At 72.3% G+C, this 113,239-nt stretch carries 104 protein-coding genes (2 of these 104 only partly in view); 42 read left to right on the top strand and 62 right to left on the bottom strand.

Annotated elements, in window-relative coordinates; all coding sequences use genetic code 11:
- The 7 genes from OG276_RS39750 to OG276_RS39720 form a co-directional block, all read right to left on the bottom strand.
- Positions 1-149: the 5' portion of an MbtH family NRPS accessory protein gene (locus OG276_RS39750; protein ID WP_266914539.1), read on the bottom strand. 70 nt of this gene lie to the left of the window's left edge; the window shows 149 of its 219 coding nt (coding positions 1-149); it begins with the start codon at positions 147-149; the stop codon falls past the left edge of the window.
- A 32-nt stretch (positions 150-181) separates the two neighbouring features.
- Positions 182-1,192, bottom strand: coding sequence for a 2,3-diaminopropionate biosynthesis protein SbnA (gene sbnA / locus OG276_RS39745; RefSeq protein ID WP_266914537.1), 1,011 nt, complete (start codon positions 1,190-1,192; stop codon positions 182-184).
- Complete coding sequence (sbnB, locus tag OG276_RS39740) at positions 1,189-2,193, bottom strand: 2,3-diaminopropionate biosynthesis protein SbnB (RefSeq protein ID WP_266914535.1); 1,005 nt, start codon at positions 2,191-2,193, stop codon at positions 1,189-1,191. The genes sbnA and sbnB overlap by 4 nt, the downstream gene beginning before the upstream one ends.
- Positions 2,187-3,062 (bottom strand): pyridoxal-phosphate dependent enzyme, encoded by an 876-nt coding sequence (locus OG276_RS39735; protein WP_266914533.1) that lies wholly within the window; start codon positions 3,060-3,062, stop codon positions 2,187-2,189. The genes sbnB and OG276_RS39735 overlap by 7 nt, the downstream gene beginning before the upstream one ends.
- Positions 3,063-3,122: 60 nt before the next feature.
- On the bottom strand, positions 3,123-3,926 hold the full coding sequence (locus tag OG276_RS39730) for a 4'-phosphopantetheinyl transferase superfamily protein (RefSeq protein WP_266914531.1): 804 nt from the start codon (positions 3,924-3,926) through the stop codon (positions 3,123-3,125).
- On the bottom strand, positions 3,926-4,879 hold the full coding sequence (locus tag OG276_RS39725) for a TauD/TfdA family dioxygenase (RefSeq protein ID WP_266914529.1): 954 nt from the start codon (positions 4,877-4,879) through the stop codon (positions 3,926-3,928). The genes OG276_RS39730 and OG276_RS39725 overlap by 1 nt, the downstream gene beginning before the upstream one ends.
- Before the next feature lie 123 nt (positions 4,880-5,002).
- Positions 5,003-5,479: a phospholipase gene (locus OG276_RS39720; protein WP_266914527.1), complete on the bottom strand. Its 477-nt coding sequence runs from the start codon at positions 5,477-5,479 to the stop codon at positions 5,003-5,005.
- Between the two features lie 195 nt (positions 5,480-5,674).
- On the opposite strand from OG276_RS39720, the gene OG276_RS39715 reads away from it, so the two are divergent.
- A complete protein-coding gene (locus OG276_RS39715) occupies positions 5,675-8,731 on the top strand; it encodes an AfsR/SARP family transcriptional regulator (protein ID WP_266914525.1) in 3,057 nt (1,018 codons plus the stop codon).
- 23 nt (positions 8,732-8,754) lie between these two features.
- On the opposite strand, the gene OG276_RS39710 is transcribed toward OG276_RS39715, so the two are convergent.
- Positions 8,755-8,988, bottom strand: a complete 234-nt coding sequence (locus tag OG276_RS39710; RefSeq protein WP_266914523.1) for a hypothetical protein — start codon at positions 8,986-8,988, stop codon at positions 8,755-8,757.
- A 493-nt stretch (positions 8,989-9,481) separates the two neighbouring features.
- Here OG276_RS39710 and OG276_RS39705 point away from each other — a divergent pair, with 493 nt between their 5' ends.
- Together OG276_RS39705 and OG276_RS39700 are read left to right on the top strand one after the other, a co-directional pair.
- Positions 9,482-11,098 carry a tryptophan halogenase family protein gene (locus OG276_RS39705; RefSeq protein ID WP_266914521.1) on the top strand — a complete coding sequence of 539 codons (1,617 nt, stop codon included), beginning with the start codon at positions 9,482-9,484 and terminating at the stop codon, positions 11,096-11,098.
- Positions 11,099-11,300: 202 nt separating this feature from the next.
- Positions 11,301-11,753, top strand: coding sequence for a DUF2871 domain-containing protein (locus OG276_RS39700; RefSeq protein WP_266914519.1), 453 nt, complete (start codon positions 11,301-11,303; stop codon positions 11,751-11,753).
- Positions 11,754-11,790: 37 nt separating this feature from the next.
- On the opposite strand, the gene OG276_RS39695 is transcribed toward OG276_RS39700, so the two are convergent.
- Positions 11,791-12,381 (bottom strand): TetR/AcrR family transcriptional regulator, encoded by a 591-nt coding sequence (locus OG276_RS39695; RefSeq protein ID WP_266914517.1) that lies wholly within the window; start codon positions 12,379-12,381, stop codon positions 11,791-11,793.
- A 160-nt stretch (positions 12,382-12,541) separates the two neighbouring features.
- On the opposite strand from OG276_RS39695, the gene OG276_RS39690 reads away from it, so the two are divergent.
- Positions 12,542-14,179, top strand: a complete 1,638-nt coding sequence (locus OG276_RS39690; RefSeq protein WP_266914516.1) for a condensation domain-containing protein — start codon at positions 12,542-12,544, stop codon at positions 14,177-14,179.
- Between the two features lie 153 nt (positions 14,180-14,332).
- On the opposite strand, the gene OG276_RS39685 is transcribed toward OG276_RS39690, so the two are convergent.
- Positions 14,333-15,505, bottom strand: a complete 1,173-nt coding sequence (locus tag OG276_RS39685) for a glycosyltransferase (RefSeq protein ID WP_266914514.1) — start codon at positions 15,503-15,505, stop codon at positions 14,333-14,335.
- Between the two features lie 169 nt (positions 15,506-15,674).
- Between OG276_RS39685 and OG276_RS39680 the strand changes: the two genes are divergently transcribed.
- Together OG276_RS39680 and OG276_RS39675 are read left to right on the top strand one after the other, a co-directional pair.
- Positions 15,675-17,072 carry an NDP-hexose 2,3-dehydratase family protein gene (locus tag OG276_RS39680; RefSeq protein ID WP_266914512.1) on the top strand — a complete coding sequence of 466 codons (1,398 nt, stop codon included), beginning with the start codon at positions 15,675-15,677 and terminating at the stop codon, positions 17,070-17,072.
- Positions 17,069-18,067: a Gfo/Idh/MocA family protein gene (locus OG276_RS39675; RefSeq protein ID WP_266914510.1), complete on the top strand. Its 999-nt coding sequence runs from the start codon at positions 17,069-17,071 to the stop codon at positions 18,065-18,067. Before OG276_RS39680 ends, OG276_RS39675 begins: the two co-directional genes overlap by 4 nt.
- 132 nt (positions 18,068-18,199) lie before the next feature.
- Here OG276_RS39675 and OG276_RS39670 read toward each other — a convergent pair whose 3' ends face one another.
- Together OG276_RS39670 and OG276_RS39665 are read right to left on the bottom strand one after the other, a co-directional pair.
- On the bottom strand, positions 18,200-18,619 hold the full coding sequence (locus OG276_RS39670; RefSeq protein ID WP_266914508.1) for an ester cyclase: 420 nt from the start codon (positions 18,617-18,619) through the stop codon (positions 18,200-18,202).
- A gap of 102 nt (positions 18,620-18,721) precedes the next feature.
- On the bottom strand, positions 18,722-19,366 hold the full coding sequence (locus OG276_RS39665) for a dihydrofolate reductase family protein (protein WP_266914506.1): 645 nt from the start codon (positions 19,364-19,366) through the stop codon (positions 18,722-18,724).
- A 133-nt stretch (positions 19,367-19,499) separates the two neighbouring features.
- Here OG276_RS39665 and OG276_RS39660 point away from each other — a divergent pair, with 133 nt between their 5' ends.
- Complete coding sequence (locus OG276_RS39660; protein WP_266914504.1) at positions 19,500-20,567, top strand: glucose-1-phosphate thymidylyltransferase; 1,068 nt, start codon at positions 19,500-19,502, stop codon at positions 20,565-20,567.
- A 29-nt stretch (positions 20,568-20,596) separates the two neighbouring features.
- Here the strand turns inward: OG276_RS39660 and OG276_RS39655 are convergent, their stop codons facing one another.
- Positions 20,597-21,799 carry an RNA-guided endonuclease TnpB family protein gene (locus tag OG276_RS39655; protein WP_266914502.1) on the bottom strand — a complete coding sequence of 401 codons (1,203 nt, stop codon included), beginning with the start codon at positions 21,797-21,799 and terminating at the stop codon, positions 20,597-20,599.
- A gap of 149 nt (positions 21,800-21,948) precedes the next feature.
- Between OG276_RS39655 and rfbB the strand changes: the two genes are divergently transcribed.
- A complete protein-coding gene (rfbB, locus tag OG276_RS39650) occupies positions 21,949-22,944 on the top strand; it encodes a dTDP-glucose 4,6-dehydratase (protein WP_266914500.1) in 996 nt (331 codons plus the stop codon).
- 71 nt (positions 22,945-23,015) lie between these two features.
- Here the strand turns inward: rfbB and OG276_RS39645 are convergent, their stop codons facing one another.
- From OG276_RS39645 to OG276_RS39550, 20 genes are all read right to left on the bottom strand, one after another.
- Entirely contained in the window at positions 23,016-23,630 is a 615-nt protein-coding gene (locus OG276_RS39645) for a dTDP-4-dehydrorhamnose 3,5-epimerase family protein (protein WP_266914497.1), read from the bottom strand.
- A gap of 166 nt (positions 23,631-23,796) precedes the next feature.
- The gene (locus OG276_RS39640; protein ID WP_266914495.1) at positions 23,797-25,296 is read right to left on the bottom strand and encodes a DHA2 family efflux MFS transporter permease subunit; all 1,500 of its coding nucleotides are present in this window, start codon (positions 25,294-25,296) and stop codon (positions 23,797-23,799) included.
- A gap of 164 nt (positions 25,297-25,460) precedes the next feature.
- Positions 25,461-25,928, bottom strand: a complete 468-nt coding sequence (locus OG276_RS39635) for an ester cyclase (RefSeq protein WP_266914493.1) — start codon at positions 25,926-25,928, stop codon at positions 25,461-25,463.
- 129 nt (positions 25,929-26,057) lie between these two features.
- Positions 26,058-26,627 carry a cupin domain-containing protein gene (locus OG276_RS39630; RefSeq protein ID WP_266914491.1) on the bottom strand — a complete coding sequence of 190 codons (570 nt, stop codon included), beginning with the start codon at positions 26,625-26,627 and terminating at the stop codon, positions 26,058-26,060.
- 49 nt (positions 26,628-26,676) lie between these two features.
- Positions 26,677-27,600, bottom strand: a complete 924-nt coding sequence (locus OG276_RS39625) for a TauD/TfdA family dioxygenase (RefSeq protein ID WP_266914489.1) — start codon at positions 27,598-27,600, stop codon at positions 26,677-26,679.
- The gene (locus tag OG276_RS39620) at positions 27,597-29,264 is read right to left on the bottom strand and encodes an AMP-binding protein (protein ID WP_266914487.1); all 1,668 of its coding nucleotides are present in this window, start codon (positions 29,262-29,264) and stop codon (positions 27,597-27,599) included. The genes OG276_RS39625 and OG276_RS39620 overlap by 4 nt, the downstream gene beginning before the upstream one ends.
- The gene (locus tag OG276_RS39615) at positions 29,254-29,913 is read right to left on the bottom strand and encodes a thermostable hemolysin (protein ID WP_266914485.1); all 660 of its coding nucleotides are present in this window, start codon (positions 29,911-29,913) and stop codon (positions 29,254-29,256) included. The genes OG276_RS39620 and OG276_RS39615 overlap by 11 nt, the downstream gene beginning before the upstream one ends.
- A gap of 43 nt (positions 29,914-29,956) precedes the next feature.
- Positions 29,957-31,144, bottom strand: coding sequence for an FAD-dependent oxidoreductase (locus OG276_RS39610; protein ID WP_266914483.1), 1,188 nt, complete (start codon positions 31,142-31,144; stop codon positions 29,957-29,959).
- 40 nt (positions 31,145-31,184) lie between these two features.
- Positions 31,185-32,177 (bottom strand): aldo/keto reductase, encoded by a 993-nt coding sequence (locus OG276_RS39605; protein WP_266914639.1) that lies wholly within the window; start codon positions 32,175-32,177, stop codon positions 31,185-31,187.
- 173 nt (positions 32,178-32,350) lie between these two features.
- A complete protein-coding gene (locus tag OG276_RS39600) occupies positions 32,351-33,217 on the bottom strand; it encodes an ester cyclase (RefSeq protein WP_266914481.1) in 867 nt (288 codons plus the stop codon).
- Positions 33,218-33,226: 9 nt separating this feature from the next.
- The gene (locus tag OG276_RS39595) at positions 33,227-34,336 is read right to left on the bottom strand and encodes a 3-oxoacyl-ACP synthase III family protein (protein WP_266914479.1); all 1,110 of its coding nucleotides are present in this window, start codon (positions 34,334-34,336) and stop codon (positions 33,227-33,229) included.
- Positions 34,337-34,338: 2 nt separating this feature from the next.
- Positions 34,339-36,705 carry a beta-ketoacyl-[acyl-carrier-protein] synthase family protein gene (locus tag OG276_RS39590; protein ID WP_266914477.1) on the bottom strand — a complete coding sequence of 789 codons (2,367 nt, stop codon included), beginning with the start codon at positions 36,703-36,705 and terminating at the stop codon, positions 34,339-34,341.
- A 34-nt stretch (positions 36,706-36,739) separates the two neighbouring features.
- Positions 36,740-38,029: a beta-ketoacyl synthase gene (locus OG276_RS39585; protein WP_266914475.1), complete on the bottom strand. Its 1,290-nt coding sequence runs from the start codon at positions 38,027-38,029 to the stop codon at positions 36,740-36,742.
- Positions 38,026-38,454 carry a 3-hydroxyacyl-ACP dehydratase FabZ family protein gene (locus OG276_RS39580; RefSeq protein WP_266914473.1) on the bottom strand — a complete coding sequence of 143 codons (429 nt, stop codon included), beginning with the start codon at positions 38,452-38,454 and terminating at the stop codon, positions 38,026-38,028. Before OG276_RS39580 ends, OG276_RS39585 begins: the two co-directional genes overlap by 4 nt.
- On the bottom strand, positions 38,451-39,728 hold the full coding sequence (locus tag OG276_RS39575; protein WP_266914471.1) for a beta-ketoacyl synthase: 1,278 nt from the start codon (positions 39,726-39,728) through the stop codon (positions 38,451-38,453). Before OG276_RS39575 ends, OG276_RS39580 begins: the two co-directional genes overlap by 4 nt.
- Complete coding sequence (locus tag OG276_RS39570; protein ID WP_266914469.1) at positions 39,725-40,177, bottom strand: 3-hydroxylacyl-ACP dehydratase; 453 nt, start codon at positions 40,175-40,177, stop codon at positions 39,725-39,727. The genes OG276_RS39575 and OG276_RS39570 overlap by 4 nt, the downstream gene beginning before the upstream one ends.
- 38 nt (positions 40,178-40,215) lie before the next feature.
- Positions 40,216-40,983 (bottom strand): SDR family NAD(P)-dependent oxidoreductase, encoded by a 768-nt coding sequence (locus tag OG276_RS39565; RefSeq protein WP_266914467.1) that lies wholly within the window; start codon positions 40,981-40,983, stop codon positions 40,216-40,218.
- Between the two features lie 131 nt (positions 40,984-41,114).
- Positions 41,115-41,534, bottom strand: a complete 420-nt coding sequence (locus tag OG276_RS39560; RefSeq protein WP_266914465.1) for an acyl carrier protein — start codon at positions 41,532-41,534, stop codon at positions 41,115-41,117.
- 106 nt (positions 41,535-41,640) lie between these two features.
- On the bottom strand, positions 41,641-42,612 hold the full coding sequence (gene fabD, locus OG276_RS39555; RefSeq protein WP_266914463.1) for an ACP S-malonyltransferase: 972 nt from the start codon (positions 42,610-42,612) through the stop codon (positions 41,641-41,643).
- Positions 42,613-42,743: 131 nt separating this feature from the next.
- Positions 42,744-43,988 (bottom strand): FAD-dependent monooxygenase, encoded by a 1,245-nt coding sequence (locus tag OG276_RS39550; RefSeq protein ID WP_266914461.1) that lies wholly within the window; start codon positions 43,986-43,988, stop codon positions 42,744-42,746.
- Positions 43,989-44,184: 196 nt separating this feature from the next.
- Between OG276_RS39550 and OG276_RS39545 the strand changes: the two genes are divergently transcribed.
- The gene (locus OG276_RS39545) at positions 44,185-44,658 is read left to right on the top strand and encodes a DUF1772 domain-containing protein (RefSeq protein WP_266886907.1); all 474 of its coding nucleotides are present in this window, start codon (positions 44,185-44,187) and stop codon (positions 44,656-44,658) included.
- Between the two features lie 268 nt (positions 44,659-44,926).
- Positions 44,927-45,670, top strand: coding sequence for a class I SAM-dependent methyltransferase (locus OG276_RS39540; protein WP_266914459.1), 744 nt, complete (start codon positions 44,927-44,929; stop codon positions 45,668-45,670).
- 175 nt (positions 45,671-45,845) lie between these two features.
- Here OG276_RS39540 and OG276_RS39535 read toward each other — a convergent pair whose 3' ends face one another.
- Positions 45,846-46,277 (bottom strand): helix-turn-helix domain-containing protein, encoded by a 432-nt coding sequence (locus OG276_RS39535; protein ID WP_266914457.1) that lies wholly within the window; start codon positions 46,275-46,277, stop codon positions 45,846-45,848.
- A 93-nt stretch (positions 46,278-46,370) separates the two neighbouring features.
- Between OG276_RS39535 and OG276_RS39530 the strand changes: the two genes are divergently transcribed.
- Both OG276_RS39530 and OG276_RS39525 read left to right on the top strand, forming a co-directional pair.
- Positions 46,371-47,333, top strand: a complete 963-nt coding sequence (locus OG276_RS39530; protein ID WP_266914455.1) for an NADP-dependent oxidoreductase — start codon at positions 46,371-46,373, stop codon at positions 47,331-47,333.
- 150 nt (positions 47,334-47,483) lie between these two features.
- Entirely contained in the window at positions 47,484-47,858 is a 375-nt protein-coding gene (locus OG276_RS39525; RefSeq protein WP_266914453.1) for a DUF4267 domain-containing protein, read from the top strand.
- 143 nt (positions 47,859-48,001) lie between these two features.
- Here OG276_RS39525 and OG276_RS39520 read toward each other — a convergent pair whose 3' ends face one another.
- Entirely contained in the window at positions 48,002-48,673 is a 672-nt protein-coding gene (locus OG276_RS39520; protein WP_266914451.1) for a DUF4097 family beta strand repeat-containing protein, read from the bottom strand.
- A gap of 240 nt (positions 48,674-48,913) precedes the next feature.
- On the opposite strand from OG276_RS39520, the gene OG276_RS39515 reads away from it, so the two are divergent.
- The 6 genes from OG276_RS39515 to OG276_RS39490 all read left to right on the top strand — a co-directional run bounded on the left by OG276_RS39515 (position 48,914) and on the right by OG276_RS39490 (position 53,186).
- Complete coding sequence (locus tag OG276_RS39515; RefSeq protein WP_266914449.1) at positions 48,914-49,684, top strand: helix-turn-helix domain-containing protein; 771 nt, start codon at positions 48,914-48,916, stop codon at positions 49,682-49,684.
- Between the two features lie 189 nt (positions 49,685-49,873).
- Positions 49,874-50,041: a hypothetical protein gene (locus OG276_RS39510; protein WP_266914447.1), complete on the top strand. Its 168-nt coding sequence runs from the start codon at positions 49,874-49,876 to the stop codon at positions 50,039-50,041.
- Positions 50,042-50,126: 85 nt separating this feature from the next.
- Complete coding sequence (locus OG276_RS39505) at positions 50,127-50,495, top strand: acyl carrier protein (protein ID WP_266914445.1); 369 nt, start codon at positions 50,127-50,129, stop codon at positions 50,493-50,495.
- Positions 50,492-51,301, top strand: a complete 810-nt coding sequence (locus tag OG276_RS39500) for a 4'-phosphopantetheinyl transferase superfamily protein (protein WP_266914443.1) — start codon at positions 50,492-50,494, stop codon at positions 51,299-51,301. The genes OG276_RS39505 and OG276_RS39500 overlap by 4 nt, the downstream gene beginning before the upstream one ends.
- Positions 51,302-51,337: 36 nt before the next feature.
- Positions 51,338-52,918, top strand: a complete 1,581-nt coding sequence (locus OG276_RS39495; RefSeq protein ID WP_266914441.1) for an acyl-CoA carboxylase subunit beta — start codon at positions 51,338-51,340, stop codon at positions 52,916-52,918.
- 13 nt (positions 52,919-52,931) lie between these two features.
- On the top strand, positions 52,932-53,186 hold the full coding sequence (locus tag OG276_RS39490; RefSeq protein ID WP_266914439.1) for an acyl-CoA carboxylase subunit epsilon: 255 nt from the start codon (positions 52,932-52,934) through the stop codon (positions 53,184-53,186).
- A 46-nt stretch (positions 53,187-53,232) separates the two neighbouring features.
- On the opposite strand, the gene OG276_RS39485 is transcribed toward OG276_RS39490, so the two are convergent.
- The 4 genes from OG276_RS39485 to OG276_RS39470 all read right to left on the bottom strand — a co-directional run bounded on the left by OG276_RS39485 (position 53,233) and on the right by OG276_RS39470 (position 57,486).
- Positions 53,233-54,000: a sensor histidine kinase KdpD gene (locus tag OG276_RS39485; protein ID WP_266914437.1), complete on the bottom strand. Its 768-nt coding sequence runs from the start codon at positions 53,998-54,000 to the stop codon at positions 53,233-53,235.
- The gene (locus OG276_RS39480) at positions 53,997-54,800 is read right to left on the bottom strand and encodes a response regulator transcription factor (protein ID WP_266914435.1); all 804 of its coding nucleotides are present in this window, start codon (positions 54,798-54,800) and stop codon (positions 53,997-53,999) included. Before OG276_RS39480 ends, OG276_RS39485 begins: the two co-directional genes overlap by 4 nt.
- A 107-nt stretch (positions 54,801-54,907) precedes the next feature.
- Entirely contained in the window at positions 54,908-56,296 is a 1,389-nt protein-coding gene (locus tag OG276_RS39475) for a TfuA-like protein (protein WP_266914433.1), read from the bottom strand.
- Positions 56,293-57,486 (bottom strand): YcaO-like family protein, encoded by a 1,194-nt coding sequence (locus OG276_RS39470; protein WP_266914431.1) that lies wholly within the window; start codon positions 57,484-57,486, stop codon positions 56,293-56,295. Before OG276_RS39470 ends, OG276_RS39475 begins: the two co-directional genes overlap by 4 nt.
- Before the next feature lie 270 nt (positions 57,487-57,756).
- Here OG276_RS39470 and OG276_RS39465 point away from each other — a divergent pair, with 270 nt between their 5' ends.
- On the top strand, positions 57,757-58,389 hold the full coding sequence (locus OG276_RS39465) for a hypothetical protein (protein WP_266914429.1): 633 nt from the start codon (positions 57,757-57,759) through the stop codon (positions 58,387-58,389).
- 1 nt (position 58,390) lies between these two features.
- Here the strand turns inward: OG276_RS39465 and OG276_RS39460 are convergent, their stop codons facing one another.
- The 4 genes from OG276_RS39460 to OG276_RS39445 all read right to left on the bottom strand — a co-directional run bounded on the left by OG276_RS39460 (position 58,391) and on the right by OG276_RS39445 (position 63,084).
- Positions 58,391-58,999 (bottom strand): response regulator transcription factor, encoded by a 609-nt coding sequence (locus OG276_RS39460; protein WP_266914427.1) that lies wholly within the window; start codon positions 58,997-58,999, stop codon positions 58,391-58,393.
- Positions 59,000-59,044: 45 nt separating this feature from the next.
- A complete protein-coding gene (locus OG276_RS39455) occupies positions 59,045-60,352 on the bottom strand; it encodes a sensor histidine kinase (protein WP_266914425.1) in 1,308 nt (435 codons plus the stop codon).
- A gap of 150 nt (positions 60,353-60,502) precedes the next feature.
- Entirely contained in the window at positions 60,503-62,815 is a 2,313-nt protein-coding gene (locus tag OG276_RS39450) for a TOMM precursor leader peptide-binding protein (RefSeq protein ID WP_266914423.1), read from the bottom strand.
- Positions 62,812-63,084 (bottom strand): hypothetical protein, encoded by a 273-nt coding sequence (locus OG276_RS39445; RefSeq protein ID WP_266914421.1) that lies wholly within the window; start codon positions 63,082-63,084, stop codon positions 62,812-62,814. Before OG276_RS39445 ends, OG276_RS39450 begins: the two co-directional genes overlap by 4 nt.
- Before the next feature lie 238 nt (positions 63,085-63,322).
- On the opposite strand from OG276_RS39445, the gene OG276_RS39440 reads away from it, so the two are divergent.
- Positions 63,323-64,150 (top strand): AfsR/SARP family transcriptional regulator, encoded by an 828-nt coding sequence (locus OG276_RS39440; protein WP_266914419.1) that lies wholly within the window; start codon positions 63,323-63,325, stop codon positions 64,148-64,150.
- A 165-nt stretch (positions 64,151-64,315) separates the two neighbouring features.
- On the opposite strand, the gene OG276_RS39435 is transcribed toward OG276_RS39440, so the two are convergent.
- Both OG276_RS39435 and pabB read right to left on the bottom strand, forming a co-directional pair.
- Complete coding sequence (locus OG276_RS39435; RefSeq protein ID WP_266914417.1) at positions 64,316-65,155, bottom strand: aminotransferase class IV; 840 nt, start codon at positions 65,153-65,155, stop codon at positions 64,316-64,318.
- A gap of 38 nt (positions 65,156-65,193) precedes the next feature.
- The gene (gene pabB, locus OG276_RS39430) at positions 65,194-67,362 is read right to left on the bottom strand and encodes an aminodeoxychorismate synthase component I (RefSeq protein WP_266914637.1); all 2,169 of its coding nucleotides are present in this window, start codon (positions 67,360-67,362) and stop codon (positions 65,194-65,196) included.
- Positions 67,363-67,802: 440 nt separating this feature from the next.
- Here pabB and OG276_RS39425 point away from each other — a divergent pair, with 440 nt between their 5' ends.
- Positions 67,803-69,242, top strand: a complete 1,440-nt coding sequence (locus OG276_RS39425; protein ID WP_266914415.1) for a class I adenylate-forming enzyme family protein — start codon at positions 67,803-67,805, stop codon at positions 69,240-69,242.
- 23 nt (positions 69,243-69,265) lie between these two features.
- Here OG276_RS39425 and OG276_RS39420 read toward each other — a convergent pair whose 3' ends face one another.
- A complete protein-coding gene (locus OG276_RS39420; protein WP_266914413.1) occupies positions 69,266-69,913 on the bottom strand; it encodes a 4'-phosphopantetheinyl transferase superfamily protein in 648 nt (215 codons plus the stop codon).
- A gap of 75 nt (positions 69,914-69,988) precedes the next feature.
- Here OG276_RS39420 and OG276_RS39415 point away from each other — a divergent pair, with 75 nt between their 5' ends.
- The 13 genes from OG276_RS39415 (at position 69,989) to OG276_RS39355 (ending at position 80,685) form a co-directional block, all read left to right on the top strand.
- Positions 69,989-70,261 (top strand): acyl carrier protein, encoded by a 273-nt coding sequence (locus OG276_RS39415; protein ID WP_266914411.1) that lies wholly within the window; start codon positions 69,989-69,991, stop codon positions 70,259-70,261.
- A complete protein-coding gene (locus OG276_RS39410; protein ID WP_266914409.1) occupies positions 70,258-70,515 on the top strand; it encodes an acyl carrier protein in 258 nt (85 codons plus the stop codon). The genes OG276_RS39415 and OG276_RS39410 overlap by 4 nt, the downstream gene beginning before the upstream one ends.
- On the top strand, positions 70,512-71,648 hold the full coding sequence (locus tag OG276_RS39405; RefSeq protein WP_266914407.1) for a beta-ketoacyl synthase: 1,137 nt from the start codon (positions 70,512-70,514) through the stop codon (positions 71,646-71,648). The genes OG276_RS39410 and OG276_RS39405 overlap by 4 nt, the downstream gene beginning before the upstream one ends.
- Entirely contained in the window at positions 71,645-72,319 is a 675-nt protein-coding gene (locus tag OG276_RS39400) for a beta-ketoacyl synthase chain length factor (protein WP_266914405.1), read from the top strand. Before OG276_RS39405 ends, OG276_RS39400 begins: the two co-directional genes overlap by 4 nt.
- Complete coding sequence (locus OG276_RS39395) at positions 72,316-73,581, top strand: beta-ketoacyl synthase (protein ID WP_266914403.1); 1,266 nt, start codon at positions 72,316-72,318, stop codon at positions 73,579-73,581. The genes OG276_RS39400 and OG276_RS39395 overlap by 4 nt, the downstream gene beginning before the upstream one ends.
- Before the next feature lie 145 nt (positions 73,582-73,726).
- Entirely contained in the window at positions 73,727-74,332 is a 606-nt protein-coding gene (locus tag OG276_RS39390) for an L-2-amino-thiazoline-4-carboxylic acid hydrolase (protein ID WP_266914401.1), read from the top strand.
- Positions 74,329-75,966, top strand: a complete 1,638-nt coding sequence (locus OG276_RS39385; protein WP_266914400.1) for an AMP-binding protein — start codon at positions 74,329-74,331, stop codon at positions 75,964-75,966. The genes OG276_RS39390 and OG276_RS39385 overlap by 4 nt, the downstream gene beginning before the upstream one ends.
- A complete protein-coding gene (locus tag OG276_RS39380; RefSeq protein ID WP_266914399.1) occupies positions 75,963-77,054 on the top strand; it encodes a hypothetical protein in 1,092 nt (363 codons plus the stop codon). Before OG276_RS39385 ends, OG276_RS39380 begins: the two co-directional genes overlap by 4 nt.
- A gap of 18 nt (positions 77,055-77,072) precedes the next feature.
- Complete coding sequence (locus OG276_RS39375; RefSeq protein ID WP_266914398.1) at positions 77,073-77,963, top strand: diiron oxygenase; 891 nt, start codon at positions 77,073-77,075, stop codon at positions 77,961-77,963.
- Complete coding sequence (locus OG276_RS39370) at positions 77,960-78,220, top strand: acyl carrier protein (RefSeq protein ID WP_266914397.1); 261 nt, start codon at positions 77,960-77,962, stop codon at positions 78,218-78,220. Before OG276_RS39375 ends, OG276_RS39370 begins: the two co-directional genes overlap by 4 nt.
- The gene (locus OG276_RS39365) at positions 78,207-79,073 is read left to right on the top strand and encodes an aminoacyl--tRNA ligase-related protein (protein ID WP_266914396.1); all 867 of its coding nucleotides are present in this window, start codon (positions 78,207-78,209) and stop codon (positions 79,071-79,073) included. Before OG276_RS39370 ends, OG276_RS39365 begins: the two co-directional genes overlap by 14 nt.
- Positions 79,070-79,810, top strand: coding sequence for a 4'-phosphopantetheinyl transferase superfamily protein (locus OG276_RS39360; RefSeq protein ID WP_266914395.1), 741 nt, complete (start codon positions 79,070-79,072; stop codon positions 79,808-79,810). Before OG276_RS39365 ends, OG276_RS39360 begins: the two co-directional genes overlap by 4 nt.
- 86 nt (positions 79,811-79,896) lie before the next feature.
- Positions 79,897-80,685 (top strand): MBL fold metallo-hydrolase, encoded by a 789-nt coding sequence (locus tag OG276_RS39355; protein WP_266914394.1) that lies wholly within the window; start codon positions 79,897-79,899, stop codon positions 80,683-80,685.
- Between the two features lie 79 nt (positions 80,686-80,764).
- Here OG276_RS39355 and fabI read toward each other — a convergent pair whose 3' ends face one another.
- The 4 genes from fabI to OG276_RS39335 all read right to left on the bottom strand — a co-directional run bounded on the left by fabI (position 80,765) and on the right by OG276_RS39335 (position 85,236).
- Positions 80,765-81,604 carry an enoyl-ACP reductase FabI gene (fabI, locus tag OG276_RS39350; RefSeq protein WP_266914393.1) on the bottom strand — a complete coding sequence of 280 codons (840 nt, stop codon included), beginning with the start codon at positions 81,602-81,604 and terminating at the stop codon, positions 80,765-80,767.
- 4 nt (positions 81,605-81,608) lie between these two features.
- Positions 81,609-82,313: a 3-oxoacyl-ACP reductase family protein gene (locus tag OG276_RS39345; protein WP_266914392.1), complete on the bottom strand. Its 705-nt coding sequence runs from the start codon at positions 82,311-82,313 to the stop codon at positions 81,609-81,611.
- A 48-nt stretch (positions 82,314-82,361) separates the two neighbouring features.
- Positions 82,362-82,784, bottom strand: coding sequence for an SgcJ/EcaC family oxidoreductase (locus tag OG276_RS39340; RefSeq protein WP_266914391.1), 423 nt, complete (start codon positions 82,782-82,784; stop codon positions 82,362-82,364).
- A 226-nt stretch (positions 82,785-83,010) separates the two neighbouring features.
- Positions 83,011-85,236 carry a molybdopterin-dependent oxidoreductase gene (locus OG276_RS39335; protein ID WP_323182429.1) on the bottom strand — a complete coding sequence of 742 codons (2,226 nt, stop codon included), beginning with the start codon at positions 85,234-85,236 and terminating at the stop codon, positions 83,011-83,013.
- Positions 85,237-85,539: 303 nt separating this feature from the next.
- Between OG276_RS39335 and OG276_RS39330 the strand changes: the two genes are divergently transcribed.
- The gene (locus OG276_RS39330; protein WP_266914390.1) at positions 85,540-86,229 is read left to right on the top strand and encodes a GNAT family N-acetyltransferase; all 690 of its coding nucleotides are present in this window, start codon (positions 85,540-85,542) and stop codon (positions 86,227-86,229) included.
- On the opposite strand, the gene OG276_RS39325 is transcribed toward OG276_RS39330, so the two are convergent.
- Positions 86,176-86,946: a MerR family transcriptional regulator gene (locus tag OG276_RS39325; protein WP_266914389.1), complete on the bottom strand. Its 771-nt coding sequence runs from the start codon at positions 86,944-86,946 to the stop codon at positions 86,176-86,178. The two genes, OG276_RS39330 and OG276_RS39325, sit on opposite strands and share 54 nt — an antisense overlap.
- A 226-nt stretch (positions 86,947-87,172) precedes the next feature.
- Between OG276_RS39325 and OG276_RS39320 the strand changes: the two genes are divergently transcribed.
- On the top strand, positions 87,173-88,402 hold the full coding sequence (locus OG276_RS39320; RefSeq protein WP_266914388.1) for a serine hydrolase: 1,230 nt from the start codon (positions 87,173-87,175) through the stop codon (positions 88,400-88,402).
- A gap of 18 nt (positions 88,403-88,420) precedes the next feature.
- Here OG276_RS39320 and OG276_RS39315 read toward each other — a convergent pair whose 3' ends face one another.
- The gene (locus OG276_RS39315) at positions 88,421-89,209 is read right to left on the bottom strand and encodes an aminoglycoside N(3)-acetyltransferase (RefSeq protein ID WP_266914387.1); all 789 of its coding nucleotides are present in this window, start codon (positions 89,207-89,209) and stop codon (positions 88,421-88,423) included.
- A 249-nt stretch (positions 89,210-89,458) separates the two neighbouring features.
- Here OG276_RS39315 and OG276_RS39310 point away from each other — a divergent pair, with 249 nt between their 5' ends.
- Complete coding sequence (locus OG276_RS39310; RefSeq protein ID WP_266914386.1) at positions 89,459-91,255, top strand: serine protease; 1,797 nt, start codon at positions 89,459-89,461, stop codon at positions 91,253-91,255.
- Between the two features lie 69 nt (positions 91,256-91,324).
- Here the strand turns inward: OG276_RS39310 and OG276_RS39305 are convergent, their stop codons facing one another.
- The 4 genes from OG276_RS39305 to OG276_RS39290 all read right to left on the bottom strand — a co-directional run bounded on the left by OG276_RS39305 (position 91,325) and on the right by OG276_RS39290 (position 95,017).
- Positions 91,325-91,936 (bottom strand): sigma-70 family RNA polymerase sigma factor, encoded by a 612-nt coding sequence (locus tag OG276_RS39305; RefSeq protein ID WP_266914385.1) that lies wholly within the window; start codon positions 91,934-91,936, stop codon positions 91,325-91,327.
- 95 nt (positions 91,937-92,031) lie between these two features.
- Positions 92,032-92,766, bottom strand: coding sequence for a YcnI family protein (locus tag OG276_RS39300; protein ID WP_266914383.1), 735 nt, complete (start codon positions 92,764-92,766; stop codon positions 92,032-92,034).
- A gap of 306 nt (positions 92,767-93,072) precedes the next feature.
- The gene (locus tag OG276_RS39295; RefSeq protein ID WP_266914381.1) at positions 93,073-94,128 is read right to left on the bottom strand and encodes a 3-dehydroquinate synthase; all 1,056 of its coding nucleotides are present in this window, start codon (positions 94,126-94,128) and stop codon (positions 93,073-93,075) included.
- 61 nt (positions 94,129-94,189) lie between these two features.
- Complete coding sequence (locus OG276_RS39290; protein ID WP_266914379.1) at positions 94,190-95,017, bottom strand: lantibiotic dehydratase C-terminal domain-containing protein; 828 nt, start codon at positions 95,015-95,017, stop codon at positions 94,190-94,192.
- A 243-nt stretch (positions 95,018-95,260) separates the two neighbouring features.
- Here OG276_RS39290 and OG276_RS39285 point away from each other — a divergent pair, with 243 nt between their 5' ends.
- The 4 genes from OG276_RS39285 (at position 95,261) to OG276_RS39270 (ending at position 104,161) form a co-directional block, all read left to right on the top strand.
- Positions 95,261-96,202 carry an ROK family protein gene (locus OG276_RS39285; RefSeq protein WP_266914377.1) on the top strand — a complete coding sequence of 314 codons (942 nt, stop codon included), beginning with the start codon at positions 95,261-95,263 and terminating at the stop codon, positions 96,200-96,202.
- Entirely contained in the window at positions 96,202-96,867 is a 666-nt protein-coding gene (locus OG276_RS39280; RefSeq protein ID WP_266914375.1) for a hypothetical protein, read from the top strand. Before OG276_RS39285 ends, OG276_RS39280 begins: the two co-directional genes overlap by 1 nt.
- Positions 96,868-97,026: 159 nt before the next feature.
- Positions 97,027-102,345, top strand: coding sequence for a hypothetical protein (locus OG276_RS39275; protein WP_266914373.1), 5,319 nt, complete (start codon positions 97,027-97,029; stop codon positions 102,343-102,345).
- Between the two features lie 76 nt (positions 102,346-102,421).
- Positions 102,422-104,161, top strand: coding sequence for a copper resistance protein CopC (locus OG276_RS39270; protein WP_266914371.1), 1,740 nt, complete (start codon positions 102,422-102,424; stop codon positions 104,159-104,161).
- Positions 104,162-104,247: 86 nt separating this feature from the next.
- On the opposite strand, the gene OG276_RS39265 is transcribed toward OG276_RS39270, so the two are convergent.
- The 6 genes from OG276_RS39265 to OG276_RS39240 all read right to left on the bottom strand — a co-directional run bounded on the left by OG276_RS39265 (position 104,248) and on the right by OG276_RS39240 (position 111,434).
- Complete coding sequence (locus OG276_RS39265; RefSeq protein ID WP_266914369.1) at positions 104,248-105,753, bottom strand: FAD-binding oxidoreductase; 1,506 nt, start codon at positions 105,751-105,753, stop codon at positions 104,248-104,250.
- A gap of 200 nt (positions 105,754-105,953) precedes the next feature.
- Complete coding sequence (locus tag OG276_RS39260) at positions 105,954-106,736, bottom strand: AfsR/SARP family transcriptional regulator (RefSeq protein WP_266914367.1); 783 nt, start codon at positions 106,734-106,736, stop codon at positions 105,954-105,956.
- Positions 106,737-106,996: 260 nt separating this feature from the next.
- Positions 106,997-108,103 carry a ParB/RepB/Spo0J family partition protein gene (locus OG276_RS39255; RefSeq protein WP_266914365.1) on the bottom strand — a complete coding sequence of 369 codons (1,107 nt, stop codon included), beginning with the start codon at positions 108,101-108,103 and terminating at the stop codon, positions 106,997-106,999.
- 375 nt (positions 108,104-108,478) lie between these two features.
- The gene (locus tag OG276_RS39250) at positions 108,479-109,108 is read right to left on the bottom strand and encodes a ScbR family autoregulator-binding transcription factor (RefSeq protein WP_266914363.1); all 630 of its coding nucleotides are present in this window, start codon (positions 109,106-109,108) and stop codon (positions 108,479-108,481) included.
- A gap of 259 nt (positions 109,109-109,367) precedes the next feature.
- The gene (locus tag OG276_RS39245; RefSeq protein WP_266914361.1) at positions 109,368-110,597 is read right to left on the bottom strand and encodes a cytochrome P450; all 1,230 of its coding nucleotides are present in this window, start codon (positions 110,595-110,597) and stop codon (positions 109,368-109,370) included.
- A gap of 129 nt (positions 110,598-110,726) precedes the next feature.
- Positions 110,727-111,434 (bottom strand): ScbR family autoregulator-binding transcription factor, encoded by a 708-nt coding sequence (locus OG276_RS39240; protein WP_266914359.1) that lies wholly within the window; start codon positions 111,432-111,434, stop codon positions 110,727-110,729.
- Positions 111,435-111,807: 373 nt separating this feature from the next.
- Between OG276_RS39240 and OG276_RS39235 the strand changes: the two genes are divergently transcribed.
- Positions 111,808-113,239, top strand: the 5' portion of a protein-coding gene (locus tag OG276_RS39235; RefSeq protein ID WP_323182428.1) for an acyl-CoA dehydrogenase. 380 nt of this gene lie beyond the right edge of the window; only the first 1,432 of its 1,812 coding nucleotides appear in the window; its start codon is at positions 111,808-111,810; its stop codon lies beyond the right edge, outside the window.

Genomic DNA, 113,239 nt, shown 5'->3' with positions numbered 1-113,239 from the left:
ATGTGCGCGAGGCACTCCTCGCGGCTGCCTTCGGTGCCCTCGGCGTGCCAGCCGGCCGGGAGGTCACGGTCGGCCCACCAGACGGAGAACTGCTCCTCGTCGTTGTGGACGACGCGGAAGGCGGCGGGGGCGGACTGCTGTTCGGACATGGGTGTCTCCTGGAGAGGGGGTCGGTCGGGTGTCATACGGAGGTGGTGAGGGGGGGTTCCCAGAGGTGGGAGACGGCTCCGAAGTGCTGGGTGACCCAGGCGTCGGAGTAGACGGTGTCGAGGTAGCGGTCTCCGCCGTCGGGGAAGACGAGCACGCACTGGGAGCCCGCCGGGATCCGGTCGGCGAGCTGCTCCAGGGCCGCGACGACGGCTCCGGAGGAGGCCCCCGCGAGGACGGCCTCGCGGCGCACCAGCCGGCGGCAGGCCGCGACGGCTTCGAGGTCGGGTACGTGGACCACCTCGTCGGCCAGGGTCAGGTCGGCGAGCGGCGGCCGGATGGCCGCGCCGTGGCCGGGCAGCAGCCGGGGGCCCGGCGGGTTGCCGAAGATGGCGCTGCCGGCGGCGTCCACGCCCACGACGGTGGTGTCCAGGTCGTGCGCGCGGATGTACTCGGCGCAGCCCCGCAGGGTTCCGAAGGTGCTGACGGCCGAGAAGAGGTAGTCGACGCGGCCGCCGAGGGCACGGTCGATCTCCTCCATCGTGCGGTGGTGCGCGATCGGGTTGAGCGGGTTGCTGTACTGGTTGGGCCAGTAGGCGCCCGGCAGCTGCTCGGTCAGTTCCCGGACCCGGCGCAGCCGGGCGGGCAGGAACTCGCCGGTCTGCGGGTCGGGTTCGGTGACGACCTCCACCTCGGCCTGGTAGGCGCGCAGCAGGTCGATGTTGCGTGCGGTGGTACGGGCGTCGACGACGCAGATGAAGCGCAGGCCGAAGCTGCGGCACAGCTGGGCCAGTCCCACGCCGAGGTTGCCGGAGCTGGACTCGACGACCACGGACCGGGCGGGTTCGAGTTCGCCGGTGGCGACCTTGTCCGCGAGCAGGCGCAGGGCGGTGCGGTCCTTGATGCTGCCGCCGGGGTTGAAGCGTTCCATCTTCGCGTAGATCCGGGACCGGAAGTCGGGCAGGAGCCGGTCCAGTGCCACCAGCGGGGTGCCGCCGATGGTCTCGCGCAGCCCTTGGGCGAGGGCGCGGCGTCCAGGCTTCATGAGGGGCGGGTCTCCCCGGGCAGGAAGCCCTCCACCTCCACGCCCAGCCCCTTGGCGGCGGCTTCGGCGTGGACGCGGGCGGCCAGGGCGATGTCGAGGGCGCCGAGTCCGAAGGGGGAGTAGACGAGGGTGCGGGCGGGGTCGCGGCGGAAGGAGGCGGGGTCGCGCAGGATCCGGCCGATCTCGGCGTCGACGAAGTCCCGGTTTCCGGTGGCCTGTTCGGCGAGGTGGATCGAGGTCTGCTCGCGGCTGACGTGGTCGGTGTCGTCGGTGACGTTCTGCGCCGCGAGGATGTCCTCGACCTTGATGTCGCGCAGGGAGACGTGCAGGACGGTGGACCCGGTGGCGAGCGGGGCGAGGTCGAGGTGGGGCGCGGCGGCGGTCGTGGCGAGGGAGACCAGGCGGTGGGCCGCGAGGGCCTCGCCGGCCGTGTCCGCGACCGTCACGCCGAGGCCGGTGAGCTCGGCGGCGCGGCGGGCGAAGAGCTCGGCGCGGGCCGGATCCTGGTCGTGGACGGTGACCCGGCGCAGCCCCGGCAGCTCCGAGCGCAGGAAGCGCAGCACTTCCAGGTTGATGACACCACAGCCGATGAGTGCGGCGCCGTGGGTGTCCGGCTCGGCGGTGAGCAGCCGCGCGGCGACGGCCGCACTGGCGGCGGTCCGCTTGGCGGAGATCACCGAGCCCTCGACCAGGGCGGCCGGGCGGCCGGTTCCCGCCTCGTTGAGGATGATCGCCGCGCTGGCGCGTTCCAGACCCTGTTCGAGGTTTCCGGGAAAGGAGGATATCCATTTCATCCCGGTCGCGGGCTCGTCTCCTCCGACGAACGCGGGAAGACCGATGATGCGGTCGCGCGGGGCGTCCGGAAAGCGCAGGAATATCGAGTGCGGCAGTGCGGTACGGCCTTCGTCATGGGCCTTGTACGTCTTTTCCACGACGTCGGCGACGAGGCGTTCCTGCCCGTCCAGTATCTGCCGGACGTCGGCATGACGCAGAATCAGCATGGTGTCGCTTCCTTATGCTCGAAGTTCTCCGGGCAGCGGTCCCCGCCGGCCGGAGCGACGATGACGCAGTTCGATCCGGCCGGAATCCGGTGGGCGAGCTGGACGAGGGCCGCGGCGGCCGCGCCCGCCGTGGAGTCGGCGAGCAGCCCCTCGGTGCTCAGCAGCCGTTCCCGCATGAGGGCCGCTTCCTTCTGGTCGACCCACACCACGTCGTCGACGCCGAAGGGGATCGCCAGCGGGCCGGTGGGCACCGGGGCGGGCCCGCGGCTGACCCCGACGACGGCGGTGTCCAGGCCCTGGATCCTGGCGAACTCGGCGCAGCCGCCGAGGGTGCGGGGGTAGGCGAGGTCGCACAGGACCAGGTCGACCCGGTCTTCCAGGGCCTCGGCGATCTCCCGCATGGTGTCGCTGTCCTCCTGCGGCCACACGGGGGCGGCGCTGGTGCTGAGGCGGAACGCCGGGGAGACGGTGGCGATGATCTCCGCCATCCGCTCGGGGGCGGTTCCGGGGGCGACCGCCTCGTGGCGCGCCCCGTAGGCGGTGAGGAGCGCCGGGAAGGGGTCCGGTGCTCCGCCCTCCAGCAGGGCGAGGAAGTCGATGCCGTAGTAGCGGCACACCTGCGCGAGGGAGACGGCGAGTTCGGGGGTGCAGATCTCGACGGCGAGCGAGCCGTCCGGGACGCGCCCCTCGCGCCGGATCACCTCCCGGACCAGGGAGAGCGCCGTGCGGTCCTCGATGCTTCCGCCGGGGTTGTGGCGCTCCATCTTCATGAAGACGCGGGACGGGAATCCGTCGAGGAGGCGGCTCAGCTCCACGAGCGGGGTGCTCCCGATGGTGGAGATGATTCCTCGGTGTACGGCCTGGTTCACTCGTTTCCTCTCTCTCCCTGGACCGCAGGGATGCCTGAACCAATGTGCGGGGGGCCTCTATCAGCCATCTATGCGAATCCCTGCGTCCGTCTCCGCGAGGCGGTGGTGGACGACGGGGCCCGCGCCGGCCGCCTCCTGGGCCACCGCTCCGAAGAGGGGCGGGACCAGCGGGAGGTCCTCGACGCGCCAGGTCGAGGGGCCGGTGGGTTCGGCGTGGTGGACCAGCGCCGCGGGACGGGTCTGCGGCTGTACCTCGACGCCCGGCAGGTCGACGACGATGCCGACGCCGCTGGCCTTGAGCACGGCCTCCTTGCGGGTCCAGCAGCGGAAGAAGGCCTGCCGGCGGGATTCCGCGTCCGGCCGCCCCTCGATGTGGGCGAGCTCGGAGCGGGACATGACCAGCAGCGAGGACTCCTCGGAGACCTCGGTGGCGGCGCCGTCCTCGATGTCCACGCCCACTTGGCGGCCGGCGGCGATCGCGAGCAGCCAGTGGGACCCGGACCGCGAGAGGTTGAACTCCAGGGAGCGGTCGGGCCATTCGATGCCGGGCCGGCCGTGGGGCGCTCCCCCGCAGCGCGGGCAGGCGCGGCGGCCGATGCGCAGCGCCTCGGCCTCCACGCCGGCGTACCGGGCGAGGATGCGGCGTACGGCGGCGTGGACGCCCGCGTAGTGGACGCCCGCCCCGGCCGCCATGCCGCGCAGTTGCTCGCGCTCCTGGGCGCAGAGCACGGCCCGGTCGGCGGGTGAGAGCAGGCCGGGCGCGCGGCCCTGCCAGACGTGGACGGCGCCGGTGTCGAGCAGGTTCCGGTGCAGTGCGGTGACCGCCGGGGACCGGAGTGCTGCCGGGGTCCCTGACGCGCCCATCAGCCGGACATCGCCACGAGGACCCGGCGGGTGCCCGTGAACGGCCGGCGGCCGTGCGCCAGCAGGACGTTGTCGATGAGCATCAGGTCGCCCTCGCGCCAGTCGACGTCGACGGCGTTGTCCAGTGCGCGGTCGCGGATCTGCTCGACGAAGGCGGTGGGGATGGGGCTGCCGTCGGCGAAGGTCACGGCTTGCGGCAGGTCCTCGGCCGGCATGATCGCCGCGAGCTGTGCGGCGGTGTCGTCGCCGAGTCCGGCGGGGTGCCACTGGTCGGCCTGGTTGAACCAGACCTCGGCGCCGGTGACGGGGTGGCGGGTGGTGGCCGGGCGGTGCTGGGAGATGCGCAGTCCGCCGTCCGCCTTCCAGGTCCATTCGGCCCCGGAGGTGGCCAGGAAGGCCTCGACGTCGTCGCGCTCCTTGGTCTCGAAGGTGTCCTGCCAGCTCTTGCCTAGGCCGTAGCCGTCGTGCAGGTTCTGCAGGTAGCGGACGCCGCCGGCGAAGGCCTCGCGGACCTCGGGGTCGAGCGCGCCGAGCCAGCGCGCGGCGTCCAGGGCGGGGGTGGCGCCGCCCGTGGCCGCGGCCTTCTCGCAGTAGAACGCGAGCCGGGTGGGCCACTGGTGGGCGTAGCTCATCTCGTTGTGCATGGAGATGGTGAACTCGGGCGGGTACTCGGTCGAGGTGTAGACGTTGCCGCCGACCTTCGTGCGGGGGGAGTTGCCGTGTACGTAGGCGAGCCGGTTGGGGAGCAGCAGGTCGAGGACGTCCGGGAGGCTGTCGGGGGTGATCCCGAAGCCCCGCAGGACGATCCCCTTCTCCTTGGTGAGCAGGGCGGCCAGGCCCTCCTCCCCGGCGGTCTCGGCGAGCTGTCCGGCGAGCCGGTCGGCGCCGGCCCCGTCGGCGCTGATCTCCAACGGGGCCCAGGTGCCCGTCCTGTCTTCGGCCGTGCTCTGCATGGTCGGATCCCTCTTCTCTGCGCACGTGTTCGTGTGACGTAACCGAGGGTCGGCCGGGCAGCATGCCGAAAACTATGCGGCCGCTACAGCGCCGGCCCGCGGCGCCGTCCGGCCGCGTCCCGGTCAGACGGAGACGCTGCCGTCGACGGCCGGGCTGTTGCCGAAGGCCTTGACGGCCTGGTAGTAGGTCCAGGCGGTGGAGTCGCACGAGGTCTTCTTGAGGCCGGAGTAGGCGGAGCAGACCCGCTTGAGGTCGCCGTAGAAGGCGTCGTCCAGGCGCGGCTTGTTCGTGCTGAAGGAGCCCGCCGCCTTGTAGTTGCGGTAGCCGAAGTCGTGGCGGGCGCAGGCGGTCTGGAAGGGGAAGCCGAGCGGGTTGTCGGGCGAGGAGCTGCAGTAGTCGGTCGACCAGTCGAAGCCGTACGCGGACCAGCTGCCCTGCGAGGAGCGGGCGGCGCTCCAGGCGTTGTAACTGACCGTGCCGTTCTGGGTCCAGCTGCTCAGCACCTGGGGCTTGTCGGCCGGCGCGGCGGTGGCCGGGCCCGCGAATGCGACTATGCCGGTCACGGCGGTGGCGACAACGGCGGCGAGGCGACGGCGCATCAGAGTCCTCCAACAGACGGGGCGCCGGGATTTTCCCGGGCCGGGCCATCAGAGTGGAGGCGGCGCTTATCGGGGATCCCCGCCGCAGCTATACGGAACCTTTTGGCGAACGACCGTTCCATTTGCCCGAAGCGCACGGATAAACCACACCCCAAAAAGGGATTCACCTGGATCTACTCGTCGGTAACTGATCACATGGGCGGGTGCATCGGGGGGATTGCACGAAGGCGCTGGGAAGAGACCGGGGGGACCGCGGCGGTGCGAGAGGTCGTCTTCAGACTTTTGGGTCCTCTCGACGTGCACATCGGCGGAAAGGCCCTACGGCCGGGCGGCGCCCGGCAACGGACCGTGCTGACCATGCTGTTGCTGTCACCGGGCCGCATCGTCTCCGTCGACAGCCTGATCGAGGCGGTATGGCCGGACGGCGCTCCGACCACCGCCCGCAACCAGATCGCCATCTGCATCGCCGGCCTGCGCAAGGTCTTCAACGCGGCGGCGGACGCTTCGGGGCTGATCGCCACCTCGCACCCCGGCTACGTCCTCAACCCGCTGGACCACCGCATCGACTCGGTCCTCTTCGAGGACCGGGTCCGCCAGGCCCGGGAGTTCAGCCGCGGCGGCCGCACCTCCGATGCCTGCGACAGCTTCGCCGAGGCCCTCTCCCTGTGGCGGGGCCGCGCCCTGGACGGCATCAGCGGGGCCCGGATCGAACAGGAGGCGGCCCGCCTGGAGGAACTGCGGCTGGACGTCCACGAGGAGTACGCCGGCCTGCGCCTCCAGCTCGGCCGGCACCGCCCCCTGATCCCCGAGCTCACGGCCCTGGTGGCGGAGAACCCGCTGCGCGAGCAGGCGCGGGCGCACCTGATGCTCGCCCACTACCGCTCGGGACGGCGTGCGGACGCGCTGGTCGTCTACCGCGAGGGCCGCAGGCTGTTGGTCGACGAGCTCGGCATCGAGCCGGGCTCGGTCCTGCAGGGACTGCACGACCTCGTGCTGCGCGACTCGCCCGAGCTCACCCAGCCGCGCGCCAATCCCGCCCCGGCGCCCGCGACGGCCGCCGCCGCCCAGCTCCCCGTCGCGTCGGCCTCGTTCACCGGGCGGGCCAAGGAGCTCAGCGAGCTCGACCGGATGCTGGACGAGCGGCTGGGCCAGTCGCCCCTGACGATGGCCGCGATCAGCGGCATAGGGGGCGTCGGCAAGACGGCCCTCGCCGTCCAGTGGGCCAACCAGATCGCCGCCCGGTTCCCCGACGGCCAGATCTTCGCCGACCTCCGCGGCTACGACGAGACGTACGAGCCGGTCTCGCCGGCCACCACGCTCGACCGCTTCCTGCGCGACCTCGGCGTGCCGACGCACCAGATCCCCGCCGACCCCGGCGAGCGGGCCGGTCTCTACCGCAGCGTGCTGGGCGGCAAGCGCGTGCTGATCGTGCTGGACAACGCCCGCTCCTTCCAGCAGATCCAGCCGCTGCTGCCGGGCAACGGGCGCTGCTGCGTGATCATCACCGGCCGCGACCTGATGGACGATCTGATCGGCGACTACGCCGTCCTGCGCATCGGCCTGAACGCGATGGACCCCCAGGAGGCCACCGCCCTCCTCGGGGAAGTGGCGGGCGAGCAGCGGATCAGCGCCGACCCGGGCGCCGCGGAACGGCTCGGGGTGCTGTGCGACCGGCTGCCGCTGGCGCTGCGCATCGCCGGAGCTCGGCTGGCGGCGAAGCCGCACTGGTCGGTGCGGAACCTGGTCACGCGGCTGGAGGACCAGCGCCGGCGGCTGGACGAGCTGAGCCCGGGCGAGGGCGGGGTGCGGGCGGGCTTCCGGCTGAGCTACCGCGACCTGCCGGCGCCCGCCCGGCAGCTGTACCGCCGGCTGGGCCTGCTGACCGTGCCGGACTTCTCGGCCTGGGTGGGCGCGGCGCTGGCCGATGTCGCACCGATCGACGCCGAGGACCTGATCGAGCAGCTGGTCGACGCGCAACTGCTGGAGGTCGCACCGCCCTCGGGGCCCGCCACCCGCTACCGCTTCCAGGACCTGCTGCGGCTGTTCGCCCTGGAGTGCGCCCAGGCGGAGGAGAGCGAGGAGGACCGCGGGGCCTCGCTGGCCCGGGCGTACGGCGGCTGGCTGGGCCTCGCGGACATCGCGCGCCGGCGCACCTACGGCGGCAACCACGTGATGGGGTACGGGGAACTGACGCCGTACGCGCTCCCGGACACGCTGGTCGAGGAGCTGATGGCCGACCCCGTGGAGTGGCTGGAGTCGGAGCGCACCGCCCTGGTCGACGTCGTCCACCAGGCGGCGGACTCGGACCGGTCGGCCGCCTACGCCTGGGCGCTGACGGTGAACAGCACCACGCTCTTCGAGGCCCACAACTACCTGGAGGCCTGGCGGTCCTGCGCCGAGCAGGCGCTGGCCGCCGCGGTCCGCACCGGCGACGCGCTCGGCGAGGCGACGATGCTGCGCTCGCTGGGCACGCTGGCGATCTACCAGCGCCAGTACGAGGAGGCCGAGCCGGTGCTGGTGCGGTCGGTGGCGCTGTTCGACGCGTCCGGAGAGGTGCACGGCCGGGCGGTGGCCCTGCGCAACCTGGCGCTGTGCGCCCGCTTCTCCGGCGACCTGGAGGGCGCCACCAAGGACGCGCGGGAGGCGCTGGAGGGCTTCCGGTCGACCGGTGACACGGCGGGCGAGTCCCATGTCCTGGGGCTGCTCGCCCAGCTGGAGCTGGAGCGGGGCAACACCGCCGAGGGGATCGCGCTGTGCACGGAAGCCATAGCCAAGAGCCGGGAGGCCGGCAGCGTACGGGGGGAGACCCAGAACACCTACCGGCTGGCCGAGGCGCTGCTGCGGCACGGCGATCCGGCGGGCGCGGAGGAGACCTGCTTCAAGGTGCTGGAGCTGACCCGCGAGGACGGCGACCGCCTCGGTGAGGCGCACTCCCTGCGCGGCATCGGCGAGGCGCGCTGGCGCCAGGGCCAGTGGGAGGCGGCGGAGTTCGTGCTGCTCCAGGCGCTGGAAGTGGCCAAGGAGGTGTCCGACCGGTTCCTGCGCGCCCGGATCGAGACCGATCTGGGCCTGTCGTCGGCGGTCCGGGGCTCCGGCGACGCCGTGCGCTGGCTCACCTCGGCGCGGGCGGTCTTCGCGGAGCTCGGCGCGGTCGTGTGGCGGGAACGGGTGGACGAGGCGCTGACGGTCGTCACGGCGGCCGGGGCGCTCCCCGTGCCGCCGGACGGACTGGTCCGCGTACTGGAGGGCTGAGCGTCTGCGGCGGCCCCCGGCGCTCAGGTCCAGGGAACCTCCGGGACGAGGCCCCCGACGACCTCGACGACCTCACCGATCACGCCGATCACGCCGGGGATCGGTCCGGTCCAGGGCACCTCGCCCTGGACGCCGGTGGCGACGGGCGCCGGCGGCTGCTCGCTCGCCGCCGCCCCTCCCGCCGATCCGACCGTCAGTGCCAGTGCGGCGACCACGGCGGAAAGAGTGGTAGCGAGGGCGGTGCGGGTGCTTCGCATGCGTCGTCTCCTAGTCGAATCCACTTCGGCGCCGCTGCGGTCGGCGACAAGCAGGACGCTATGGAGCTGCGCTGTCGGAGCGATATTGGTTCGATTAACGCACAGGTGTCACTCCCACCTGGGAGGAAGGATTCCGGAACGCACCGCGAGCCCCACCGCCGGTGGGCGGTGGGGCGCACGGATGTGTGGGGGGTGTGAGCCCGGGTCAGGCGTTGTTGTTGCCGTTGTTGTTGCCGTTGTTGTTGTTCTCGTTGTCGACGTTGTTGTTGCCGTTGTTGCTGTTGTTCCCGTTGTTGCTGTTGTTGCTGTTGTTGTTGTTCATCGCGGGGTCCTTTGTGTCGGGTGGGTATCGCACTCAGCGGGATCAGCCTCCGCGCCGGGGCTATATCCCCACTTCGCATACACGTGCACCCCGGCTATAGATCTTCCATAGGCACATGCACGAACCTGGTGCACCGAACGTCAGGACCGCCGCCTGGAAGAGAGTCCGCACATGCCGCGCAGCGCCGCCGCAGATACCCGCGTCCGAAGCGTCGTCGTGCTCGGCGGTGGGGCGGCGGGCTGGATGACGGCCGCCTACCTCGGCAAGGCGCTCCAGGGCACCGTGGAGATCACCGTGCTGGAGTCCTCCTCGGCCGCGCCGCTCAGTCTGGGCGTGGCGACCGTGCCGAGCCTGCAGCATTCCTTCTTCGACTTCCTCGGCATCAACGAGGAGGAGTGGATGCGCAAGTGCGACGCCAGCTTCCAGATGGCCGTCCGCTTCGTGAACTGGCGTACCGAGGGCGAGGGCGAGGCCCTGGCGCGCCCGCTGCCGTCGCAGGGTCCCGACCACTTCTACCACCCCTTCGGGCTGCTGCCGGACTACGACCAGACCCCGCTCTCGCACTACTGGTTCAAGCGGACGTACGAGGGCACGACCACGGAGCCGTTCGACTACGCCTGCTTCCGCGAGCCGCCCGTGATGGACGCCAAGAAGTCCCCGCGCTGGCTCGACGGGCGGACCGCCACCCGGTACGCCTGGCACTTCGACACCGGGCTGTTCGCCGGCTTCCTGCGGGACTTCGCGGTGACCAAGCTCGGCGTGCGCCACGTCCGGGGCGAGCTGGCCGAGGTGGTCAAGAACGACGGGGGCTTCGTCACCGCCCTGCGCACCGAGGACGGCGCGGCCTTGGACGGCGACCTGTTCGTGGACTGTTCCGGCTTCCGCGGACAGCTGATCAACGAGGCCATGGGAGAGCCGTTCATCGGCATGGAGGGCCATCTGCTGGGCGACAGCGTGGTGACCGCAGACGTCCCGCACGACGACGCCGCGCACGGGGTGGAGCCGTACAGCTCCGCCATCGCCATGAAGGGCGGCTGGACCTGGAAGGTCCCCATGCCGGGCCGGTTCGGCACCGGGTACGTCCACTCCAGCCGCTTCACCACGCGCGAGGAGGCGGCCGGGGAGCTGTGCGCGCTGTGGGGCCTGGACCCGGAGACGACGCGGATCGACTACGCCCGGCTGAGGGTCGGCCGCAGCGAGCGGGCCTGGGTGAAGAACGTGGTCGGCGTCGGCCCCTCCTCCTGTTTCCTGGAGCCCCTGGAGCCCACCGGCATCCACTTCGTCACCACCGCCCTGCACCAGCTGGTGCGGTACTTCCCGGACCGCACCTTCCGGTCCGCCCTCGTGGACCGGTTCAACCGGGAGATCCGGGTGATGTTCGACGACACCCGCGACTTCCTGCAGGCGCACTTCCACTACGCTCCGCGCAACGACACCCCCTTCTGGCGGGCCGGCAAGGAGCTGGAGCTCCCGGAGGGCATCCAGGAGAAGGTCGCCGCCTACCGGGCGGGCCTGCCCATCGACGCACCGGTCACCGACGAGTCGGCGTACTACGGCCTGGAGTCCGGGAACCGTTCCACGTGGACGAACGGCAGCTACTACTGCGTCTTCGCCGGTCTGGGCCTGATGCCGGACGCACCGATGCCCGTCCTCGCCCACAAGCCCGAGTCGGTGGCCGGGGCGCAGCCCCTCTTCGACACCGTCAAGCGCCAGCAGCAGAACCTGCTGGAGACGCTGCCCAGCACCTACGAGTACCTGCGCCAGCTGCACGGGGAGAGCCGCTTCTGAGCGCGCCGTAAGTCGTGCCGCGAGGGGTGGCCGGAAATGGCGGACCAATACGCCATGCCGGAGTGATGGCGCCACATGCGCGGTGGAATGTCACTCGAACCGGGCTTGAGTGATCCTTCGGATTCCGCCGAACAGGCTACGCGAGGTGCTTCAATGGCCACCGTCAGGGGCGCAATTGGATCAGCAGGGAGCGGGCACGGGGATGCGTAAGTCGTATGTCGCGGCGCATGTTTACATGATCGTCGGAGTGCTCTCCGGCTTGTACTACCGCGAGTTGACCAAGATCAACGATTTCGAGGGCGAAACCCAGCTCGGCGTTCTGCACACCCACTTGCTCGCGCTGGGCATGCTGGTCTTCCTGATCGTGCTCGGTCTCGACAAGGTCTTCGGGCTCTCCGGGACCAAGCAGTTCACGTACTTCTTCTGGTTCTACAACTCGGGCCTGACGATCACCTGCCTCAGCATGCTCTACCGCGGCACCCAGACCGTGCTCGGCAACGAGGTGCCCGAACTGTTCTCCCTGGTCGGAGGGTTGGGCCACATCATCCTGACGGTGGGGCTCGTCCTGCTCTTCATCCAGCTCGGCAAGCGGGTGAAGGAGCATGAGGACGCCCGCCGGACCGAGCGGTCCGAGCCGGTGAAGACCACGGTCTGACGATCGCCCTGCGGTGCGGCGCCTACGGTGCGTCCGCCTACGGCGCGCCGGCCGCCGGGCCGGTCAGGATGCCGGTCAGGGCGGCCAGGCGCTCGCGGGTGAGGTCCGGGCGCAGGCGGCGGCCCCAGGTGAGGGTGGCCAGGCCGTGCCAGGCGCTCCACAGGACCTCGGCGACGAGGTCGGGGTCGCGGTCGGCCGCCACCGGCAGGACGGCCTGCCTGATCTCGGAGAAGGCCGTCAGGAGCGGCTGCGGCGTGCCGGCTTCGGAGTGTTCGAGGCCCACGTCGAGGGTGAGCATGGCCTCGTAGAGGACCGGGCCGCGGGCCGCGAAGTCGGCGTAGGCGCGCGCGACCGCGTCCAGGGCCGTGTGCGGGTCCTCCGAGGAGAGCCGGGCCGCGTGCAGTGCCGCGGCCAGTTCGGCGAAGCCTTCGAGCGCCACCGCGTTGACGATGGCGTCCTTGTTCTTGAAGTGCTGGTAGAGCACGGGCTGGCTGTACTCGATGCGCTCCGCGAGCCGCCGGGTGGTGACGAAGTCCCAGCCTTCCGCCTCGGCCATCTCGCGCGCCGTGGTGAGGATCAACTGGCGGCGCTGGGCCTGCTCGCGGACGCGGCGCTCTCGGAGGGTCATGCGAACCACGGTAGCACTGCCAGTGAAATTCTAGTTGTCAGTGATAGGGATTCTGTCTTTGGGTGGGAGCTTTTCGGCCGTGTCCACAGCGGTCGTCTAGTGGCCTTCTAGGTGCGGTCGGCAGCATGCGGGGCAAGACCGCCCACGGAGAGGCCACCCCATGCAGACCCCGACTCCCCTGGAGCAGCTGCTCGACCTGGCGGCGGACCTGCTGGGCCACGACCGGCGGACCCTGCCGGCCAGGGCTTCGGGCTCGCCGTTCATGACCCTCGGCGGTGGGCTCGGCCAGGCCATGCGGCTCCAGGCCCTGGCCGGCGACCGGCTCGAACTCTCGCTGGACATACCCCAACTGCTCGGCCCCGTCCCGCTCGCGGACGTGCTCGCGCGGGCCGTTCCCGTCCCGCGCGGCGCGGAGCCCGGTGCGCCGGGCTCCGGGCCGCGCGCACTGCTGCCCGGGCAACTGGCGGCCCTCACCGCCCAGCAGTACACCGGATCCGCCTCGGTGCACCGGATCCTGAGCGCCGAGCTCACCGGGCCGCTCGACCTGGGGGCGCTGCGGACGGCTCTGGACGCCCTGAGCTCGCGCCACGAGGGGCTGCGGACCGCGTTCGGGTCCTCGCCGCGGGGTCCCGTACGGCGTGTCCTCGACTCGTACACGCTGCCGCTCGTCGTCATGGCCAAGGCGCCCGCCGACGGTGCGGAGCCGGTGGCCGCGGCGCACGCGCGGCTGGCGGGGGACGTGGAACACCTGGCCGGCCATCCGCAACGGCCCCCGCTGGCCTTCGCCCTGACCCGGCTGGCGGCGGACCGGCACCTGCTGACCTTCCTGTACCACGAGGCCGCGGTGGACTGCTGGTCCGTCTCGCTGGTCTGGCGGGAACTGCTCGCCGACTACGGCCGCGCCGTACGGAGCCGGCCGCTCGACCGGCGCGGCCACCGCGGCTGCGACGCGGTCCTGCGGCGGGCCGAGGGGCTCGACCGGTCCGGCGCCCTGCGCGCGCTGGCGGCCGAACGGGTCAAGCGGCTGCGCGACTTCCCCGCCGTCGTGGACCTCGCGGAGCCGGGCAGGCGGCCGGCGGTGTTCGACTTCCGCGGCGGCCGGGTGCTGTTCGGCCTCCGACGGGGACTGCGCGAGGCGGTGGACGCGACGGCCGCGCGGGCCGGGGTACCGCACGCGGTGGTGCTGCTCGCGGCGTGGGCGCTGGCCGCGGGCCGGCGCTCCGGGCACGAACGGCTGCTGGTGGGCACCGAGATGCCGCGCCGCCCCACGGCCGAGCTGCTGGGCACGGTCGCGCCGTGCTCGGCGACGGTGCCGGTCTGCTGCGAGCTGGAGGGCGGGGTCGACTACTTCCTGCGCGGTGTCGCCTGCGAGTTCGGCGAGGCGCTTCGCTTCGCGGACCTCGATACGGCGGCCCTGGCGCGCGAGCTGGGAGTGCACGGGGAACGGTCCCGGCCCGCGCTGACGCAGGTGGCGTTCGCGGCCTGCGACGAACTGCTGCCCGAGACCCTGGAGGCGGGGCCGCTCACCTCGCGCTTCCACCACGGACACCTGGGCGGCGCCACCGCGGACGCCGCGCTGAGGGTGCTGCGGTGGGGAGGGGATCCGCTGCTCGGCCTGGACTTCGCCTCGGGCGTGTTCACCCGGGCCGGGGCGGCGGCGCTGGCGGACGAGCTGCTCGGCTGCCTGGAGGCGCTGACGGGCGCGGACCCGCAGGATCCCGTCGAGGACCTGCCGATCGTCGCCGACCACGCGGCCGCGGCCGGGCGTGCCCGGCCTTCGGCGCCGCCGCCGGGCTGACGGCCACGGTACATCCGGTGCGCGCATGACCGGGGGAGGATCCGCGCGCACCGGATGCCATGGGCCCGGACGACGGGGGTGGGACGTCCGGGAGTTCTCTGTCGCCTGCGGACCGGCGTGGAGCAGGGGTTGGGGGCCGGTCCGGGAAGCTCGTCAGGCGGCGAAGTCGGGGAGGCGGGCGGCGACCTCCTCCGGGGAGGGCATCGCGGCGATCTCCGCCGCGACCTTGCGGGACGCGTCCCGGTAGCTCTCGTCGGCCAGGATGCGGCGGGCGCCGTCCGTCACGGCGTCGGCCGAGAGGCCGAAGACGACCTCGCCGGCGCCGGCGGCCTGCAGGGCCTGGCCGTTGGCCGGGCCGTCCGCGCCCTGCGGGACGATCAGCTGGGGCACTCCGGCCGCGAGCGTGGCCAGGGTCGTGCCGCTGCCGCCGTGCTGGACCACCAGCGACGCGCGGGCCAGCACCTCGGACTGCGGCACCCACGGCGCGGCGATCACGTTGTCGGGCAGTTCGCCCAGCTCGGCACGCTGGATCCGGAACCCGGTGGCCACCAGCACCGGGAGGCCCAGCGGGCGGAGCCCGTCGATCACGGTGCGCAGGTTGTCGGCGGAGCCCAGCGCGGTGCCCAGCGTGAGGTACACGAACGGGTCGCGGGAGGCGCCCAGTCCGCCCGGGATCTCGCCCTGCTCCACGTACGGAACGGGGCGCAGCTCGATGCGCGGCTGGCCGGACTCCAGGAAGCTCCGGTCCTGGATGGAGGGCGGGCAGATGTCGATGACGGTGTTCCCCAGGGTGCTGACCCGGTCGGCGGGCACCTCGACGCCCAGGTCGGCCGCGGTGGCGAGGATCTCCTGCCGGAGCCGGCCGGCCTCGTGGTCCTGCGCGAGCAGGCCCACGTCGTGCGCGAGGGCGGGGATGCCGGCGAGCCGCGCGGCGAATCCGGCGCCCGGGTTGAGCACCTCGTGGACCACCAGGTCGGGGCGGTAGGTGGCGAAGGCCGCGGCCAGGTCGGCGGCGATCCAGCGGGGCAGGACGGAGCCGAACACCTTGATGTGCAGGTCCGCGAGGACCGACGCCGGAACGTCCTGAGCTCCTACTTCGCCACCGTGCTGTTCGAGGAAGGCTTGACCGCCCGCTGCTTCGATGAACGCCTCGGGTACGGAACGGCCTGCCGTCACCGGCTCGAACCCGGCGCCCTGCAGGGTCTGGTGGAACTGCTCTCCCGTGGCGAACGCGACCTGGTGGCCGGCTGCCCGTGCGGCCCTCGCCAAAGGAAGCAAGGGGAAGACGTGCCCGAAATTGCCCACGCTGGCAAAGAGGATTCTCATGAGGCCTCAGCGTAGGGACGCCCCCGACGCATGTCTAGTGCTGCTAGAAAATTTATCATCGATCGATTCACTGTCGAGGCTCGCTCCAGTGGCGGGCGATCGAGCTCCCCCATCCTCGCGATGCGGCCGCCTGCCCCTGGGCATGCGGAACAAGGCGAAGGAGCCATTGATGATCACAGCCCAGACGGTGCCCGCGGGCCTCGTTCCGAGTCTCGGGCGACGGTTCGCGCTGTCGGCCCAGACCCTCGACAGCGCGGTGACGCCCAACCCGGTGTTCCGCGCGTGGTTCGCCGAGCAGCGGCGCACCAACCGCTACGACGTGCGGCGCATCCCCTTCTCCGAGCTGGTCGGCTGGCACTTCGAGGACTCCACGGGGAACCTCGTCCACGACAGCGGCCGGTTCTTCTCCGTCGTGGGACTGGACGTGCGGACGGAGTGGAACGGATACGGCGCGTCCTGGTCGCAGCCGATCATCAACCAGCCCGAGATCGGCATCCTGGGCATCGTCGTCAAGGAGTTCGACGGCGTCCTGCACTGCCTGATGCAGGCCAAGATGGAGCCCGGGAACATCGAGACGGTCCAGCTGTCCCCCACGGTGCAGGCCACGCGCAGCAACTACACCGGCGTGCACAAGGGCGCGGCCGTCAACTACATCGAGTACTTCCGGCCGCCGCGGGTGGGCTCGCGGGTCCTCTACGACTCGCTCCAGTCCGAACAGGGCTCCTGGTTCCTGCGCAAGCGCAACCGGAACATGGTCGTGGAGGCCATCGGAGACGTGCCGCCGCACGAGGACTTCGTGTGGCTGACGCTGGGCCAGATCCACCAGCTGCTGAACGAGTCCAACGTGGTCAACATGGACGCCCGCACGGTGCTCTCGCTGATCCCCTCCTCCGCCGGCGAGGGCCCCGCGCTGCACAGCACGGAGCACCTGCTGAACCGGCTCACCGAGATCAAGGCGCTCCGCGAGCTGGTGCAGACCACCATGCCGCTGTCGGACGTACAGCGGTGGAAGCGCACGGACCACGCGATCGAGCACGAGACGGGACACCACTTCAGCGTCATCGCCGCCTCCGTGCGGGCCGCGAACCGCGAGGTGAAGAGCTGGACCCAGCCGCTGATCGCCCCCGCCGAACAGGGGCTCGCCGCCTTCCTGGTGCGCCGGATCGGCGGGGTGACGCACCTGCTGGCACAGGCCAGGTCCGAGGCGGGCGTACTGGACGTGGCGGAGCTGGGCCCGACCGTCCAGTGCCAGCCGGCCCGGGCGCTGACCCTGCCCCCGGAGCAGCGGCCGCGCTACCTGGAACTGGTCCTGCGGGGTCAGGGCCGGCTGCTGTACGACACGGTGCAGTCCGAGGAGGGCGGCCGCTTCCACCACGCGGGCAACCGCTACGTCCTCGTCGAAGTGGGGGACGAGTTCCCCCTCGACGTTCCCGATGACTTCCTCTGGGTGACCCCGGGACAGCTCGCGGGCCTGCTGCGGCACAGCAACTACCTCAACATCGAGGCCAGGACACTGCTGACCAGCCTGCGCGCGACCCGCGCGCTGGACGGGGAGCACGGCCTGTGAGCGGGACCGGAAGCGGTACGGAGCCGAAGGCCGGCCGGCTGCGGATCGGCGTGCTGGGGTGCGCGGACATCGCGGAGCGCCGCATGCTGCCCTCGATGCTGGAGCAGCCGCTCGTCGAGGTGACGGCCGTGGCCAGCCGCCGGATCGAGCGGGCGCGGCAGTTCACCGAGCGGTTCGGCGGCGCCGCCGTGGCCGGGTACGAGCGGCTGCTGGAGCGGGACGACGTGGACGCGGTGTACGTGCCGCTGCCGCCCGAACTGCACGTGGAGTGGACCCTGCGGGCGCTGGCCGCCGGGAAGCACGTGCTGTGCGAGAAGCCGTTCGCCACCAGCCTGGCCGACGCGCAAAAAGCCGTGTCCTTCGCCCGGGAGAGCGGCCTGCTGCTGATGGAGAACTTCATGTTCCTCCACCACTCCCAGCACGCGGAGGTACGCCGGCTGGTGGCGGAGGGCCTGATCGGCGAGGTCCGGCTCTTCAGCTCGGAGTTCGGCATCCCGCTGCGCCCCGACGCGGGGCCCGGCGGCCTCCCGCGGCGCGCGAGCACCCTGCCGGAGGTCGCGGCGTACCCGATCCGCGCGGCCGGTCTCTTCCTCGGTGACGGACTGCGGGTGGCGGGGGCGCAGGTGCGCCCGGACAGCCCCTACGGTCCACAGCCCGCGGGCAGCGCGCTGCTCGTCTCGCCGTCGGGGGTGGCGGCCCAGCTCGCGTACGGGGTCGAGCACGGCTACCGCAGCGGCTACGGGCTCTGGGGCAGCGAGGGACGGCTGCGGCTGGAGCGCGCCTTCAGCACGCCCGACGAACTCACCCCCGTGCTCCGGGTCGAGCGGGGCGGCACCGTCACGGAGACGCCGCTCCGGGCGGACCGGCACTTCACGAACATCGCCGGCGTGTTCGCCCGGGCCGTGCTGTGCGGGGAGGACTTCACCCCGCACACGGAGGCGATCTTGGCCCACGCCCGGCTCGTGGACGAGGTGGAGCGCGCCGCCTCGTTCTGACGGCGGGACGACGGGACGGCGGGACGGCGGGACGTCAGGACGACGGGACGACAGGACGGCCGATGGGCCGGTGCGCGCGGTGAGCTCCACCGCGTACACCGGCCCATCGGCCCGTCACCTGCCTGGGGGGCGCTACTCCCCCTGGCCCGCGTAGAAGTCGGCGCCGAGCTGGTGGAACATCCCCGCCACGTCGAGCTGGTCCCAGTGCTCGGCCAGCAGGCCGTCCTCGACGCGCCAGATGTCGATCGTCTGGAAGGTCAGGGTGCGGCCGGTGGCCGGTATGCCGAAGAAGACGCCCTGGTGGGTGCCCGAGTACTCGAAGCGGCCGACGATCCGGTCGTCTGCCACGATCAGGTCGTGCACGAGGATCTTGACGTCCGGGAAGGCGTCGAAGATCTGCTGGAAGAAGGCCGTGTTGGCCTCGATGCCGTCCGCGACGATCGGGTTGTGGTCGATGTGTCCGGGAGCGGTGTGCTCGGCCATCGTGCTCACGTCGTGACTGTTGATCATGTCCACGAAGCGCTGGATGAGTTCGCGGTGGTTGTCAGACATATCGGTGTGCCTCTCTCGGGCTCTGGCGTCGGTGGTCCGAGGATCCTCAACCCCGGTCGAGCCGTTCTGGAGGACGCCTGGCCCAAGACACCCCCTAGGCGGTCATCTGCGCCAGAAGAGGTGGTGGGTCACCCCGCTCGGGCTGGGAACGACGTCCAGGTGGAACCGGTCGAGCAGTTCGTCGGGGGATTCCCACAGCCGGACTCCGGACCCGAGCTTCACCGGTGAGACCGTCACGTGCAGGGTGTCGACGAGGTCGGCGTCGAGGAACTGCCGGATGGTGGTGGCCCCGCCGCCGAGCCGGACGTCCTTGCCCTGCGCCGCCTCCCGGGCCCGGCGTAGGACCGTGGCGGGGTCGGCGTCGACGAAGTGGAACGTGGTGTCGGACAGCGTGAGCGAAGGACGCTCGTGGTGGGTCAGGACGAACACCGGGGTGTGGAACGGGGGCTCGTCGCCCCACCAGCCCTGCCACGTGTGGTCGAGCCAGGGCCCGCGCTGGGGCCCGAACTTGTTGCGGCCCATGATCTCGGCGCCGATGTTGCGGGCGTAGTCCCGCGTCAGGTAGTCGTCGAGGCCCCGGCTGCCCCCGGGCTCGGTGCGCATGGGCCAGCTCGCCGTGGCGCCGGCCCAGGAGAACAGTCTCTCGGGATCGACGTGCCCGAACGGCCTTTCGAGGGTCTGGTCCTCGCCGGCACCGATCCCGTCACTTGAGACATTGAAGTTCTGGACTCTCAGCAGCTGGGCCACGTGTTCCTCCTGTGGTGTCGGTCGACGATGGTGAGACCTGCCGGACCGGGAAAACTCATCGGCGCCCGCGCGGGAGACCTGCACGGGCGGTCCCCCACCCCGGCTCAAGTGCCCGCTCCTAGCCTTCGGTGCCATGAAAGCTCTCGTGCTCTCCGGCGGGGCCGGAACCCGCCTGCGCCCCCTCACCCACACGTCCGCCAAGCAGCTCGTTCCCGTGGCCAACAAGCCGGTGCTCTTCTACGGCCTGGAGGCGATAGCCGACGCCGGCATCACCGAGGTCGGGATCATTGTCGGGGACACCGCCGAGGAGATCAGGGAAGCCGTCGGCGACGGGTCGAAGTTCGGGCTCCAGGTCACCTATATCCCGCAGTCGGCGCCCCTCGGCCTGGCCCATGCCGTGGTGATCGCCCGTGACTTCCTCGCCGACGACGACTTCGTCATGTACCTCGGGGACAACTTCATCGTCGGCGGCATCCGCGACCTCGTCGAGGCCTTCCAGGCGGAACGGCCGGCCGCGCAGATCCTGCTCACCGAGGTCTCGGACCCGAAGGCCTTCGGGGTGGCCGAACTGGGCCCCGACGGCCGGGTGGTGGGCCTGGAGGAGAAGCCGGAGTTCCCCAAGAGCAATCTCGCCCTCGTCGGCGTCTACCTGTTCACCGGCGCCGTCCACCGGGCCGTACGCGCCATCGAGCCCTCCTGGCGCGGCGAGCTGGAGATCACCCACGCGCTGCAGTGGCTGATCGACGCACACGAGGACGTCCGCTCCACGACGATCTCCGGCTACTGGAAGGACACCGGGAACGTCGCCGACATGCTGGAGGTCAACCGCTCCGTCCTCGAACTCGCCGAACCGCACACCCGCGGCGAGGTCGACGAGGAGAGCGAGATCATCGGGCGGGTCCAGATCGACGAGGGCGCCCGGGTGAGCGGATCGCGCATCGTGGGTCCCGTGGTGATCGGGCAGGGCGCGGTGGTCTCGGGCTCCTACATCGGCCCGTTCACGTCCATCTCCCGCGACTGCCGGATCGTCGACAGCGAGATCGAGTTCTCCATCGTCCTGGACGGGGCCTCGGTGCGCGGCGTCAGCCGCGTGGAGGCCTCGATCATCGGACGCCACGCGGAGGTGACCCCCGCCCCGCCGGTGCCCGCCGCCCACCGGCTCGTCCTCGGAGACCACAGCAAGGTGCAGATATCCTCTTGACTTTTCCCCCTCCTGAAGGAGGGGGATTCCTACGGCTCGCGCCGTGGGGTTTCCTGCTTCGCCGCCGACTGCCCGCCCGGAGTTCTCCGTTGAGGTCTTACACCAGCTCCACAGGCTGTAACCGCCAGTCCGGCGGCCAGAAGGTTCTTCGCTGCGTTCACGTCACGATCGTGGGTGGCGCCGCAGTCGCACGTCCACTCACGGACGTTGAGAGGCATCCTCTCGGCGAGAGTGCCGCAGTTCGAGCACAGCTTGGAGGACGGGAACCAGCGGTCGACCGCGATCACCTCACGGCCGTACCACTGCGCCTTGTACTCCAGCATGCTCCGGAACTCCGACCACGCCGCATCGCTGATAGCACGGGCCAGGCTCCGGTTTTTGACCATGTTGCGCACGGTCAGGTCCTCGATCACGAGCGTTTGGTTCTCACGCACGAGTCGAGTGGTCAGCTTGTGCAAGTTGTCTCTGCGCCGGTCGGTGATCCGAGCATGGATCTTCGCGACCTTCCTGCGGGCTTTGGCCCGGTTCGCACCGTCGCCCTTGGCCTTCTTCGACAGGCGGCTCTGAGCCTTGGCCAGCGCGGCGCGGTCGCGGCGCTCATGCCTCGGGTTGGCGATCTTCTCCCCGGTGGACAGGGTGAGAAGGTGATTTAGGCCGACGTCGATCCCGACCGCCGCATCCGTGACGGGCAGTGGCTTCACGCTCGGGTCGTCGCACAGCATCGAGACGAACCACCGGCCGGCCGCGTCCTGCGACACGGTCACCGTCGACGGGCTCACGCCCTCCGGCAACGCCCGAGACCACACGATGTCCAGCGGTTCGGACAGCTTCGCCAAGGTCAGCTTCCCGTCCCGGTAGCGGAACGCGCTGGTGGTGTATTCGGCGGACCTGCGGGACTTTTTACGGCTCTTGAAGCGCGGGTACTTTGCCCGCTTGCCGAAGAAGTGGGTGAACGCCACCTGCAAGTGCCGAAGCGCCTGCTGGAGGGGGACCGAGGAGACCTCGGACAGATAGGCCAGTTCCTCGGTCTTCTTCCACACCGTCAGCATCGCCGAGGTCTGGTTGTAGTTGACCCGCTCCTGCCGCGCCCACGACCAAGTGCGGGCTTCGAGCGCCAGGTTGTAGACCTTCCGCACGCACCCGAACGTGCGCGACAGCTCGGCTGCCTGCGCATCGGTCGGATGGAAGCGGTACTTGAACGCCCGCTTCACATGGCCCACGGTCACGCTCACAAACTAGCGGGGCTATCAGTGAGAACCCAAACCTGCGGGTCAGATCACTGCGATCCGCCCTGACGGCGAATCGCAGCCCAATACCCTGCTCCGCAGGGGTTTCGTTTCCTCCCGCGGCCAAAGCCGGGGGTATCCACGAAAGGAACCTGATGACCACGACACGCATCCTGGTGACCGGCGGAGCCGGGTTCATCGGCTCCCACTACGTCCGCACCCTGCTGGGCCCCCAGGGGCCGGGCGACGTGGAGATCACGGTGCTGGACAAGCTCACCTACGCGGGCAACCCCGCCAACCTCGACCCGGTCCGCGGGCACCCCGGCTTCCGCTTCGTGCGGGGCGACATCTGCGACGCGGAGCTGGTGCGGGAGCTGGTCGCCGGCCACGACCAGGTCGTGCACTTCGCGGCGGAGTCCCACGTGGACCGCTCCATCCTCGGCGCCGGCGAGTTCATCACCACGAACGTCCTGGGCACCCAGACCCTGCTGGACGCGGCGCTGCGCCGCCCGGGCGGCAGCGCCCGCTTCCTGCACGTCTCCACGGACGAGGTGTACGGCTCGGTGTCCGAGGGCTCCTGGCCGGAGACCGACCCGCTGAAGCCCAACTCCCCGTACGCGGCCTCCAAGGCCTCCTCCGACCTCATCGCCCTGTCCTACCACCGCACGCACGGCCTGGACGTGCGGGTCACGCGCTGCTCGAACAACTACGGGCACCACCACTTCCCCGAGAAGGTCATCCCGCTGTTCGCCACCCGGCTCCTCGACGGGCTGAGCGTCCCGCTGTACGGGGAGGGGCTCAACGTCCGGGACTGGCTGCACATCGACGACCACGTCCAGGGCCTGGAACTGGTGCGCACCGGCGGCCGGCCGGGCGAGGTGTACAACATCGGCGGCGGCACGGAGCTGAGCAACAAGGAGCTGACCACGCTGCTCCTGGACCTGGCCGGCGCCGGCTGGGACAGCGTCGAGCACGTGGAAGACCGGCTGGGGCACGACCTGCGCTACTCGGTGGACTGCTCGAAGATCTCGGCCGAACTGGGCTACCGGCCGCGCAGGGACTTCGCCGAGGGGCTCGCGGAGACCTTCGCCTGGTACCGGGACAACCGCGCCTGGTGGGAACCGCTGCAGGAGCGGGCCGCCCTGTCCTGACCGGACGGGCGGCGGGCACACGAAGACGCGGCGGGCACGCACATCGCCCGCCGCGTTCCCGTGCGTCCGGATCAGCGGGCGGGGCGGTTCGCGTGGGCGTCCCCGTAGGAGGCCACGGCCTGCTGGTAGGTCGGGAGCAGTCCGAGGGCGACGGCCTGCGAGAGGCCCGGCGCGGCGGCGTCCTTCTCGGACCTGATGTACGGCTCCGAGCCGTTCCACGGTATGCCGATCTCCGGGTCGAGCGCCTGGATGTCCACCATCGTGCCGGGCACGTACTCCTCGGAGCAGAGGTAGTTCATGCAGGTGTCCTCGGTGAGGGCGAGGAACGCGTGCCCGAGGCCGTCCGCGAGGTAGACGCCGATGCCCGAGTCGGCCTCCTGAAGGGTGGTGTCGAACATCCCGAAGGTGGGCGAGCCGACCCTGAGGTCCACGACCACGTCCAGGGCGGCGCCCCGTACGCAGGTCACCAGCTTCGCCTGGCCGGGCGGCAGCGTCGTGCCGTGGATCCCGCGGAGCGTATTGCGCCGGGAGACCGAGAAGTTGACCTGCCGGACGGTGAACGGCTGGCCGGTCAGCTCGGTCAGTTCGCCGATGCGCCAGGCCTCGAAGAACCTGCCCCGGTTGTCCGCCAGTGGCGACGGCGTGATCCGGAAGGCGTCCTGGATCTTCATCTCCTCAATGGGCATGATTCCTCGGTTCGTTGTCGTGAGTCGTGGACTGCGGGCCGGGTCAGAGTCTGCGACGGCCGGCTCCGGCACCGCTCGGAACGGGCTGGAGCGGGCCGGAGCGGACATGGCGACGGCCTCCGCGCGCGGGCGCGGAGGCCGTCGGTGTCCGTACGGGGCTGCGGCCTCAGCGCACCGCGGCCGGCTCGGGAGCGGACTTCGGCTCGGACGGCGCCTCTGTCTGGGACCCGGACTGGGACGGGGACCCGGACTGGGCCACCGGCGGGCCGGCCGCCTTGCGGCCCGGGGCGATCAGCATGGACACGGTGGCGGCGGCCACGGCCGCGGCGCCGACCCACATGGCGGGGACGAGGCCGTCGACGAAGTTCTGGGCCGAGGCGTACCCGCCGTTGGCGCTGAAGATCGAGGCCAGCAGGGCCACACCGAGCGCCGCGCCGACCTCACGGGTGGCGGCGGTGACGCCCGAGGCGATGCCCTGCTCGTGCTCCTTGACCGAAGCCATCGTCAGGTTCATCAGCGGCGCGTAGAACAGGGCCATGCCCGCGCCACAGATCATCAGGGAGGGCAGCTGGGCGACGTAGGAGACGCCCGGGTCGAGGACGAAGGCCCACCAGACCATGCCGACCGTCATCATCGCGAGGCCGAGGGTGACCACCGGCTTGCCGCCGATGCGGTCGGAGACCAGGCCGCCGAGCGGGGCGACGACCATGGGCATGGCGGTCCAGGCGAGCAGCCGGACGCCGGTCTCCATGGCGCTGTAGCCCTGGATGCTCTGGAAGAACTGGGTCATCAGGAAGATCGCGCCGAACATGCCGACCGACATCAGGGTGCCGGCCAGGTTGATCGCGGTGAACGCCTTGATCCGGAACAGCCGCATCGGCACCATCGGGTGCTCGGTGTGGTTCTCCCAGAGGACGAACAGGACCATGACGACGGCTCCGCCGATCAGTGAGCCGAGCACCAGCGGCGAGGTCCAGCCGTCGATGTTGCCCTTGACGATGCCGAGGACGATGCCGAACAGGCCGATGCCGCCCAGGACGGTGCCGACGACGTCGAGGCGGGAGCCGGAGATCTTGCTCTCCGCCAGCATGCGCAGCGAGACCGGCGCGAGGATCAGACCGATCGGGACGTTCAGCCAGAAGATCCACTGCCAGGAGAGGTGCTCGACGATGGCTCCGCCGACGAGCGGGCCGGCGGCGACCGAGAGTCCGTTGACGGCGCCCCAGATGCCGAGGGCCGCGCCGCGCTTCTCCGCGGGTACGGCGGCGGTCAGCAGGGTCACCGACAGCGGCATGATCATCGCCGCGCCCGCGCCCTGGACGGCGCGCGCCGCGATCAGTTCGTTGATGCCCGGGGCGAGCGCCCCGGCGGCCGAGGCGGCCGTGAACAGCAGCAGGCCGAGGACGAAGACCTTGCGCCGGCCGAAGCGGTCACCCAGTGCGGCGCCGAACATCATCAGCACCGCGAAGGACAGCGTGTAGGCGTTGACCGTCCATTCCAGATCAGAGAGGCTGCCGCCGAGTTTGTCCTTGATGGTCGGCAGCGCCGTGATGATCACTAGCTGATCGAGCCCCGCCATGAAGGAGGCGACACTGGTGGTGAGGATGGCCCATAAGGCCACCTTCTTGGTTCCACCGCCCGAGGCTGGGGAGTTGACGGCGCTCATTCAGAGCTTCCTTTCTGGAGGGTGACACATGCCGAGCCGGCGCTCATGACGCTACGGACGGAACCTCAAGTTCAACTTGAGTTCCGGTCGGGCCCGCTCAACGCTGCGGGGCCCCGCACCGGTGTCGGCACGGGGCCCCGCATCAGCGCGAAGGGGGTACCGGGTCAGCCGAGCTGGCGCTGGAAGGTGGCGATGTCGAAGTAGAGGGTCTCGTCGATCAGCACGTCGCCGTCGAAGTGGAAGAAGACGGCGACCGGGGCGTCGATGGACTTGCCGAGGTTGGGTATGCCCCGCCAGTCCGCCTCCTGCTTGCCGCGCGCCTGCGCTTCGAGGATCACCGCGGTGGGGGTGTGGTGCACGTGGTGCAGCTCGTGCTCCAGGTTGGGGAAGGCGGCCTGGAGCTCGGCGAAGTAGCCCTTCTTGATGGCTTCCGCGCCGATCAGCGGGCCCTCCTCGAAGGCCTGGATGCGGTAGATGCCACCGCGCGGGAACGTGGCGAGCACACCGTCGATGTCCCAGGCGATCTCGGCGACCGTGTGCTCCAGGATGACCGCCTCGCGCTTCTTGCGCAGGTCGGCGTCGGGCGCCGGAAGGTCCGCACCGGGCAGGATGAACTCGTGCTCCATGGCCATTTCGATTCCTCCACGCAGTGACCGTCTACTGATGCGGCTGACGCTAGGAGGCACACCTCGGCGCGCCCTCGCGTACCGCTCGAATATCGGTTCGTGCGGGTGGACGTACGGGCGGAAGCAGGGGGTTGGTCAGGCAGCGGCGCCGCTCCGGTCGGCGCGCTGCGGCGGACGGTAGCTGGGGCGGTAGCCGCAGGCCAGGCCGACCGGCGCGAGCAGGGTGGACAGGGCCATGTCGACGGCGTGGGGGCGGCCGGTGACGGCCCGGTACTCGTCGCGGAAGCCCAGGGCGAGCAGCGGCATCTGCAGGAAGGGGGTGCCGTCGGGGCGCAGCCTGCCTTCGCCGGCCAGCCCCCACAGGGTTTCGAAGAGCTGCTCGGTCCGGTAGGCGGGGGTGACGCGCCAGGTCATCCGGGTCCGCCCGGGGCCGCCGTTCCACATCGAGTGGGCCACGTTCGGCGGGATGTGGAACTCCTCCCCCGCGCCGTACGTGTGCAGGGTGCCGTCCAGCCGGACGCTGATCTGCCCGCTCTGGACGCGGAAGAGCTCGGTCTGCTTCGGGTGGTAGTGCGCGGGCGGCATGTGGGCGGCGCTCGCGTAGTCCACTTCCACTTCCAGGTAGGCGCCGTCCGTGTCGGCCGCCGTGGCCAGGAAGGTGAGCCGGTCGTCCCCGAGGTGCAGGGTGTCTCCGGAGCGTGCCATCGGATGTTTCTCCCATCATCGGTCCGGACGGTCCGGACGGTCCGGACGGTCAGGCGGCGGAGGTCTCGATGTAGCTGAGGGCGTTGAAGATCGTGCGGTTCGGGTCGGTGATGGCACGGCGTCCGTGCATGACCCGGGTGTTGTCGATGAGGGCGGCGTCGCCGTCCTGCCAGTCGAGGTTCTCCGTCAGCCGGGCCGTCACCGACTCGACCTCGGCCAGCAGCCGCGCGGACAGCTCGGTGCCGTCGGCGAAGGTGATCTTCGGCTTCTCGTAGTTGAAGGAGGGGCCCAGGATGCTGTTGGCGAAGGAGCGCCGTGCGGCGAAGACGGTGGGGCCGGCCGCGGGGGTGCGGAAGGAGTAGCGGACTCCGCCGTCCTCCTGGGCCACGATCCTGGTGCCGGGCGTCCGGTCGCCGAGCGCGACGAGTTCGCGCACGTCGATCTCCCCCGCGGGCGTGGTCCCGCCGAGCAGGTGGTGGGCCATGGCCCGCCACTGCGCCTCGGCCACGTAGCGGCTGTAGACGATGTCCTGCGCGGCGAAGGCCTCGCGCGCGGCGGGGCTGAAGGCGTCCCAGACGCGGTAGCCGTCGCAGACGGTGGTCTGGGAGCCGGAGGAGGCGGCCTTCTCGCAGAAGAACCAGGCGAGGTGGGAGCGGAAGGGGCTGTTGCCGTTCTCGGTGTGCAGGCCGACCTCGTCGAAGCCGGCGTCCACCTTCTGCGCGACCTCGGAGTAGAAGTCGCGGGCGGGGTCCAGGGTGGTCGAGGTGGAGGTGGCCTGCACCAGCGAGGTGAAGGCGGCCATGTCGGACGTGAAGCCCCGGAGCAGCAGGAAGCCCGCCTCCGCCAGCAGGTCGCGCAGGACCTTCGGGTCGATGTCCGCGAGGCTTCCGCCCTCGACGGGTTCCACGAGCAGTCCGGTGCCGGTGCCGTAGGGGGTGGTTCTGACGGCGGTCGTCGTGAGCGCGGGGGTCATGCCTTCTCCAGGTTCTTCTCGTGGTGGTGTGCCTCGTCGCGGCGCGGCTCGTGGTGCCGTTGCAGTACGTGGGCCCGTACGACGTCGCGCCGGGGGCGGCCGGTGACGGTGAAGCAGGTGGCGTACCCGGGATCGTCCTCGGGCATGAGGTGGATGACGGCGGCGCGTTCGATGCCGGAGAGGCGCTCGCGGCCGAACTCGTCGATGCGGCGCCGTGCGGTGGCCTGGTCCAGGCCGGCGTCGACGACGAAGAGGCCGTGGACCTGTTCGAGCCCGTCGGCGACGACCGCCGCCTCGCGGACGAAGCCGAGTTCGCGGTAGCGGGACTCGACCCACTCCGGGGAGACGTTGCGCCCGCTCGCCGTGATCACCATGCTCTTCTTGCGGCCGGTGATCCGCAGGTAGCCGTCCTCGTCGATCTCGGCGAGGTCGCCGGTGTGCAGCCGCCCCTGTGCGTCCACGACGACGCTGGAGGGGTCCTCCCGGGTGTACCCGGCGAACAGCGAGGTGCTGTGGATCAGCAGTTCGCCGTCCTCGGCCAGTTCGGCCCGTACGTGGTCCAGCGGGCGGCCCACGGTGCCGAACCGGACCTCGCCGGGGAAGTTCCACGAGACCACCGAGGAGTTCTCGCTGAGCCCGTAGCCCTCGTGGACGGTGAGTCCGTACGCGTCCAGGCGCCGCAGGACCTCTGCGGGCACGGGGGCTCCGCCGCAGGCGATGAAGACCGGGCCGTCGTGGCCGAAGATCCGCTGGTGCCGCTCCCGCACGTTCTCCTCGGGCCGCTCCTCGCACAGCGCGAGGAACAGGGCGGCGACCGTGGGCGGTACGACCAGGGCGGTGGGCCGGGCCTGGCGCAGCAGGGTGAGCATCCGGGGGCCGGCGTCGGCGGCGGTGCCGACCAGCGCGGTGCCGGGCGGCAGGAAGGACACCGACCCGCCCGTGAGGAAGGGCATGTAGAGCCCGGCGACCTGCTCGATGAGCAGGCTCAGCGGCACGACCGAGAGGTAGCGCTCGAAGTCGGCGGGGCGGATCCGTGCCCGCAGCGAGGTCAGCAGTTCGTCCAGGCCGTGCCGGCGGATCCGTACGCCCTTGGGGGCCGAGGTGGTGCCGGAGGTGTGGATGACCTTGACGACCGCGTCCCCGGCGGGGACCTCCGGGCGGGGCGCCGCTGCGGGCGCCGCGGCCATCAGCTCCGGAAGGCCGACGGGGGTCACGGGGCAGCCGGCCGGCAGGACGGCGGTCGCGGTGCTCCCCGTCCAGCGCTCCAGTGCGCGGGCGCCGCCGTCGTCGACGAGGCAGAGGTCGGCGCTCTCCAGGAGGGAGGCCGCCTGCTCGGCGGTGAAGGCGGTGGGGACCGGGATCTCCACGGCCCCGCAGAACAGGACGGCGAGGTCGGCGACGACCCACTCGGGGGAGTTCTCGGCGAGCAGGCCCACCCGGGCGGGGCGGCCGTGCTCCCCGGCCCACCGCCCCAGGCGGCCGGCGAGGACGAGGGCCGCGCCGATGATCTCGCGGTAGCTCCAGGCGGCGGCCGTCCCGGCGGAACCGCCGGCGGTTCCGTCGGCGGTCCCGTCGGCGGCGAGCACCCGCACCATCACGGCTTCGCTGTCCGCCTGTTCCAGCAGTCGCCCGGCGAGGGACACCCGGGGCGTGTCACGCGGCACGGGTCAGCACCTTCGCCTCCGGGCGGTTGCTGACGAACCGCATGTCGATCGTCTCGAAGCAGTAGCGGCCGATCGCGGCGAGCAGCAGCGTGCTCTGTTCGGCGGCTATGGCGTACCCGACCATCGGCCGGGTTTCGTAGTACGAGCCCCAGGTGGCCGCCTCCTCGGTGGTGAGGCGGTCGGGCGAGGCGTCGGCGAGGGGGTGGAAGACCACGCCGAGACGCTTCATCAGGGCGGCGAGCCGGTGGGTCATCGTCATCACCGCGTAGGGCCGGCCGAGGCAGGCCATGACCAGCGGGATCGCCTTGATGATCTCGGCGCCGGCGGTCACCCGGATCGAGGAGATGTTGCCGACCTGCATGACCTGGGAGCGCTTGACCGGCGCCTCGACGGAGGCGGCGATGACGTCCTCGACGGGACCGTCGAGATAGCGCTCCAGCAGGATGCTGCTCCCCTCCCCCTCGGGGAAGGACAGGCCCGCGCAGGCGAGGGCTTCCTCGGTGCCGTCCTCGGAGTCCTCGAAGAAGGCGAGGAAGCTGTCCGGGTCGGGAGAGATGCTGGCCTGGTACTGCTTGGCGAACACCTTCTGGGCCAGGTCCGCGGCGACCAGCCAGTCGGGAGTGCCGCGCTCGGAAAGCGTGATTCTCATGTGCCGCCCCTTTTGGAGGGTGGAGTGGGAGGAGGGGAGGGTCTCACCGCAGGCTGCCGGCCACGGCGGTGCGCCGCGTCACCGGCTTGGCGCCGACGGCGAGTCCGGCGGCGTGCACGGCGCTGTTGATCGAGGTCTCGGCGAGGATGCCGGGGGCGGCGACGGCGTCGCCGATCAGGTAGACGCCGTCCCCGCGGTCGACGGCGGGGCGGTCGCGCCAGCTCAGGCCGGGCAGGTCGAGGGCGCCGGTGCGGCCCCTGGAGACCCCTTCGCGGCGCCACAGGATGCGGTCCCGCCAGCCCGGGGTCGTCAGGTCGAAGAGCTTCTCCAGCCGGGCCAGCGCCTCGCCCTTGGACTCGCCGGGCCGCAGCGGCATGGCGCCCTGGAAGAGGGCCTCGCCCTTGGGGGCGAGCGAGGGGTCGTGGTCGGAGTACTGGGAGGTGAAGCCGCCCTCGTCCATGTCGAAGGAGACGTTCCCGTCCTTCTTGGAACGTGTCACGGCCATGTCGAGCAGGGCGGAGGTGCCGCTGGGCCAGTCCAGCGAGCTGTCGCCGAGCAGGCTGCGGGCGGAGGCCAGCGAGGTGGCGACGATCACCGGTCCGTCGGTGGGCAGTTCGGTGATCCGCGACCCGGTCTCGATGACCACGCCGTGCCGCTTGGCCACCCGCTCCATGCGCTCGACGACGGTGCCCCAGCCTCCGATGAAGTAGCGGCTGGGCAGCGGGAAGCGGGGGGTGCCCACGCGCAGCAGCCGCTCCCAGACGAAGGCCGCGGACAGCCGGCCCGGATCCCCGTCGAAGAGGATGGGGCCGAGGAAGCCGAGGGCCTCGTTGACGGTCTGCTGGTCGAAGCGCTCGCTCGCCCAGTCCTGGAAGGAGCGGTCGACGGGGACCTCGATGTCCCGGTGGAGCCAGCACATCTTCATGTAGCCGCTCGGCAGGGTCATCCGCAGTTTGCCCTGGTGCCGAAAGCGCATCCGGGTCCACTCGTGGAACGACAGCCGTACGTAGCGGCCGGCCAGGCCGCGCTGGAGCAGCCAGTGCCAGACGGGCCCGTTGTCCATGATGGTGTGGGGGCCGTCGTTGGTGACGTAGGGCGCGGAGGCCGACCGGGCGCGCCCGCCCAGGTGCGAGTGGGCCTCGTGGACGGTGACGCGGGCTCCCTTTTCCGCGGCGGTGATCGCCGCGGCCAGGCCGGCCAGGCCTCCGCCGATGATCGTGATGTTCGCCATGGTCATTCACTCACTCACGTTGGGGTGGACGGAGCCTGGTTCAGCCGTCGAGGGTGGCCATGGCGCCGGCGGGGTAGCGGTCGCCCACCGTGCTGCCGTGGGGGGCGATCTTGTCGAGGGCCGCGAGGTCGTCGGTGCTCAGCTCGACGTCGGAGGCCGCGATGTTCTGCTCCAGGTACGTGACCCGCTTGGTGCCGGGGATGGCGACGACGTCGTCGCCCTGGGCCAGTACCCAGGCCAGCGCGAGCTGTCCGGTGGTGATCCCCTTGGCCTCGGCCAGGGCCTCCAGCTGCTCGACGACGTGCAGGTTGGCGTCGAGGTTCTCCTTCTGGAAGCGGGGGACCACGCGGCGGAAGTCGTGCTCGGCCAGGTTGTCGAGGTTGCGGATGGCGCCGGTCAGCAGGCCCCGCCCGAGCGGGCTGTAGCCGACGAAGCCGATGCCGAGCTCGCGGACCGTCTCCAGAACGCCGTTGACCTCGACGTCGCGGGTGGACAGGGAGTACTCGGTCTGCACGGCGGTGAGCGGATGGACGGCGTGGGCGCGGCGGATGGTCGGGGCGGCCGCCTCGGAGATGCCGAGGTGGCGCACCTTGCCGGCGGCCACCAGCTCGGCCAGGGCGCCGAAGGACTCCTCGACCGGTACGCCGGGGTCGACCCGGTGCAGGTAGTAGAGGTCGATCCGGTCGGTGCCGAGCCGGCGCAGGCTGCCCTCGACGGCGGCGCGGATGTACTCCGGGCGGCCGTTCTGCTTGCCGGTGATCGTGCCGTCGGGGGTGACCTCGTTGCCGACCTTGGAGGCGACGACGACCTCGTCGCGCCGCCCCGCGATGGCCTTGGCGACGAACTCCTCGTTGGTGTGCGGACCGTAGAAGTCCGAGGTGTCGAGCAGGTTCACGCCGAGTTCGAAGGCCCGGTGGGCCGTACGCAGGGCCTCCTGGTCGTCGGCCGGACCGTAGGCGAAGGTCATGCCCATGCATCCGAGACCCTGCTCGGAGACCACCAGGCCCTGGCTGCCGAGCTTTCGTTGCCGCATCATCATGCGCCTTCCGCGGTAGTTATCGACGCTAGAAATACTAGCTTAGCTAGACTAGAGAATTGCCGGAGCCGCCCTCAAGGCCTGGGCCAGGAGGGCGGCGACCCGTCGTGCCGCTGTACGCCGGACCGCGCGTGCGTCAGGCCTCGTCGTACGTCAGACCGCGCCGTGCGTCAGGCCGCGGAGGCCAGTTCGCTGGTGACGGAGGACCAGGTGTGCTCCTGCTCCGCCGCGTTCCCCGCGAGCGCCTCCCAGGGATCGGCGCCGAGCGCCTCGGCCGCGGCCTCGCGCAGCCAGACGTCGAAGGGGTCGCGGGACTGGGCGAGCCGCTTCGCGGCCGCCGCCGGGTCGCGGGACTCCACCCGGGCCACCAGCACGTCCCGGCCGTCGAGCCGCTGGAGGGCGAAGGACTCCTGGAGGATGCCGGCCCTGCGCCGCGAGGCCTCGTACTCGCGTCGCCGCGGCCCGGAGAACTCCGCCTGTACGTCCTTCCAGCGCGCGGCGCCGCCCTCGGGGAGCGGCAGCAGCACGGTGGCGGGCTCGACGCTCCGGCGGGCCGCCGCGCGGGCGGCGGTGCGCGAGGAGGGCGCCAGGCGCCGCATGCCGAGTACGGAGAGCATGTTGGACTCGACGCCGATGCCCCAGCGTTCGGCGATCAGGCCGTCGTCCAGCAGCCGCCAGACCACCACGCCCTGGAACTCGATGTAGTGCCCGGTGGGGGGCATGCCGAGGAACTCGCCCCGGTGCGTGCCGCGCCAGGTGTTGTGGATGACGACGTGATCGCCGTGGGCGCTCATGTCCTCGATGGTCACGTGCAGGTCGGGGAAGCCCTCGCGCAGACCCGCGATGGTGTACTTGACGCCCTCCAGCCCCTCGGGCGCGCCCGGCAGCGGCTGGTGGTCGACCATGCCGGGGCTGTAGATCTCCTCCACGATGGAGAAGTCGCCCCGGTTCACGAAGGTGTCGAAGACCGCACGGATGGTCTTCTTGTTGCGCTCCTCCACGCTCACCGCGCTGCGCACCGTCTCTTGTATCGACACGTTCCGTCCTTAACTGGTGGGGAAGGGTGCTTCCCAGGTGAGGGTGAGTCCCGCGTACAGGTAGCGGCTGGCCTCGATCGCGAGCAGCAGCACGGTGTCCCCGGGCCGGATGCGGCCCTCGGTCCAGCCGGCGTCCAGCGCGAGGGGGACCGCGGCGGAGCCGGTGGCTCCCACGTCGGTGAGGTTCTCCACGATGATCTTGCTCAGGGTGGCCTGGTCGTCGGCGGACAGTCCGGCCGTGCCGTACTCGCTGGAGAAGTACTCGGCGTTGCCCTCCGGCAGCACGCACGCGTCGATGTCCGAGAGGGCGAGGCCGGAGCGGCGCAGCATGTCGTGGATGCCCTCCACGAAGACCTTGGGGCCGAACTGGGCGGTGCCGGGGATGTCGAGCTTGATGTCCATCAGCCGCGTGCGCCGCTGCTGTTCGTGCAGCGGGGCGTCGGTGCCGCCGCCGACGATCAGCATGCCGGGCTTGCGGGCGCCGCCCATGGACCGCGTGGCGAACACCTGGCGGCTGCCCTCGTGGGCCGAGCCCTCCTCGCCGCCGCGCAGCACCACGGCGCCGGCGCCGTCGCCGAAGGTGTAGACGGTGAGCCGGTCGCGCATCCGCACCTTGTGCGGGTCGCGGCCGAGGAAGACGGGTGCGAGCAGCGGCGAGACCGACTCCGCGCCGATGACCAGCGCGGTGCGGTAGGTGCCGTCGGCGAGCAGGCGCCGGGCGATGTCGAAGGCCTGGACGGCGCCCACGCAGCCTGCGCGGACCTCGATGACCGCGCAGTTCGCCAGGCCGAGCTGCTCCTGGACGTAGGTGGCGGCGACCGGGAGGAGGTAGTCCGGGCTGGCGGTGGAGAGCACGATCAGGTCGACCTCGGCCGCCTCCACGCCGGCCCGCTCCAGGGCCTGGCGGGCGGCGGCGGTGGCCATGGCGGAGGTGCTCGTACGGTGTTCGCCGGTGGCCGGGTCCACGATCCAGTGGCGGCGTTGGACCTGGATGCCCTCCAGGACGTCGTCGGGCAGCGGCCCGCAGATCCGGGCCAGGGCGTCGTTGTCGAGGGGCTCGCCGGGCAGGTGGGCGCCGGTGGCGAGGATGGAGACGTGCCGGTCGGTGCTGGGTGACATGGTCAGTTCTCCGTAGCGGGACGCAGGACGAGGCTGATGTGGGTCCCCCCGAGCGAGGAGCTGTTGATCAGGACCGGCCCGCTGTCCAGGCCGTTGTCCCAGCCGGTGAGGGCGAGTACGGCCGCCAGCTGTGCGCCCGCGCCGGCCGGCTCGCCGAGCGTGCGCTTGGGGGTGTGGACGGGCACGGAGCCCGCCCCTTCGAGCCGGCCGGCGGCCAGCGTCTCGGGGCCGTCGGCGCTTTCCAGGCCGGCCGCGTTGGCCCAGATCCCGGTCAGCTCGCCCGGCTGGACGCCCGCGTGGGCCAGGGCCCCGCGCATGGCCCGCTCCACGCCCTCGCCCCCGGCGTCCCAGCGCCCGATGCCCTGGGCGTCGGAGGCGGTGGCGTGCCCCGCGAACTCGGCCAGCACCCGGGCCCCGCGGGCCAGGGCGCTCGACTCCCGCTCCAGGACCAGGGCGATGCCCCCTTCGGACAGGGTGTAGCCCGCCTCTCCGAAGAGGGGCAGCCCGCGGTAGGCCTCCAGTACGCCCGGGGAGAGGTCCTCCACCGCCGGGCACAGCACCGCGTCGGCGCGGCCCTGCATCAGCAGGTCGTAGGCGACGGTGAGGGCCGAGGCCCCGGCCGCGTGACCGGTCGTCACCGTCGAGGTGGGCCCCTTGGCTCCGACGTTCATGGCGACCTGGCCGGCGGCGGCGTTGAAGACGGTGTTGGGGAACACCGCCGGGCTGCCGTAGGAGGGGCAGATGTCGAGGACGGGCCGCAGGAAGTCCTCGATGCTGCGCATCGGGCCCAGCCCGGTGCCCAGGACCACGCCGACCCGCTCGTCGGCGGTGAGCCCGGCGTGCTCCAGGGCGACGCGGCAGGAGGCCACGGCGAGCTGTCCGAGGCGGTCCATGCGGCGCCGCTCGACGGGTGTGGTGTGCGCCGCCGCGTCGAAGTCCGCGCGTGCGACGCGCAGTCCGTCCTCCTGCGCGCCCAGCGGGCTGCCTCCGCGCCAGGCCCGCCACAGCGCGTCGGCGCCCGTACCGGCCGCGGTGATCGCGGCGAAGCCCGTGACCACCACCTTCTCCCCGGCGGGCGGGACCTCGGCGGTGAAGCGCCGGCCTGCCGGGCGGCCGAAGGCGACGCACGCGTTGGCCCCGGCGAAGGCGAAGTTGTTCGACAGCGCGGCGTCCATGGCGTGCGGGCGTCCGGCGTCGGGCACGGCGTCCAGGCCGCACTTGGGGTCCACGCCGGTGAAGTTGGCGGTGGGCGGGGCGATCTGCTCGACCAGCGCCTGGACGGTGACGATGGCCTCGACCGCCCCGGCGGCGCCCAGCAGGTGGCCGATCATCGACTTGGAGCTGCTGAGCGGGGTCTTCTCGGCGGCCTCGCCGAGTGCGGCGCGGACCGCGTTGCTCTCGGCGGAGTCGTTCTTGGGCGTACCGGTGCCGTGGCCGTTGATGTAGCCGACGTCCTCGGGGGTGAGGCCGGAGGAGCTCAGCGCGCCGCGGATCGCGCGGGCCGCGCCCTCGCCCTGGGGGTGCGGGGCGGTGGCGTGGTAGCCGTCGGCGGAGAGCCCGTAGCCCAGGACCTCGGCGAGGATGGGGGCGCCCGCCGCGCGGGCCACGGACTCCTCGGCCAGGACGAGCATGCCCGCGCCCTCGCCCAGGGAGAGGCCGTCGCGGTCCTTGGAGTACGGGGCGGCCGGCTTGCTGGACAGCGACTGGAGGCTGGTGAACCCGGCCCACGCCGTCTCGGTGAAGGCGTCGCTGCCGCCGACGAGCATGGCGTCGGAGTGTCCCGAGCGGATCGATTCGACGGCGTGGGCGATGGCGTGGGCGCCCGAGGCGCAGGCCGTGTTCACCGACAGCGAGGGCCCCTTGAGGCCGAAGGCGCTGCTGAGCGCCTCGGCGATGGCCTGCGGGGGCACCAGCAGGTAGTGCCGGCCGTCGTCCTCGGGGGCGCCGCCGGCCCGGGCTCTGCGGGCGAGCTTCTCCGCGCTGCGCAGCCCGCCGTTGCAGGAGCCGAAGGAGACGCCCCAGCGGCCGGCGGGCACGCCGCCGAGGTCCGCCTGGTCCAGCGCCTCCTGCGCCGCCGCCAGTGCGAAGTCGACGGCGGGCTCGCGTTCGCTTCCGCCGAAGGCGGCCAGGTAGTCGTAGGCGGGGGCGAGCTCGCTCTGGACCTCGCCGCCGATGTCGGTGCCGTAGAAGTCCATCGGCATGCCGCGCACCGGTCCGATGGCCGAGTATCCGGCCCGTACGCCCTCCCACAGGGCGGTGGCGGTGGCGCCCTGGGCGGTCACGGCGCCGACGCCGCAGACCACCACGGTCCGGGTCCGGCCGCCCGTGCCGTCCGGCGCGGTGTCGTGCTCGTACACGTCGTCGGTCATGTCCGCTCTCCGTCCGGGGGTATGCGTATGTCCGTCATGAGGTCCGCCCCATGGCAATGGCCACCGCCTGGCCTTCCAGACCGCGGGCGAGGGCCAGCGCGCTGTCGGGCCGCGTTTCGCGCGGGGTGAGCGGTACGTAGTCGAGGTCGCACTCGTCGGCGGGGTGGTGCAGGTTCTGGGTGGCGGGAACGACGCCGGAGTTCAGGGCGAGCGCGGTGACGGCCGCGTTCAGGGCCCCGGCTCCGCCGACGAGGTGGCCGGTCTGCGGTTTGATGCTGCTGATCTGCGCCGCCTTGGCGGCCGTGCCGAGGGCGTCGTGCAGGGCGAGGGTCTCGCTGGCGTCGCCCTGGACGGTGGCGCAGCCGTGGGCGGCGATGTAGCCGCCGTCGTGGAAGACGCCGCCCGCGTCGTCGAGCGCGCGGACGATCGCCCGGGACAGGCCGCGGGCCCTGGCCTGCGGGCTGGGCGGGCGTACGCAGTCGTTGCCCGCGCCGTAGCCGGTGACCTCGGCGTAGCAGTGGGCGCCCCGGGCCAGGGCGTGTTCGCGCTCCTCCAGGACGAGCAGGGCGGCGCCCTCGCCGAACACGGAACCGCTGCGGTCGCGGTCGAAGGGGCGGAAGGCCTCCTGGCCGAGGTCGGTGCGGGTGGACAGAACGCCGAGGCCGTCCATCTTGGACATGGCCCACCAGCCGGTGGCGTCGTCGTACCCGCCCGCGAGCACGATGTCGGCCTCGCCGCGGCGTACGGTGCGCATGCCGCGGCCGATCGCCATGGCGCCGGCGTCGGCGGTGCCCGCGAAGTAGGCGTTGGCGCCGCGGATCCCGTACTTCTCGGAGATGTGGAAGCCGGCCGCGGGCTGCAGCCCCTCGACGAAGAACAGCGGGGCGATCACCGAGGACGCCGTCCGGCCCAGCTTGTGCAGGTCGGGGGTGCCGTCCTCGGCGCGCACGGCCTGGAGCTGGGCGATCAGCTCGTCCATGCGGGGCATTTCCTTGTTGCTGCCGAGGAAGAGCCCGGTGCGCTGCCCGAGGTCGCTCTCGCCGTCCAGGCCGGCGTCGCGCAGCGCCAGGGTGGCGCCCGCCAGGGCCAGCTGGTCCCCGCGGCACAGCATGCGCAGGGTGCGCCGGTTCGCCCACTGCGTGGGGTCGAAGTCGTGGATCTCCGCGCCGATCCCGGTGCGCAGCGGCGCCGGGTCGTAGGCGCGCAGCGGGCCGATCCCGCTGCGGCCTTCGAGGAGGTTCTCCCAGGTGGGTGCGGCGCCCTGGCCGATCGCGGTCATCAGACCGATGCCGGTCACCATCACGCGCCGCCTGTCGTCGCTCATGCTGTGCCCTCCCTGGGCTCGTCGGCGCTCACCAGGGTGAGGAGGCGAGCGGCGGCAACCACACGGCCCTCGACCCGGGCGGTGGTCCGTACATCGGTCGTCTGCTGCGTGCGTGCCGTCACCTCTACGGTGATCTCGACCTGGTCGCCGGGGGCCACGAAGTGCTTCCAGCGGACGCCCCGTACGGAGGCGAGCCGCCATCCGGCCGGGTCGCCGCCCGCGACGGCCTTCGCCAGGTCGGCCATGCTCTCCAGGAGCAGTACGCCCGGCAGGATGGGGTGACGGGGGAAGTGGTGGTCGAAGACGGGCAGGGTGGCGGGGATGTTGCGGACGGCGACCGCCCGTTCGCCCGGGACGAGCTCCACGAGGCGGTCGAAGCCGTGGGGGACCTCAGCCCTCGTGCCCACCTCCGTCGCGGTGCTCACGCCTCCTCCTGCGGGGCGCCGATGACGATGCTGGTGTTGCTGCCGCCGAACGCGAAGGCGTTGATGAGGACTCCCGACACCGGCATGGGGCGCGCGGTGTGCGGTACGTAGTCCAGGTCGAGCCCGCGGTCGGGCCGGTCGAGGTTGACGGTGGGAGGCACCAGGGAGTGGCGCATCGCGTTGACGGCCGCGAGCACGCCGAGTCCGAGGCTGGCCGAGGTCAGGTGTCCGGCCATGGACTTGGGCGCGCTGACCACCAGCCGCTGCGCCTCGGCGCCGAACACCTTCTTGATGGCGGTCGTCTCGGACTGGTCGTTGCCGTGGGTGCTGGTGCCGTGGGCCACGACGTAGTCGATGCCGGTGGTGCCGAGGCCGGATTCGGCGATGGCGCCCTCCATGGCCTGGATGGCTCCGGAGCCGTCCGGCGGGGAGTCGGTGATGCGGTAGGCGTTGAGGGTGGAGCTGTAGCCGAGGACCTCGGCGAGGATGGTGGCGCCGCGTTCGCGGGCCGCGTCCATGTCCTCCAGGATCACCGCGACGGCTCCCTCGCCGACCACGAAGCCGCTGCGGTCCGCGTCGAAGGGGCGCGAGGCGTGCTCGGGATCGTCGTTGTACTGGTCCGTCAGGGCCCCGAGCAGGCTGAAGCCGAGCAGGTCGAGCCAGGTCGTCAGCGAGTCGTAGCCGCCGGCGATCATCAGCTTCGCGTCGCCCTCCTGGATGGCGCGGTACGCCTCCCCGATGGCGTGCCCGGATCCGGCGCAGGCGGTGCTGATGCCCAGCATCGGACCGGTGCCGCCGACCATCCGGGCCATGGCGGCCAGGGGGACGTTCTGGTCGTCGGTGAGGGTCAGGGCGGGGGGCTGGCAGATGAAGGCGTCCGCCTGTCCGGTGGTGGCCCGCAGGTGGCCGATGTCGAGCAACGCCTGGAGTTCGGGACGGCCGACGCTGGCTCCCATGGCGACGCCGCGCTCGTCGGCGGCGTACACCTCCTCGGAGAGCTCGTCGACCCCGGCGCAGCGGACCGCCTCCCAGGCCGCCGCGACGCCGAACTGGCCGACGCGCGAGAGGTGCTTGCGCCCGACCTTCGCCGGGATGGCGGCCGCCGCGTCGAAGTCCTTGACCTGCGCGGCGATCCGTACCGGGAAGCCGGAGGCGTCGAAGGTGGTCAGCGGACCCACTCCGCTGCGTCCGGTGGCCAGGCCTTCCCAGGTGCTGTCCGCATCGTTGCCGAGCGGGGTGACCGCCCCGACTCCGGTGATGGCTACGCGCTTCATCCGACCGGTCCTCCACCCTGCAGCTGTCGCGCCATGCGCGCCGTGTTCGCCGGGTCGTCGAGACGCTCGGCGTCGATGAGCGCGCACATGATGCCGCTCGCTTCCAGGACGGTCTCGCCGTCCACCGTGACGGTGCCGTCCAGGATCGCGGCGTCGTCGTTCATCGATTCGATCCTGGCCTCCATGCGGAGCACCTCACCGGGCACCACCGGACGGTGGGCGGTGGCCTCGCCCACGGCGAGCAGCGCCGCGCGCAGCTTGTGGTCGGTGCTGAGCATGATCAGCCAGGTGGCCGACTGGCACAGGGCCTCCAGCGCGAGTCCGAAGGGCAGTGCCGGGCCGTTCGCCGTGGCCTGCCAGTAGTCCTCGTCGACGGTGGTGACCTTACGGGCGGTGATCCGCTCGCGGGGGGTCCAGGTCTCGATCCGGTCGATCAGATGGAATCGCATCGTCGTCTCTTCGTCTCTTCCTTCCGTTCCCCGCGGTCCTACGGGCGGCCGATGCCGAGCTGGGCGGAGAATCCGCCGTCCACGGTGAGCAGTTCGCCGGTGGTGTAGCCGGAGTCCGGGCCGGCCAGGAACACGGCGGCCGCGGCGACCTGCTCGACGGTGGCGAAGCGGCGCAGGGGGATCTGCCGCTTGATGCTCTTGCCCCCGTCGCGCTGGAGCACCTCGCCCACCAGTTCGGTCGGGGTGAAGCCCGCGAGGACCGCGTTGACCCGTACGCCGAACCGGGCGAGCTCGATCGCGGCGGAGCGGGTGAAGGAGTTCAGGGCGCCCTTGGAGGCGGAGTAGTTGGACTGGCCGATCCAGCCGCGCTCGCCCATGGCGGAGGAGATGTTGACGACGGTGGCGTCGCCCTGGGCCATGAAGTGCTCCATGACGGCGTGCGTGCAGTGGTACGCCCCGCCGAAGTTGACCTTCATGACGTTCAGCCAGGCGTCCGGCGCGGAATCGTAGATCAGGCCGTCGTCGCTGGTGCCCGCGTTGTTGACCAGCACGTTCAGGGAGCCCAGCTGACGGATCGCCTCGGCGACCAGTTCCGCGGCCTCGGCGGGGTCGGAGACGTCGGCGCCGATCGCCACGGCCCGGCCGCCCGCCGCCTCGATCTCCTTGACGACCGCCAGGGCGTCTTCCCGGCGCGAGCGGTAGTTGACTGCGACAGCCGCCCCTTGTTCGGCCAGGGCCAGGGCGATGGCCCGGCCGATGCCCCGCGAGGCGCCGGTGACCAGGGCGGTGCGGTCCTTCAGCTTCATCTGTCTCTTCCCGTTTCTGCTACGAGGTGGGCGTCCTGGCTGCTGCGGCCGACGGGCGCCCTACGGGCCCCGGCGCCACCCGCATCCGCCCGGCCCTGCGGTGGGGGGCCGGGCGGATGCGGGACGGCATGTCAGGCGGCGGCCGCGTGGGCGCGCTCGGTCAGCAGATCGGTGAGGTTCTGCACGGTGAACAGGCCGAGGACCCCCTCGGCGGTCAGCGGCTCCGCGAGCTGGTTGCGGTCGAACTGCGGCAGGACCTTCTCCAGGTGGGTCAGGCCGGTGTCGTTGACGACCTCGTTCTCGTCGCCGAACTCCTCGTCCGGGATGCCGCCCTGGAGCAGGTTGGCGATGTCGGCCACGGTGATCTTCACCTTGGTGGCGCGCTCCAGCCGGAAGAGGATGTCGAGCAGGTCGATGGACTCGGCACCCAGCGCCCCGAGGAGGGTCGCGTCGGGAACGGCCTCGGCCTCGTCGATGCCGAGGGCGTCGGCTATGGCGGCCTGGACCGCGGGGAGGTAGTCGGTCGACAGGGTGGTCAGGGTTTCGGGCACCGTTTGCTGCCTTTCAAGGGGATTTTCGCGAAGGGGACGAAAGAGAGGGAGGAAGAGGAGGGGACGGAGACGGGGGCGGGCGTACGCGCCCACCACGGGTACGCGGCTACGCGGCGGCCGCGCCGACGACGGGCTGCGGGCGCAGGTCGCGCAGGAGCGTGGCGATGCGGCGCTCGTCGTTGGTGCTGCGCACCAGGGCGCCGGGTACGGAGCGGTTGGCGAAGCCGCTGAGGACGCGGCCGGGGCCGACCTCCAGATAGCCGTCCACGCCGTGCGCCGAGGCGGATTCCAGTACGTCGACCCAGCGCACCGGGCCGGCGAGCTGGCGCCGGAGCAGGTCGCGGGCGTGCGCCCCGTCCCGCACCGGGCCCCCGGTCACCGAGCTGATGACGGTCAGGTGGGGCGCGGAGAAGGCGGTGCGCTCCAGTTCGGCGGTGAACTCGGCCTCGACCGCGCTCATCAGCGAACAGTGGAAGGGCGCGGAGACCTTCAGCGGCACGGCCCGCTCGGCGCCCGCCTCCAGCGCGAGCCGGCCCACCTCGGCGACCGCCCCGCTCTGGCCGGAGATCACCGTCTGACCGGCCTCGTTGTAGTTGGCGACCTCCACCACGCCGAGCGGTGCGGCGGCCGCGCAGAGCTGCTCGATCCGCTCGGGAGCCAGCCCCATGACCGCCGTCATGGCCCCGGACACCCGGCGCGAGACGCCCGCCATGAGCTCGCCGCGACGGCGTACGAGGCGCAGCGCGTCGCCCGCTTCGAGGACGCCGGCGGCGATCAGCGCCGTGTACTCGCCCAGGCTGTGCCCGGCGACCGCGCCGGGCCTGAAACCGGTCTCCTCGCGCAGTACCTCGTACACCGCGAGGCTGGTGGCGACGATGGCGGGCTGGGCGATCTCGGTCGGTGCGAGGTCCGCCTCGGGGGCCGTGGTGCACAGGTGCGTCAGGGGGAGTCCCGTGGCCTCCTCCGCCTGGGCCAGCACGCGTCCGACCGTGCGGGGGTGTTCGCGGAGGAGGTGTCCGGCCATGCCCGCGCGCTGCGAGCCCTGACCGGGAAACATCGTGAAGAGATTGTCGATCATCCCCGTTCCTACCTCACTGAGTTGTGGGTGACAGGTCGTCGAGCCGTCGGTCCGTCGCACACAGACGGCTGGTTCTCGACCCCGTGAAATCTGGCATCACGTTCTGGCGCATTCCTCGAATGCGCCTCGACTCACTCGGCTGCGGCGCCGGGCGCGGCGGCAGTCCGGGCGGCGGGGTGCGCGAGCGCCCGCGCGGGGGCCTTGGCCCAGCGGGTGCCGTAGGCGACCTGCCCCTTCTCGGCCGCGCCGAAGGCCTTGGTGTTCCAGTTCTTGCGCATGAAGGCCTCCCGCGCCTTGATCAGGAGCGGGTTCTCCACCGAGCCCATCTGCCCGATGCGCCAGGCGATGCGCTGCAGGGGCGCGGTGCGCTCGCGGCGCTCGGACTCGTAGGAGCGGAGCGCGGAGACCGGGTCGCTGCCCGCCCGCTCCAGGTGCTCGGCCAGGACCAGGGCGTCTTCCAGGGCCTGGCAGGCGCCCTGGCCGATGTTGAAGGTGATGGGGTGCGCGGCGTCTCCGAGCAGGGTGACGCGGCCCTTGCCCCAGTGGCGTTCGGGCTTGCGGCCCTCGACGTCTCCGCGCAGGATCCATTCCTCGGGGGTGGCGCGCAGGATGTCCGAGACCGGTCCGCCCCAGCCCGCGTGGCGGCGCAGCAGCATGTCCCGTACGCCGGGCTCGTCGCGCCCGCCGGGCGCCCCGTTGGCCACGCTCATCCAGTGCACCAGGCCGGGGGCGACGTCGTAGTAGGTGAACCGGGTGCCCGGCCCGAACATGGCGTTGAAGGTGCCGGCCGGGATGTCGGCGTGCTCCATCGGGGCCCGGCCGCGCCAGGCGATGTAGCCGCTGAAACGGTTCTTGGCGGGCCCGAACATGGCGTCGCGCACGGCGCCGTGGATGCCGTCGGCCCCGATCAGCAGGTCGCCGCGCTCGCTGCCACCGTCGGCGAAGCGGACCGTGACGCCCTCGGCGTCCTGGTCGAAGCCGGTCACCTGGGCGCCCGTACGCACGACCGGGCCCTCAAGCGCGTCGCGCAGGATGCCGTGCAGCACGGAGCGTTCGACGGCGATGGTGGGCTGTCCGTAGCGGGTGACGAAGTCGCCTATCGGCCAGGCGCCGAGCACTTCGCCGCGCCAGGTGCTGAAGTGCGCCGTCTCCTGGGCCGGGGCGATCTCCAGGACCTTCTCGGCCAGGCCCAGGTAGTCCAGCGCGAGCACGCCGTTGGTCCAGATGTGCAGTCCCGCGCCGCCGTCGCGCAGCTCCTCGGCGCGCTCGAAGACGACGACCTCGAAGCCCCCCCGCTGGAGTGCGAGGGCCGCGGCGAGGCCGCCGATCCCTCCGCCGGCGATGAGTACGCGACGGGGACGTCGTCCTATGGCCATCTCTAGCTCTCCTCCGTGGCTGTCCGGGCGGCCAGGCCGCTCCCATCGGGTACGAGATCCCTGACGGACTCCGGTAGTTGTCAACGCTAGCATTGCGAGCGCCGATGTTGATAGTGTCGGCAGGACATCTAGCATCGCTATATCCCCGTGGCGCGACGGCCACGCGGCAACCGGCAGAACGACAGAGGTGGTTGTGATGGAAGCGCTCCTGCTCACGCTGGCCGTGGTGGCCACCATGGCGAACGCGGTGGTCTACGGCACCGACGTCTTCTCGGCACTCGTCCAGCGGCCCGCCATGGCCCACGTCGACGACGCGGCCCTGACCAGCGCCATGGGCCAGATCCACCGCTTCGGCGACAGCCGGATGCCCATACCGGGCGTCTTCGGCCTGGTCGCCACGGTCGGCACCGCCGCCGTGGCCGGATTCGAGGGCAAGACCACGCCGTCCGTGGCCTCGGGCGTGGCCGCCCTGGCCCTCGTGGTGTGGCTGGTCATCTACAACAAGGTGAGCGCGCCCGTGAACAAGGAGCTGACCGGAGCGGCGCTGGACTGCCGCGTCGCGCCCGACGCCCGTGGCCTGCAGCGCACCTGGGACAGCGTCATCAACGTCCGGGTCCTGCTCCAGGCGGTGGCGCTCGGCGGGATGTGCGTCGCGCTCGTGGCCTCCTGAGCCGAGACCCCCGCAACTCCCCGGGAACCCACGCGCCGGGGCTTCGAAGGGGACCCGCCACCCGGCGGGTCCCCTTCGGCATGCGCCCCCACCGCCGGGATGCGGCTGTGCGGGAGGCCGGGAGGGGTGACCGGTTTTCGTGGTTTTCGCCAAGGCTGATGGCTCGTCGGTTTGGGAGAGACTGCCGGTCGGAGGGCTCGATCCGTCGTGTTCACGGGCGGGGTCGGGCCCTCTCGCACGGTGAATCACGAACGGGGAGGACGGCACGATGAGTGCACAGGAGCAGTACGACGAGATCGGTGAGGCGTACGAGGGGTTCAAGGCCCTTCCGCTGGAGCAGTGGGCCATCGTGCCCGGATTCCTGGCCCTGGTCGGGGACGTGACGGGCAAGTCGGTGCTCGACCTGGCATCCGGCACCGGCTTCTACAGCCGGGAGTTCAAGCGGCGCGGCGCGGCCGACGTCCTCGGCATCGACATCTCCGGCGAGATGGTCGCCGTGGCGCAGGCGATCGAGGAGCGCGATCCCCTGGGCGTGCGCTACGAGGTGGGCGACGCGGCCGAGCTGCGGTCCTTCGAGGAACCCTTCGACATCGGGCTGGCCGTCCAGCTCCTCAACTACTCCTCGGACATCGCCACCACCGAGCGGATGTGCCGCAACATCCACCGGAGCCTGAAGCCCGGCGCCGAGCTCTTCCTGATCAACCAGTCGCCCGACTACCGCTTCGACGGGCCGACCCCGGAGAAGTACGGCTTCCGCACGGAGCTCACCGGCGAGGAGGTCGAGGTCGGCTTCAAAGTGCGGACCACGGCGCTGCTCGACCCGCCGGTCTCCTTCGTCGCCCACTTCCCGCGCCGCGAGGTGTACGAGAGCTGCCTGAAGGCGGCCGGTTTCAGCGAGCTGACCTGGACCCCGGTGACGGTGTCGGAGGCCGGCGTGCAGGAGTTCGGTGCGGAGCACTGGGCCGACCTCGCCGAGAACCCGCCGCTGGAGATGCTGCGCTGCCGCGCGTGACGATCGCCCGCCTGACGATCCGCCGCCTGACGATCCACCGTCGGCGACGCGCCGCCTGACGACGCATCGGATGCGGTGACGGCCCGGCCCCGGGAGTCTTCCAGGGCCGGGCCGTCGGTGGTTCACGCGGTGCCGGGCCAGGCACCGGCCGCCCTTCGAGTCGGTCGGCGGCCCCTCATTGCCTGTGGTCGTAGCCTTCGCGATGGGTGAGGACCTCCTCCATGTGGCCCTCCGCCCATTGCTTGATTCCCCGCATGACCACCTGGAGCGAGCGACCGAGATCGGTCAGCTCGTACGTGACGGTCACGGGCACCGTGGGGGTCACGGTCCTGGTCACCATCCCGTCGCGCTCCAGTGCGCGCAGCGTCTGCGTCAGCATCTTCTGGCTCACGCCCGAAATCCGGCGTGACAGCTCGGAGAACCGCATGGGCTGCGGTTCGCCGCCCGGGACGGCCCCGGGGCCGTCCCCGCCCAGGGCGGCGAGCACCAGGGCGACCCACTTGTCGGAGAGCCGCTCCAGGAGCTGGCGGCTGGGACATGCCGCAAAGAACGCGTCGTACTGCGCTTTGGCTACGGCCCGCCGCTGGGACGCGGTACTGGTCTGCACAACTCGTCTCCTCCGCTCGGTGACTAAGGCACTTTCAGGTACCTACTTCCCACGGGGAAGCAGCTCCCTCCATGGTGGTGCTGCACCACAGCGATGGCAAGAGCAGCAGACGAGGCCCTCACCAAGGAGCGGATGACCATGCATCAGATGACCTCTCGGCGGATCGTGGTCCGTGTGCCGTCCGGTCCCCGGTCGATCGAGACCGTCGAGGTCCCGGTGGCCGAGCCGGGGCCGGAGCAGATCCGGGTCAAGATCGGAGCCGCGGCGATCAACCCGGTCGACCTGGGGGTGGCCGGGGGCATCTTCCACCGGCTCGGATTGGTCGACCAGCCGGACTACACCGGTCTCGGCTGGGACTTCGCCGGCACCGTGGACGCCGCCGGGCCCGGTGTCGAGCTGCCGGTCGGCACCCGTGTCGCCGGGTTCCTCGACGGTTTCGACCGCGATCACGGATCCCATGCCGAGCACCTCCTGGTCTCCGCCGCGCAGGTCGCCGTCGTTCCGGACGGCCTGGACCTGGTCGAGGCCGGGGCGGTGCCGCTCAACGCCACCGCCGCGGCCCAGCTCGTCGACCTCCTCGGTGACGCGCCCGCCGGGGCCCGGCGCTTGCTGGTGACCGGCGCGGCGGGTGCGGTGGGCGCTCATGTCGCCGTACTCGCCCAGGACCGCGGCTGGCAGGTGACCGGGATGGCCCGAGCGGCCGACGAACCGTTCGTCCGGGGGCTCGGCGCCGGCTTCGCCACCGATCTCGGGCAGGGCTGGGATGCCGTTGCCGATGCCGGAGCCCTGCAGGAGTCCGCCCTGCGTGCGGTGCGCGACGGCGGCCGGTTCGTCGGCGTGCAGCCGGCCGCACGGCTTCCCGAGGAGCGCGGCATCACCGTCGAGGTCCTGTTCGCCCGTCCCGACGGTGCACTTCTCGCCCGGCTGCTCGTACGGGTGGCGGCGGGAGAACTGCCGGCTCGCGTCCACTCCGTCGCGCCGCTCGGCGAAGCGGCCGATGCCTACCGGGCGATGGCCAAGGGCAGCGTCCGCGGGCGGATCGTCCTCGTCCCGTGAGGCGCGGCCCCGTCTCGCGGCTGACGCCGTGACCGCGGGGTCGCCGAAAACCGTCACGAACTGCACGAGTTGCACGAGCTACACGACAATCACTTCGTCACAAGAGACTCTCCCGTCACAGGAGACTCCCCCAACGGACGGGACAAGCCGATGCTCACCACCATTGCCACTGTTCTCGCCGGCCTGCTCGGCGCGGCCCTCATCTTCATGGGCGCGATGGTCTTCGCGAAGCCGCAGAACGCCGCCGGCTTCGGCATTCCCCGCACACCGGTCGATGACCCCGCCTTCCGGTCCTGGCTGCACGTGAAGGGTGCGCGGGAGATCGTGTGCGGGATCTTCATGTTCGTACTGATGCTCACCGCGCCGACGTCGGTGCTGGGTTGGTACGTGCTGACGTTCGCGGTGATGCCGGTCGCGGACGCGGTGATCGTGCTGCGCAGCGGTGGGCCGAAGGCCACCGCCTACGGCGTCCACGCCGCGACGGCCGCGGTGATGCTGGTGACCGCCATCGGCCTCCTGGTCTGATGCACCGTCGGGCTCCGATCCCGGCCGATCTCAGTTCTCAGTTCACAGTTCTCGGTGCGCGGCGGGGCGGGGCGGCTCAAGAGCCGCCCCGCTGCCTGTATTGCCCGGTGGTGCTCACTGCGCCGTTCTCTTGGCGGTGCGGCTCAGAGGCTGCGGGCCGTGATGTCGCCGTACGAGGTGGTCGCGTGGATCTCGAGCCGGTCGGCGGCGCCTTCGGTGTTCTTCAGCGCGTTGTGGATCCGGCCGTAGGAGGTGCCCGCGTCCAGGGAGGCGGCGGCCGCGGCGGCGGCGCCGACCGAGACGTCGCCGGACTCGGTGCGCAGGACGACCGTGCCGCGCACGGCCTCGGCGATGGTGATGCCGCCCTTCATGGTGCTGATCTCCGCGGGGCCGCCCAGGCGGCCGACGGCGATGTCGCCGTCCTGGACGGTGAGGCGGGCGCTCGCGGCCTCGTCGAGCTTGACGGTGGCCTGCGCGCCCTCGAAGGCGACGTCGCCGAGCCGTCCGACGCCGCGGAACTCGGCGGCGGCCGCCTTGGCCTCGACGCGGGAGCCGGCCGGGAGCTGGACGGTGACCTCGATGGATCCGGCGGCGCCGAGCATCCGGTTCTTCGCCTCGGGGACCTCGATGCGCAGGACTCCGTCGGCGTAGGCGACCGTCGTCTGCTCCGCCGTCTTCACGTCGCGGCCCTTCGAGGCGTCCGCGGGCAGGACCTCGACGGTGGTGTCGGCGCGGTCGGCGGCGATGAGGCGGATGCGGCCGGCGGGGATGTCGAGGACGGCGGCGATCGGGGCGGTGGTGGCGAACTTCTGCATGATGCTCTCCTGTGTCTCCGCTGTGCTGCGGTGTTTGTTTCCGACAACGGAAAAGCTACGTTGCATTCCAATACCCTGCAACATGCTCGTTGCGCAGAATTGGCATTGCCGCAGGTCAATAGCCCATTTTTGTTGCAATGGCTTTGCATTCAATGCAACGAAGACCGAGTCGGCGTTGCAATGAACTAAGAGTGAACGCTATGCTGGGGATCACAAGAGACCTACGAGAGGGAGATCACGGTGCCGGGAGGCAGACTCACGCAGCAGGAGCGCCAGCAGATCGCGCTGGGGCTGGCCGACGGGCTCGCCTACGCGGAGATCGCCCGGCGGCTGGACCGGCCGACGTCGACGGTCACCCGCGAGGTGATGCGCAACGGCGGCCCCGCCTCCTACCGCTCCGATCTGGCCCACCGCGCCACCGAACGCCGCGCCCACCGGAGCAGGCAGGCCGTGCCCCGGGGGCCGCAGGCGTCCGCGCAGGCCGACGGGCGCGATGCCGAGGCCGTGCGCGCGTACGAGGAGACGTTCGCCGGCATCTTCATGCAGTCGGGCCTGTCCAAGATGACGGCCCGGGTGCTGGCCGCGCTCTACACCACCGACGCGGGCAGCCTCACCGCGTCCGAGCTGGTGCGGCGCCTCCAGGTCAGTCCGGCGTCCGTCTCGAAGGCCATCACCTTCCTCGAAGGCCAGTCCCTGGTCCGCCGGGAGCCGGACGAGGGCCGCCGCGAGCGCTACGTCGTCGACGACGACGTCTGGTACCAGGGGATGATCGCCAGCGCCCGTGCCCACACCCTGCTCGTGGAGACCGCCCGGCAGGGCGTGGGCGTCCTCGGCCCGGGCACACCGGCCGCCACCCGCCTCGAAAACATCGCCCGCTTCGTCGACTTCGTGAGCGAGGGCATAACCCGCGCCGCGGAGCAGGCCCGCGAGGTCCTCCACACGAAGCCCGCACCGCCCGCCGACGGGGCTGCAGGCGCCGCCGGTCCGCCGTCCCCGGAGGACTCCGCCTGAGGGCCGGCGGCCCCCTTTGTCTCTCCCCTGAACTTCGCCTGGGTCGTTCCTGACACGGGTGAACCACGTCTGCAGAACTCTGGCCAGGCTCTGAAAACGCGGTGTGTTGAACCCGCGACCCGGCCCGCAGAAGCTGTGGAGCACGGTCCGGTGAGCTGTCCGCCGAGATCGGGCCCAAGGAGAGTGCGCATGTCCCAGCACGGCTCGCCCGAAGACCAGGCGGCCCGGCTCCTGCCGGACCTCGTCGCCGGTCCGGCCCTGCCGCGGTGGCTCGCCGTCGCCGGGCGGGAACCGGAACGCCCCACCGGATCCACGCGCCGCACCGGATCCACGCGCCGCACCGGAACCGGCGACTGAGCAGGGCGGAACGAGGCCGGAGCTCTGCCCAAGGGCCGTCAAGCGGGGCGCGACCCGCCCACCCCTCATGGAAGGCGTACGAACCATGGCACTACGGAACACGACCACCTGGCTCGAACGATTGCCCGATCTGCCGGCCCTGCGCGCCGCCGACACCGGGTCGCGCGTGCGGATCATCGAGCAGTACATCTGCCAGGAACTCACCGAGACCCTCGACATCCCGCCCGCCTACCGGATCAACGTCCGCCGGCCGCTGCGCAGTCAGGGCGTGGACTCGATCATGGCGATCCAGCTCAAGCGGAAGCTGGAGACGGCGCTCGGCGTCACGGTGAAGGCAGCCGACCTGCTGCGCGACGACAGCGTGGCCGAGGTCGCCGCCCTGCTGTGCGCGCTGATGCCGGACCGCCGGGAGGCCCAGGCCCGGTTCGCGGCGACCGCTAGTGCGGGGCGATGAGGAAGGCCTCCGGGACGGCCCGGATCGCCGCACCCGACCAGGACATGCACCTGTGGGTGTGCCATCCGGACTGGACGGAGGAGAACCAGGACGGCATGGTCACGGACGAGCTCGATGAGAAGGAACACAAACGGGCCGCCGCGTTCATCAGGCCGAACGACCGGCTGACCTACCTGTCGGCCCACATCGCGCTGCGGCGGCTGCTCTCCGCGTACACCGGTGTCGCGCCGGGCCTGGTGAAGTTCGGCCGCGACGCCTGCCCCTGCTGCGACCGTCCCCACGGCCGGCCGGTGCTCCTCGACTCGCCGGTACCGCTGCACTTCTCCCTGTCGCACAGTCACGGGGTGGTCCTCATCGGGATCGCGACCTCGACCGTGGGCATCGACGTGCAGCGGGTGCCGTCCCTGGAGACGACCGACCTGTGCTCGCCCGATCTGCACCCGATGGAGCAGAAGGAGCTGGCCCTGCTGGCGCCGACGGACCGCCAGTTGGCCTTCGGGCGGCTCTGGACGCGCAAGGAGGCCTACTTCAAGGGACTGGGCACCGGGCTCGGACGCGAACTGTCCGCCGACTACCTGGGCACGGACGAGAGCGAGGACGCCCCCGAGCGTCCCGAGGGCTGGATCGTCCAGAACCTGCCGAGCTGCCCCGCCCACGTGGCGGCGTCCGCCCTGCTCACCGACGGACCGCACGAGATCACCGCGCGCATGATGACGATGGAGATGCTGTCCGCCGCCGACGCCTCGGAGCTGATCGCCGCCGAGCCGTCGATGTGCTCCGACTACGAACCGACTGCCGACCGGTAGACGCGATGACCCAGACAACGGGGAGGAAGCAGCGCCGTGGTGACGACACAGCAGGCTGATGGAGTCGGTGCACCGCCGGACCGGCTCGGTGAACTGGCCCGCATCAAGGAAGTGACCCGCGAGGGCGCCGATCCGGCGGCCACCGAACGCCAGCACGCCAAGGGCAAGCTGACCGCGCGGGAGCGGATCGGCCTCCTCCTCGACAAGGGGAGCTTCTCGGAGGTCGAGGGCCTCAGGAGGCACCGGGCCACCGGCTTCGGCCTGGAGGACAAGCGCCCCTACACCGACGGCGTGGTCACCGGCTGGGGCACGGTCGACGGCCGCACCGTGTTCGTGTACGCCCACGACTTCCGGATCTTCGGAGGGGCGCTCGGCGAGGCCCACGCCCAGAAGATCCACAAGGTCATGGACATGGCCCTGGCCGCGGGCGCCCCGCTGGTCTCCCTCAACGACGGGGCGGGCGCCCGCATCCAGGAGGGCGTCTCCGCGCTCGCCGGCTACGGCGGCATCTTCCAGCGCAACACCAAGGCCTCGGGCGTGATCCCGCAGATCAGCGTGATGCTCGGGCCGTGCGCCGGAGGCGCCGCGTACTCCCCGGCGCTCACCGACTTCGTCTTCGCCGTCCGCGACATCTCGCAGATGTTCATCACGGGTCCGGACGTGGTGCAGGCGGTCACCGGGGAGGAGGTCACGCAGAACGGTCTGGGCGGCGCCGACGTCCACGCCGGGGTCTCGGGCGTGGCCCACTTCGTGTACGACGACGAGGAGACCTGCCTCGCCGAAGTGCGCTACCTGCTCTCCCTGCTCCCCTCCAACAACCGCGAACTGCCGCCGGACGTGCACAGCGAGGACAGCGCCGACCGGCACTGCGACACGCTGCTCGACACGGTCCCGGCCGACGGGAACCGCTCGTACGACATCCGCGAGGTGATCGCGGAGATCGCCGACGACGGCGACTACATGGAGGTGCACGCCGGCTGGGCGCCCAACCTGGTCGTGGCGCTGTCCCGGCTCGGCGGCCAAGTGGTGGGGATCGTCGCGAACCAGCCCGCGGCCATGGCCGGGGTCCTCGACATCAAGGCGAGCGAGAAGGGCGCGCGGTTCGTGCAGTTCTGCGACGCCTTCAACATCCCGCTGGTCACCCTCGTCGACGTGCCCGGGTTCCTGCCGGGCGTCGACCAGGAGCACCAGGGCATCATCCGGCGCGGCGCGAAGCTGCTGTACGCCTACTGCAACGCGACGGTGCCGAGGATCTCCGTGGTCCTGCGCAAGGCGTACGGCGGTGCGTACATCGTGATGGACTCCCGCTCGATCGGGGTGGACATCGCGCTGGCCTGGCCGACCAACGAGATCGCCGTGATGGGCGCCGAGGGCGCGGCCAACGTGGTCTTCCGGCGGGAGATCGCCGCCGCCGACGATCCCGAGGCGATGCGCCGGCAGAAGATCGAGGAGTACAAGACCGAGCTGGTGCACCCCTATTACGCGGCCGAGCGCGGTCTCGTCGACGACGTGATCGACCCGCGCGAGACCCGCTCGGCGCTGATCCGCTGCCTGTCGATGCTGCGCACGAAGGACGCCGCACTGCCCCGCCGCAAGCACGGCAACCCGCCCCAGTGAGGAGGACCCGGAGATGACCGAGGTACGCGAAGCGGTACGCGAGAAGCACCAGCCGTTCCTGGTGCGCGTGGAGAAGGGCAGCGCGAGCCCGGAGGAGGTCGCCGCGCTCACCGCCGTCCTGCTGGCCAGGGCCGCGGAACCCGCTCCCGACGGGGACCCCGGCCGCCCGCCGCGGCGGCCGGCGGCCCGCTGGCGCCGCCCGGAGCGGGGCGGCGCGTTCGACGGCCCCCGCACGTGGCAGGCCCGCACCCACGAGCCGAGCGCCTGACGGCTACCAGGGAAGGACGGAGCAGCTGACGCATCCACCGGATCTCCTACGAGGTCGTGCGGAGCAGCGGCGTCCCGCCCGTGGACGGGGCGCAGGCCTGTGCCGGGACGGGCCGCGCGAAGGTGTCCGCGGGCAGGACGGCCCTCGCGCGCAGGCCGCACGGGCCGCCGCGCGCACCGAGTTCGAGGCGTCCTCCCGAGGCGCCGAGCAGGGCGGCGGCGATCGTCAGTCCGAGGCCGCTGCCCCGGCCGCCCCGGCCCGCGCGGCCGCGCCAGAAGGGTTCGCAGGCGCGGGCGATCTCTTCGAGCGACATCCCCGGGCCCTCGTCGCAGACGTCCACGGCCACCTCTCCGGGGGGCTCGCGGTGTACGGATATCCGTACGGTCCCGCCCGCCGGGGAGACCTTCAGCGCGTTGTCCAGCAGGACGTCGAGGGTCTGCTCCAGCGTGCCGCGCTGCTGGACGAGGGACGCCCGCTCCCCCGTGACCTCCAGGTACGCGCCGCGGGCCCGCGCCGCCGCGGACCAGGCGTCCGCGCGCAGGGCGGCGACGGTCAGGGCGTCCGCGGTCTCGGCCCGGGCCGCGGCGTGCTCGACTGCTCCCCAGGCCAGTACCTGTTCCAGGACGTCGGAGAGCCGTGCCACTTCGCGCAGGATGCCGGCCAGCTCCCGCCCCGGGGCGGGATCGGCCGCGTTCTCGAAGCGGTCCTGGAGGAGTTCGAGGCGCAGGCGTACGGAGGACAGCGGGCCGCGCATCTGGTGGGCGGCGGCCACCACGACCGTGGGCGGCTCCGGCTGCCACGCGGGCGCGTTCACGAGGCGCGCGGCCGCGGGACGGTCAGGCGGTAGCCGACGCCCCGGGCCGCCTCGATCCAGTCGTTGCTGCCGAGCTTGCCGCGCAGGGAGCCCACGTGGACGTCGAGCGTGCGGGTGGACCCGAACCAGTTCTCGTCCCAGACCCGGGCCATGATGTCCTGGCGTTCCATGACCGTGCCGGGCTCCTCCAGCAGCATGGCCAGCAGCTCGAACTCCTTGCGGGTGATGCGTACTTCCGTGCCGTCCAGGTACACCTTGCGGGCGCGCCGGTCCAGGCTGAGCGGTCCCGCCCGCAGGATGCCGCCGGGCCGGCCGGCCCCGGCACCGGGCCCGCGTTCGAGCCCGCGCTCGGGGTCGTGCTCGTGCTCGTGCTCGGGTTCGCGTAAGGAACCGGGCTCGGGTAGCGGGCCGTGCGCGGCGGGGGCGCCGTCGTGCCGGGGGCAGTCGCCGGTGCGCCGGAAGACGGCCTGGATGCGCGCCATCAGCTCGTAGCGGCCGAAGGGCTTGGCCACGAAGTCGTCGGCCCCCATGTGCAGGGCCATCACGCGGTCGAGTTCGTCGGCCCGGCCGCTCAGCGCGATGACGGGGACGCAGGAGCGCTCCCGGATCCGCCGGCACACCTCGTGACCGGCGAGGTCGGGCAGGCCGAGGTCGAGCAGGACCAGGGAGGCGTCGTCCAGTTGCTCCAGGGCCGCGGCTCCGGTGCCGGTGCGGCACGTGCCGTAGCCGTGCACGGTCAGGGCCTGCTCCAGGGCCTCGGCGATTCCGTCGTCGTCCTCGACGATCAGTACGGTCCTCATCGGTGCCTCCCGGTCCGGTCCGCTGCCCGCGAGTGGACCCCACTTCGGGACAGTACCGCCGCCGGGAGGCGGGCGACGGGGCGCGAGAGCGGGCCGAGAGCGGGGCGCTAGCGGGCCTCCACCTGGGCCGGGACCGCCCGGGCCGCGCGCAGGGGCAGGAAGCGGCGGGCCGCTTCCTCCGCTTCGGCCAGGGAGGCGAAGCCCCGGTCACGGGCGGCCGCCTGCAGGGACGCCGGGCTGCCCGCGCCCCAGATCTCCCGCAGGTGCCCGCGGACTTCGCCCACCGGGACCCGGCGGGCGGTGCCCCCCGCGCCGGTCGTGGCGGCGGACTCGCCCAGCCGGTCGATGGCGGCGACCGCGCTCGTGCTCGCCGCCCACACGGCGTCCGCCTGGCGCAGCTCCGCGGGCACGCCGTGGAAGGGCGCGTCCCCCGGTGCGCTGCGGAAGGAGCGCACGAGCAGGGTGAGGAGGCGGAGCCAGGGGGTGCCGGCGCGCCGCTCGGCGGGGGTCAGCCAGTGCTCCCACGCCTGGGCGGGGAGCAGGTCCGCGGTGATGCCGGCCCGGGCGGCGGACTCCAGGGCGCAGGCCTCCAGCTCCGCTTCCCCGGCCGGCAGGAGGTTCCCGGCGATCCGGCGCAGGGCGAAACCCCGGTAGCGGGCGGGGAAGTCGGGGGCGTAGAGCTGCTGGAACCGGAGCACGTCGAGCTCGCGCACGGCCGGGTGGCGCGGGGCTCCCCGCGCGGGCCGGAACGTGCCGCGCCACTGCGCGCGACGGCTCGTGGGCGCGAGGAACCAGGCGGGTACGAGCAGCGGGTCGGGTGCGGACGGCGCCGCCGCGGACGCGGGTGCTTCCTGGGCCAGCCAGGACAGCGCCAGCAGGGAGTCCACGCGCTGCAGGTCGGTGGTGGAGCGGGTCCGCCGGGCGTACGCGCGCAAGGAGGCCGCCGCCTCCCCGGCCTCCACCGAGTGCGCGCGGGCCAGCCGGAGCAGCGCGGGCCAGCAGCGCTCGGCGCAGTGCAGCGAGCCGGCGAGGCCGAGGAGGATCTCGCCCGTGCCCGGGGTGAGGAGCCGGTCGGAGACGGCGCTCGCCACCGTCCAGCGCAGGGTGACCAGCGCCAGGGTGGGGTGCTCGTGGGTGTGCGTGGGCCGGTGTGCGGCGACCTCGGCGTCGCCGTCCAGGCTGCCCTGGACGAACATGCCGAAGACCAGGCCGATGCCCCGCATGCCGTACGGCCACAGTTCCGCGGCGCGCAGGGCGCCGAACCCGGCGGCGCCGACGACCCGGGCGCCGTCGGCGAGGAGGTCGAGGATCTCCTCGTGGGACACCGGGGTGCCGTGGCACTGGACGCCGTCGAGGAGGACGACGGTGTCCCCGGGCCCGGCGGCGAGGGCGAGCAGATCGCCGTGGCGGGCCGGCGGGTGCAGGGCCGCTCCGGGGAAAGCGGTGCGGACCTCTTCGGCGCCGAGGGCGGCTCCGACGAACACGTGGGTGGTCAACGGCCCTCCCCGGGCAGGCCCGTGGCGCCGGGGCTCGCGCCGGCGGGGCCCGTGAGGCCCGCGGCGACGACCTTGACGACACGGAAGTCGGTTTCGGTGCTGAGGTCCACGGCCACCGGCCGGTGGCCGGTCACCGCGGTGACCAGGCCGGTGAGCCAGCGCATCTCGTCGGTGTCCTCGGCGAACTCGGCGCCGCGGACGGCGGCTTCCCGCCAGTCCAGGAGCCGCTCCACGGGCGCCCCGGCGGGGCGGGCGGCGCGCGGCGGCGTCGCGCGGGCCCGGGTCGCCGCGGCCGGGCCGTCGCCCACCAGGGCGCGCAGCCGGTCGCGGGCGGCGCCGGTCAGTGCGCGGCCCAGCGCGATGCCCGGGTCGCCGTGCACGCCGACGGCGGTGACGGGCACGGGGAAGGACTTCGACCACAGGCCCACGGAGAAGCAGGGCAGCGCCCAGCGGTTGGCCCGGCGGGTGAGGGTGACGCGGACTCCGGCGGCGGCGAGCCGGGCGAGGACCTCGGCGCAGAGCGGGTCGTCGACGCCGGCCGGGTCGACGGGACCGGTGGTGTCGAGGCCGGCCGGGGCGGGGACGCCGGGCACATCGGGAACGCCGGCCGGGGCGAGGGCGCAGTCCTGCTCGATGACCTTGTAGAGCGCGTGGACCACGGTCTCCTCGTAGCTGTTGCCGCCGGCCAGTGCGCCGGCCGTGGCGCGCAGCAGCGGGGGCCGCCACCCGGTGCCGGCCTCGTCGTCCGCGCGGACGCAGGCACGGGGGGCGGGCACGGGGGCGCCGGTGACCAGGTCGGCGGCGATGACCCAGTCGAGGGGGGTGTGTTCGCTCAGCAGGCTGCCGGGTTCGAGGGGCAGGGCCCGTACGTCGTAGGGCAGGGCGAGTTCGCGCGCGGGTGTGCGCAGCACTTCGGCGGGCGGGCAGGCGTACTCGGCGTGCCAGAGCTCCACGGATTCCATGACGGCGGAGATCCGGGCGAGCAGGGGGGTGGCTCCGCGGCCGTAGGCGAGCGGCCGGGTGCGGGATGCGGGCCGGACCGCGGCGACGACCGGGATGCCGAGGGTGTCGAGGCCGGTGACATCGGCGATCCGGGTGATCCCGAAGGAGTCGCGGAGTTCGCCGAGGCGGGCCCAGGTCTCCTCGGGGTGGCGGACCCGGTGGGTCCCCGCGAAGTGCACCTTCTTCACGCGTCGTCCTCCCCTGCCCCGTCCCGGAGGCCGTCGGGCGCCGTGTTCCCGGCACCTGTCCACCAGCGTGCGCGGGCGACGGCCAGCCGACCGGCAAGGGAGCGGCAGAACTTCCACACGGGTGGTGAAAACCCTGGCGGGGGGATCCCGGGGAGGTCCGTACGGGACCGGGTTCCGTCGGCGTTTCGTCGGCGTTCCATCGGCGCTCTAGCGGTCTGTGCGGACAATGCACCGGTTAAGCCGTGCAGGGAGCAGGGAGGGGAGCCGCCGATGTCCCAGCAAGAGCGCGGCCGGCAGGTGACGGTCGTCGAGCGGATGACCACGACCGGGGATCCCTCCTCGTTCGAGCGGGCACTCGTCGACTACGCGCGCCACCGGGAGTCCGCCAAGGGCTTCGAGGCGCTCGTGACGGCTGCCTGCCCCGACCGGCCCGGCAGTTACGTCCACCTCGACCAGTGGAGCACCCTGGACCGGCTGCTCCAGGCCGGGCACGAGGCCGGACACGAGGCCGGGCCCCTGCCGGAGCGGCACCCCGGGCTCGGTGCGGGCACGGTCTCCTCCAGCGAACTGATGGTCACCGTCGGGCGGATGACCGTCGGGGGCGAGCTCTCGGAGGCGGCCCACGTCGTGCTGGTCCGTGCGGTGCTCGACGGCCCGCCGCGGCAGTTCGAGCTCGACTTCGGCGCCCTGGTCGCACAGTGCGTGCCGGACGGCGGTTTCGGCGGCAGCGACCTGCTCCGCTCGGCCGCCGACCCCCGGGCCTACCTGGGCGTGCTGTGGTGGCTGGACCCGGAGGCCTGTGCGCGGGTGCGCGCCGGGGCCGGCTACCGGGACCGGCTGGCGGGGCTGTCCGCCGCGGCGGCGGTCACCGAGGAGTCGACCCGGATCCTGCGGGTGGCGTGAGCTACGGGATCCAGCCCGCCTCCTCGGCGATGCGGATGGCGTCGATCCGGTTGCGGGCGTTGAGCTTGTCCACGATGGCCGTCAGGTAGTTCCGTACCGTGCCCTCGCTCAGGAAGAGCTGCTCGGCGATCTCGCCGGCGTCGGCGCCCCGGGCGGCGAGCCGGAGCACTTGCGTCTCGCGGGGGGATATCGGATTGTCCAGGGCCTCCCAGGCGCTGAGGGCGAGATCGGGATCGATCACCCGCTGTCCGTTGGCCACGGCCCGTACGGCCTGGGCGAGCCGGGCCGGCGGGGAGTCCTTGAGCAGGAACCCCGAGACGCGGGCGGCCATCGCCCGGCGCAGGGTGCCGGGTCTGCCGAGGCTGGTGAGGATCAGCGTGCGGCAGTCGGGAAGGCGTTCGCGCAGTTCGGCGGCGGCGGTCAGGCCGTCCATCCCGGGCAGGTCGATGTCGATGATCGCCACGTCGGGGCGCGATTCGAGCGCGGAGGCCACGATGAGGTCACCCCGGTCCACGGAGGCGACCACCTGGAAGTCAGGCTCCAGTTCGAGTAATGCGATGAGCGCGCCGCGGACCATGTGGACGTCCTCGGCGAGAAGCAGCGACAGCATGGTTGTTCCCCCGTTATACCCTCGTGCCGGTCGGCTCGCGCTGGTTCAGCCGGCCCGGCCGGCCCGGCGTTCCAGCGCCGCGACGGACGCCGTGTCCGCGCTCCGGTCGTACGCGCGCCCTTGTGGTCCGACGCTGTCCACGGGATCGGGGGCGACCGGCCTCATCGGCGCCCGCGCCGTCACCCGGAAGCGGCCCTGCGGCTCGATGCCGGCGCTCAGGGTCCCGCCGATCGCGGTGAGCCGCGTGGCCAGGTTGCCCAGCCCGCTGCCCCGGTCCACGGGGTCCGCGAGCCCGACGGCCACCACCCCGTCGTTCTCCATCACCAGTTCCACCATCTCCCCGTCGACCGCGGCCCTGATGGTGCAGGACTGCACCTTGCTGTGCCGCAGGATGTTCGTCACGCCCTCGCGCAGGGCCGTCGCCAGCACGGTGTCCACCAGCGGGTGCAGCCGCCCGCAGTCGATGTCGACCTCCGCCTCCACGTCCGCCGAGGCCATCACGTTGGCCACCGACACGGCCTCGGCGGCCAGCGACATGTCGCGGTATCCGCTGGCGACCAGCCGTACGTCGACGAGTGCCTGGCGGGACACACCGAGCACGGAGACGACCTCCGCGCGGGCCCGCTCGGGGTTGTTGACGACGATCCGCTGGATCAGCTCGCACTTCAGCGAGATGGCCGAGAGGCTGTAGCCGAGCAGGTCGTGCAGGTCCCGGGCGAACCTCAGCCGTTCCTGGATGACGGCCATCCGCGCCATCTCCGCACGGGTCTCGTGCACTTCGTGGACCAGGTCGGTCAGCCGGGTGAGGCCGTAGATCACCAGTCCGGTCAGCGCGGTGGAGATGGCCGCGTACGCGAGGTCCAGCACGGTGACGCCCTGACCCACCGCCCACCACAGCACCACGCCCGAGATGGCCGCGAAGGAGGGCCAGGCGATCCTGGGCGGTGCGAGCAGCAGGACCGAGGCGCTCAGGGGGCCCGCCACGCTGCCCCACAGCACGTTCAGCCAGACCAGGGGCAGGAAGGTGAGGAACAACTGCACGCCCAGGGCCGCGCACTTGCGTCCGGTGGACCAGTGCCGGGCCTTGGAGGAGGTGAGGACCAGCTGGAGGCCGTACAGGACCAGGACGGCGGTCGCGCAGACGAGGAGTTCGCGCCGCCGGTCGCGTAACGCGTACTCGACGTTGAGCAGGGTGACGATTGCGTACCCGGACAGGACGGTGACCACGATGCCCTGGGCCAGACGCGGGGCGAGCACGTCGGTGACCCGCCCGCGCTTGTCCGGATTCGAACTCTCCGTTTGCTGGGCCCTCTGAGCTAGGTCGTTGTCCGCAGTCCGGAAACGGCCCGTCATATGCTCACTCCTCGGTAGGGAAAACGAAGGGTCCGGGTCCGCACTATATGCCGAGCCCGCCGAAGATCGGAGCGGTAGCAGAGAGCTGATCTACAAGGGCTTCTACCGGGACAACTACAGGCACATCCACGGGGGCTTCCGCGGCCCCGTCTACAGGGGTAGCGGAACCTCGTTGAGTTCACGGAATGCGGTGGCGGTATTCCGCTGACCGACATTCACCGGTACGTCGAAGAGCCGTCCGGGCGCGAACCTGGCGTAAAACGGGCGCAGTCCGGGCACCAGGGTCTTGACCACGGGTATGCCCACGTCGGGCCGGGTCTGGTCGAGGACCAGCAGTTCCATCCCGTGCGACTCCAGCAGGGTCCGCAGGTGCCGGACGTCGTCGAGGAGGTCCGCGTTGCGTCCGGCGTACCGCCAGGACGCGGGGGTCCGCGGCGACTGCGCCGGGTCCGCGAGGAGCTGCGGCTGTCCGGGCAGGGCCGTACCGGAACCTCCGGGGGCCGGCAGCATCTGCACCATCTCGGTGAGCGCCCTGCGCAGCGCGAGCCGGGGGTCGAGATGGGCTCCGAAGCCGTAGACGTACTCGTCCGCGGGGCCGCCGGTGCGCCGGGAGACGGCCGCCACGACGGGGATGCCGAGGTCGGAGGTGAGGTCGAGGGCCCAGACCTGGTGGCCGGCCCGGTCGAGCGCCGATCTGGTCTGCGCCAGCCAGGGTTCGTCGAAGGAGTCCAGGTCGACGCCGGGCAGGCGCAGCCGGTTGTACCACCACAGCGCCACGGCGTCCCGCTCGACGAGTTCGAGCACGCCCTGGACCACGGCGTCCTCCGGGCTGCCGCCGGCGGCGTTGCCGTTGGAGTCGGCCCACAGGCCGTCCCGGGAGGCGCCGGCGCCCGTGTCGAAGTAGAGGGTGGAGGTGGGCAGCATCCGGTGGGCGCCGGCGGTGAGCGACCACACGGGTGTCCAGTCGGTCGCGGCGGCGGGGTCGAAGGGCCGGCTCACCCGGTGGAAGGGCGGCTGCAGGGCGTTCCAGCGCTCCCGGTCGGCGTACTGCCGCTCGTCGAACAGCTGGTAGGTGTTGGGGTGGACGGCCGCGGAGCCCAGCCCCGTCAGCGAGTCCCGGATGACCAGCTCGTCGCCCTGGCGGGCGGCGCTGTACCGTTCCGCCGCCTCGCACAGCGCGCTCGCCCGGGCCTCGGTGGCGGTCGCCCCCTTGCCTCCGCTGCGGGCCCGCAGGACCTGGTGGACCCCGGCCAGCGAGTGCCCGCGCAGGGCGAGGTTGTGGCCGGAGTCGTAGGCGTGCAGCCCGTCGGGCAGTCCCGGGACCGGGCGGACGTTCGTCACGATGCCGGTGACCGGGCTGATCAGGTGGCGGTTCTCGATGAGGATGCCCTCGGCGCAGACGGCCCGGTCGTTGCTGCCGGTGCCCTCCGCCTTCGGCCGGGAGGCCAGGGCGAGCGGCCGCGCCGTCCGCCGGGCGACCAGCGAGGGGTCGCCGCAGTCGGGGCACTGCGGCCGGCGCAGCACGGTGTGGTGGGCGGTGCTCAGGTTGAGGCTGTCCAGGACGCACACCGAGCGCTGCTCCGGGTAGCGCAGTCCCGCGAGCCACTTGGACAGCTCCAGCACCGCGCACTGCAGACCCAGGGACCGTACGGCCGAGAGGGTCGGGGCGGGTCTGGGCGCCGGTCCGTCCAGGCCCAGGGCGCGCTGTACGGGGAGTTCCCCGGCGCGGTGCTCGGAGAGCCGGTGGGCCAGGCAGGACCAGCAGGGCCCGCCGGGCCCACCGGGTCCGCCGGGCCCGTCGGGTCCGTCGGGTCCGTTGGGTCCGTCGGTGGCCGGCGAGAAGAACGGGCCGGTCCAGGGATCGGCGCCGAACGGCCGGGCCAGCAGCCAGGTCCGGCCCTGCTGGCGCAGCCGCCCGGCGACGGCCCTCAGCCCGGGGTCCAGGTAGTCCGCGCAGACCACCAGGGCCAGCGGGGTCTCGGCGTGCTCGTCCACGGCGTTGAGCCCGGAGGCGGCGCAGGCGGCGCGGGCCGCGTCGGCGTCGACCCCGCCCACCGGTATCACCGCGACGGGCGCCGTGCCCACCTCGGCCGTCGCCTCGTACCCGTCGAGGCCCGCCCGGTCCCAGTAGGCCTGGGCCAGGGCGGTGTCCCCGCCGGCCGGGGCGGCGCCGGCGGTGTCGGCTCCGCCGTGTCGGTACCCGACCAGATTGGCTTGTGCGAGGCTCCGCAGGGCCCGTCCCACCTCGGCGACCGGCATGGTCGCCGAGGCGGCGCGGAGTAACGCGTCCAGCGTGTGGCTGCCGTCCAGCAGCGGGACGAGGCTCTCTATCCCGGCTCCGCGCAGGACGGTGACGCCCTGGTCGGACAGGACGAACGCGGCCTCGCCGGGGACCGCTTCGGCCCGTACGTGGCGCTTGAAGGCCACGAAGGGGCCCGCCTGGGGCTCCGGTGGGGGCGTCATGCCGCGACCCGGAGGTCGGACTGGTCGGCGACGTTGCCGGTGGTGCAGGTGCTGCACCGCAGGCAGATGGACATCGAACCGGTGACGGCGGCGCTCAGATCATCGATGGAGAGGGTCGCGCCGGACGTCCAGTCCACTCCCTGGGCTTCGAGTCCGAACTCCAGCAGTACGCCTGCCGGGTCGGTGTCGAAGCGCTGTCCGAGCTTGGGTTCGAGAGCGGTGCGGGCGGCGAGTTCCGCGAAGCGGAAGAGTTCCTGGGCCACGTTCATGACTTCCCCCTGAAACCAACGGTGCTGCACTGGTGTCTGCCTGGGACGAGAGTCTGGAGGGGGACCTCACGGAGCCGGCAGTGCCACATTCACCGGACGCGTATGACATTTTCATGATTCACCTCGTGCGTACCTCACTGGGCCGCCCGGGGGCTGTGCTGCGAGGCTGGTCGCCTGACTCCGAAGGGGTCGTCGCAGGGTCTTTCCGGCGGCCGTGGCCCGATGAGGGAGAGCACAGATGGAGATCAAGGTACTCGGGTCGCTCACTGCCCAGGAGCGCGGCGTCTCGGTGGTTCCGACCGCTACGAAGCCCCGTCAACTGCTGGCCCTGCTCGCCCTGCACGCCGGCCGGGTCGTCACCGTGCCGACGCTGATGGAGGAGATCTGGGGCGAGCACATCCCCCGCAGCGCCACCACGACGCTGCAGACGTACATCCTCCAGCTGCGCCGGAAGATCGGCACCGCCCTGGAGCGGGACCCGGCGCTCGACGCCAAGGAGGTCCTGGTCACCCGGTTCGGCGGCTACCTGCTCCAGGTGCCGCCCGGCCAGGTCGACGCCCACGAGTTCGAGCGGCTCGCGGGGCAGGGCCGGGCCGCCTACGACATCGGCGACTACCGTGCCGCCTCCGATCTGCTCGGCCGCTCGCTGGCGCTGTGGCAGGGCCCGGCGCTGGTCGACGTACGGGCGGGCTCGATCCTCGAACTGGAGGTGCTCCAGCTCAACGAGGAGCGCACGGCCGCCCTGGAGCGGCGCATCGAGGCCGACATCCGGCTCGGCCGCTGCGCCGAGGTGATCCCCGAACTGCGGGTGCTGGCGGCCCGTCATCCGCTCCACGAGGGGTTCTGCGGGCAGCTGATGCGCGCCCTGCACCGCTCGGGCGGCGGCTGGCGCGCGCTGGAGGCCTACCAGAAGCTGCGGGCCTCCCTCGTACGGGAACTGGGGCTGGAGCCGTCCGCTCCGCTCCAGCAGCTGCACCAGGCCGTGCTATCCGGCGATCTGGCCCGGACCGATCCGGCCGGCTCGACGATCCCCCGCCGGCTCCAGCCGATCGCGGCGGCCGAATAGCCTCGGAGCCGAATTCCCGCCCGGCTCCGCCGGAAAAGGCAATGCGACGACCGCTCCCGCTGGTCCGGTCCTTTCTCCGAAAGGGCAATCGGCACCTGCGAACGGCATGTGCGCGGCGAAAGCCGCCGCCGCGTCGTGGGACGGCGGCGGTCGCCCGCGGCGGGATCAGCCCGGAAGCGGGGTACCGAGCCCGTCCAGCCAGCTCTGCCAGGCAGCGGCGCGCAGCGGGGCGCCGGCCGGGAGCGAGCCGCCCGTCCAGGCGGTGACGGGGCGCAGGCCGTGGAGGGCGTTGGCCACCCAGACCTCGCGTCCGGCGAGCGCGGAGAGCCTGCGCCGGACGGGCCGTACGCGCACGCCCGTGCGCGCCGCCCGGTCGAGCAGCAGCGAGGCGGTGACCCCGGGGAGCACGGGGAGGTCGGCGGGCGGGTGGCACAGGACGTCCTCCTCCCACCACAGGAGCGAGGAGTTGGCCGCTTCGAGCACCACCCCGTCCGCGGTGACCAGGAGCGCCTCGTCGGCGTCCGCGGCCGTGGCCCGGGAGCGGACCTCCGCCAGGGCGCCCAGGTCCGGCCCCTTGTGACGGGGCGTCCGGCGCGGGTCGCAGACGGCGAGCCCCCAGACCCTGGCCGTCTTGGTGCGCGCGGGGGCGGGGCGCAGCCGGTACAGCAGGCGGTGGCCGCCGGGCAGGACCGTGTCCGGGGACGCCTGCGCGGGCGCGGTGTCGAGCTCCACGCGCGGGAACCAGTGGCCGGCCTCCCGGGGCAGCAGGGCCGCCATCGCGGTCCAGAAGGCGTCCAGGACCGGGCCGGGCACGCCGGCGGTCCCGGCGCAGGTGGCGGTGAAGCGGCGGCGGTGCCGGTCCAGGGCGCGGACCCGGCCGTCGGCGACCAGCCAGGAGTCCGCGGCGAGGAGCGGGCCCGGGGCGTGGGCCGCGGGGACCTCGCGCAGGGCCCCGTACGCGGTGAGCACGAAGAGGCGGTCGGCGCGGCCGGGTTCGGCGGGCACCGTCGGCCGGGTGGTTCCCGTCCGCCGGGACGGCGCGGTCAACGGGACGCCGCGGACTCGGCGGAGGCCGCACCGTCCCGGCCGGGGAAGCCCCTGCCGAGGAGGCGGAGCAGCGGGGTCGTCTTGGTGATGGTCTCCTCGTACTCGTCGGCGGGGTCGGAGAGGGCGACGATGGCGCCCCCGACGCCGTAGCGGATGCCCTCCTCGGTCACGACGGCGGTGCGGATGACGATGCTGAGGTCGGCGCCGCCGCACAGGGAGAAGTAGCCGATCGCCCCGGAGTACACGCCGCGCGGGCCCTCCTCCAGTTCGTCGATGATCTGCATGGTGCGGATCTTGGGGGCGCCCGTCATCGAACCGCCCGGGAACGCCGTGCGCACGCACTCCACGGCGCTCACCCCGGGACGCATGGTGGCCCGTACGGTGCTGACGAGCTGGTGGACCGTCGCGAAGGTCTCCACGTCGAACAGCTTGGGCACGTGGACCGAGCCGACCTCCGCGCACCGGCCGAGGTCGTTGCGGACCAGGTCGACGATCATCAGGTTCTCGGAGCGGTCCTTCTCGTTGGTCCGCAGATCGGCCCGCAGCGCCTCGTCCTCCTCGGCGGTGGCGCCGCGCGGCCGGGTGCCCTTGATCGGCTTGGACTCGGCCAGCCCCTCGGCGGTGACGCGCAGGAACCGCTCCGGCGAGGTGCTGAGGACGGCCAGCTCCCCGAAGAGGAGCAGCGAGGCGAAGGGCGCCGGGCTGGTGCGGCGCAGGAAGCGGTACCCCTCCCAGGGGTCCACCTTCGCCTCGCTGTGCAGCTCGTTGGTGAGGCAGACCTCGTAGGTCTCGCCAGCGGCGATGTCCTCCTGGCTGCGCCGGATGCGCTCCAGGTAGGCGTCCCGGTCGTGGCGCAGGCTCAGGTCGCCGGCGTCCACGGGCTGCGCGGGCAGGTCGGGGTCCGCCGTCCGGCCGGCGAGGGCGCGCAGCCGTCCGGCGGTGGTACGGAGCCACGCGCGGGCGGAGGCGTCTTGGGCGAGGGCCTCGGGGCCGTCGGCGTCGGGGTCCGCGGGGGCCAGGGCGAGCAGGTGCGTGGTGCCGGTCAGGTGGTCGAAGGCCAGGGCGCGGGCGGCGAACACCATCGTGGCGTCGGGCTGGCGAGAGCGGTGGACGACCGGTCCGGCCCCGCACTGCGCCTTGAGTTCGTACCCGAGGTACCCCACCCAGCCGAGGGCGAAGTTGCAGGGGTTCTCGGACCGGTCGGGCAGGTCCACCCGCAGGGACTTGAGGTCCTCGTCGATCCAGTCGAAGAAGGGGCGCCGCTCGATCCGCGCGCTGCGGACGCCCTCGCGCTCGGACACGACGGTGACGGTGCCGGCCGCGACGTCGGCCGTGGCCACGCGGGCCAGGTCGCCCGAGGCGTCCCCCATGATCGAGAAGCGGCCCGTGGCGCCGTCGCTGCGGCTGCTGTCGAGCCAGAAGGCGTGGTTCCCGCCGCGCAGCAGCTCGTCGAAGACGATCTCGGGGTCCCAGCGCGTCGGCAGCCGCTCGGTGAGGACGCGCAGGTGCCGGCTCGGGGCGGGCCGGGCGGGCCCGGGCGCGGGTACGGCGGGGGCGAGGGGCCGTGCCGCGGGGTGCTCCTCCTGCCAGCGGGCCGTGAGATCGCGGAAGTTGCGCATCATCAGCAGTCCGTGCTCGCTGCTGATCGACTCCGGGTGGAACTGCACGCCCCACAGCGGGCGTTCGCGGTGGCGCAGGCCCATGAGGATGCCGCCCGGCGCCCACGCGGTGGCCTCGAAGACGTCCTCGGGCAGATCGTCCACGGTGAGGGAGTGGTAGCGCACGACGTCGAAGGGCGAGGGGATCCCGGCGAAGAGGTCCGTGCCGGAGTGTTCCACGGGGGAGACCCGCCCGTGCCGGGGCTCGGGGGCGCGCCGGACGGAGCCGCCGCCCAGGTGGGCTATGCCCTGGTGGCCGAGGCACACGCCGAGGACCGGGCGGTCCGCCGCGCGGACGATCTCGGTGCAGATGCCGAAGTCCTCCGGGCGTTCGGGGGTGCCGGGTCCGGGAGACAGGACGACGTTGTCGAACCCTTCCAGGTGGCTGATTTTCCACCCCGGCTCGTCGTTGCGGATGACGACGGGCTCCTGCCCGTTGGCCTCCGCCAGGAGGTGGAACAGATTGAAGGTGAAGGAGTCGTAGTTGTCCACCAGGAGAGTGCGCATGCTCACCTCACGAGGTCAGGGCGGGGCGGATTCGACAGCCCGACCCGATAGAAAGATCTGATGACTGAATTCCGGACGGAAGACGCAGCCCGGGAAAGATCGCCTCGATGGAGATGGCGCGGGCGCTGCAGCCGGTCAATGGAAACCGACCCTGGGCTCCCGATTCCCCGCGAGGGAAATCGGGGAAATGAATGATCTCCCCGTTCAACACGGGCAGACCCTACAGGGAGTCCATGTTCAGTCAAACATTTTCCGCACCGCGCAACCTGCCCTGCAAGGCAACTCAGGAGTAGGAATTCGCAATTCCGCAAGAATGCTGTCGCGCTTTTCATATGACGCTTGACAGTCCCTGAGGGGTCGTTTCTATTATGCGGAACTGCTGAGCCAGCCAGGGTGAATCAGCAGCGCGACGGGGCAGTGCGACGGGGAGATGTTTGTTCGTGATCAGCGATTTCGGGGGCCCCGGGCCCGGGACAACGGATCCGGAACAGCACGACGGAAACTGGGTCGACGAGCTGCTCCTGCACGCCGGCCACGACGAGGCCGAGCCCGCGGTGCACATCGGCGAACGGCTGGATCGCGCCGGTTTCCGCCGCGAGGTGGGAACCCGCCACACGGAGCTGGGACGGGCCGGACTGCGCCGCGGCGGATCGGTGGCGCTCCAGCTGCCCCCGTCGCTCGCGCTGCTCACCCATCTGCTGGCCGCCTGGCGGACCGGGGCCCAGGTGATCCTGCTCGACCACCGGCTGACCGCCCACGAGAGCGAGCGAGCGCTGCGGCGGACCGCCCCCCAGTTCCTCGTCCGGCCGGCCGGACCGGTGCGCCTCGGCGTCCTGCGCGGCTTCCACGCGGTCGACGCCGTGGTCGAGCCGTACCCCGGGGGGCTCCCGGCCGCGAGCGGGCACGCGCTCGTCCAGCTCAGCTCGGGTTCCACCGGCCCCTCCAAGGTGATCGGGCGCACGGCCGCGGACCTCGTCGCCGAGGTCCACCGCTACACCCTGATCCCCGGCATGCCCCGGCGCGGCGAGCGCATCGTGGTCCTCAACTCCCTCATCCACGCGATGGGGCTGATGGCGGGGATCCTGCACAGTCTGCACGCGGGCGTCGAGATCGTGCTGCCGGAGCGGATGAGCGCCGACGGGATCCTCGCCGCCGTGGCCGCGCGGACCGCGCCGACCGTGATCACGGGCGTGCCGTTCCACGCGCAGCTGCTCGCCTCGGTCTCCGCTCCCCCGCCGCTGCCGCATCTGGTCCGGGCGATATCCGCCGGCGAATCGGTCCGGCCCGGGGTCGCCGAGGCGTTCGCCGCGCGGTACTCCGTACCGCTGGGCGAGGTGTACGGGATGACGGAGACGGGCGTCATCGCGGCCGACCTGTCCGGGGCCTCCCGGCCCGCCACGGGGCACACGGCTCCGGGCATCGAGGCGAAGCTCGTGGACGGCGAACTCCTGGTACGGCTCCCCGCCAGCCCGTACCTGGGTCCGGCCGGCCCCGGCCGCTGGGCGGACGGCTGGCTGCGCACCCACGACGCCGGGACGCTCGACCCGAAGACCGGGCTGATGGCCGTCCTCGGCCGGCTCGACTCCCAGGTGTCGGTCGGCGGGCTCAAGGTCGACCTCACCGAGGTCGAGTGGGCCCTGTCCGAACTGCCCGGCGTGCGCGAGGCGGTGGTGGTCCACGACGGGGCCATCGAGGCCTACGCGGTCCTCGGCGAGGAGGTCACCACGCGTGCCGTGGAGAGCCTGCTCGCCGAGCGGGTGGCCGGCTTCAAGCTGCCGCGCCGCATCCACGCGCTGGCCGCGCTGCCCCGGACGACCACCGGGAAGCCGGTACGGGACCCGGCCGCGCTGCGGGCCGCGGCCGCCCTGGAAGGGGCGTGAACCCCGTGGCCCCGCGCCGGACTTCAGCCGTCCACGCGGGTGACGGACACCTCTGCGCCCTCGGTCCCCGGGCCACCGGCCACGCACAGCACGTAGCCCTCGGGACCGTCGGGAACGGCGCTGGTCAGGCCCGCGCCCGGGAAGATCTCCCGCAGGGTCACCGGACGCCCGGCGGGCTGCTGCGGCAGGCCGGCGGCGGGCAGCGGAACCGGCCCCAGTCGGCCTCCGCCGGCCAGCCCGGTGCCGAGCACCTTGCCCAGCGCCTCCTTGTGCGTCCAGACCCACAGCAGGGCGCGGGCCCGCAGGTCGGGTGCGTGCCCCTCGATCCAGCGGACGTCCTCCTCGCCGAACCAGCGCCGGGCGAGGGCGACCGCCGGGAGCTCGCGGGCCGGCTCCACGTCCACGCCCACGTCTCCGCCGGTGCAGACCGCCACCGCGGTCAGGCCGCGGGTGTGGCTCACGCTCACGTTCACCCGTACCGGCGGCCGCGACCCGTGGTCCCGGGCGCCGGGCCGTGACACCACGTAGGGCCGTCCGCCCGGCTCCCGGGCCACGGCCAGGCCCTCGGGCCGGACGCCCAGCACCGCCGCCGCGGCCCGCCGCAGCAGCGCGTGCGCGTGCCTGCGCTGGTCACCGACCGGGACCGCGAGCCACACCTCTACACGGGACACCGAATCCCCCACTCGTCCCCGGTGCCCGGACAAGTCCTGAACACCCATACGAACACTGATACAAGGAGCCGGCTCATGAGCAACCCCGTGCGCGCCTTCGTAGTGAACACCCTCGAAACCATGAACCTCGACACGGCCGGGGTCGGCGACGACACCCCCATCGGGGACGACGGCCTGGAGCTGGAGTCGCTGACCACCGCCGAACTCGTCATGCAGGTCGAGGAGGAGTACGGGGTCAAGTTCACCGACGAGGACGTCGAGGCCCTGCAGACCATGACCCTCGGCGCCTTCGTCTCCCAGGTCGAGCAGCGCCGGACCCAGGTCGCGGCCCAGGCCGGCCCGGCGTGAGCGGCCGGTCCCCCGCCCCCGGCCGCCCGGAGGTGATCGCCCTGCTCGCCCAGCACGACGAGTGCGCCCCGGGCGACGTGGGCGAGCGGATCGACTCCCTGCAGCTGGCCTGGCTGGTGCACGTGGTCGAGGAGCGGTACGGCATACGGATCGACCTCGACGAGGAGCTGGAGGCCATGGACACGGTCGACGGCGCCGTGGCGGTACTGGCGGGCGCGCCGGCCGCCTCCGTACCGGGCGGGAGCGCCTCGTGACCGGGGCGGACCGGGCGGTCGTCGTCACCGGGCTCGGCGTCACCAGCGCCTTCGGCCGCGGCGAGGAGGCCCTCGGGCGGGGACTGGCCGCCTCCCGGGCGGCGTTCGGCCCGGTCGGGCGCTTCGCCACGGACCGGTACCGCACGGGCGTCGCCGCCGTACTGCCGGGCGCGCCCGACCTGGACGAGGAGCTGCGCCGGGTCGTGGACGAGGCCTGCGAGCAGGCCGGTCTGTCGCCGGCCGAGCGCGCGCAGGCTCCGCTCCTGCTGGGCCGGCACACCGATCCGGCCGTGGCCCGCCGGCCACTGGCCGTGCAGGGCAAGTCGGCGATCTCGGACACCGCGGCCGAACTGGCGCGGGCCTGCGGGCTGCTCGGCGCGGCCCGGACCTACACCAACGCCTGTGTGGCCGCCAGCACGGCGGTCTCCGAGGCGGCCGTACGGATCCGCACCGGCCGCCAGGACCGCGTGGTCGTCTCCGCGGGCTACCTCGTGGACGAGGACAACTTCGCGCTGTTCTCCGCCGGCCGGGCGCTCTCCCCCGACGGCGTCCTGCGCTCCTTCAGCTCCGGCCGCAAGGGCCTGCTGCTCGGCGACGGCGTCGGCGCGGTGGTCCTGGAGTCCGCGCGGGCCGCCGCCGCCCGCGGAGCCCGGCCGCTCGCCGTCCTGTCCGGCTGGGGCCTGGCCGGCGACGCCCACCACGTGTGCCGGCCGCACCCCGAGGGCCTCGGCATGGCCCGGGCCATCGGCGCCGCGCTGGACCGGGCCGGGCTGACGCCCGCGGACATCGGCTACGTCAACGCCCACGGCACCGGCACGCCCGCCAACGACTCCTCGGAGAGCGCGGCCCTGCGCCTCGCCCTCGGGGACGCGGTCGACGGCATCCCGGTGAGCTCCACGAAGTCCCTCCACGGGCACAGTCTGGAGGCGTCCGGGATGCTCGAACTCGCCGTCACCCTGCTGGTCCTGCGCAGCGGGGAACTCCCCGTCAACGCGGGGCACTTGGGTCCCGACGACGACTGCCGCCTGGACCTGGTCCTCGGCTCGCCCCGCCGGGTCTCCCCCCGGCACGTCCTCAGCCTGAACGCCGCTTTCGGCGGGGCCAACACCGCATTGGTGGTGAGCGCGCCATGACCCCTTCCCCCCTCCCCTCCGCCACCCTTTCCACCCGCTCCGAGGCAGCCGCGGAGGTCCTCGCGGAGGGCGCCTGGCCGGTCCCGGGCGACCCCGAACTGCCGGTGCCGCTGGCCGGTTTCGCCGTGTCCTCCTTCAGCCCGATGGCCTCGGCCGCCGCCGACCGCTGCCTGGAGCAGGTCCACGGAGCTCCCGGCGCGGTGGAGCCCGGCGGCGGGCCGGCCGGTCCCGGCGAGGAGGAGCGCGTACGGCGGGCCGGGCGCACGGCGATCGTGCTGGCCTCCCGGGGCGGCGACCTGGAGACCCACACGGCGACCGCGGTCGCCGTGGACGCCGGCCGGCCCGCGGCGCCCCTGCTGTTCTTCCAGTCCGTGCCCAACGCGGTGGTCGGCCACATCGCCAAGCGCTGGGGGCTGCGTGGTCCGGTGATCTGCTTCAGCCCCGACGCGGCGGGCGCCGATCCGCTGGGCGAAGCCCTGGACGTCGCCCGCTTCCTGGCCAACGGGGGCGACGCCGACGAGGCGCTGCTGCTGCTCGTGGAGCAGGTCGGCCCGGACGGCGCGTCGGCGAGCGCCCGCGCCCTGCTCGTACGGTCCGTGCCGGACGCCTCGCCGGACGGCTCGTCCGACGCCTCGTCCGACGCCTCGCCCGACGCCGGGGAGGCATCGTGAGGAGCGGGCTCCGGGAGCAGTACGACGTCTGGGTCACCGGGATCGGGCTGGTCACCCCGCTGGGGATCGGCGTACCGGCCTTCGTCGACGGGCTCGCGGCCCAGCGCTCGGGGCTGCGCCGCCTGGAGGGGGAGGTGTGGGCCGCGACCGGCGCCGACGTGGCCGGGGTGGCCCCCGAGATCTCCGCCCTGGACCTGTTGCCGCGCACCGAGGCGCGGTCGGTCGACCGGTTCGTGCTCATGGCGCTGGCCGCAGCCGACGAGGCGCTCGGCGACGCGAAGCTGACGGTGGGCCAGGACGTGGCGGCGGACCGGGTGGCGGTGGTGGTCTCCACCGGCGCCGGCGGGCTCGCGACCTACGAGGAGCAGGCCGTGGCCCGCGCCTCCCGGGGCCGGGCCGCGGTCAGCCCGTACCTCCTTCCCGGCATGCTCCCCAACATGGCGGCGGCCCGCATCGCCATCCGCCACGGCGTCCGCGGACTCAGCAGCTCCATCGCCACGGCCTGCGCGGCGGGGGCGATGTCGGTGGCCGAGGGCCTGCGGCTGATCCGCGAGGGCACCGCGGACGTGGTGATCTGCGGGGGCACCGACACCGCGCTCGCCCCCTCCGTGGCCACCTCCTTCGGCAACGCCCGCGCCCTGGCCCGCGCCGGTACGGGTGATCCGGCGGCGGCCAGCCGCCCGTTCGACCTGGACCGCAGCGGCTTCGTCCTGGCCGAGGGCGCCGGGATCCTCGTCCTGGAGCGGGCCGCCCACGCCCGCGCCCGTTCGGCGCACGCCTACGGGCGGGTGCTGGGCTGGGGCGCGACCAGCGACGCCCACCACCCGACCTCGCCCCGGCCCGACGGCGAGGGCGCGGCGGACGCCATGCGGCGCGCGCTGGCGGACGCGGGGCTCTCGCCCCGGGACATCGGCTACGTCAACGCCCACGGGACCGGCACCAAGGTCGGCGACCTGGCCGAGGCGCGGGCCGTCCGCGCGGTGTTCGGCGAGGACGGGCCGCCGGTCAGCTCGGTCAAGGGCGCCATCGGCCATCTCCTGGGCGCGGCGGGCGCGGTGGAGGCGGCGGCGACCGTACTCGCCCTGCACCACCGGAGCCTCCCGGCGACGGCCAACCTCGACCGGCCGGACCCGGAGTGCGCACTCGACCACGTACGCGGCGCGCCCCGCGCGGCGGCGCCCGAGGCGGCGGTGTCCAACTCCTTCGCCTTCGGCGGCCACAACGTGAGCCTCGTGCTCGGCAAGGCCCCGGAGGCGGTCTGACGGCCCGCCGGGCCGGTGAAGAGACCGCTCCCGCACCGGAAGCGCCCGAAGCAACCGGAGCCACAGCAACCACAGCAACCACCGGAACCACCGGAACCACCGCACCAGCCGAATCCGCCCCTCCCTCCCGAAGGACGAGGACACCGTGACCCCTTCCGCCTCCCCGGCACCCGTACCGGCAGGCCCCGGCGAGCCCTCCGCCGACCTGCTGCGCCAGTTCTGGTGGCTGCACGACGCCCGCTGGTACCAGGGGGTCGCGCGGCGGTTCGGCCAGGACGCGGCGAACGAGGTCAACGCGGAGGCGATGCAGTTCGTCACCCGGCGGATCGCCTCCGCCTACGCCCGGGAAGAGGGGCTGGCCCCGGGGCTCTCCGCCGCAGAGCTGGCCGGCGCGCTGACCGGCATCTCGGAGCTGATGACCGGGGACGCCGTGGAGGCCTCCAACAAGGTCACCGGCGAGGAGTCCTTCGAGACGGCGGTCACCCGCAACTTCGCCCTGGAGATGCTCGCGCGCGCCGGGACGCTGGAGGGCTACGAGTGCCCGTGCCCGCAGATGCGGGCGGGCTGGTTCGAGGGCTTGAAGACGGAGGTCAGCGACCACCGGGTGGAGTGCCTGCGCACCGGCGGCTCCGCCTGCCGCTTCCGTACGAGCACGGCGTCCGGCGCGACCGCCGCCGCGACCGCCACCACCACGACCACCACGACCACCGCCGCCCCCACCACAGCCGCCCCCGGGCAGGAGACCCCGTGACCACGCCCGACTCCGGCGCCCCCGCCGCGTACGTCACCAGCGCCATCGAGCAGTTCGCCGCCCGCGGCGGGAGCACCGCGCTGATCCACGGCGAGCGGTCCATGACCTTCGCCGAGCTCCTCTCGCTGGCCTACCGCACGGCCCGGGTCCTGCGGGACGCGGGCCTGGGCCGCGGGGACCGGCTCGTCCTGCTGGCCGCCAACCCGATCGAGATGTCGGCGGTGGGGCTGGCCGCGCACCTCCTCGGCATCAGCTACACCCCGGTGTACGCGGCCGGCGGCGAGCAGGTCGCCGAGCACATCCTGCGCGACGCCGCCCCCGCGGCCGTGATCCTCGCCTGCGCCGGGCCGATCCTGCCGGGGCCCCGGATGGCCGAACTCGCCCGCGCGGCCGGGGTGAAGCTGCTGTTCGGCCTCGGCCCCGGCGCGGACCCGGAGGTGACCGACCTGCTCGCCGAGGCCGCCCTGCGGTCGGACGCCCCGCTGGCGGTGGAAGCCCGGGAGGAGGACGTCGCCCGGGTGCTGTACACGGGCGGCACCACCGGCCTGCCCAAGGGGGTCGTGTACACCTTCGGCGCGCTGACCGCGGCCGCCGGGGCCTGGGCGGGCGCGGCGCCCCCGCCGGGGCTGCGGTTCCTGGCCATGACGCCGATGGCGCACGCCGCGGGTGCGATCGCCTGCGGGCTGCTGCGCCACCACGTGAGCGTCGAGCTGTTCGACGAGTTCGACGCGGACGTGCTGCTGGTGCGGATCGCCGAGGCCTCCGCCGAGGGCCGGCCGGTCACCACGTACCTCTACCCGCCGTACCTGTACCGGCTCCTGGACCACCCCGCCCTGGCGGACACGGACCTCTCCGGGCTCGCGGCCGTCAGCTACGGCAGCGCGCCCGTGACCCCGCACCGGCTCGCCCAGGCGGTCCGCGGCCTCGGCCCCCGGCTGCGGCAGAGCTACGCGCTGACCGAGGCCATCGCGATCACCAGCCTGGGTCCCGAGGACCACGCGGCGGCCGCCGCTTCCCGCCCCGAGCTGTTCGGCTCGGTCGGCCGCGCGGTGCCCGGGGTGTCCCTCCGGGTCACCGGCGGGGACGGCCGCGCGCTGGGGCCCCGTACGGAAGGCGCGGTCGAGGTGTCCGGGCCCACCGTGATGGCGGGCTACTGGCAGCGGCCCGGCCTGAGCGCGGAGGTGCTGCGGGACGGCTGGCTGAGCACCGGCGACCTCGGGGTGATCGACGAGGACGGCTACCTGTACCTGACCGGGCGGGCGAAGGACCTGGTCATCGTGGACGGGACCAACTGCTATCCGCAGGCCGTCGAGAACGTGCTGACGGCCCATCCGGACATCCGGCGCGCCGCCGTCATCGGGGTGCCCGACCCGCTCACGGGCGAGGCCCTGGTCGCCGTCTGTGTTTCCCGGGAGGACCCGCGGGAGGACGGCCGGCCCGGCCTCGCGGAGGAGCTGCGCGCCTCGGTGCGCGAGGCCCTGGGCGCCGCCCACGCGCCCGGGCGGTTCGAGTTCGTCCCGGACATCCCCACGGCCTCCTACGGAAAGCCCGACAAGGCGGCGCTGCGCGCCCTCTTCTCGCCCCTGACCCCGCCGAACCCGACAAGCCCGACGTCCTCCGGGAGCAACGGATGAACATCGAAGCCAAGCCGTGGACCCGCCCCGCCGCACCCCGCGGACCGGAGGGCTGGCTCGACTCGCTGCGCGACCTGCTGGTGATCCCGCCCGAGCTGCGCGACGAGTGGGTGGAGCGGGAGGCCGCGCTCGAACTGCTCCAGTGCGGGCCGGAGATCCTCGACGAGCTGCTGCGCGCCGGCCTGCCGCACGGCGGGACCCCGGGGGCCGAACGCTTCGACCGCTTCGACCTGGTGAACCTCGCGCTCTACTCCGGGTCCGGGACCTCCGTGCCCGAGAAGACGATGCGCTACGCCCTGCGCTGGATGCACGCCGATCCCGAGGCCCTGTTCCGGCCCCAGCGCTGGAACTACTCCGTCGCGCTGACCCCGCCGGCCGCCCACGGCGAGGGCGAACCGGAGCGCACCGACTGGAACCTGGCCACGCCCCACCCGGAGCTGAGCGGCGGCTGGACGGAGTCCCTGTCGATCGGGCCCGAGGGGGCCTCGCTCGGGGAGAAGGACATCACCGCGAGCGGCACGTCCGGGCTGACCGCCTCCGGGGTGCTCGTGACCTCCGGGGAGCGGCGGGAGATCGTCTCGGAGCGGCTGCGCGAGATCGTGACCTCGTACGGGCCCGACCGGTTCCGCTGGGGCCGGATGCCCGAGGAACTCCAGTGGCGCAAGGACGAGGTGCTGGCCCAGGGCTACGCCCCCTGCATCTCGGTCTGCCTGGAGCTGGCCGAACGGTGCCGGGAGGCCGGCTTCGAGGCCCGTACCCGGCGCGGCTGGATCATGGGGATGCTCGACCTCGCCCATTCGTGGCTGGAGGTCGTGGACGAGGACGGCCTGGTCAAGAACGTGGACCCGGCCTTCGTCATCCTGGCCGACCACCACGCCGAGGCCCCGCACCCGGACATCGCGCAGGCCTTCACCGGCTCGCTGCTGAACCGGCTGCTGCCCACGGAACACCATGCGGACGAACCGGTGAACGGGTACCGCCGCGGCGGCCTGTTCGCCCACCCGCGCCACCAGACCGACATCCAGCTCTCGGCGGAGCAGCCCGCTCCGCGCGAGACGGCGGGGGCCGGCAACGGCTCCGGCACCTGAGAGAGGAAGAAGAATCCGATGAGCACGCCCGTGCTGCAGGCCGACGCACAGCTGCAGTCCATACTCGACCGGCTCGTGTCGATGTCCGAGCGCGACCACTACGACCCGTACACGATGTTCGACTGGCCGGACTCGCTGCCGGAGGACCAGTACTGGATGACCCCGGAGCTGCTGTCCATCCACGGGACCAAGGTGGCCGAGTCGTTCACCGAGGAGCAGAAGTGGGCGATCAGCAAGTGGGAGAGCGTCAACTTCTACAGCCTGAACGTCGACGGCATCCGTGAGCTGATCACCGAGATCATCGCCCGGATCCACACGAAGGACTTCGCCCTCTCCTCCGAGTACTTCCACCACATGATCGGCGAGGAGAACGCGCACATGTGGTTCTTCGCCCGGTTCTGCCTGCTGTACGGCGGCAAGGTCTACCCGGACAAGGGCGTCCAGCTGGAGATGAAGTCCGAGGGCGAGTCCGCCCACTTCCTCGTCTTCGCGCGGCTGCTGCTCTTCGAAGAGGTCGTCGACTTCTTCAACAAGCGGATGGGCGACGACGACCGGCTGCACCCCACGATCCGCAAGATCAACGCGATCCACCACCAGGACGAGTCCCGGCACGTCGCCTTCGGCCGGCAGATCGTCTCGCACCTGCACCGTCAGCTGCGGGAGAAGCTGAGCACCGAGGAGCTGGCCGAGCTGGAGCTGTACCTCAAGCGGTACCTGCGCAAGTCCGTGGACGGCCTGGTGAACCCGGCGGCCTTCAAGGACGCGGGCATCGCGAACCCCTACCAGGTGCGCAACGAGGTGCTGGCCGACCCGGCCTTCCACGAGCTGGAGCGCAAGATGCTCAAGCGCTCGATGAGCTTCCTCGTGAACGAGGGCATCTTCACCGACGACGTTCTGCCGCGCTCATGAGCGGGGCAACGGAGCACAAGCCCGCCGGGTTCGACGCCGTGGTCCGGTACCTGCTGACCAAGCGGCCGGAGCTGACCTCGATCGATCCGGACCTCGACCTGGTCGAGAACCGCATCCTCGACTCCCTCGGCTTCGTCAACTTCCTCTACGTACTGGAGGAGCAGACGGGTGAAGAGATCTTGATGGAGCACGTAACGCCGTCTGATTTTCGTACGATCAACTCGATTCGAAAGAGGTTCTTCCATGAGTCCGAGTAGTCCGGAGGCCGGCCGCAGCCCTTCGACGCGCGGCGGTCTCGCGACCCTCGGGCCCGGTGCGCTGAGGCTGCGGGCCACGCTCGAAGGGGTGTTCACCGGCTGGGCGGCCGAGGTCGGCGCCGACGCGGTGCAGTACCCGCCCCTGATGCGGGTCGAGGACCTGCACAGGCTGGACTACTTCCAGAACTTCCCGCAGCTGGCCATCCTGGGAGCGGCCCTCACGGAGGAGGCCGCTCCGCAGTACGCGACGGGCGGGCCCCGCGAGGCCTCCCTGCCGGCGGGGCACCTCACGGAGGCCTCGTACGCACTGCCTTCGGCGGCCTGCTACAACGTCTACCTCGATCTGGCGGGCCGCACGCTGACGGAAGGTCCCCACAAGGTGACCACCGTCGCCACCTGCTTCCGCCGCGAGACGCACTACGACGCGCTGCGCCGGCTGCTGGGCTTCAGCATGCGGGAGATCGTGTGCGTCGGCACCCGGGACGAGGTCCTGGCCCACCTGGAACTGTTCCGGAAGAAGATCACGGGCTATCTGTCGGAGCTCGGGCTGCCGGTCGAGATCGAGGCCGCCACCGACCCCTTCTTCGACGCGAGCGCGGGACGCGCGCTGATGGCCCAGCTCTTCCCGGTCAAGGAGGAGTTCGTCTTCGACGGGTCGCTGGCCATCGGCTCGCTCAACTTCCACCGCAACTTCTTCGGCGAGCGCTGCGAGATCCGCACCGCGGACGGCGAGCCCGCCTTCACCGGTTGCGTGGCCTTCGGCCTGGAGCGCTGGATCAGCGCCCTCACCTCGCACTTCGGCCTGACCGAGGACGAGCTGGCCGACCGGGTACTGGCGACCGGCCGGCCGTGATACCGAGCGGATCGGACGGTGCGGCGGCGACCGTGGTCGCCCCGGCGGGGCGGATCGGCGCAGCGGGGCGGATCGTCCCGGCAGGGCGGATCGCCCCGGCGGGGCAGGTCGCCGCGGGCCCCGGTGTCGTACGCGCCTGGTGGGCCGACGGGCGCGGTCTGCCGGCCGCCGCGGTGGCGGAGCTGGCCGCCGCCGCGCTGGCCCCGCAGGAGCGCTCCCGGTACGACGCCGTCTCCGATCCGCTGGGCCGGGCCGAGTTCGTCCTGGCCCGGTACGTGCTGCGCAGTGTGCTGGGGCGGATGCTCGGGCGGCCGCCCGCCCGGGTGGGCCTCGCCGTGGACCGGGCCGGGCGGCCGTGGGTGACGGGCGCCCCGGGGGTGGACGTGAGCATCGCGCACGCCGCGGGTCTGGTCGCCGTCGCCGTGGGCACCGGGCTCGCGCCCCGGACCCGGGTCGGTGTGGACGTCGAGGAGGTCCGTACGGTCCCCCGCGCCGCGGAGCTGGCACGGCGGCTGTTCTCCCCCGCCGAACGCGCCCGCCTGGGCCGGGCCGCCGGCCGGACCGGGGACCTGCTGTGGCTGGACGTCTGGACCAGGCGGGAGGCGTACGTGAAGGCCGTGGGCACCGGGGTCCGCTCGCTGGCCGGGGCTCCGGACCAGGACGTCGGCCACCTCTGGCACCCGCTGCGGCTGCCGCGGGGGTTCACCGGGGGCCTGGTGGTCGTGGATCCCGGCTGACCGGCCCGCCCTCTGCCTCTCCCCTCCGTCTCCCCCTTCGCTTTCCCATCCCACCGTTCGAATCGCACTTTTCGAGGAGCAGTTCCATGACAGAGAACACCGCCGCACAGCTCGCCGTCACCGCGGTGGGCGGCCCCACCGTGGTCATCGACCTGGGCGGGCTGCGGTTCGTGACGGACCCGACCTTCGACACCGCCGGTTCCTCCTACGAGTTGGGCCCGGTGGCTCTGCACAAGGTGGCCGGACCGGCGCTTGACCCCGACCAGCTGGGTACGGTGGCGGCCGTCCTGCTGTCGCACGACCAGCACCCCGACAACCTCGACGGGGCCGGGCGCGCCTTCCTCGAGGAGGTCGCGCTGGTCCTCACCACCGAGCAGTCCGCGGAGCGCGTCGGCGGTACGGGGCTGGCGCCCTGGGCCGAGCACGTACTGGAGCGCCCGGACGGCGGCCGGCTCGTGGTCACCGCGGTGCCGGCGCAGCACGGCCCGGCCGGTACCGAGCCGATGCTGGGCGCCGTCACCGGCTTCCTGCTCACCGGCGAGGGCCTGCCCACCGTGTACGTCAGCGGCGACAACGTCTCCCTGGAGCCGGTGAAGGCCCTCGCGGAGCGGCTCGGCGGGGCCGGCGTCGACCTGGCGGTGCTGCACGTGGGCGCGGCGCAGCTCGCCCCGTTCGGCCCGACGCTGCTGTCGCTGACCTCCGAGCAGGCGGTGGAGGTGGCCGAGCTGCTGGGCGCCCGCAAGGTGCTCGCGGTGCACCAGGACGGCTGGCAGCACTTCACCGAGGGTCAGGACGCCGTCAGCGCCGCCTTCGAGAAGGCGGGCTCGGCCGAGCGCCTGGTGGTTCCCGAGGCGGGCAGCAGCTTCGCGCTCTGACCCCGGGCCGGGAAAGAGGGGGTGCCCCGGGCCGCGCGTGCGGTCCGGGGCACCCCCCTTTCGTGCTGCGGTCTTCTGCTCAGGCGCCCATCGCGTGGTGTCCCCCGTCGACGTGGACGATCTCGCCCGTGGTCGCCGGGAACCAGTCGGAGAGCAGCGCGGCGCAGGCCCGTGCCGTGGGCTCCGTCTCGGTGATGTTCCAGCCCAGGGGTGCCTTCGCCGCCCAGTCGTCCTGGGTGCGGGCCAAGCCCGGGATGGCCTTCCCGGCGGTGGTCCGCAGCGGGCCGGCCGCCACCAGGTTGGACCTGATGCCCAGCGGGCCTGCCTCCCGTGCGAGATAGCGGTTGGCGGACTCCAGGGAGGCCTTGGCCACGCCCATCCAGTCGTACCCCGGCCAGGCCTTCGTGGCGTCGAAGGTGAGGCCGACCACCGAGCCGCCGCTGCCCATCAGGGGCAGCAGCGCCTTGGCGAGGGAGACGTAGGAGTAGGCGGACGTGTGGACGGCGGTGGCCACGTCCTCCCAGGGTGCGGTGAGGAAACCGCCGAGACAGCTCGATGGGGCGAAGGCGATGGAGTGCAGTACTCCGTCGATCCCGCCGAGGTGCTCGCCCACCAGTTCCGGGAGCCGGGCGAGGTGTCCGGGGTCGGTCACGTCCAGTTCCACGACCGGCGGCTTCTCGGGCAGCCGGCGGGAGACCAGTTCGACCAGGGACATCCGGCCGTAGCCGGTGAGGACGATCCGGGCGCCCTGTTCCTGGGCGATCCGGGCGGCGGCGAACGCGATGGACCGCTCGGTGATCACACCGGTGATGACGATCCGTTTGCCGGCGAGCAGGCCGCCGGTGGCGGGCGAGGTCGCGGGCGCGGGCGAGGTCGCGGGCGAGGTCGCGGGCGAGGTCGCGGGAAGGCTGGTGGTCATGGGATCAGTGCCCCATTCCCAGGCCGCCGTCCACGGGCACGACCGCGCCCGTGACGTAGCCGGCCCGCTCCCCCGCGAGCCAGGCCACCGTGTCGGCCACGTCCTCGGGGCGGCCCGCCCGGCCCGCCGGGATCTCCGCCAGGTGCGTGCTCTTGCGGGCTCCGGACAGGGCGGCGGTCATGTCGGTCTCGATCAGGCCGGGTGCCACCACGTTCACGGTGATGCCGGACGTGGCGACCTCGCGGGCGAGCGAGCGTGCCATGCCGACCATGCCGGCCTTGCTGGCGGCGTAGTTGACCTGGCCCTGGTTGCCGCGCAGTCCGGCGACGGAGGACACGAAGACGATCCGCCCCCACCGGCCGCGCAGCATTTTGGGCAGGGCCCGCCGGGCGCAGCGCCAGCCGCCGGTGAGATTGGTGTCGATGACCCGGGAGAATTGCTCTTCCAGCATCCGCAGCATGGGCCGGTCCTCGGTTATCCCGGCATTGGACACGAGAATCTCCACCGGCCCCAGTTCGGCCTCGACCGTGGCGAATGCGGCGTCGATCTGTTCCGGGTCGGCGACATCGCACCGAACGGCGAGGAATTTACCGTCCGGCGGTTCACTCCGGTAGGTGACGGCAACCCGGTCGCCGCGTCCGAGGAATTCCTCGGCAATGGCGAGCCCGATTCCCCTGTTTCCTCCCGTGACCAGCACCGTGCGTGGCAACGAAACTCTCCGTTCCTCTCGATTTCCTCGCGGCAGCCGGCCGGGGGATCAGCCCTGAATGGTGGTGCTCTGGAATTCCTTCATGTAGTAGGCGTTGCCGACGCGGACCGCCGTCCAGGAGACGATGATGCGCTGGCCGATCGGCACCTGCTCCGGCTCGGTGTAGGTGTCACCGGGCTTGAGCAGCCCGCCGAGCCCGTCGATCACGGCCGTGGAGTTGGACAGGCAGCGCACGGTGAGCGGCTTGCCGATCATCCGGGTGCCCGCGAGGGGGCCCGCGAAGGCGCCCTGGTAGAAGGACTGGATCGCCGTCCTGCTGGTGAGGTAGGCGCCATTGCTCGGAATCATGTGCCCGTCCGTCGTGAACTGGGCGGCGACTCCGGCCGCGTCCCCGTTGTTCCAGGCGGCGAAAAGCCGGTGCGGCACATCGGTGATGGCGGTCTGCGTCGGCGAACACACCAGACTGCTCATGGAATCTGTCGTGGGCTCTTCCACGGCATTCGCCGCGGTGGCCACCCCGGCAAGGAGCACCATGGAAACGGCAGGAATCATGATGCGACGGGCAAGACTCACGGAATCTCCCAATGACTGGCGATCGGACTCACTTGGCCAGTCTAGGGACGCGCCGGATGTCTGAAAAGTTTTCCCCCGGGGCGATCAGCAATTCAAATGACGCGGAATGCACGCCATTCGGAGTTCAGCTTTCCGCTTTCCGTCCGGCGGCTTCGTCCGGAAGCCTCTCCAGGCGCACGGGCACCCCGTTGAAGACGGCCGTGCCGGAGAGCGGGTCGACGACCGAGCCGTCGGTGAGCGCGTTCATGCTCACGCCCGGCTGGGTGGCCGCGTGCGCGAGCCGGCTGCCCCGGCGCCCGTGCCCCCAGCCGTACGGGAGGCTCAGCACGCCCTCGCGCAGCCGGTCGGTGGGTTCCACAGGCACCACCACCTCGCCGGTGCGGCTCCGGACCCGGACCAGGTCTCCGGCGGTGACGCCCAGGCGGTCGGCGTCCCCCGTGCTGATCTCCAGGGCGCAGCGGTTGGTGCCGCCGGACAGGCTCGCGATGTTGTGGGACCAGCTGTTGACGGATTTCAGCTGGCGGCGGGAGATGAGCACGAACCCGCCGCCGTCCAGCTCCCGCATCCGCGCGTCGAGCCGGGGCAGGTCCCCGGTGATGGCGGGCGGGCACAGTTCCACGAGCCCGGAGGCGGTCATCACGACCTCTTCGCGGCGGGGCCGCAGCGGCCCGAGGTCGATGCCGTTCGGGGTCTCCTTGAGCAGGGCCAGGTTCAGGCCGTCGGGACGCTTCCCGAACAGGTCGCCGGCGGGTCCGAGCCGGAGCATCAGGTCGAGCCGCCGCTCCAGTGCGCCGTCCCCGGTCAGCTCCCGCTTGAGCGCGGCCGGTTCGCGCCCGTGCAGGGGCGCCCCCGGGCGGCCGGAGGCGGCCCTCAGGGTCAGGTCGGTCAGTGCCTCGTCCACGCTGTCGGGGTCCCCGGCCGCGCTCTTGCCCGAGGCGATGAGGACCAGCCGGGCGAGGATCTCCGCCTCGCTGGGGCGCCCGGGCGCCAGGGTCCGTACGGGCGGGGAGAAGCGGGCGTTGCGGCGGACGGAGCGGCCGGCCAGGACCACGTCGTAGTGGGGTGATTCCAGGGCGCTCGGCGGCGGCAGGATGACGGACGCGTGGCGGGTGGTCTCGTTGAGGTAGGGGTCGACGCAGACCATGAAGTCCAGTCCGGGCAGGGCCCGGTCGAGCCGTTCGCCCTGCGGGGAGGCGAGGACCAGGTTGCCGGCGATGCACAGCAGGGCCCGTACCCGCCCCTCGCCCGGCGTCTCGATCTCGTCCGCGAGGGTCGCGGTGGGCAGCTCGCCGTTGGCTTCCGGCAGTCCGCGGACCCTGCTGTGCCAGCGGCCGGTGCGGAACGGTTCGGCGGGGCGGCGGGTGGCGTGCGGGGCCTCCCCGAAGAGCACTCCGCCGGGGCGGTCGAAGTTCCCGGTGACGATGTTGACCACGTCCACCAGCCAGCTGGTGAGGGTGCCGAACTCCGTGGTGCAGGTGCCCAGTCGCCCGTACACGGCGGCGGTGGGCGCCGCGGCCAGCTCGCGGGCGAGCGTACGGATGGTCCGCGCGGGGATCCCGCAGGCGTCCGCGACGTCTTCGGCGGCGAACCCCTTCACCTGGACGGACAGCTCGTCGAAGCCGGCGAAGCCGGGACCGGGGTCGGTCGCCAGGCCCTCGTCGAACAGCGTGTGCACGATGCCGAGCAGCAGCAGGGCGTCGGTGCCCGGGCGGATCGGGACGTGCTCGTCCGCGAGGTCCGCGGTGCGGGTGCGGCGCGGGTCGACGACGACGAGGCGCCCGCCGCGTGCCCGCAGGGCCTTGAGGCGGCCCGGCAGGTCGGCGACGGTCCACAGGCTGCCGTTGGACTCCATGGGGTTGGCGCCCAGGACCAGCAGGTGGTCGGTGCGGTCGATGTCCGGCAGCGGGAAGGCGAGCGGGTCCCCGTACATCCAGCCGCAGGCCACGCTCTTGGGCATGGTGTCGAGGGTGGTGGAGGAGTAGATGTTGCGCGTGCCGAGCCGTTCGCGCAGGACCAGCATGTAGAGCGGCAGGGCCAGCGTGTGGATGACCGGGTTGCCCATGTAGAGGGCCACGGCGTCCTTGCCGTGCTGCTCCGTCACCCCCCGCAGCCCGCGCTCGACGGCGGCGAAGGCCTCGGCCCAGCCCACCTCGTCGAAACCGCCGTCGGGCCGGCGCACCAGCGGGGCGGTCAGCCGGTCGGGGTCGCTGTCGAACCGGCCCAGGGAGGCGCCCTTCGGGCAGAGGTAGCCCTTGCTGAAGACGTCGTCCCGGTTCCCCTTGACCCGGGTGACGACCTCGTCCGACAGGGTGATGCTCAGCCCGCACGTCGCCTCGCACAACGGGCACACCCGTGTCGCCGTTCGCTCCAACACCGGCCGCCCCCATACCACTTGATCAACTGGGCGCAGTGTAACGACGGGGGTCCGGACTGTCCCGCGTTCTATCTCCCGTCGAGGCCGACGGCCCGGCTCCGGGCGGGGCCCGGCGCGGCGCGGCAGAGGCGTGGTCGGGGAGCTCGGCGGGGGCGTCGACGTCGACGAGGGCCGCGACCGGTTCGGGGTGTTCGGCGGCCAGGTGGCAGCCGTTGATCCCTGCTCCGGCCCCCGCCGAATTCGCGCGACACGGCGAAGCGGCTCTGGAACGCTGCGATCATGACCTTCGTACTCGATGGACCGGTCCTGGACGGCGCGCTCATACGGCTGGAGCCGCTGGAGCACCGCCACGCGGCGGACCTGGCCGTGGCGGCGGAAGAGGACCGCAGCCCCTACGGATTCACGTGGGTACCCACCGCGGACCGGGTCGGGGGGTACATCGACGCCCAGCTCGCCCGTCGCGACGCGGGGAAACTGGCGCCGTACGCGCAGGTGGAGCAGGCGTCCGGGCGGGCGGTCGGGGCCACCGCCTACTGGGACCCCCGGCCGTGGCCGACGACCGGGGAGGGCCTGTACGCGATCGAGGTCGGGTACACCTGGCTCGCGGCTTCGGCCCAGGGCTCGGGGATGAACACCGAGGCCAAGTACCTGCTGTTCCGGCACGCCTTCGAGAACTGGGGCGTGGCCCGGCTCGATCTGAAGACGGACGCCCGCAACGCCCGTTCGCGCGCCGCGATCGAGAGGGCCGGCGCACGCTTCGAGGGCGTGCTCCGCAACTGGTCCCGCTCCTGGGCCCCGGGCGAGGACGGCCTGCTCCGCGACTCCGCGATGTATTCGGTCACCGCGGCGGAATGGCCCGACTGCCGGGCGGGGCTGGAGGCGCGGCTCGCGGGGCTTCTGCGGCCGGCATCGCCGTCACTGGCGCGGGACGGCGATGCCCGCCGCGCGGAGCTTCGCCTCGATCAGTGAGTTCAACCGGGCGATGGACGCCGCCTCCCGGTGGTGGTTGACCATCGCGTACCGGGAGGCGGCGTCGGACCGGTTCCCGAACCCGGTCGGCACGGCCAGCAGCGCACGGTCGGCCAGCAGCTTGCCGGCCAGCGCGGACGCCAGCTCCTCGATCCGCGGGTCGCCGGGATCCCAGGACCTCGCATCCCAGCCGCGCTTGGTCAGCTCGACGGACTCGGGGTCGCGGAGCGAATGTTCGAGCCGGGTCAGGAAGCTGTCGAAGATCTCCGGGACCAGCGCCCCGGCCAGCACCAGGGCTTCGCGTTGACCGGCCACGTACTCGGGGTCGAAGCCGAGTTCACCGAGTCGTTCCAGGACCGCGCAGGCCCGGTCGGGCAGCAGGGCCCGGTCGCCGTGGGCGAGCCGGTGCAGCCTGTCGCGGCGCGCGGTCAGGTCCTCGATCCGTTCGGTGAGCCGGTGGCGGACCTCGTCCAGGGTGGCGGCGAACGTCTCGGGATCGGTGTCGAGCGGGTCTGCGATCTCCGCCAGCGGCACACCGGCCGCGGCCAGGGTCCGGACCTGGACCAGCCGGAACAGCTCGCCCGACCGGTAACGGCGGTAGCCGGAACCGTCGCGTTCCGGCTCGTCGACCAGACCGAGCCGGTGATAGTGCCGCACGGTCTTGATGGTGACGCCGGCGAACGCCGCCGCCTGACCGATCGTGAGTCCCTCTGCCATCGGCTCGGCACACCTCCGGATCGTGGGCGGCAGCGGCCTCGCGGACCGCGACGGCGACGGCCGGGAAGTCCGGACGATCACCGGAGCGAGGATAGCGCGGCAGTGGCTTGACCTTGACCCAGGGTCAAGGCTGCAGGCTCTCCACATGGCCCCTCCGAGGGGCCGGACAGCCACCACGGCCTCCGCGGCCGCCGGGGGAACCCACACCGTGAACAGGGGATTCATCATGAGCACGAGCAACAACAACGGCTTCTCCGACGCAGGTCTGATCCGACTGCGCGAGGTGCTGGCACGGCACGTGGAGTCCAAGAAGATTCCCGGCCTCGTCGCGCTGGTCGGCCGCGGCGGCCGGACGCACGTCGAGGCGATCGGGACGATGCGTCACGACGGCGGCCCGCCGATGCGCCGGGACACGATCTTCCGGATGGCGTCCGCGTCCAAGCCGGTCACGATGGCGGCGGCGATGGTCCTGCTCGACGAGTGCCGGCTGCGGCTGGACGACCCGGTGGACCCGTGGCTGCCCGAACTCGCCGACCGGCAGGTGCTGAGGCGGCCCGACGGACCGCTGGACGACACCGTGCCGGCGCAGCGGCCGATCACCGTACGGGACCTGCTGACCTCCACCTTCGGGCTCGGAGTGGACTTCGAGTCGATGGCTTCCCCGATCCGGGCCGCGACCTTCGAGCGCCTCGACTACAGCGTGGCATCCGGGCCGGCGCCCGGGCCGGACGAGTGGATGCGGCGCCTCGGCGAGCTGCCGCTGCAGTACCAGCCCGGGGTGCGGTGGCAGTACGACCTCAGCAACGAGGTGGTCGGTGTGCTCGTCTCCAGGGTCGCGGGCCGGCCGTTGGAGGCGTTCCTGCGCGAACGCGTCCTCGATCCGCTGGGGATGAAGGACACCGCCTTCCACACGCCCGCAGACAAGATCGACCGCCTGCCGCCCCTGTACGGGCCCGACCCGCAGACCGGCGAGTTCCTCGTGTGGGACGAGGCGGCGGGCGGCAGGGCGAGCACGCCTCCCGCGTTCCAGGGCGCCGGGGGCGGGCTGGTCTCCACCGCCGACGACTACCACGCCTACTTCCGGATGCTGCTGAACCACGGGATGCACGGGAACGAACGGATCCTGTCCCGCGCCGCCGTCGAGCTGATGACCACCAACCGTCTCTCGCCCGGTCAACTGGCCGCCCGGGAAGCCATGTTCTCCCATGTCGCCCACCTGTCCTGCGGCCAGGGCTCGCAGGGCGGCTGGGGCTTCGGGATGGCGGTGCGCACCCATCGCGGGGACCACGCCCCCGCCGGCCAGTTCGGCTGGTTCGGCGGTACGGGCACCAGCGTCTACGCGGACAGGACCAACGAGCTCACCGGAGTGCTGCTCACCCAGGTCGGGCTGTCCACCCCGGATTCTCCGCGCGCCATGAGCGACTTCTGGACCACGCTCTACCAGGCCATCGACTGACGTCGGCGGACGACGGGCTCACGGCCGGTGCGCGGCCAGCCAGCCCTCGGCGTAGGCGACGGCTTCGGCCAGCGCGAACAGCCGGACCTCCGCGCCGCCCACCGTGCCCCGTACCACCGGACGGTCCTCCTCGAAGTCGGCGCCCAGGGCGTCGAAGTCGTCCGAGGAGACCGGCGTATCGCGCACCGTCGTCCAGCGGCGGCCCTGCGGGGTCATGAAGGCGAAGGAGTTGTCCACCTCCGGACCCGGAACCCGGTATTCGGCGAGGTGGAAGGCCGTGCAGGAGTCGAAGCCCGCGCCCAGCAGCAGGATCCGCGCCCCGGCCTCCTCCAGCCGGGCGAGCGGGCTGCGCTCGCCGAGCCGGCATTGCGGCGCGTGGCCGTCCGTGAGGGTGGCGGCGCGCGGGCCCAGCGCGGCGAAGGAGGTCTGCGGATGGCCGCTGCGGATGGCGCCCGGCCAGGTGCGGACGGCCTCCGGGACGGCGCCCATGCCGCGGGTGGGCGTGGTGCGTGCGTCGAAGGGCGGCATCGAGGCACGGATCTGCGCCCACCACGCTTCGGGCACCGGCGGGTTCCCCCAGTCCGCCGGATCGGAGTTGTCGCCGGAGTGCGTCGGGACCACCAGGGTCCCCGTATCCCCGAGGACATCGAGCAGCGCCGTGACCACCGTGGCGGCGCCGCCGCAGACCCAGCCGAGCGAGCTGAGGGAGGAGTGCACGAGCAGGGTCTCGCCTGGGCGCAGGCCGAGCGTGCGCAGCTCGGCGGCGAGCGAGTCGCGCGTACAGAGGGGCCCGGTCTGAAGGTTCATGGACACAAGGGGTCAGTGTCGGGGCCACGGCGCCCCGGCACCACCGGTTTGCCGGACACCGCGGCCCGCCCCGTCGTCGTGGGCGCTTCCCATCGGGGGAATCAGGAGCAGCACCAGCGCGGCGAACGCGCCCGTCCACGTCCCCGGCGTGCTCGTGTGATCTCGTTCTTGTCCGTCGACGGTCGTGCCGGCCGGCTCGGCGCCCGGTGCTCGGACGGGGGCACCTCACGAAGAAGGCGGGCAGGTTCTTTGAGATCCGGATGGTTCACCGCCTGCGCCCTCTCGGCCGCCTGCGTGTGGGCGGCCCTGCCGGGCGCCGCGCCCGCGCCTGCCGCGCCCGCCCCGCCGGCGCCCTTGGGCGGGCTCCGCTCCGCGCAGGCGTACTGGACGGCCGACCGCATGGCCTCGGCCGTGCCCGTCGACGCCGCCCGGAGCCGGGCCGCGGCCACCGCGCACGCGCCCTCGGGTACTGCGACGGGCATCCACTTCGACGGCATGCCGATGGTGGGCACCTTCTTCTACCGGCAGACCGGGATCGGCACGGCGGACACCTCCTGCACCGGCAGCGTCGTACGCAGCAGGGGCAAGAGCATGGTGCTCACAGCGGGGCACTGCGCGGCCGGCATGGGGCGCCCGGAGAACCGCGCCGTCTTCGTGCCGCGCTACCGCCACGGCAAGACCGCCGCCGCCCAGCCGTTCGGCATCTTCCCGGTCAAGGCCGAGGGCGGCGTCTACACGGACCCCCGCTACCGGTCGCACAGCAGGGCCGCCGTGTCCGACCTGGACCTCGCCTTCGTCCTCGTCGAGCCGAACGGCAGGGGACGGATCGAGAAGGTGACCGGGGCGCTGACCTTCACGCCGGTGAGCACGTACGAGCACGAGGTCACCGTGGTCGGCTACCCGTCCGCCTCCCGCGTGAACAAGGACCACAAGCCCGTCCGGTGCGATGTGCCCACCACCCGGCTGAGCGGCTTCCGGCAGCTGCGGATGGTGTGCAAGGGGTTCTACGGCGGTGTGTCCGGCGGCCCCTGGATCAAGGACTACGACCCCGCGCGCCGCACCGGCAAGGTCATCGGCAACACCGGCGGCTACCACGGCGGCGGCAACGACTCCTGGGTGACGTACGCCCCCTTGTACGGCAAGGACGCCCGGGACCTGTACGAGGACGCCGACACGGGCCGCGACCCCGCCGCCCTCTCCCGGCCGCCCTACCGGGGTTCCGGGGACGGCCTCCCGCTGCCCGGCTCCGGGGAGCTGTGGACCCATGCCAGGGCGATGGCCTCCGGCGATTTCACCGGCAGCGGCCGCAGCAGCCTGCTCGTGGTGTGGACGGACGGCGAGGTGACCCTCTTCCCCGGTGACGGCCGGGGCGGCTTCCTGCCGGAGCGCCGCCTCATGGCACCGAACGCGGGCTGGAAGGCGGTCGCCACCATCACCGCGGGCGACTTCACCGGCTCGGACCAGTTCGACCTCATGGTCCGCCGGAAGGACGGCCGGATGACCCTGCACGCCGACGTCGGCTCCCACGGCCTGGGCCGCGTCACCGAGATGGCCCCCTCCGGCTCCGTCTGGAGGCACGCCACCCAGATCGCCGCCGGACGCTTCAACGCCTCCACCTACGTCACCGACCTCGTGGTCCGCTGGTCCGACGGCGAACTCACCCTCCACACCGCCGTGGGCGCGGGCACCTTCGGCCGGGAGCACCGGCTCAAGGGCCCCGGCCCCGCCTGGAAGGGCGCCGCCCTGCTCGCCGCCGGGCAGTTCTCCGGCAACCGGAAGTGGGACCTCATGGTCCGCTGGTCCAACGGCGCGCTCGTCAGCCACACCGGCATCACCACCCGCGGCCTCGGCGGCGCAAGACCCGTCCGCGGCCCGAACCGCACCTGGCCCCACAGCGCCCTCATGACCGCGGGCCGGTACACCGGTGACGGTCTCACCGACGACCTCGTCGTCCGCTGGAGCGACGGCGAGACCAGCCTCTACGAGGACACCCGCACGAACGGTCTCGGCACCGAGCGCATGCTCGTCCCGCCGAGGGCTTCGTAGGGCTGTCGCGCGCGGCTTGCCGCCGGGGCCCCGGAAGCGGAATGGATCATGGCTCCTGCCGGGGCGCCGTCACGGCGCCTCCGCCCAGTCGCCTGCGCCGGCCCGGTGGCCCCGGTGCCCGTCGAGCAGGGTCCGCAGCCGCCTTCGGCCGCGGTGCAGACGGGAGTTGACGGTGCCGCACGGAATGCCGACCAGCTCGGCGATCTGCTCGTACGGCAGTCCCTCGACGTCGGCCAGGTAGACGACGGTCCGGAAGTCGCCCGGGATCGCCCGCAGCGCCTCGCTGATCACGGGGTCTGGTATCCGGTCCATGACCTGGGACTCCGCCGAGAGCAGCCCCCCGAAGGCGCGGGAGGCGGCGCTCGCGAGCTGCCACTCCTCGATGTCCGAGGCGTGCGCGAAGCGCGGACCCGCCTGCCGCTTGCGGTAGTCGGTGCGGAACACGTTGGTGAGGATCCGCAGCAGCCAGGCCCGCAGGTTGGTGCCGGGGCGGAACTGGTGGAAGCTGCGGTACGCCCGGACGTACGTCTCCTGCACCAGGTCCTCGGCATCGGCCGGGTTGCGGGTCAGCCGGGTGGCGTGGGCGTACAGCAGGGGCCGGTAGGCGACGGCGTCCCGCTCGAAGCGGGTCGAGCGCTCTTCGTCCGTCTCCGTGGCGGGAACCGTGGTCGTGTCGGTCATGAGTATCTGCGCTCCTGTACGGGCGGAGCCGGATTCGGCACACCGCGAGATGACATCCGGTTCCGCCTCGGCCCCCTGCACCCCTCGGGCACAGGTCAGGAGGTGCGGCGGCGGGAGGTGACGGCGAAGGCCACGCCGCCGAGTCCGATGACGATGCCGGCGATGCCGAGGGCCCGCGCGGTCGTGTCGGAGCCGCTCTCGGCGGCCGTGTCGTGACCCTCCTGGCCGTCCTTGTGCTCGGCGGCGGAGTTCTTCGCCTCGTCCGCCGGCTTCTTGGCGGCGGCGTCGTGGTGGTCGGCGCCGGCGGCGGTCAGCTTCAGGAGCGGAGCGGGGTTCTCCAGTTCCGCGGCGCCTTCCTTGGGCTCTTCGATCCAGCGGACGATCTCGCCGTTGTCGTAGGTCTGGATCGCCTTGAAGACCATCTGATCGGCGTTGTCGGGCAGCTTGCCGACGGAGACCGGGAACTGCTGGAACTTGCCGGCCTCGATCCTTCCGCCGGTCCAGGTGACCTTGGTGACGGCCTCGTTGATCTGCTTGCCGTGCACGGTGAGCGGCTTGTCGAGCTTGGTCTTCTCCACCTTCACGGTCCAGCCGGGAACGTCCTGCGGCATGACGGAGGACAGCGGCTGGTCGACGGGGAAGTTGACTTCCAGCTGCGTGGTCGAGGCGCCGTCGCGCTCGTTGGGGACCTTGAAGTTGAGCGTCGCGTAGCCGCCCTTGGCGGCCTCTCCGACGGGCTGCACGCCGACATGGGCGAAGGCGGTGCCGGAGAGGACGAGGACGGAACCCGCGGCGAGGGCGGCGGCGAAGGAGACGCGAGAGGTCTTCATGGCAGGAACACTCCACGGAAGCTGTGGTGACGGTGGCTCCGCACGCGGCGCGCACGGAGTTCGCGGCACCGAACGGATGCCGCGCCAGGCTGCGAGGGCGAACACCGTGGGCGGCCCGCGCCTGATCACCGTGTGCTGAAGTGCGTCCCCGCCCGTGCCTGCGGCCCCTCGGTTTTCGACCGAGGGGCCGCAAGCACGGGCAGGCGCGCTCTCAAACCCGAGCCGATCCTCTCCCCCGGGAACCAGCGGCCGTCAACCGCCCGGCAACCCGTCCCCCACCGTCACGCTCCCGCCGTCGGGCGCGCCTCAGCCCTCACGCTCCATCCCCGACAGCACCTCGGCCACCAGGGGCTCCGGAACCCCGGTGACGAGCTCCGCCCCGCGCGGGCCGTCCAGTACGAACGACAGCCCCGTGGTGGCCTTCTTGTCCAGCAGCATCAGGGCGATCAGATCCGCCACCGCCACCCCGGCGGGCAGCCGGTGCGGCAGCCCGTAGGCGAGTACGACGTCGAGGTGCTCGGCGACCCCCGCGGCGTCGATCCGGCCCAGCGCCCCCGCCAGCCGACCCGCGAACACGGTGCCGATGGCCACCGCCTCGCCGTGCCGCAGGGCGTAGTCCGTGGCACGTTCGAGCGCGTGGCCCAGGGTGTGGCCGTAGTTCAGGGTGTGCCGCAGCCCCGAGTCGCGCTCGTCGGCCGCCACGATCCGGGCCTTGCAGGCCACGCTCGCCGCGATCTGCTCGACGAGCGGCAGCCCCCGCAGGTCCCCGGCCCCGATGAAGTTGGCCCGGGCGATCTCCCCGTAGCCGTTCGTCCACTCCCGCTCCGGGAGGGTCCGCAGGAAGTCGGTGTCGCACAGCACCGCGGCGGGCTGCCAGTACTGGCCCACCAGGTTCTTGCCCTGCGGCAGGTTCACCGCGGTCTTCCCGCCGACGCTGGCGTCCACTTGGGCCAGCAGGGTCGTGGGCAGGTGGATCACCGGCAGGCCCCGGTGGTAGAGCGCCGCCGCCAGGCCCACCGAGTCGGTGGTCGTACCGCCGCCGACCGAGACGATGGCGTCCGCGCGGCTGAGCCCGTAGTCGGCGAACGCCCGGCACATGCGGTCCACGGTCGCGAGCGTCTTGTCCACCTCGCCGTCCCGGGCCTCCAGATGGAGGGTGGGCACCCCCGTTTCCGGCAGGGTGTCCCGGGGCCGGGCCGACACCACGGCCACGCGGCGCGCGCCCGTCGCGGCGATGGCATCGGCGAGCAGGTGGCGTACGCCGGAACCGATGTGGACCGGGTACGAACGGTCGCCCAGCTCCACGTCGATCCGCCGACGGGTCTGTGTGTCCGTGGTGGGCACGGCCGTCGCTGCAGTCACTGCAGTCACAGTGAGAGGTCCTTTCCGATCCGGTGTGATGCGGCCCGCGGCCGGCGGCCTTTCAGGCCGACTGGAGCGCGCGGGCTCCGCTGGCGCTGAGCACCTCGGTGACCGGCGCCCCTGCCGCGAGGGCGGCCCGCAGGGCACGCGCGGCCAGGGCACCGGTCTGCACCGGGATGCCCAGGCGGTCATGGGTGAGCTGAACGTGGTCGTAGAGCAGGTAGTTCACCGGCACCCCGCCCTCCTGGGGGTCCTCGATGACCGTCCGCACGGCCGGTACGTAGCGGTCCCACAGCAGGACGTCGCCGGCCAGTGGCCGGACGATCAGGTCGGCGCCGTAGGCGTCCGCCTCCGCGGCGAGCTCCAAGCGCCCGGCCGGCTCCAGCCGGTCGGTGCCGAACTGCCAGAAGTGGAAGAGGAACGCCGCCCGGTCCCCGGGGGCGGTAAGGGCGCTGAGGTGCCACAGGTGCTGGGTCGCCAGCCGCAACTGCTCCGACGCCGCCAGCTCGCCGTCCTGGAGCAGGGTCAGCGCGAACTCGCTGGACTCGGTGGCGAGCTGGTCCGCGACCCGGATGACCTGATGGGTGCCGTACTTGCCGGTGGGCGGCTCGTACCGATCGGTGATCATGGGCCGGTTGTACGCCGCCGTGAGCGAGCGCAGGCGCCGCTCCAGGTCCCGCAGCACCTCCCCGGTGGAGTGGAAGGACAGGGTGAGGTCCGCTCCGGTGCCCGGACCCGGGCGGGTGAACTGCCAGTGCCCCCCGGGGTCCGCGGTCCGCAGACGGCTCACCAGATCGGCGACCGTCGTGGAGACGACCCGGGATACATGATCCTCGGAGCGGCTCCTCATCGGATTCGGCAGGCGGATGAAAAGCCATTGACGGGTCATTGCAGAATCCACCTCGGGGGGAGTTCCGTGAAGTTCCTGGGCCTCGCCGAGGGTAGTTGTCGCGCTTCTTTGTATTTCCGTTCAGTGCCCAATTGGTCACGCCGGGGGGAAACATAGGGATGACATAGGGGGGAGCCCTAGGGCCCTGCCCGGAAAAGCACGCGGCCCTCCCGGATCCTGCCCGGCGGACCCGGTGGTGGCGCGGTTACCGCCCAGTGGTCCGCCCTGCGGAAACTCACGTGAATGAGCGGTATCAAGGGTTACCTCGGGATGGACGTCGGCGGCACCAAAGTCGCCATTCGGGTGGAAGGCGACGGGGCGGAACCGTACGAGACCACCTTCCGATGGCGCACCGACGACGGCGTGCGCGCGGACATGAAGAAGCTCGCCGCGTGCCTGGAGGACCTCCCCGGTCACTGGCCCGGCCCGATCATCGCGGCGGGCATCGCCATGCCCGCCACCCTGGACGGGGACGGCCGGGTGACCGCCTGGCCGAACCGCCCCGGCTGGCGGGGCCTGGACCTGCGCTCCGAGCTCCGCCGGATGCTGCCGGGCACCACGGTGGCCTGCGCGGACGACGGGGATGTCGCCGCCCTCGCCGAAGCCCGGGCCGCGGGCATCGAGGACGTGGTCTACCTGGGGATCGGAACCGGGGTCGGCGGCGGAGTGGTGCTCGGCGGGTCCCTCTGCCCGGGCGCCGAGCGGGGATCCTGCGAGATCGGCCACCTGATCGTCGACCGCTCCGGCACGCGCTGCGACTGCGGCCGCCAGGGCTGCGTTCAGGCCTTCGCCTCCGGACGGGCGATCCTGCGCCGGGCCGCCCGGCTGCGCGGGGAGGAGTACGTGAGCTACGAGGAGCTGCGCGAGGCCTGGCAGGCCGCCGTGCCCTGGGCCGTGCTCGCGGTCGACGAGGCCTGCGCCGCCCTCGCGGCGGCCGCGGTCGGCACCAACGAGCTGTTCCGGCCCAGCGCCGTCATCATCGGCGGCGGTTTCGCCGACGGACTGCCCGGCTTCGTCCCCACCGTCGAGCGCCACACCCGCCGGCTGGCCCGGGCAGGTCATCCCGCGCCCCGCATCCGGCCCGCGTTGCTCGGCGGACTCTCCTCCCTCCACGGTTCGATCCTGCTGGCCCGCGGTGTGACGGCCGGCGCGAGCCCCGCCGACGCGCAGCAGGCGCTGGTCTGATGGCACCGGACTCCGTGACGACGGCGGCCGGGCCGGCCCGCCCCGCCCGCCCGGCCGCCGTCGCCCGCCCGCCGCGCCCGCTCCGCCGGGACCGCCACACGTCCCTCGTCCGCGCCCTGGCCGTGCTCACCACGACCATCGCGGTCCTCGCGGCCATGGCGGGCACCGCGCTGTGGCAGGAGCGCGTGGCTGCCCGCGAAGCGGTCCCCCGCGCGAGCGCCGAGGCCGGAGGTGTGCGGACGCAGGTCCGCCAGGCCGCGTGGTCGACCATGGCCAACCACCACACGGACGACGGCTTCCAGATGCCCTCCTCGATGATGCCGGGCGCGCCGGAAGGCGACGACCAGCGGATCGGAGTGCCCGTCACCCTCGTCAACACCGAGGACGAGCCGACCGGGTTCAGCGTCGCGGAGGAGTTCTTCCTCATCGGGGGCAAGGGCGGCCGGGGCCGTGCGGACGGCGCCGGCAAACCGGTGCCGCTGCACTCCGACACCATCGGCGAGCTGCCCCGGCTGGCCGCCGGGAGCGCCGTACGGGGAGTCCTGTACTTCGACATCGAGCCCCCGGAGCCCGGCGACCCGCCCCTGCGGGTGTTGTGGAAGCGCGACGGCGAAACGCGGCAGCTGACCGTCTCCCTCACCGGCGACCCGGCCCACGGCCACTGAAGCGCCACCCACGGAGCGCCGCCACCGAAGCAACGCGGCCGAACCGCCGCCACCGGACCGGCGCCACGGAACGCACGACCACCGAACCCCACCCGGCCGCCGCGCTCCGCGCGGCTTCCCCCTTTCCGACCCAAGCACGAACAAGGGAGTCACCTCGCCATGCGTGACACATCCGCCGCGCCCGATTTCGGGCCGGTGCGCGGATGGACCGGCCGACCACCCGAGGACCAGGCGTTCGCAGCCTTCAGGTCCCGGATGCTGCTGGCCGTCGTCCTCGCACTGGGAACAGCGGCTTGGCAGCACTGGGCCGTGTACGGCAGAGGGGGACCATGGGTCTCTCATCTGCCGTTCCTCGTTTTCGACGTTCTCCTGGTGCTTCCGCTGGCAGGCCTCGGCGTCCGGCTGTCCGGCCTCGCGGCCGACCGGCTCGGGCTGCTCCCGGACACCCTGCGCACCTCGCTCTTCAAGGCCTCGGTCGTCGCGGTCACCATGACCGCCGGCTTCGTGCCGCTGGCCGCCGTCCAGGCCGCCGCCCACAAGGTGATGGCGCCCGTCGCCGGACACATCCACGGCACCGAGGCGATGCCCGCGCGGGAAGCGGGCGCGCTGCTGCGGTACGGGGTGGACCAGGCGCTCCAGGTGGAGGCGGCGATCCTGCTGCTCGCGCTCGTCGGGGCGGTCCTGACCGAGCTCTCGCCGCGCGCCCTGGCGCGGAGCCTGTACGCGGTCCTGCGCAGGCCCCGCACCTGGGTGCTCGCGCTGCGGCACACCGTGAGTGCCCTTCTGCTGGCCGCGCTGCTCGCGCCCACGGGCGCCGCGGCCCAGCCCGACGAGGCCTCGGACGGTGAGGCCGGCAGCTGCGCCACCTCGCCCCAGCGGGTGTTCGACGTCCACGCCATCGACGTGGACATCACCGTGGACCGGTTCGGGGACCACGACCCGTACGGCTACATGTACGTCCTCGCCGACCGGGAGGGCGCCGTACGCGAGCAGGAGGCCGCACTGCGCCGGGCCTCGGCGCTCGACAAGGAGGACCCGACGGCCGCGAAGGTGGCCACCGGGCTGGGCCAGGACCCGATCCAGCCGCTCGTGATGCGCGCCCGCCTCGGCGAGTGCGTGGTCATCAACCTGACCAACAAGCTGCAGAAGGCTCCGCGTTCCGGCTCGCTGGGCAACCCCGCGGTGGTCCAGCCGGGCGGGGTCCCGGCCGTCTCCGTGGACCTGGCCGGCGTCGCCTACGACGCGGCCGGCGGAGCGGGCGGCCAAGAGGTCGGCAAGAACCCGGCGTCCCTGGCCAAGCCCGGTGAGACCCGCCAGTACCGCTACTACCTCGACCCGGCCATGGGCGAGGGCACCAAGGTCTTCCGCAGCGGCGGCGAGTCCACGCAGCTGACGTCCCACGGCCTGTTCGGCGCGCTGATCGCGGAACGCGCCGGCGCCCGCTGGTACGACCCGGTCACCGGCGCCGACCGGACCGAGGACAACAAGTGGAGCAACTGGGAGGCCATGGTCCGCCCGCCCACGGGGACCAGCTTCCGCGAGTTCGCCCTGATCTACCACGAGATCGGCGACGAGACCTTCAACCTGCGCAGGCCGCTGCGCGAGAACGACGAGGGCATCCCGATCGGCGGTGACACCGGCATCCCCGTGGGCGACCAGATCGAGTACGGCCGTCCGCTGCCCATGATCGACCTGCGTCCGCCGACGCCGACCATCCCCAACGAGGGCGGCGGCGGCACCAAGGTGTACCGGCCGGGCAGCCGCGGCATCAACTACCGCAGCGAGCCCTTCTACCGCCGTCTCCAGCTGGAGGCCGCGCGCGGGGCCGAGGTCCAGAAGGCGAACAAGTCGCTGGCCTACAGCTCGTACACCTATGGCGACCCGGCCACGCCCATGCCGCGCTCCTACCTCGGCGAGCCCACCAAGACGCGGCTCGTGCACGCGGGCGCCGAACAGCTGCACGTGCACCACGTGCACGGCGGTGGCACCCGCTGGCGGCTCAACCCCGGTTCGGACAACACGGACATGGACGCGGGCCTGACCAAGACACCGATCCAGAACGCCAAGTCGATCCGGCTGGACTCGCAGACGGTCAGTCCGATGGAGAGCTTCAACCTGGAGCACGAGTGCGGCGCCGGAGGCTGCCAGCAGGCGGCCGGCGACTTCCTCTACCACTGTCATATAGGCCAGCACTACGTCGCCGGCATGTGGGGGATGTGGCGCGTCTTCGACACGGCGCAACCCACGCTGGCCCCGCTACCGGGCAAGACGCCCCTGCAGGAGGGGGTCGACTCCTCGCAGCTGATCGGCCGGACGATCCAGGGCAAGACCGTGGTCCTGGCGAAACACCTGACCAGCCCATCGACGCAGATCACGCTGGAATCCCTGGTCGAGGGCAGTCTCCCGCCGCAGGGCACCCGCTGGAACGCCGGCAGCGGGCCGGACCCGGACGACGCGACGGTCTGGGACTGGCAGAAGGGCGGCACCGAGGACGCGCCGGTCTACCTCGGCGAGCCCGAGACCAGCGCCGTATGGGCCAACTTCAAGTCCGAATCCCCAGGTGAGCGGCCGACGATCCGGTTCAACCCGCGCACCGGCAAACCGGCCTACCCGCTGCTGCGCCCGCATCTGGGCCAGCGTCCGCCGTTCGCCCCCAACGGGCACGCGGGAGCGCCGGGCGTGGGCGAGACGGTCAGTGACAAGAATCCCGGCGGCCTGTGCCCCAAGGACGCCCGGGTACGCCGCTACGACGTGACGGCCGTGCCCGTGTCCCTCCAGTCCACCGACCGCGAGGTCGACAAGGACGGTGAGGTCTTCGTCCTCAACGAGGACAAGAAGGACGTCCTCGAGGGACGCAAGCCCGTCGACCCGCTGGTGATCCGCTCCAACGTCGGCGACTGCGTGGCGATCACCTTCGGCAGCGAGCTGAAAGCGAGTGTGCAGAGCAAGGTCAACATGCACACTCACCTGGTCCAGTTCGACCCGCTGGCGTCCGACGGCGTCGTCGCCGGCTTCGCCTTCGAGCAGGCCGTCTTCGCCACCTCGCGCGAGAACCGCTCGCTGACCTCCGTGGACGCCCCGGACCGGATCACCGTGTCCGGAACGGACAAGCTGCGGACCGGCATCTCCATCGGCATCGGAGTCGGCCGGGACACCATCGAGGTCAGGAAGATCGTCGGGATCGAGGGCAACCAGCTCGTCTTCGACCAGCCCCTGACCAAGCAGCACACCGCCGGCGAGCCGGTGACCGTCGAGTTCGTCCAGTACCGCTGGTACTCGGACGTGGACTCGGGCACCGTCTTCTGGCACGACCACGTCGACGCGGTGGCCTCCTGGGCGCACGGCCTGTTCGCCGCCCACATCATCGAGCCCAAGGGGTCGACCTACCGCGACCCGGTCACCGGCAAGGAGGTCAACAGCGGCACGATCGTCGACATCGTCAACACCTCCGGCGGCTCCGTCGGTGTCGGCCAGTCCGGTTCCTTCCGCGAGTACACCGTCTTCCTCCACAACGGGCGAAGAGGCAGGAGCGAGCTCTACACACCACCCGGACCGGGCCTGAACCCCTTCAACAACGGACAGGAGTGCGAGGAGGGCTCCATCAACCTCAGAGCCGCGCCACTCGGTGAACGAACACCACCGGGTGCCACCCCCGCCGACCCCACGACCACCGACCAGCGCCAGGAGTACAACGGAGCGCGCTGCCGCAACGCCTTCAGCCGTGCTCCCGACGACCCCGCCAAGCCCGACGCGAACACCGCGCGGGCGACGGTGACCACCGTCGATCCGTACGTCTTCTCCTCCGTCAAGTACGGAGACCCGAGGACCCCGCTCCTGCGTGCCTACGCCGGCGACCCGGTGGTCGTGCGCACCATCGGCGTCAACGACCGCGCCGAAGCCCTGCGCATCCAGGGCCACCGGTTCCGCATGGAGCGGTTCAACAAGGGCGGCCAGCTGATGGACGCCGCGACCACGGGAATCTCCGAGCGGTTCGACTACGTCTTGGACGGCGGGGCGGGCGGTCCCTCGGCCTCGCCGGGCGACTACCTGTACTACAGCACGCGCACCTTCGCGATGGAGAGCGGCGCCTGGGGCATCTTCCGGGTGCACGACCGGCTGCAGAGCGATCTGAAGCCGCTGCCCGGGCGGACCGCGCCCCCGACGGGAGCGGGCTTCCCCAAGCAGGTCGCGGCCACCGGCAACACCCAGGTCACGCCGGGTCCCGATCCGGCGGCCGCCTACACCGCGGACGGCAAGCCCGACGCCTCCGTGGTCACGTCCACGGCCGCGTCCTGCCCGAGCACGGCCCGCGTCCTGAAGTACGACGTGTCCGTGATCAACATGACGCTGCCGACAGCGCCGTTCCAGGACACCGGCGGCGTGGTCTACGCCCTCTCCTCGGACGTGGACGCGCTCAAGAGCGGCGCCAAGAAGCTCGAACCGCTCGTGCTGCGGGCGAACAAGGGCGACTGCGTGTCCATCACCCTGAACAACAGGACGGACCCCGGTTCGCCGTACGGGGGCACCCGGGCCGGCTTCGACCTCGCCAAGCTGACGCGCAACCAGCAGCTGGCGAGCGGCGCCGCGGTGGGTCTGAACCCGGACACCACGGTGGCGGCCGGGAAGTCGCTCACGTACACCTTCCACGCGGACACCGAGCTCGGCTCCTCGCTCTTCCAGAACCTGGGGAGCACGGCCTCGCTGCGGCACGGCGCCTACGGAATGCTGATCGTCGAGCCGGCCGGGTCCACCTGGTCGGACAGCGCGACGGGCGCACCGCTCACCGCGACGAGGACCAGCACGGAAGCGATCATCAGGGTGCCGGGCGGCCGCAAGTTCCGGGAGTTCGCCCTGCTGATGCAGAGCACCGACCAGCAGTTCTCGCGCAGCATCCTGCCGTACGGGGACCAGGTCGCGGGCAACGGCGTGAACCCGGCGGAGGCCTTCAACCGGCCCGTCGCCCCGATCCCCGGCGCGCCGCCGGGCACCGCGGGCAACACCGGCTCGTTCGACAAGGGATACAGCCACTTCAACTACCACAGCGAGCCCCTCACCAAGCGGCTCGGGCTGACGTCCTACGTCAACAACTTCCCGAGCGCGCCGGTCATCGGCTCGTACGGGTCGGCGTTCTCCTCGGATCCCTACGGAGACCCCGCGACACCCGTGTTCCGGGCCAACTCCGCAGACCCCGTGGTCTTCCGGGTCGGGGTGGGAGCTTCCGACCAGTTCCACTCCTTCACCGTCGGCGGTCACAGCTTCCCGCTCGAACCGGGCATGGAGGGCTCCCAGAAGATGTCCGCCCGCACCGTCACCGCAGGTGAGACGGTGGACGCACAACTGGGTGCGGCCGGCGGGCGGTTCCGCTACACAGGGGACTACCTCGTGTCCGATGCGAGGCAGCCGTTCGCGGCGGCCGGCATGTGGGGGCTCCTGAGGGTGACTCCGACCGGCTCCCCCGGCGCTCCGGCGCCCTTGTAAGGAGAACGTTGTGCTGTGCTTTCCCGGGGGACACACCCCCAGCCCTCTGCGGTGGATAGCGCGTGCACTGGTTCTGATGACGGTTGTCGCCGGGATGGCTCTTGCCGTCCCGGCGCAGCCGGCTCAGGCCCACGCACAGCTGCTGTCCTCGTCCCCCGCCAACGGAGAGCGGCTGGCGACCGCCCCCTCCGAGGTGACCCTGACCTTCAGCGAGGGCGCCTCCCCGGTCGAGGGGGGCATGCGACTCGACGGCCCGCGGGGGGACGTCGAACTCGGTGGTGCCCGCAACGACCCGGCCGCGCCCGACAAGATCGTCGTACCGCTGCCCGGCACGCTGAACGAGGGCGTCCACACCCTCACCTGGCGGGTCGTCTCGGCGGACTCGCACCCCATCTACGGAGTGATCGTCTTCGCCGTCGGCTCGGCGGAGCTGGGCGAACTGCCCGCCGCCGGGGCCGGCACCGATGCCGACCCCACGGTCCGCGCCGTCTTCACCGGCCTGCGCTGGCTGGGCTACGCCGCCCTCGGCCTGCTCGGCGGCGGCGCGGTCTTCCTGCTCTTCTGCTGGCCCGCCGGGTGGGCCCGCACCCGGCCCCGGCGGCTGCTGGCCGGCGCCTGGGCCGCCGCCCTGGCCGCGGCCGCCGGCGTGCTCCTGATCCAGGGACCGTACGCGGCCGGCCGCGGGCTCGGCGCTCTCCTCGAGCCCAGCCTGCTGGGCTCGACGGTGGAGACCGACTTCGGCCGGTACGTGCTCGGCCGGATCGGGCTGCTCGCCGTCGCCGGACCCCTCCTGCTCCTGGCCGTTCGCGGCGGGGGCCGTACCGGCGGGGCGGCCCGCCGGGCCCTGGCGGTGACCGGCGCCGTGCTGCTGCCCGCCACCTGGCTGGGGACCGGCCACGCGAACGCCGAGGGGGAACTGCTCGTATCGGCGGCGGACCTGCTGCACACCTCGGCCATGACCGCGTGGTTCGGCGGTCTGGCCTTCCTCCTGCTGAGCGTCGTACGGCGCAAGGCGCCGCTGCCGGCGGACCAAGTCGGCACGGCGCTGCGCCGCTTCTCCTGGATCGCCGGCACGGCCGTGCTCGTCCTGACGGTCACCGGGATCTACCGTGCCTGGCGCGGGGTGGGCAGCGTGCAGGCGCTCACCGGCACCTCCTACGGGACCCTGCTCGTCCTCAAACTCGCCGCGGTCGGGGTGCTCGTGTGGGGCGGTGCGCTGTCCCGGTCCGTCGTGCGCCGCCGCTACGCCGCCACGCCCGCCGCCGCGGTCACGGAGAAGGTCCTGGCGGCCGTCGGCGGGCCGTCCGCCCCGGCGGCCTCCGCCACCGGCCGGACCACGCCCCGCGCCGAGGCCGAACGGGAGCGGTCGGCGCGCCGCCAGCTCCGGTGGTCGCTGCGCGTGGAAGTGGCCTTCGCGGTCGTGGTCCTCGCCTTCACCGCCGTCCTCGTGGCCACGCCGCCCGGCTCCCGGCCCGCGGCGCCCGTGCCCACGGCGCAGCGCGTCGAGGTCAAGTTCACCGGCGGCAGCGCCAGGATCGTTCTGGACCCGGCCCGGGCCGGCGCCGACGCCCGGCTGACCGTACGGATCAGTGATGCCAAGGGCGCGGTCCGGGACGTCCCCGAGGTCTCCGCCGCGCTGCGGCAGGCCTCCGGCGGCCCCGACGCGATGCGGTTCGCCCTCACCCGCCAGGGTCCCGGGGAGTTCTCCACGTCCAACGTCATCCTGCCCGTGGCCGGCGTCTGGAAGGTCGAGCTGAAGGTGCGCACCACGGACATCGACCTGCAGACCGTCGAGTCGGAGCTGCGCGTGCGGTGAGCGGTGAGCGGTGAGCAGCGCACGGCGAAAGGCCAAGGGCCCCGGACGAGTCCGGGGCCCTTGGCCTTGGTGCGCCGATGCGGGGATCAGCAGAGGATGGAGCCGGGGTGCGCGAAGAAGCCGAAGGGGTCGTACTTGTCCTTCACCCGCTTCAGGCGGTCCAGGTTGCCGCCGTAGTTCGCCGAGCCCCATGAGCGGATCTTGGTGGAGTTCGGGAAGTTGATGTACGCACCGCTGTCGACGGGAGCGAGCGCGGTGCGGCCCGCGTCGGCCCAGCCGCCGAGGTCTCCCACGAGCGCCTCGTTGTCGACGCCGCCCTGGAAGCCGAAGAGGAACTGCGCGCTGCGGTGCGGGAAGGCGGTCGCCGACGGGCTGACGTCGTTGGCCGCGCCGCCCAGCGCCTGGACGATCAGGAAGCGGTGCATCAGGCTGCCGGAGTTGGTGTTCCACGCCGAGAGCAGGCCGGCCGCCTCCGAGGTGGTGGTCACCCGCGAGGTCAGCGCGTAGCTCTGGCGCTGGAAGGGCGTACGGCCCAGCACGGCCTCGGGGTTGCGGCCCACGCGGTCGCACTGGTCGTCGGTCAGGTCGCCGCAGCCGTACAGGCTGCGCATGGCGTCCGAGTAGCCCATGTCCGACACGGTGCGGGAGAGCGGCGCGGCGCCGATGCGCGTCGCGAGGTCGTTCAGCGCCTGCTCCAGCGGTGCCTGCGCACCGTGGTAGCCACCGTAGATCTTCACGACCGGGGAGCCGGTGTACGGCGGGATGACGACGAGCGAGCTGCCGAGGTCGCGCGAAGCGCCGATGGTCCACTCCTGCCAGGCCTTCAGTGCCGTGGCCGCGACGTCCCAGGACCAGATGGTCTCGAACTTGACCAGCCGCGGCGCGTCGATCGGCCGGACCTCGAAGTCGACGACGATGCCGAAGTTGCCGCCACCGCCGCCGCGCAGGGCCCAGTACAGGTCGGAGTTCTGGCCGGCGGACGCCTTCACGATGCGGCCGTCGGCCAGCACCACCTTGGCGGACACCAGGCGGTCCGCGGCCAGGCCGAACTTCTTGGTCTGGAAGCCGACACCACCGCCGGAGATGAACCCGCCGGCGCAGACGGTCGGGCAGGTGCCCGTGACGATCTGCTTGTTGTACGGCTTGAGCGTGGCCAGGGCGTCCACGGACTGGGTGCCCGGGCCGACCTGGACGGTGCCGCCGCTGTTGACCGTCGCGTGGTTGATCCGCGAGACGTCGACGATCAGCACCTGGTCGCCGCTGGACCAGCCGTTGAGGTTGTGGCCGCCGCTGCGGACCCGGATCGGAAGGTCGTACTCCTGCGCGAACAGGACGGTCTTCTGCACGTCCTGGGCCGTCTCGCAGAACGCGATGGCGTCCGGGCTGAAGGCGTCGTACTGGCCGACCTGGAGCTGCTTGGCCTGACCGTAGGCGGCGTCGGCCGGCAGGACCAGGTCGCCCTGCAGGACGTCGCGCAGCTCGTTCCAGTTCTCGCCCAGGCCGAACGCGGTGCCCGCTCCGGTGCTGCCGACGACCGTAGCGGCCACGGCTATGCCGCCGCCGACCCGGAAGAGAGTACGTCGCGTAAGCAAGGTTCCTCCATTATCTGAGATGGGGATGGAACTAATGAAAATCTGTCGAACGTGAGAGACGAGAAACTCTCCGGAAGCCATTGGTGTTCATTCCCGCATTCCGCCGAGCCGGTCGGCACCCCACTGATCCCCCTATTTCCGGCGGGCCGGGGCCCGGTGCGGGAAAGAGGAGGATCGGCGGGAGGAGCGGGCCACCGGATTCACACGAGCTGCGACTGGCGTCCCAGCAGGCGCGGTTCCTGGTTGAGGATCGCGAGCTCGAGGTCCTGGAGTTCGCGCGTCGGGTCGAGTCCGTGGAAGTCGACGAGCGCCTGGCGGGTGCGGCGATAGGCGGCGAGCGCCTCGTACTGCCGGCCGCACCGGTAGAGCGCCAGCATCAGGTGGCGGCAGAGTCGTTCGCGCGTGGGTACGGCGGCGGCCATCTCTTCGAGTTCGCACACCAGCTCGTGGTGGCGGCCCAGTTCGAGGGCGGCCGTGGCCCAGTCCTCGTAGGCCGCGAGGCGCTCGCGCTCCAGCTGGGCGAAGGACGGCCAGTTGATACCGGTCTCGGCGAGGTCGGCGAGCACCGAGTCGCGCCACAGGCCCAGGCACTCGGCCAGGGTGTCGACGGCCACCTCCGGGAATCCGGCGGCGAGCTCACCGCGGCCACGGGCCGCCAGAGTCCTGAAACGGACCGTGTCGATGGTTTCTGGGTCGAGGTTCAGCTGGTAGCCGTGTGGAGCGGTGGCGAGGCGGACCCCGCGGCCCTCGACCCCGGGCTCCTCCAGGAGCCGACGGATGCCCGAGACCGCGTTCTGGACCATCTTGCGCGAGGTCATCGGCGCATCATCACCCCACAGGGCTTTGACCAGCCGACTTGTCGCGACAGCCTTGTTCGCGTTCAGCACCAGGTAGCCGAGTGTGGCCCGCTGGATGACCCCGCCCAGCGGCAGTGCCCGCTCGGCAGTGACCACTTCGAGTGGACCGAGAAGGTTGAACCGCATGATGCCCCCACTTCCTTACGGCTCTATCCAAAGCAACAACTAGATAAAACAAACCGGCGATGCCGTTTGTCAAGTCTCAGCCAGCGGGCAGCGCGCCACTGGAGGGGTGGAGGGAGCCCCGATCAGGACGGCCCAGACGGCCTCGACCTCCGGTTTTCTGGGGTGGTTTCACCGAAAAATGGGCACAAACGAGCCCGCCACCCATCCGCTCAGAGGGCGGGATGGGTGGCTAAAAAAACCACGGCAGCGGTACCTTTTCTTCACCAGCTCTTTGCTTCCAGCTCCTCGGCGAAGCGCAGCCAGTGGTCCGCGCACCGCCGGGCCGCCCGCGCGAGCGCCGCCGCGCGGTGCGCCGGCACGGCCAGGGCCAGCCGGCGCCATGTGGCCTCGTCGCCGATCGGGTGGGCGGCCAGCAGCTGCAGGAGCATCCGGCCCGCCTCCGAGCGCATCGAGGGGTCCTTGCGCATCTCCGACAGCACCGGCCCGCCCGCGGCCGCGGGGAGGGCCCCGAAACCGCGCCCTGCGGCCTCCCTGACCCGCTCCCCCGCCGGAGCCGCGCGGAGGCCGGGTCCGTGCGGGGCGGGGCCGTGCGGGGCCGGTCCGGGCTCCCCGGACGCGTGCGCTCTGGCCGCCCGGGCCTCGGCAGCCCGGGCCCTGGCCGCCTGCGCCTTGGGAGGCAGCGGGTCTTCGCCCTTGAGGATGCGGTCGCGCACGTCCTTGGCCGTGGAGGTGGCGATGCCCGCACGGTCGGCGATGGTCCGCAGCGAGGCCCCGGGATCGGTGGCGATCAGCCGGCTCGCCCGCAGCCGCCCCTCGTAGGCCGCGCGCACCGACCTCACCCGGCCGTCCCGGCCGACCCTCACATCCGACTGCCCGCCCGGCACCGCCGAACGACGCCTGATCACGGAGACCGTGGTCGCGGAGAGGCCCACTTGCACGGCTATCCGGCCGTCCGACCACTCGGGCCAGGCGCGCAGGACGCGTACGGTCGCGGCCATCCGGTCGGCCTGCGACAGCGGGAGGCCGTTTTCGAGGTTGAGCTTCACCGCGAGGGCGAAGAGCTCCTCCGCCCCGCCGTCGAGGAACTCCGCCTCGATGCTCTCATCGCCGCGCAGCCGGGCCGCCCGCAGCCGGTGCATCCCGTCGACGACCCGCATCGTGCGGCGGTCCACCAGGATGGGCGGCGTGTCCCCCCGGGCCGCGAGCAGCCGTACGTGCTCTTCGTCCTGTCCGCCCAGCCGGGGCGAGTCGGCTTCCAGCAGTGCGTCGAGGGCCACCGCGGCGCACCGCCCGCGGACGTGGCCCCCGGCCCCGGCCTGCTCCTGCGCCGGGCCGTACCCGATCGTGTCGAACACCTGGACCTCCATGACCTGTTGACTCCTCCGCGGAACGACCGGGAGCGTGCCGGATCCCCGCACGGGGATCGGCTCCCGCCGATGGCCGCATCAATCTGCGACAGAAAACATACCTGTTGCGCGGGTTGTTTTTGAGGTCTCGGAGGTGCCCAGTTCGTGGCATCCTCGGCCCGTCCGGCGCCGCCAGGGCATCACTGCCCGTATACGAAAAGGCCCGCGGCCGCACCACGGTGAGGTGGATGCGGCCACGGGGGCCGGGAACGCCGAGGGATCTGAAGAGCAGGAGGATTCCCGTACGCAAAGAAGGACGAGCCGGCCCGCCGGGCCTCTCACCCGGTACCGCACGCCGATCGCCGACCGGCCGGACGGGTACGCCCGTCCGGGGCCTCAGGCGTGCCGGACCCCCTCCTCGACGGCGCCGGAGGCCACCAGTTCGCCCAGGGCGGGCCCGTCCACGAGCCTCGGGAGCAGCAGCGCCCAGAAGCCCGTGACGGTGGCCTGCGAGAACCACCGCGGGTCCCGGCCGCCCAGGGTCTCGAACCCGGCGGCGGCGGCCACGACCGTGTTCGCCACGTCCCGGGCGTCGACCCCCTGCGCGAGGGAGCCCTCGCGCTCGGCCCGGCGCAGGACCTCCTCCACCCACTCCTGCCAGGTACGGCGCAGGTCCCGGGTGACCCGTACCCGTACCGGGTTCCAGCTCAGATCGAACCCGGCGCGCAGGATCACGTCCGACCGGAGCGCCCGGGTGAGGCAGTGCAGGGCGTCGATCAGCGCCTGGAGGGGGCGGCCGGCCGGCCGCGCCGTGATGTCGTCCAGCCGCTGGCCCGCCAGCAGGACGACCGCCTCCGCGAGCGCCTCCTTGTTGGGGAAGTGGAAGTGCAGTGCCCCGCTGCTCACTCCCGCCCGCGAGCTGATGGCCGCGAGCGAGACCAATTCGAAACCGTCCCGGCCGAACAGCTCGGCGGCCGACTCGATCAATGCGTTGCGCGTGCGTACCGCGCGTTCCTGTCTGGGCAAGGGGGCTCCGTCGCTCCGCAGTGGTTGCTGTGTCCGCGAGGGACGGCCCCCGATCGGCCCGTGCCGCAGCTCCCTCACACCCTCACTTTAACAAACCGCTGATGCGGTTTCTATACGCGGTCGAGGAGCACCCATCGAATCCACAGGAAGGAGCGGAGGCGAAGCGTCCGTACCCACCGGGCACAACGGAAAGGCTCCGCGGCCGAGTTCGCCGCGGAGCCTTCGGGCTCTGTACCGTCAGCCGTCCCCGGCGCGCCGCTCAGGCCCGGCGCAGCACCACGGGAAGGGCCGCGTAGCCGTTCAGCAGGAAGGTGGGCAGCGGCTCCAGCTCCTGCGCCGGGCAGCCGAGGGTCATGTCCGGGTAGCGCTCGAAGAGCGCGGCGAGGGCGGTGGTGGCCTCCAGCACGGCCAGCGGGGCGCCCAAGCAGCGGTGCACGCCGTGCCCGAATCCGAGGGTGTCGCGCCCGGTGCGCAGCAGGTCGAATTCCGCGGCCCGCGGCCCGTACCGCTCGGGGTCGCGGCCACCGGCCGCGAAGGAGACGAGGATGGGGTCGCCCTGCCCGATCCGGACCCCGTCCAGGTCGATGTCCTCCACCGCGAAGCGCATGGGCGAATAGCTCGCGGGGCTGTGGAGCCGCATGGTTTCGGCGACCACGTCCTCCCAGCCGGCCCGGCCCTCCCGTACGTGCGCGAGCTGCCCGGGACTGGACAGCAGCGCGCCCAGGGCGTTGGTGATGAGCGTGGACGTGGTGTCCTGGCCCGCCGCGATCAACAGGAAGAGGGAGCCGAGCAGTTCGGGTTCGGTGAGACCCTCGCCGTTGTCCCGGGCCTCGATCAGCGAAGAGGTCAGGTCGTCGCCCGGCTCGGCCCGCTTGGCCGCCACGTGCCCGGCCAGCAGACCGAAGGCGGTCATGCGCGCGGCTTCCATCTCGTCCGCCGGGACCGTGGTGCTGAACACGGTGCGCAGCGCGGCCGACAGGGCGACCCGCCCGGGTCCCCGCTCGACTCCGAACAGCTCGCATATCACCTGCAGGGGCAGCAGTTCCGCGAACGCGGAGCGCAGGTCGACGGGCTCGCCGGCCGGCACGGAGTCCAGTGCGTCGAGCAGCTCGACGGTCAGCTCCTCGACCCGGGGCCGCAGGGCCGCGGCCCGCCGCGCCGTGAACGCCGCCGCGACGAGGCGGCGCAGCCGGGTGTGCTCCTGGCCGTAGGCGAACAGCATGTTCTCGTTGGCCACCCAGGGATAGAGCGGCCACTCGGGCGTGATGCGCCCGTCGACGAACTCCGGCCAGTGCCGCCGGGCGTCCTTGGACACCCGCGGGTCGAGCAGCAGGCGCTCGACGTGCTCCTGTCCCACCACGGCCCAGGCGCGCACCCCGCCGGGGAGCTCCACCTCGACCGCCGGCGCCCGCTCCCGGAGCATCGCGGCCTCGCCCGCGATGTCCCGGCCCGCCACGTCCAGCGCGTACGGGCAAGCAACCATGTCCATCTGTGCACTCCGTTCGGTTGGTCCCTGCGTTTTCGTGCCCCACCACACCCACGCAACACCGAGGAGAACAACGTGCCCCCTCCCCCGTTCCGGCGGTCCGTTTCCGGACCGCCGGTCATCCGACCGGGCTCAGGCCCCGGCCGCCTCCGCCGCCGCTTGCGCCGCCTGGGCCTCGGCCTTCGCGTCGCGCTCCTTGACGGCCGCCTCGTACACGCGCTCCGCGCGGTCCGGGGCGAAGTCGAGGCGCACCAGCACGCCGGGCATGGCGATGGCGGTCAGCAGCGTCCGCATCAGGTCGGTCACCCGCTCCACCATGTCCGCGTGCCCGGTCATGATCTTCGAGAGCACCTGGACGCCGGTGAAGCTGCCCGTGAACATCTTGGCGGTGGACTCGATGTCGATGTGCGGAAGGAGCTCCCCGCACTCCTTCGCACGGGCGAGCACCGCCGCGTTGTGGTCGTTCCAGCCCTGCATGGGGATGCGCCGGTCCAGGCCGTCGATCACGGAACCCTGGTCCACGGTGAGCCGCACGCTCCCCCGTACCAGCGGGTCCCCCTTGTACAGCAGGTGGGCGAGGACCAGCGCCTCGTCCAGGCTCTGCTGGAGGAACAGGTCCGGCTCCGGTACCGGCGGCAGGGCTCCCACCTGCCCGGCCAGCACCGCCTGGGCGAGCTCTTCCTTCGAGGTGAAGTGGAAGTAGAGCGCTCCCTTGGTCACCCCGGATCTCTTGAGCACCTCGGAGATCGTCGCGGCCTCGTAGCCGACCTCGTCGAACAGCTCTGCCGCCGCGACCAGGATCTTCTGCCGTGTACGAATGGCTCGCTCTTGCCGCGCCATACATCCTCCGCTGCCACTCGGGCCAAGAACAAACCGCTAGGTTCGGACTCTCCCCGTGCTCACATTGCGTGATATCCACGCAACACTCCGACATCATCACTGGTCAGCCTTTACGCCGACAAGCTCCCTCCGACTATAGCGTCCACATTTCGAGAAAGAAACCAGGTCACCGGTTTTTCATACGAACCCCTCTTGAAAACAAAACCGGTACGTCCGTATCTTTGCCCCTGCGCAACCTGTACTTCGGTTCCTAACGGGGGATGGTCCGATGTTCGCACTGACGCTTGAGTACGAGGAAACCATCAGAAGAAGCGGGGGCGGCGGTTCCGACCGACGCACCGCTCAGATGGGTGTTCTGCCTGTTCAGCCGGGTTTGACCCGACCCGGCCCCAGGTCCGTCACCCAGGAGCTGACCCATCAGCTCTTCGACCGTGCCGATCGCGAGCGGATCCACACGGGCTGGCGGGGACTCCTCGCCGGCAAGCTCTTTTCGTACCTTCCGGACCAGACCGCGGACGAACGGATGGCGGTTTCCTACGACCGCCTGCGGCTGGTCAACAGCACGGTCGACGATCCGGCGGCACTGACGCACGACGCCCGCCTGCTGGCCGGGCTCCACGAGTGGGCCGGGTTCGTCGACGGCGGCCTGTGCACCCTGGCCAGCATCCACTACAACCTGTTCATGGGGAGCCTGCTCGACCACGACCTCTACGGGCGGGACCTGTCCGACTTCACCTCGATGCAGCGCATCGGAACGTTCCTGTGCACCGAGCTGGCCCACGGGAACGACGTCGCCTCACTGCAGACCGTCGCCGTCTTCGACCGGGCGACCGGCGGTTTCATCCTGAACACGCCCCATCCCGGTGCGCGGAAGTTCATGCCCAACACCAGCCTCATCGGTGGCCCGAAGAGCGCCGTGGTGGCCGCGCGGCTCCTGGTGGACGGCGAGGACCAGGGCATCTTCCTGTTCCTGACCCCGCTGAGCGACCGCGACGGACACCTGCCCGGGATCTCCGTCCGCCAACTGCCGCAGCGCACGGGCACGCCGGTCGACCACTGCCTCACCTCGTTCGACCACGTGTGGCTGCCGCGCGAGGCCATGCTGGAGGCCGACCACGGCCGGCTGGACGCGAACGGCACGCTGACCAGTGCCCTGGGCAACCGGCGCAAGCGCTTCCTGCGCTCCGTCAACCGCGTCACCACGGGCAAGCTCTGCATGAGCGCCGGCACCCTGGGCATGGCACGGGCCGCGCTGACCATCGCGGTTCGCTACGCCCACCACCGGCACATCGGCGGCCCGAAGCCCGGCCAGCGCATCCCGCTGGTCAGCCACCGCAGCCACCACGGCCGCCTGCTGAACTCCCTGGCGAACGCCTACGCCATGACCTTCCTGCACCGGTCGGTCATGGACCGCTTCGTCGCGCACGAGGAAGGGGAGCGCGAGGAGGTGGAGCGCCTGGTCGCCGTCGCCAAGGGCTGGATCACGTGGCGGGCCCGGGAGATCACGACGGAGTCCCGCGAACGGTGCGGGGCCCAGGGCCTGTTCCCGGGGAACAGGATCTCGGACCTGCCCGGGAACATCGAGGGCGGGATCACCGCGGAGGGCGACAACCTGGTGATCTGGGTGAAGGCCGCGGCCGAGATGGTCTTCGGGCACCAGGTGGACCGCGGCGGCTCGGACACCCGTCCGGCCGGCGAAGGGGATTTGACGGACCTCCGCTTCCTGCGCGACCTGCTCGCCTCCGTCGAAGGGACCTGGCAGGCACGCGCCCGTACCGCACTGCGCCAGGGGCCCTCGGGGGACC

Source organism: Streptomyces sp. NBC_00086, assembly GCF_026343255.1.
Taxonomy (GTDB): Bacteria; Actinomycetota; Actinomycetes; order Streptomycetales; family Streptomycetaceae; genus Streptomyces.
The sequence above is the reverse complement of the archived record's forward strand: the minus strand, read 5'-3'. Positions and strand labels throughout refer to the sequence as shown.

Coding starts and splice junctions, on each gene's coding strand:
- sbnA (WP_266914537.1), bottom strand. CDS start 1,192: ATGAAGCCTGGACGCCGCGCCCTCGCCCAAGGGCTGCGCGAGACCATC.
- sbnB (WP_266914535.1), bottom strand. CDS start 2,193: ATGCTGATTCTGCGTCATGCCGACGTCCGGCAGATACTGGACGGGCAG.
- OG276_RS39730 (WP_266914531.1), bottom strand. CDS start 3,926: ATGGGCGCGTCAGGGACCCCGGCAGCACTCCGGTCCCCGGCGGTCACC.
- OG276_RS39725 (WP_266914529.1), bottom strand. CDS start 4,879: ATGCAGAGCACGGCCGAAGACAGGACGGGCACCTGGGCCCCGTTGGAG.
- OG276_RS39720 (WP_266914527.1), bottom strand. CDS start 5,479: ATGCGCCGTCGCCTCGCCGCCGTTGTCGCCACCGCCGTGACCGGCATA.
- OG276_RS39715 (WP_266914525.1), top strand. CDS start 5,675: ATGGGCGGGTGCATCGGGGGGATTGCACGAAGGCGCTGGGAAGAGACC.
- OG276_RS39710 (WP_266914523.1), bottom strand. CDS start 8,988: ATGCGAAGCACCCGCACCGCCCTCGCTACCACTCTTTCCGCCGTGGTC.
- OG276_RS39705 (WP_266914521.1), top strand. CDS start 9,482: ATGCCGCGCAGCGCCGCCGCAGATACCCGCGTCCGAAGCGTCGTCGTG.
- OG276_RS39700 (WP_266914519.1), top strand. CDS start 11,301: ATGCGTAAGTCGTATGTCGCGGCGCATGTTTACATGATCGTCGGAGTG.
- OG276_RS39695 (WP_266914517.1), bottom strand. CDS start 12,381: ATGACCCTCCGAGAGCGCCGCGTCCGCGAGCAGGCCCAGCGCCGCCAG.
- OG276_RS39690 (WP_266914516.1), top strand. CDS start 12,542: ATGCAGACCCCGACTCCCCTGGAGCAGCTGCTCGACCTGGCGGCGGAC.
- OG276_RS39685 (WP_266914514.1), bottom strand. CDS start 15,505: ATGAGAATCCTCTTTGCCAGCGTGGGCAATTTCGGGCACGTCTTCCCC.
- OG276_RS39680 (WP_266914512.1), top strand. CDS start 15,675: ATGATCACAGCCCAGACGGTGCCCGCGGGCCTCGTTCCGAGTCTCGGG.
- OG276_RS39670 (WP_266914508.1), bottom strand. CDS start 18,619: ATGTCTGACAACCACCGCGAACTCATCCAGCGCTTCGTGGACATGATC.
- OG276_RS39660 (WP_266914504.1), top strand. CDS start 19,500: ATGAAAGCTCTCGTGCTCTCCGGCGGGGCCGGAACCCGCCTGCGCCCC.
- rfbB (WP_266914500.1), top strand. CDS start 21,949: ATGACCACGACACGCATCCTGGTGACCGGCGGAGCCGGGTTCATCGGC.
- OG276_RS39645 (WP_266914497.1), bottom strand. CDS start 23,630: ATGCCCATTGAGGAGATGAAGATCCAGGACGCCTTCCGGATCACGCCG.
- OG276_RS39640 (WP_266914495.1), bottom strand. CDS start 25,296: ATGAGCGCCGTCAACTCCCCAGCCTCGGGCGGTGGAACCAAGAAGGTG.
- OG276_RS39635 (WP_266914493.1), bottom strand. CDS start 25,928: ATGGCCATGGAGCACGAGTTCATCCTGCCCGGTGCGGACCTTCCGGCG.
- OG276_RS39630 (WP_266914491.1), bottom strand. CDS start 26,627: ATGGCACGCTCCGGAGACACCCTGCACCTCGGGGACGACCGGCTCACC.
- OG276_RS39625 (WP_266914489.1), bottom strand. CDS start 27,600: ATGACCCCCGCGCTCACGACGACCGCCGTCAGAACCACCCCCTACGGC.
- OG276_RS39615 (WP_266914485.1), bottom strand. CDS start 29,913: ATGAGAATCACGCTTTCCGAGCGCGGCACTCCCGACTGGCTGGTCGCC.
- OG276_RS39610 (WP_266914483.1), bottom strand. CDS start 31,144: ATGGCGAACATCACGATCATCGGCGGAGGCCTGGCCGGCCTGGCCGCG.
- OG276_RS39605 (WP_266914639.1), bottom strand. CDS start 32,177: ATGCGGCAACGAAAGCTCGGCAGCCAGGGCCTGGTGGTCTCCGAGCAG.
- OG276_RS39595 (WP_266914479.1), bottom strand. CDS start 34,336: ATGTCACCCAGCACCGACCGGCACGTCTCCATCCTCGCCACCGGCGCC.
- OG276_RS39590 (WP_266914477.1), bottom strand. CDS start 36,705: ATGACCGACGACGTGTACGAGCACGACACCGCGCCGGACGGCACGGGC.
- OG276_RS39585 (WP_266914475.1), bottom strand. CDS start 38,029: ATGAGCGACGACAGGCGGCGCGTGATGGTGACCGGCATCGGTCTGATG.
- OG276_RS39575 (WP_266914471.1), bottom strand. CDS start 39,728: ATGAAGCGCGTAGCCATCACCGGAGTCGGGGCGGTCACCCCGCTCGGC.
- OG276_RS39570 (WP_266914469.1), bottom strand. CDS start 40,177: ATGCGATTCCATCTGATCGACCGGATCGAGACCTGGACCCCCCGCGAG.
- OG276_RS39565 (WP_266914467.1), bottom strand. CDS start 40,983: ATGAAGCTGAAGGACCGCACCGCCCTGGTCACCGGCGCCTCGCGGGGC.
- fabD (WP_266914463.1), bottom strand. CDS start 42,612: ATGATCGACAATCTCTTCACGATGTTTCCCGGTCAGGGCTCGCAGCGC.
- OG276_RS39550 (WP_266914461.1), bottom strand. CDS start 43,988: ATGGCCATAGGACGACGTCCCCGTCGCGTACTCATCGCCGGCGGAGGG.
- OG276_RS39545 (WP_266886907.1), top strand. CDS start 44,185: ATGGAAGCGCTCCTGCTCACGCTGGCCGTGGTGGCCACCATGGCGAAC.
- OG276_RS39540 (WP_266914459.1), top strand. CDS start 44,927: ATGAGTGCACAGGAGCAGTACGACGAGATCGGTGAGGCGTACGAGGGG.
- OG276_RS39530 (WP_266914455.1), top strand. CDS start 46,371: ATGGCAAGAGCAGCAGACGAGGCCCTCACCAAGGAGCGGATGACCATG.
- OG276_RS39525 (WP_266914453.1), top strand. CDS start 47,484: ATGCTCACCACCATTGCCACTGTTCTCGCCGGCCTGCTCGGCGCGGCC.
- OG276_RS39520 (WP_266914451.1), bottom strand. CDS start 48,673: ATGCAGAAGTTCGCCACCACCGCCCCGATCGCCGCCGTCCTCGACATC.
- OG276_RS39510 (WP_266914447.1), top strand. CDS start 49,874: ATGTCCCAGCACGGCTCGCCCGAAGACCAGGCGGCCCGGCTCCTGCCG.
- OG276_RS39505 (WP_266914445.1), top strand. CDS start 50,127: ATGGCACTACGGAACACGACCACCTGGCTCGAACGATTGCCCGATCTG.
- OG276_RS39500 (WP_266914443.1), top strand. CDS start 50,492: ATGAGGAAGGCCTCCGGGACGGCCCGGATCGCCGCACCCGACCAGGAC.
- OG276_RS39490 (WP_266914439.1), top strand. CDS start 52,932: ATGACCGAGGTACGCGAAGCGGTACGCGAGAAGCACCAGCCGTTCCTG.
- OG276_RS39480 (WP_266914435.1), bottom strand. CDS start 54,800: ATGAGGACCGTACTGATCGTCGAGGACGACGACGGAATCGCCGAGGCC.
- OG276_RS39465 (WP_266914429.1), top strand. CDS start 57,757: ATGTCCCAGCAAGAGCGCGGCCGGCAGGTGACGGTCGTCGAGCGGATG.
- OG276_RS39460 (WP_266914427.1), bottom strand. CDS start 58,999: ATGCTGTCGCTGCTTCTCGCCGAGGACGTCCACATGGTCCGCGGCGCG.
- OG276_RS39455 (WP_266914425.1), bottom strand. CDS start 60,352: ATGACGGGCCGTTTCCGGACTGCGGACAACGACCTAGCTCAGAGGGCC.
- OG276_RS39450 (WP_266914423.1), bottom strand. CDS start 62,815: ATGACGCCCCCACCGGAGCCCCAGGCGGGCCCCTTCGTGGCCTTCAAG.
- OG276_RS39445 (WP_266914421.1), bottom strand. CDS start 63,084: ATGAACGTGGCCCAGGAACTCTTCCGCTTCGCGGAACTCGCCGCCCGC.
- OG276_RS39440 (WP_266914419.1), top strand. CDS start 63,323: ATGGAGATCAAGGTACTCGGGTCGCTCACTGCCCAGGAGCGCGGCGTC.
- pabB (WP_266914637.1), bottom strand. CDS start 67,362: ATGCGCACTCTCCTGGTGGACAACTACGACTCCTTCACCTTCAATCTG.
- OG276_RS39415 (WP_266914411.1), top strand. CDS start 69,989: ATGAGCAACCCCGTGCGCGCCTTCGTAGTGAACACCCTCGAAACCATG.
- OG276_RS39400 (WP_266914405.1), top strand. CDS start 71,645: ATGACCCCTTCCCCCCTCCCCTCCGCCACCCTTTCCACCCGCTCCGAG.
- OG276_RS39380 (WP_266914399.1), top strand. CDS start 75,963: ATGAACATCGAAGCCAAGCCGTGGACCCGCCCCGCCGCACCCCGCGGA.
- OG276_RS39375 (WP_266914398.1), top strand. CDS start 77,073: ATGAGCACGCCCGTGCTGCAGGCCGACGCACAGCTGCAGTCCATACTC.
- OG276_RS39370 (WP_266914397.1), top strand. CDS start 77,960: ATGAGCGGGGCAACGGAGCACAAGCCCGCCGGGTTCGACGCCGTGGTC.
- OG276_RS39365 (WP_266914396.1), top strand. CDS start 78,207: ATGAGTCCGAGTAGTCCGGAGGCCGGCCGCAGCCCTTCGACGCGCGGC.
- OG276_RS39355 (WP_266914394.1), top strand. CDS start 79,897: ATGACAGAGAACACCGCCGCACAGCTCGCCGTCACCGCGGTGGGCGGC.
- fabI (WP_266914393.1), bottom strand. CDS start 81,604: ATGACCACCAGCCTTCCCGCGACCTCGCCCGCGACCTCGCCCGCGACC.
- OG276_RS39340 (WP_266914391.1), bottom strand. CDS start 82,784: ATGAGCAGTCTGGTGTGTTCGCCGACGCAGACCGCCATCACCGATGTG.
- OG276_RS39330 (WP_266914390.1), top strand. CDS start 85,540: ATGACCTTCGTACTCGATGGACCGGTCCTGGACGGCGCGCTCATACGG.
- OG276_RS39325 (WP_266914389.1), bottom strand. CDS start 86,946: ATGGCAGAGGGACTCACGATCGGTCAGGCGGCGGCGTTCGCCGGCGTC.
- OG276_RS39320 (WP_266914388.1), top strand. CDS start 87,173: ATGAGCACGAGCAACAACAACGGCTTCTCCGACGCAGGTCTGATCCGA.
- OG276_RS39315 (WP_266914387.1), bottom strand. CDS start 89,209: ATGAACCTTCAGACCGGGCCCCTCTGTACGCGCGACTCGCTCGCCGCC.
- OG276_RS39305 (WP_266914385.1), bottom strand. CDS start 91,936: ATGACCGACACGACCACGGTTCCCGCCACGGAGACGGACGAAGAGCGC.
- OG276_RS39300 (WP_266914383.1), bottom strand. CDS start 92,766: ATGAAGACCTCTCGCGTCTCCTTCGCCGCCGCCCTCGCCGCGGGTTCC.
- OG276_RS39290 (WP_266914379.1), bottom strand. CDS start 95,017: ATGACCCGTCAATGGCTTTTCATCCGCCTGCCGAATCCGATGAGGAGC.
- OG276_RS39285 (WP_266914377.1), top strand. CDS start 95,261: ATGAGCGGTATCAAGGGTTACCTCGGGATGGACGTCGGCGGCACCAAA.
- OG276_RS39280 (WP_266914375.1), top strand. CDS start 96,202: ATGGCACCGGACTCCGTGACGACGGCGGCCGGGCCGGCCCGCCCCGCC.
- OG276_RS39275 (WP_266914373.1), top strand. CDS start 97,027: ATGCGTGACACATCCGCCGCGCCCGATTTCGGGCCGGTGCGCGGATGG.
- OG276_RS39270 (WP_266914371.1), top strand. CDS start 102,422: ATGACGGTTGTCGCCGGGATGGCTCTTGCCGTCCCGGCGCAGCCGGCT.
- OG276_RS39260 (WP_266914367.1), bottom strand. CDS start 106,736: ATGCGGTTCAACCTTCTCGGTCCACTCGAAGTGGTCACTGCCGAGCGG.
- OG276_RS39255 (WP_266914365.1), bottom strand. CDS start 108,103: ATGGAGGTCCAGGTGTTCGACACGATCGGGTACGGCCCGGCGCAGGAG.
- OG276_RS39245 (WP_266914361.1), bottom strand. CDS start 110,597: ATGGACATGGTTGCTTGCCCGTACGCGCTGGACGTGGCGGGCCGGGAC.
- OG276_RS39240 (WP_266914359.1), bottom strand. CDS start 111,434: ATGGCGCGGCAAGAGCGAGCCATTCGTACACGGCAGAAGATCCTGGTC.